General features: G+C 72.0%; 96 protein-coding genes and 2 pseudogenes (1 of these 98 running past the window's edge). 65 read left to right on the top strand and 33 right to left on the bottom strand.

Translation table 11 applies throughout. From position 1 onward, the window contains the following. Positions 1–771 precede the first annotated feature (771 nt). Positions 772–2,343: a Na+/H+ antiporter gene (locus ACZ31C_RS26330; RefSeq protein WP_465797547.1), complete on the top strand. Its 1,572-nt coding sequence runs from the start codon at positions 772–774 to the stop codon at positions 2,341–2,343. Between the two features lie 33 nt (positions 2,344–2,376). On the opposite strand, the gene ACZ31C_RS26325 is transcribed toward ACZ31C_RS26330, so the two are convergent. Continuing rightward, positions 2,377–3,612, bottom strand: coding sequence for a PucR family transcriptional regulator (locus ACZ31C_RS26325; protein WP_465797546.1), 1,236 nt, complete (start codon positions 3,610–3,612; stop codon positions 2,377–2,379). Between the two features lie 84 nt (positions 3,613–3,696). On the opposite strand from ACZ31C_RS26325, the gene ACZ31C_RS26320 reads away from it, so the two are divergent. Both ACZ31C_RS26320 and ACZ31C_RS26315 read left to right on the top strand, forming a co-directional pair. Beyond that, the gene (locus ACZ31C_RS26320) at positions 3,697–4,788 is read left to right on the top strand and encodes a ferredoxin reductase (protein ID WP_465797545.1); all 1,092 of its coding nucleotides are present in this window, start codon (positions 3,697–3,699) and stop codon (positions 4,786–4,788) included. Between the two features lie 17 nt (positions 4,789–4,805). Further along, complete coding sequence (locus tag ACZ31C_RS26315; RefSeq protein WP_396745617.1) at positions 4,806–5,954, top strand: fatty acid desaturase family protein; 1,149 nt, start codon at positions 4,806–4,808, stop codon at positions 5,952–5,954. A 24-nt stretch (positions 5,955–5,978) separates the two neighbouring features. On the opposite strand, the gene ACZ31C_RS26310 is transcribed toward ACZ31C_RS26315, so the two are convergent. Together ACZ31C_RS26310 and ACZ31C_RS26305 are read right to left on the bottom strand one after the other, a co-directional pair. Beyond that, positions 5,979–6,155: a hypothetical protein gene (locus ACZ31C_RS26310; protein ID WP_396695706.1), complete on the bottom strand. Its 177-nt coding sequence runs from the start codon at positions 6,153–6,155 to the stop codon at positions 5,979–5,981. Positions 6,156–6,227: 72 nt separating this feature from the next. Continuing rightward, a complete protein-coding gene (locus ACZ31C_RS26305; RefSeq protein WP_465797544.1) occupies positions 6,228–6,971 on the bottom strand; it encodes a polyamine aminopropyltransferase in 744 nt (247 codons plus the stop codon). A 104-nt stretch (positions 6,972–7,075) separates the two neighbouring features. Between ACZ31C_RS26305 and eccB the strand changes: the two genes are divergently transcribed. Beyond that, positions 7,076–8,449, top strand: a complete 1,374-nt coding sequence (gene eccB, locus ACZ31C_RS26300; protein ID WP_465797543.1) for a type VII secretion protein EccB — start codon at positions 7,076–7,078, stop codon at positions 8,447–8,449. 51 nt (positions 8,450–8,500) lie between these two features. On the opposite strand, the gene ACZ31C_RS26295 is transcribed toward eccB, so the two are convergent. Further along, positions 8,501–9,118 carry a class I SAM-dependent methyltransferase gene (locus tag ACZ31C_RS26295; protein WP_465797542.1) on the bottom strand — a complete coding sequence of 206 codons (618 nt, stop codon included), beginning with the start codon at positions 9,116–9,118 and terminating at the stop codon, positions 8,501–8,503. A 199-nt stretch (positions 9,119–9,317) separates the two neighbouring features. Between ACZ31C_RS26295 and ACZ31C_RS26290 the strand changes: the two genes are divergently transcribed. From ACZ31C_RS26290 to ACZ31C_RS26245, 10 genes are all read left to right on the top strand, one after another. Beyond that, positions 9,318–10,679, top strand: coding sequence for an MGH1-like glycoside hydrolase domain-containing protein (locus ACZ31C_RS26290; RefSeq protein ID WP_465797541.1), 1,362 nt, complete (start codon positions 9,318–9,320; stop codon positions 10,677–10,679). 110 nt (positions 10,680–10,789) lie between these two features. Then, entirely contained in the window at positions 10,790–11,434 is a 645-nt protein-coding gene (phoU, locus tag ACZ31C_RS26285) for a phosphate signaling complex protein PhoU (protein WP_396745631.1), read from the top strand. Positions 11,435–11,648: 214 nt separating this feature from the next. Then, the gene (gene pstS, locus ACZ31C_RS26280; RefSeq protein WP_465797540.1) at positions 11,649–12,725 is read left to right on the top strand and encodes a phosphate ABC transporter substrate-binding protein PstS; all 1,077 of its coding nucleotides are present in this window, start codon (positions 11,649–11,651) and stop codon (positions 12,723–12,725) included. A gap of 85 nt (positions 12,726–12,810) precedes the next feature. After that, a complete protein-coding gene (pstC, locus tag ACZ31C_RS26275) occupies positions 12,811–13,800 on the top strand; it encodes a phosphate ABC transporter permease subunit PstC (protein WP_465797539.1) in 990 nt (329 codons plus the stop codon). Beyond that, positions 13,800–14,714, top strand: coding sequence for a phosphate ABC transporter permease PstA (gene pstA / locus ACZ31C_RS26270; protein ID WP_396745640.1), 915 nt, complete (start codon positions 13,800–13,802; stop codon positions 14,712–14,714). Before pstC ends, pstA begins: the two co-directional genes overlap by 1 nt. A gap of 1 nt (position 14,715) precedes the next feature. Then, a complete protein-coding gene (gene pstB, locus ACZ31C_RS26265; protein ID WP_465797538.1) occupies positions 14,716–15,579 on the top strand; it encodes a phosphate ABC transporter ATP-binding protein PstB in 864 nt (287 codons plus the stop codon). 113 nt (positions 15,580–15,692) lie between these two features. Further along, complete coding sequence (locus ACZ31C_RS26260; protein WP_465797537.1) at positions 15,693–16,442, top strand: winged helix-turn-helix transcriptional regulator; 750 nt, start codon at positions 15,693–15,695, stop codon at positions 16,440–16,442. After that, a complete protein-coding gene (locus ACZ31C_RS26255; RefSeq protein WP_465797536.1) occupies positions 16,439–16,978 on the top strand; it encodes a hypothetical protein in 540 nt (179 codons plus the stop codon). Before ACZ31C_RS26260 ends, ACZ31C_RS26255 begins: the two co-directional genes overlap by 4 nt. Before the next feature lie 151 nt (positions 16,979–17,129). After that, on the top strand, positions 17,130–17,510 hold the full coding sequence (locus tag ACZ31C_RS26250; RefSeq protein ID WP_465797535.1) for a DUF2267 domain-containing protein: 381 nt from the start codon (positions 17,130–17,132) through the stop codon (positions 17,508–17,510). A gap of 196 nt (positions 17,511–17,706) precedes the next feature. After that, a complete protein-coding gene (locus ACZ31C_RS26245; RefSeq protein WP_465797534.1) occupies positions 17,707–18,189 on the top strand; it encodes a type II toxin-antitoxin system PemK/MazF family toxin in 483 nt (160 codons plus the stop codon). 15 nt (positions 18,190–18,204) lie between these two features. On the opposite strand, the gene ACZ31C_RS26240 is transcribed toward ACZ31C_RS26245, so the two are convergent. Further along, the gene (locus tag ACZ31C_RS26240) at positions 18,205–18,855 is read right to left on the bottom strand and encodes a flavodoxin family protein (RefSeq protein ID WP_465797533.1); all 651 of its coding nucleotides are present in this window, start codon (positions 18,853–18,855) and stop codon (positions 18,205–18,207) included. 79 nt (positions 18,856–18,934) lie between these two features. Then, complete coding sequence (locus ACZ31C_RS26235) at positions 18,935–19,582, bottom strand: GGDEF domain-containing protein (protein WP_396745659.1); 648 nt, start codon at positions 19,580–19,582, stop codon at positions 18,935–18,937. A gap of 254 nt (positions 19,583–19,836) precedes the next feature. Between ACZ31C_RS26235 and ACZ31C_RS26230 the strand changes: the two genes are divergently transcribed. From ACZ31C_RS26230 to ACZ31C_RS26210, 5 genes are all read left to right on the top strand, one after another. After that, the gene (locus tag ACZ31C_RS26230) at positions 19,837–20,076 is read left to right on the top strand and encodes a DUF397 domain-containing protein (RefSeq protein WP_131055942.1); all 240 of its coding nucleotides are present in this window, start codon (positions 19,837–19,839) and stop codon (positions 20,074–20,076) included. 137 nt (positions 20,077–20,213) lie between these two features. Then, positions 20,214–21,095 carry a helix-turn-helix domain-containing protein gene (locus tag ACZ31C_RS26225; protein ID WP_465797560.1) on the top strand — a complete coding sequence of 294 codons (882 nt, stop codon included), beginning with the start codon at positions 20,214–20,216 and terminating at the stop codon, positions 21,093–21,095. Between the two features lie 104 nt (positions 21,096–21,199). Continuing rightward, complete coding sequence (locus ACZ31C_RS26220) at positions 21,200–22,255, top strand: LacI family DNA-binding transcriptional regulator (RefSeq protein WP_465797532.1); 1,056 nt, start codon at positions 21,200–21,202, stop codon at positions 22,253–22,255. A 3-nt stretch (positions 22,256–22,258) separates the two neighbouring features. Next, positions 22,259–22,465: a hypothetical protein gene (locus ACZ31C_RS26215; protein ID WP_465797531.1), complete on the top strand. Its 207-nt coding sequence runs from the start codon at positions 22,259–22,261 to the stop codon at positions 22,463–22,465. 89 nt (positions 22,466–22,554) lie between these two features. Then, positions 22,555–24,096: a serine/threonine-protein kinase gene (locus tag ACZ31C_RS26210; protein ID WP_465797530.1), complete on the top strand. Its 1,542-nt coding sequence runs from the start codon at positions 22,555–22,557 to the stop codon at positions 24,094–24,096. Between the two features lie 6 nt (positions 24,097–24,102). Here the strand turns inward: ACZ31C_RS26210 and ACZ31C_RS26205 are convergent, their stop codons facing one another. Further along, on the bottom strand, positions 24,103–24,810 hold the full coding sequence (locus ACZ31C_RS26205; RefSeq protein ID WP_465797529.1) for a carbon-nitrogen hydrolase family protein: 708 nt from the start codon (positions 24,808–24,810) through the stop codon (positions 24,103–24,105). A gap of 81 nt (positions 24,811–24,891) precedes the next feature. Between ACZ31C_RS26205 and ACZ31C_RS26200 the strand changes: the two are divergent. Together ACZ31C_RS26200 and ACZ31C_RS26195 are read left to right on the top strand one after the other, a co-directional pair. Further along, positions 24,892–25,677, top strand: a pseudogene (locus ACZ31C_RS26200) (DedA family protein); the annotation flags it as partial. A gap of 413 nt (positions 25,678–26,090) precedes the next feature. Next, positions 26,091–26,513: a protein-tyrosine phosphatase family protein gene (locus ACZ31C_RS26195; RefSeq protein WP_465797528.1), complete on the top strand. Its 423-nt coding sequence runs from the start codon at positions 26,091–26,093 to the stop codon at positions 26,511–26,513. A gap of 112 nt (positions 26,514–26,625) precedes the next feature. Here the strand turns inward: ACZ31C_RS26195 and ACZ31C_RS26190 are convergent, their stop codons facing one another. Next, on the bottom strand, positions 26,626–28,899 hold the full coding sequence (locus tag ACZ31C_RS26190) for an ATP-binding cassette domain-containing protein (RefSeq protein WP_465797527.1): 2,274 nt from the start codon (positions 28,897–28,899) through the stop codon (positions 26,626–26,628). Positions 28,900–29,080: 181 nt separating this feature from the next. On the opposite strand from ACZ31C_RS26190, the gene ACZ31C_RS26185 reads away from it, so the two are divergent. Then, positions 29,081–29,809 (top strand): MerR family transcriptional regulator, encoded by a 729-nt coding sequence (locus ACZ31C_RS26185; protein WP_465797526.1) that lies wholly within the window; start codon positions 29,081–29,083, stop codon positions 29,807–29,809. 17 nt (positions 29,810–29,826) lie between these two features. Here the strand turns inward: ACZ31C_RS26185 and ACZ31C_RS26180 are convergent, their stop codons facing one another. Together ACZ31C_RS26180 and ACZ31C_RS26175 are read right to left on the bottom strand one after the other, a co-directional pair. Continuing rightward, the gene (locus ACZ31C_RS26180) at positions 29,827–30,558 is read right to left on the bottom strand and encodes a class I SAM-dependent methyltransferase (RefSeq protein ID WP_465797525.1); all 732 of its coding nucleotides are present in this window, start codon (positions 30,556–30,558) and stop codon (positions 29,827–29,829) included. A gap of 161 nt (positions 30,559–30,719) precedes the next feature. Beyond that, positions 30,720–31,979 (bottom strand): hypothetical protein, encoded by a 1,260-nt coding sequence (locus ACZ31C_RS26175; protein WP_465797524.1) that lies wholly within the window; start codon positions 31,977–31,979, stop codon positions 30,720–30,722. A gap of 312 nt (positions 31,980–32,291) precedes the next feature. Between ACZ31C_RS26175 and ACZ31C_RS26170 the strand changes: the two genes are divergently transcribed. From ACZ31C_RS26170 to ACZ31C_RS26160, 3 genes are all read left to right on the top strand, one after another. Beyond that, positions 32,292–33,575 carry a D-alanyl-D-alanine carboxypeptidase family protein gene (locus ACZ31C_RS26170; RefSeq protein WP_465797523.1) on the top strand — a complete coding sequence of 428 codons (1,284 nt, stop codon included), beginning with the start codon at positions 32,292–32,294 and terminating at the stop codon, positions 33,573–33,575. A 95-nt stretch (positions 33,576–33,670) separates the two neighbouring features. Further along, positions 33,671–34,891, top strand: coding sequence for a D-alanyl-D-alanine carboxypeptidase family protein (locus ACZ31C_RS26165; protein ID WP_465797522.1), 1,221 nt, complete (start codon positions 33,671–33,673; stop codon positions 34,889–34,891). Positions 34,892–34,907: 16 nt separating this feature from the next. Further along, positions 34,908–35,741, top strand: coding sequence for a M15 family metallopeptidase (locus ACZ31C_RS26160; protein WP_465797521.1), 834 nt, complete (start codon positions 34,908–34,910; stop codon positions 35,739–35,741). Here ACZ31C_RS26160 and ACZ31C_RS26155 read toward each other — a convergent pair. After that, positions 35,719–36,540 carry a helix-turn-helix domain-containing protein gene (locus tag ACZ31C_RS26155; RefSeq protein WP_465797520.1) on the bottom strand — a complete coding sequence of 274 codons (822 nt, stop codon included), beginning with the start codon at positions 36,538–36,540 and terminating at the stop codon, positions 35,719–35,721. The genes ACZ31C_RS26160 and ACZ31C_RS26155 overlap by 23 nt on opposite strands. 130 nt (positions 36,541–36,670) lie before the next feature. Between ACZ31C_RS26155 and ACZ31C_RS26150 the strand changes: the two genes are divergently transcribed. From ACZ31C_RS26150 to ACZ31C_RS26110, 9 genes are all read left to right on the top strand, one after another. Continuing rightward, on the top strand, positions 36,671–37,039 hold the full coding sequence (locus ACZ31C_RS26150) for a nuclear transport factor 2 family protein (RefSeq protein ID WP_465797519.1): 369 nt from the start codon (positions 36,671–36,673) through the stop codon (positions 37,037–37,039). A gap of 207 nt (positions 37,040–37,246) precedes the next feature. Then, positions 37,247–38,176, top strand: a complete 930-nt coding sequence (locus tag ACZ31C_RS26145) for an ion transporter (RefSeq protein ID WP_396745703.1) — start codon at positions 37,247–37,249, stop codon at positions 38,174–38,176. Positions 38,177–38,378: 202 nt separating this feature from the next. Further along, entirely contained in the window at positions 38,379–41,201 is a 2,823-nt protein-coding gene (locus ACZ31C_RS26140) for a Na+/H+ antiporter subunit A (RefSeq protein WP_465797518.1), read from the top strand. Further along, positions 41,198–41,674: a Na(+)/H(+) antiporter subunit C gene (locus ACZ31C_RS26135; protein ID WP_465797517.1), complete on the top strand. Its 477-nt coding sequence runs from the start codon at positions 41,198–41,200 to the stop codon at positions 41,672–41,674. Before ACZ31C_RS26140 ends, ACZ31C_RS26135 begins: the two co-directional genes overlap by 4 nt. Beyond that, positions 41,671–43,245, top strand: coding sequence for a Na+/H+ antiporter subunit D (locus ACZ31C_RS26130; RefSeq protein WP_465797516.1), 1,575 nt, complete (start codon positions 41,671–41,673; stop codon positions 43,243–43,245). The genes ACZ31C_RS26135 and ACZ31C_RS26130 overlap by 4 nt, the downstream gene beginning before the upstream one ends. Continuing rightward, the gene (locus ACZ31C_RS26125) at positions 43,242–43,871 is read left to right on the top strand and encodes a Na+/H+ antiporter subunit E (protein WP_465797515.1); all 630 of its coding nucleotides are present in this window, start codon (positions 43,242–43,244) and stop codon (positions 43,869–43,871) included. Before ACZ31C_RS26130 ends, ACZ31C_RS26125 begins: the two co-directional genes overlap by 4 nt. Further along, positions 43,868–44,131, top strand: a complete 264-nt coding sequence (locus ACZ31C_RS26120; RefSeq protein ID WP_465797514.1) for a monovalent cation/H+ antiporter complex subunit F — start codon at positions 43,868–43,870, stop codon at positions 44,129–44,131. Before ACZ31C_RS26125 ends, ACZ31C_RS26120 begins: the two co-directional genes overlap by 4 nt. Next, positions 44,128–44,505 carry a monovalent cation/H(+) antiporter subunit G gene (mnhG, locus tag ACZ31C_RS26115; RefSeq protein ID WP_465797513.1) on the top strand — a complete coding sequence of 126 codons (378 nt, stop codon included), beginning with the start codon at positions 44,128–44,130 and terminating at the stop codon, positions 44,503–44,505. Before ACZ31C_RS26120 ends, mnhG begins: the two co-directional genes overlap by 4 nt. Positions 44,506–44,903: 398 nt before the next feature. Then, positions 44,904–46,103 carry an RtcB family protein gene (locus ACZ31C_RS26110; protein ID WP_449949293.1) on the top strand — a complete coding sequence of 400 codons (1,200 nt, stop codon included), beginning with the start codon at positions 44,904–44,906 and terminating at the stop codon, positions 46,101–46,103. 118 nt (positions 46,104–46,221) lie between these two features. Here ACZ31C_RS26110 and ACZ31C_RS26105 read toward each other — a convergent pair whose 3' ends face one another. Both ACZ31C_RS26105 and ACZ31C_RS26100 read right to left on the bottom strand, forming a co-directional pair. Further along, positions 46,222–47,016, bottom strand: a complete 795-nt coding sequence (locus ACZ31C_RS26105) for an NPP1 family protein (RefSeq protein ID WP_465797512.1) — start codon at positions 47,014–47,016, stop codon at positions 46,222–46,224. Positions 47,017–47,769: 753 nt separating this feature from the next. Beyond that, entirely contained in the window at positions 47,770–48,396 is a 627-nt protein-coding gene (locus ACZ31C_RS26100) for a hypothetical protein (protein WP_465797511.1), read from the bottom strand. A 225-nt stretch (positions 48,397–48,621) separates the two neighbouring features. Between ACZ31C_RS26100 and ACZ31C_RS26095 the strand changes: the two genes are divergently transcribed. Then, complete coding sequence (locus tag ACZ31C_RS26095; protein WP_465797510.1) at positions 48,622–49,656, top strand: ion transporter; 1,035 nt, start codon at positions 48,622–48,624, stop codon at positions 49,654–49,656. Positions 49,657–49,766: 110 nt separating this feature from the next. Here ACZ31C_RS26095 and ACZ31C_RS26090 read toward each other — a convergent pair whose 3' ends face one another. Next, complete coding sequence (locus tag ACZ31C_RS26090) at positions 49,767–50,531, bottom strand: ABC transporter permease (RefSeq protein ID WP_465797509.1); 765 nt, start codon at positions 50,529–50,531, stop codon at positions 49,767–49,769. Beyond that, positions 50,528–51,271, bottom strand: a complete 744-nt coding sequence (locus ACZ31C_RS26085) for an ABC transporter ATP-binding protein (RefSeq protein WP_465797508.1) — start codon at positions 51,269–51,271, stop codon at positions 50,528–50,530. Before ACZ31C_RS26085 ends, ACZ31C_RS26090 begins: the two co-directional genes overlap by 4 nt. 110 nt (positions 51,272–51,381) lie before the next feature. On the opposite strand from ACZ31C_RS26085, the gene ACZ31C_RS26080 reads away from it, so the two are divergent. Both ACZ31C_RS26080 and ACZ31C_RS26075 read left to right on the top strand, forming a co-directional pair. Then, on the top strand, positions 51,382–52,485 hold the full coding sequence (locus tag ACZ31C_RS26080) for a sensor histidine kinase (protein WP_465797507.1): 1,104 nt from the start codon (positions 51,382–51,384) through the stop codon (positions 52,483–52,485). Further along, on the top strand, positions 52,482–53,126 hold the full coding sequence (locus tag ACZ31C_RS26075; protein ID WP_465797506.1) for a response regulator: 645 nt from the start codon (positions 52,482–52,484) through the stop codon (positions 53,124–53,126). Before ACZ31C_RS26080 ends, ACZ31C_RS26075 begins: the two co-directional genes overlap by 4 nt. A gap of 3 nt (positions 53,127–53,129) precedes the next feature. Here the strand turns inward: ACZ31C_RS26075 and ACZ31C_RS26070 are convergent, their stop codons facing one another. The 4 genes from ACZ31C_RS26070 to ACZ31C_RS26055 all read right to left on the bottom strand — a co-directional run bounded on the left by ACZ31C_RS26070 (position 53,130) and on the right by ACZ31C_RS26055 (position 56,807). Next, a complete protein-coding gene (locus ACZ31C_RS26070; RefSeq protein ID WP_465797505.1) occupies positions 53,130–54,032 on the bottom strand; it encodes a Gmad2 immunoglobulin-like domain-containing protein in 903 nt (300 codons plus the stop codon). After that, a complete protein-coding gene (locus ACZ31C_RS26065; RefSeq protein WP_465797504.1) occupies positions 54,029–55,435 on the bottom strand; it encodes an ATP-binding protein in 1,407 nt (468 codons plus the stop codon). The genes ACZ31C_RS26070 and ACZ31C_RS26065 overlap by 4 nt, the downstream gene beginning before the upstream one ends. Positions 55,436–55,448: 13 nt before the next feature. Then, entirely contained in the window at positions 55,449–56,129 is a 681-nt protein-coding gene (locus ACZ31C_RS26060) for a response regulator (protein WP_465797503.1), read from the bottom strand. A gap of 108 nt (positions 56,130–56,237) precedes the next feature. Then, a complete protein-coding gene (locus tag ACZ31C_RS26055; RefSeq protein WP_465797502.1) occupies positions 56,238–56,807 on the bottom strand; it encodes an AMIN-like domain-containing (lipo)protein in 570 nt (189 codons plus the stop codon). 230 nt (positions 56,808–57,037) lie between these two features. Here ACZ31C_RS26055 and ACZ31C_RS26050 point away from each other — a divergent pair, with 230 nt between their 5' ends. Then, on the top strand, positions 57,038–58,222 hold the full coding sequence (locus ACZ31C_RS26050; RefSeq protein ID WP_465797501.1) for a snapalysin family zinc-dependent metalloprotease: 1,185 nt from the start codon (positions 57,038–57,040) through the stop codon (positions 58,220–58,222). Between the two features lie 150 nt (positions 58,223–58,372). Next, positions 58,373–59,401, top strand: coding sequence for a TRM11 family SAM-dependent methyltransferase (locus tag ACZ31C_RS26045; protein ID WP_465797500.1), 1,029 nt, complete (start codon positions 58,373–58,375; stop codon positions 59,399–59,401). Between the two features lie 46 nt (positions 59,402–59,447). On the opposite strand, the pseudogene ACZ31C_RS26040 reads toward ACZ31C_RS26045, so the two are convergent. Continuing rightward, positions 59,448–62,085 (bottom strand): annotated as a pseudogene (locus ACZ31C_RS26040) (CDP-alcohol phosphatidyltransferase family protein). A 94-nt stretch (positions 62,086–62,179) separates the two neighbouring features. Between ACZ31C_RS26040 and ACZ31C_RS26035 the strand changes: the two are divergent. The 7 genes from ACZ31C_RS26035 to ACZ31C_RS26005 all read left to right on the top strand — a co-directional run bounded on the left by ACZ31C_RS26035 (position 62,180) and on the right by ACZ31C_RS26005 (position 67,903). Beyond that, entirely contained in the window at positions 62,180–63,160 is a 981-nt protein-coding gene (locus ACZ31C_RS26035) for a zinc-dependent alcohol dehydrogenase (RefSeq protein ID WP_465797499.1), read from the top strand. Positions 63,161–63,163: 3 nt separating this feature from the next. Then, positions 63,164–63,580, top strand: a complete 417-nt coding sequence (locus ACZ31C_RS26030) for a 6-pyruvoyl trahydropterin synthase family protein (protein ID WP_449953273.1) — start codon at positions 63,164–63,166, stop codon at positions 63,578–63,580. A gap of 82 nt (positions 63,581–63,662) precedes the next feature. Beyond that, entirely contained in the window at positions 63,663–64,700 is a 1,038-nt protein-coding gene (locus tag ACZ31C_RS26025) for a glycosyltransferase family 4 protein (protein WP_465797559.1), read from the top strand. Continuing rightward, positions 64,697–65,530, top strand: coding sequence for an SAM-dependent methyltransferase (locus tag ACZ31C_RS26020; RefSeq protein ID WP_465797498.1), 834 nt, complete (start codon positions 64,697–64,699; stop codon positions 65,528–65,530). The genes ACZ31C_RS26025 and ACZ31C_RS26020 overlap by 4 nt, the downstream gene beginning before the upstream one ends. A gap of 62 nt (positions 65,531–65,592) precedes the next feature. After that, positions 65,593–66,555 carry a lysylphosphatidylglycerol synthase domain-containing protein gene (locus tag ACZ31C_RS26015; protein ID WP_465797497.1) on the top strand — a complete coding sequence of 321 codons (963 nt, stop codon included), beginning with the start codon at positions 65,593–65,595 and terminating at the stop codon, positions 66,553–66,555. Between the two features lie 11 nt (positions 66,556–66,566). After that, a complete protein-coding gene (locus ACZ31C_RS26010; RefSeq protein ID WP_350694214.1) occupies positions 66,567–67,199 on the top strand; it encodes a GTP cyclohydrolase II in 633 nt (210 codons plus the stop codon). Next, positions 67,196–67,903, top strand: coding sequence for a RibD family protein (locus tag ACZ31C_RS26005; RefSeq protein WP_465797496.1), 708 nt, complete (start codon positions 67,196–67,198; stop codon positions 67,901–67,903). Before ACZ31C_RS26010 ends, ACZ31C_RS26005 begins: the two co-directional genes overlap by 4 nt. 40 nt (positions 67,904–67,943) lie before the next feature. On the opposite strand, the gene ACZ31C_RS26000 is transcribed toward ACZ31C_RS26005, so the two are convergent. From ACZ31C_RS26000 to ACZ31C_RS25990, 3 genes are read right to left on the bottom strand one after another with little or no spacing between them, the layout of a single operon-like run. Next, complete coding sequence (locus tag ACZ31C_RS26000; protein WP_465797495.1) at positions 67,944–68,723, bottom strand: class I SAM-dependent methyltransferase; 780 nt, start codon at positions 68,721–68,723, stop codon at positions 67,944–67,946. Between the two features lie 11 nt (positions 68,724–68,734). After that, positions 68,735–69,328: a GNAT family N-acetyltransferase gene (locus ACZ31C_RS25995; protein ID WP_465797494.1), complete on the bottom strand. Its 594-nt coding sequence runs from the start codon at positions 69,326–69,328 to the stop codon at positions 68,735–68,737. Then, the gene (locus tag ACZ31C_RS25990; RefSeq protein WP_465797493.1) at positions 69,321–71,396 is read right to left on the bottom strand and encodes a penicillin acylase family protein; all 2,076 of its coding nucleotides are present in this window, start codon (positions 71,394–71,396) and stop codon (positions 69,321–69,323) included. The genes ACZ31C_RS25995 and ACZ31C_RS25990 overlap by 8 nt, the downstream gene beginning before the upstream one ends. A gap of 550 nt (positions 71,397–71,946) precedes the next feature. On the opposite strand from ACZ31C_RS25990, the gene ACZ31C_RS25985 reads away from it, so the two are divergent. From ACZ31C_RS25985 to ACZ31C_RS25970, 4 genes are read left to right on the top strand one after another with little or no spacing between them, the layout of a single operon-like run. Continuing rightward, complete coding sequence (locus ACZ31C_RS25985; RefSeq protein ID WP_465797492.1) at positions 71,947–73,497, top strand: pyridoxal phosphate-dependent decarboxylase family protein; 1,551 nt, start codon at positions 71,947–71,949, stop codon at positions 73,495–73,497. A gap of 34 nt (positions 73,498–73,531) precedes the next feature. Continuing rightward, positions 73,532–74,812 (top strand): lysine N(6)-hydroxylase/L-ornithine N(5)-oxygenase family protein, encoded by a 1,281-nt coding sequence (locus tag ACZ31C_RS25980; RefSeq protein ID WP_465797491.1) that lies wholly within the window; start codon positions 73,532–73,534, stop codon positions 74,810–74,812. Between the two features lie 5 nt (positions 74,813–74,817). Next, positions 74,818–75,387 carry a GNAT family N-acetyltransferase gene (locus ACZ31C_RS25975; protein WP_465797558.1) on the top strand — a complete coding sequence of 190 codons (570 nt, stop codon included), beginning with the start codon at positions 74,818–74,820 and terminating at the stop codon, positions 75,385–75,387. Next, on the top strand, positions 75,384–77,210 hold the full coding sequence (locus tag ACZ31C_RS25970) for an IucA/IucC family protein (protein WP_465797489.1): 1,827 nt from the start codon (positions 75,384–75,386) through the stop codon (positions 77,208–77,210). The genes ACZ31C_RS25975 and ACZ31C_RS25970 overlap by 4 nt, the downstream gene beginning before the upstream one ends. A 75-nt stretch (positions 77,211–77,285) precedes the next feature. Here ACZ31C_RS25970 and ACZ31C_RS25965 read toward each other — a convergent pair whose 3' ends face one another. Next, complete coding sequence (locus tag ACZ31C_RS25965) at positions 77,286–77,879, bottom strand: TetR/AcrR family transcriptional regulator (protein WP_465797488.1); 594 nt, start codon at positions 77,877–77,879, stop codon at positions 77,286–77,288. Between the two features lie 62 nt (positions 77,880–77,941). Between ACZ31C_RS25965 and ACZ31C_RS25960 the strand changes: the two genes are divergently transcribed. Beyond that, positions 77,942–78,670, top strand: coding sequence for a lysostaphin resistance A-like protein (locus ACZ31C_RS25960; RefSeq protein WP_465797487.1), 729 nt, complete (start codon positions 77,942–77,944; stop codon positions 78,668–78,670). Here ACZ31C_RS25960 and ACZ31C_RS25955 read toward each other — a convergent pair. The 3 genes from ACZ31C_RS25955 to ACZ31C_RS25945 are packed head-to-tail and all read right to left on the bottom strand — an operon-like array spanning position 78,667 to position 83,483. Continuing rightward, positions 78,667–79,671: a phosphotransferase gene (locus ACZ31C_RS25955; protein ID WP_465797486.1), complete on the bottom strand. Its 1,005-nt coding sequence runs from the start codon at positions 79,669–79,671 to the stop codon at positions 78,667–78,669. The genes ACZ31C_RS25960 and ACZ31C_RS25955 overlap by 4 nt on opposite strands. Positions 79,672–79,708: 37 nt before the next feature. After that, on the bottom strand, positions 79,709–82,417 hold the full coding sequence (locus ACZ31C_RS25950; RefSeq protein ID WP_465797485.1) for an alpha/beta hydrolase family protein: 2,709 nt from the start codon (positions 82,415–82,417) through the stop codon (positions 79,709–79,711). 49 nt (positions 82,418–82,466) lie between these two features. Further along, positions 82,467–83,483, bottom strand: a complete 1,017-nt coding sequence (locus tag ACZ31C_RS25945) for a LacI family DNA-binding transcriptional regulator (protein ID WP_465797484.1) — start codon at positions 83,481–83,483, stop codon at positions 82,467–82,469. A 277-nt stretch (positions 83,484–83,760) separates the two neighbouring features. Here ACZ31C_RS25945 and ACZ31C_RS25940 point away from each other — a divergent pair, with 277 nt between their 5' ends. The 3 genes from ACZ31C_RS25940 to ACZ31C_RS25930 are packed head-to-tail and all read left to right on the top strand — an operon-like array spanning position 83,761 to position 86,878. Further along, positions 83,761–84,912 (top strand): Gfo/Idh/MocA family protein, encoded by a 1,152-nt coding sequence (locus ACZ31C_RS25940; protein WP_465797483.1) that lies wholly within the window; start codon positions 83,761–83,763, stop codon positions 84,910–84,912. Next, positions 84,909–86,063: a dihydrodipicolinate synthase family protein gene (locus ACZ31C_RS25935; RefSeq protein ID WP_465797482.1), complete on the top strand. Its 1,155-nt coding sequence runs from the start codon at positions 84,909–84,911 to the stop codon at positions 86,061–86,063. Before ACZ31C_RS25940 ends, ACZ31C_RS25935 begins: the two co-directional genes overlap by 4 nt. Further along, positions 86,060–86,878: a sugar phosphate isomerase/epimerase family protein gene (locus tag ACZ31C_RS25930; protein ID WP_465797481.1), complete on the top strand. Its 819-nt coding sequence runs from the start codon at positions 86,060–86,062 to the stop codon at positions 86,876–86,878. Before ACZ31C_RS25935 ends, ACZ31C_RS25930 begins: the two co-directional genes overlap by 4 nt. 202 nt (positions 86,879–87,080) lie before the next feature. Here ACZ31C_RS25930 and ACZ31C_RS25925 read toward each other — a convergent pair whose 3' ends face one another. After that, the gene (locus ACZ31C_RS25925; protein WP_465797480.1) at positions 87,081–88,286 is read right to left on the bottom strand and encodes a helix-turn-helix domain-containing protein; all 1,206 of its coding nucleotides are present in this window, start codon (positions 88,284–88,286) and stop codon (positions 87,081–87,083) included. Positions 88,287–88,577: 291 nt separating this feature from the next. Here ACZ31C_RS25925 and ACZ31C_RS25920 point away from each other — a divergent pair, with 291 nt between their 5' ends. The 3 genes from ACZ31C_RS25920 to ACZ31C_RS25910 all read left to right on the top strand — a co-directional run bounded on the left by ACZ31C_RS25920 (position 88,578) and on the right by ACZ31C_RS25910 (position 90,270). Further along, positions 88,578–89,432 carry a helix-turn-helix domain-containing protein gene (locus ACZ31C_RS25920; protein WP_465797479.1) on the top strand — a complete coding sequence of 285 codons (855 nt, stop codon included), beginning with the start codon at positions 88,578–88,580 and terminating at the stop codon, positions 89,430–89,432. Between the two features lie 22 nt (positions 89,433–89,454). Beyond that, positions 89,455–89,652 carry a DUF397 domain-containing protein gene (locus tag ACZ31C_RS25915; protein WP_465797478.1) on the top strand — a complete coding sequence of 66 codons (198 nt, stop codon included), beginning with the start codon at positions 89,455–89,457 and terminating at the stop codon, positions 89,650–89,652. Between the two features lie 135 nt (positions 89,653–89,787). Beyond that, positions 89,788–90,270, top strand: a complete 483-nt coding sequence (locus ACZ31C_RS25910; RefSeq protein ID WP_465797477.1) for a GNAT family N-acetyltransferase — start codon at positions 89,788–89,790, stop codon at positions 90,268–90,270. Here the strand turns inward: ACZ31C_RS25910 and ACZ31C_RS25905 are convergent. Continuing rightward, complete coding sequence (locus ACZ31C_RS25905) at positions 90,267–91,175, bottom strand: 5'-3' exonuclease (protein ID WP_465797557.1); 909 nt, start codon at positions 91,173–91,175, stop codon at positions 90,267–90,269. The two genes, ACZ31C_RS25910 and ACZ31C_RS25905, sit on opposite strands and share 4 nt — an antisense overlap. 94 nt (positions 91,176–91,269) lie before the next feature. Here ACZ31C_RS25905 and ACZ31C_RS25900 point away from each other — a divergent pair, with 94 nt between their 5' ends. From ACZ31C_RS25900 to ACZ31C_RS25890, 3 genes are all read left to right on the top strand, one after another. Continuing rightward, the gene (locus tag ACZ31C_RS25900; RefSeq protein WP_465797476.1) at positions 91,270–91,650 is read left to right on the top strand and encodes a VOC family protein; all 381 of its coding nucleotides are present in this window, start codon (positions 91,270–91,272) and stop codon (positions 91,648–91,650) included. A 137-nt stretch (positions 91,651–91,787) separates the two neighbouring features. Next, a complete protein-coding gene (locus tag ACZ31C_RS25895; RefSeq protein WP_465797475.1) occupies positions 91,788–92,930 on the top strand; it encodes an acyl-CoA dehydrogenase family protein in 1,143 nt (380 codons plus the stop codon). A gap of 64 nt (positions 92,931–92,994) precedes the next feature. Further along, positions 92,995–93,501, top strand: a complete 507-nt coding sequence (locus tag ACZ31C_RS25890; protein WP_350694246.1) for an Lrp/AsnC family transcriptional regulator — start codon at positions 92,995–92,997, stop codon at positions 93,499–93,501. Here the strand turns inward: ACZ31C_RS25890 and ACZ31C_RS25885 are convergent. Beyond that, entirely contained in the window at positions 93,431–94,042 is a 612-nt protein-coding gene (locus ACZ31C_RS25885; RefSeq protein ID WP_465797474.1) for a histidine phosphatase family protein, read from the bottom strand. The two genes, ACZ31C_RS25890 and ACZ31C_RS25885, sit on opposite strands and share 71 nt — an antisense overlap. 202 nt (positions 94,043–94,244) lie before the next feature. Here ACZ31C_RS25885 and ACZ31C_RS25880 point away from each other — a divergent pair, with 202 nt between their 5' ends. Continuing rightward, entirely contained in the window at positions 94,245–95,918 is a 1,674-nt protein-coding gene (locus ACZ31C_RS25880; RefSeq protein ID WP_465797473.1) for an ATP-binding cassette domain-containing protein, read from the top strand. Positions 95,919–96,039: 121 nt separating this feature from the next. On the opposite strand, the gene ACZ31C_RS25875 is transcribed toward ACZ31C_RS25880, so the two are convergent. Continuing rightward, positions 96,040–97,455 (bottom strand): DHA2 family efflux MFS transporter permease subunit, encoded by a 1,416-nt coding sequence (locus tag ACZ31C_RS25875; protein ID WP_465797472.1) that lies wholly within the window; start codon positions 97,453–97,455, stop codon positions 96,040–96,042. A 59-nt stretch (positions 97,456–97,514) separates the two neighbouring features. Here ACZ31C_RS25875 and ACZ31C_RS25870 point away from each other — a divergent pair, with 59 nt between their 5' ends. Further along, positions 97,515–98,147 (top strand): TetR/AcrR family transcriptional regulator, encoded by a 633-nt coding sequence (locus ACZ31C_RS25870; protein WP_465797471.1) that lies wholly within the window; start codon positions 97,515–97,517, stop codon positions 98,145–98,147. A 438-nt stretch (positions 98,148–98,585) separates the two neighbouring features. On the opposite strand, the gene ACZ31C_RS25865 is transcribed toward ACZ31C_RS25870, so the two are convergent. Then, positions 98,586–98,720, bottom strand: a complete 135-nt coding sequence (locus tag ACZ31C_RS25865; RefSeq protein ID WP_465797470.1) for a hypothetical protein — start codon at positions 98,718–98,720, stop codon at positions 98,586–98,588. A 216-nt stretch (positions 98,721–98,936) separates the two neighbouring features. On the opposite strand from ACZ31C_RS25865, the gene ACZ31C_RS25860 reads away from it, so the two are divergent. After that, positions 98,937–99,131, top strand: coding sequence for a CsbD family protein (locus tag ACZ31C_RS25860; RefSeq protein WP_117227666.1), 195 nt, complete (start codon positions 98,937–98,939; stop codon positions 99,129–99,131). Between the two features lie 99 nt (positions 99,132–99,230). Here ACZ31C_RS25860 and ACZ31C_RS25855 read toward each other — a convergent pair whose 3' ends face one another. Further along, on the bottom strand, positions 99,231–100,640 hold the full coding sequence (locus ACZ31C_RS25855) for a KamA family radical SAM protein (RefSeq protein WP_465797469.1): 1,410 nt from the start codon (positions 100,638–100,640) through the stop codon (positions 99,231–99,233). A gap of 173 nt (positions 100,641–100,813) precedes the next feature. On the opposite strand from ACZ31C_RS25855, the gene kdd reads away from it, so the two are divergent. Beyond that, positions 100,814–101,869: an L-erythro-3,5-diaminohexanoate dehydrogenase gene (kdd, locus tag ACZ31C_RS25850; protein ID WP_465797468.1), complete on the top strand. Its 1,056-nt coding sequence runs from the start codon at positions 100,814–100,816 to the stop codon at positions 101,867–101,869. A 4-nt stretch (positions 101,870–101,873) separates the two neighbouring features. Continuing rightward, a protein-coding gene (locus ACZ31C_RS25845; protein ID WP_465797467.1) for an amidohydrolase crosses the window boundary here: on the top strand, positions 101,874–102,067 show its 5' end (the start). 1,375 nt of this gene lie beyond the right edge of the window; only the first 194 of its 1,569 coding nucleotides appear in the window; its start codon is at positions 101,874–101,876; the stop codon falls past the right edge of the window.

Here is a 102,067-nt window from a genome sequence, read left to right as displayed (position 1 = left end):
GCTCGCACAGCAGGTCAACAGGGTTCACACTCTCAGATGCGGCCATCGCGCATCACTCTCCTTCGTTGGATTTAGCCGTCTCGAAGGATCGCGCGATGGCCGTCTCTCATCTACGCAACACGCCCATCACGGGCAAGTCGTACACCACTTCCCTGGACGCAACCGGACGGGGGGCGGGGCCCTTTCGAGCTGAGAGCGAAAACGGATCGGTTAGGCGTCCAACGGCAACGGCAACGGTCATTTCGCACGGGTCCACCGGTGCGATAGCGCAAACGGTTCAGCTCGACAGGCGCCATCGTCCTTGCTGTCCCGCACTCCAACGAAGCTGGGGATGTTGTCGGCCACCTCTACGCAGGCATGCCGCTCACTCAGCCAGAAGCCGAAAGAGAGCCCCACCCAACCCGGGTGGGGCTCTCTGGCACTGTCCCGCCCACGACTCGATGCTATTCAGAGAAGTTGCTCTTCCGGCTGAGTGTCAGAGCCACGGTCGTGCCGGACATTGCGACGAGGGTAAGCCAGTGCAGTGGGCGCGGGATGCGACCCAAGTCGACCCCCTCCTTCCGAGAGGTGGTGAATTGGGATCAGACGCTGTTACCCAATCTCTCGAAGCAGCTACCCAACCCCCAAGCAAGCTGCAGCCCGATGCTCGGAAAGGCTCAGGGGCCCGAAGGGCGGTAAGTCGATCTCATCGGTGGGCCGGGCCATCGGCTGAATCCGCCCGGGACGGCCGTTCGGCGTACCACCATGTGGTGGGCGACGAACGGGGGCGACGTGAGCGAGCTGCTGCTGATCATCACGTTGGGCGTCACCGTGCTGGTCGGCACCACCGTCGGCGGTCGCTACCGGGTCGCGCCGCCGGTGCTGCTCATCTGCATGGGCGCGCTGCTGGCGCTACTGCCGCCGCTGTCGCACGTCATCCTTCCCCCCGAGGTGGTGCTGCTGCTGTTCCTGCCGGCCATCCTCTACCGGGAGAGCCTGACCACCAGCCTGCGCGAGGTCCGAGCGAACATCGTGGTGATCACGCTGCTGGCGGTCGGGCTGGTCGGCGTCACGATGGTGGTGGTGTCACTGGTCGCGCAGCGCTTCGGCGTCGACCCGGCGGTGGCCTGGGTGCTCGGTGCGGTGCTCGCCCCGACCGACGCCGCGGCCGTCGCCGGTCTGGCCAAGCGGATGCCCCGGCGCCTGCTCACCACGCTGCACACCGAGAGCCTGATCAACGACGGTACCGCCCTGGTGCTGTTCGCCGTGGCGCTCGGACTGCTCGGCGGCGGCGCCGCGCCGACCGTGTTCGAGCTCGTGGAGCGGGTCGGCCTGTCGTTCCTCGGCGGCATCGCGGCCGGTCTGCTGGTCGGCACCGTGGTCATCCTGATCCGCAAGCGCCTGGACGACCCGTTGCGGGAGGGCGCGATCAGCGTGCTCACCCCGTTCGCCGCGTTCTTCCTCGCCGACGTCGTGCACGAGAGCGGCGTACTCGCGGTGGTGGTCTCCGGGTTGATGCTGACCGCCGCCAGTCCTCGGGTGGTCCGGGCCCGGTCCCGGGTGCTGGCGTTGTCGTTCTGGGACCTGACCACCTTCCTCATCAACGGTGGACTCTTCGTCCTGGTCGGCATGCAGATTCCTCGGGCGGTACGCAGCGTCACCAGCGTGTCGCTGCCGCGTGCGCTCGCCATCGCGGTGGTGGTGGCCGTGGTGCTGGTGGCGGTGCGGATGCTCTGGCTGCACCTGACCGCTCTCGTCGCCCGGTTGGTGGATCATCGAGCGGCCTCGCGCAACCGCCGGGTCAACTGGCGGATCCGTACCGTCGCCGGCTGGGCCGGGTTCCGGGGCGCGGTCTCGTTGGCGGCGGCACTCGCGGTCCCGCTGAGCATCGACGGCGACCGGGTCCCCGAACGAGATCTGATCATCTTCTGCGTGGCCACGGTGATCCTGCTGACCATGCTGGTGCAGGGCACCACGCTGCCGTTCCTGCTGACCTGGGCGGGGCTCACCGGCGACCCGGAACGCGAGGACGAGAGCCGGCAGGCCCGGGTCCGCGCCACCCGGATCACCCTCGACGCGCTGCCGGACATCGCCGAGCGGATCGGCACCGACGCGGACATTCTGCGGCGGATCCAGGACGAGTACGCGGGGCACCTCGACGCGGCCCAGGCCGAGCCGGAGGACGAGACGGCCGCCGCCCAGGAGGCGGAACGTCGGCTACGGCTGGCCGCGCTGGATCACAAGCGCCGCGAGATCACCCGGATGCGCGACGCCCGGGAGATCGACGACGTGGTGCTGCGCGAGTTGCAGGCCCGGCTGGACGTCGAGGAGATCCGCCTGCTCGGGCCGCACACGCTGGAATGACCGCGCGCCGCACCGCGCCGTGTGCCGCGTCGCTCAGGTGGTTGCGGCGGGCGGGGTGGGTGCCGGCAGCGCCAGCGCCACGGTGAGGTCGAGCAGGCTGCGCGGATCGGTGAGCCGCTCGCCGTAGAGCTGGCGGAGCTGACCCATCCGGTACCGCACGGTCTGCGGGTGGACGAAGAGGTCGGCGGCGACGTCGTCGCGTCGACCCTGGTGCAGCAGCCAGGAGCGCAGCGTCTCGGCGAGCCGTTCGGCGCTGGCGGCGGGCAGCGTGGCCAGCGGTTGCAGGACCCGGGCCCGCAGGTCGGCGAGGGCTTCCAGGTCGGCGCTGAGCAGCAGTTCGGCCAGGTGACGCTCGGTGTCCACCGGCTCGCCGTCGTCGGGCGGCGCGATGCCCAGGGTGCTGACCCGCAGCACCCGGTGGTAGGAGGAGCCGGCCCGAGCCCAGGGGCGGGCCGGCCCGAGCACGGCGCGTCGGCCCTGCAACACCCGGGCGAGCTGCCGTCGCCGGTCGCCGTGCATGTCCGGTACGAGCAACACGGCGGTCTCCGCGCCCGACTCCCCGGCGGGCAGTTCCTCGGTGCTCTCCAGCGTGTGCTCGTCGAGCAGGGCCAGCGCGCCACGCAGTTTCGTCTGCGGCAGCAGCGCGACGGTCAGCGTCTGCGGCAGCGGCCAGTCGGCCCGCTCCGCGCTGCGCACCAGCACGTCCTCCGGCTCGCCGAGGAGCAACTGCTGGGTGAGTCGTTCCAGGTTCCGTCGGCGGGCCCGTCCGACGCTGGCCAGTTCGTCGGCGTGCCCGGCCACGCTGGCGGCGGAGAGCTCGTCGATGTAGGCGAACATCAGCTCGGCGAACTCGGCGACCGCGGCGGCGGGCGACCCGATCGCCACGGTGGTCGCGGCCAGTTCCCGCCAGGAGACCCGGGCGCCGATCCGGTACGCGGCCAGCAGCGCGTCCACGCTGCGACCCGACCGGGCCTCGCCGCTGCCCAACGCGTACGCGGCCTCCAGCGCCGGGACCAGCGGTGTGCTGGGGTCGCCGCCGTGGGAGCGTTCGAGCAGTTGCAGGAACGTGCCCAACGCGATCTGCACCGCGTTCTCGATCTTGTCCCGCATCTGTCCGGTCAGGGTGCCGGAGTAACTGGGCACCTCCGCCGTGATCGCGGTGACGGTTCGTTCGGCGACCAGCGGCAGACGCTCGCGCAGCTCACGGGCCACCCGCTGGTCCAACTCGATGCGAGCCGCCCGATGGCTGGTGCCGGAGTTTTCCGCCACGTTGTTCTCCCCGCACAAAACGGATGGGTCACTTTACCTTCGCCGGCCAAGATTTTATGCCCAGCACACCGCGACCATCGTCCTATGACCGCCACCGTTCCGCGACCGGGCGCCAAGGTATCCCTTCGACGCCGTCTGTGGCGACTCGCCGAGTCGGTGACCACACCGGTACTCCCCGCGGACTACCTCGACCTGGTCGCCCCGCTGCGGTCCGGCGCCGACCTGCGCGGACGGATCGTCGAGGTGCGCCCCGAGACGGCCGACGCCGCGACCGTGCTGATCCAGCCGGGACGCAGTTGGCGTGGCCACGTCCCGGGCCAGTACGTACGCCTCGGTGTCGACGTCGACGGCGTACGCCAGTGGCGGGCCTACTCGGTGACCTCGGCCCCCGGCCGCCGTACCGACCCGATCTCGGTGACCGTCAAGGCGATCCCCGACGGCGTGGTCAGCAACCACCTGGTGCGGCGGGTACGCCCCGGCACGCTGGTGCAGCTCGACCAGGCACGCGGCGACTTCGTGCTGCCCTCGCCGGCACCGGAGCGGGTGCTGTTCCTCACCGCCGGCAGCGGCATCACCCCGGTCGCCGGGATGTTGCGCTCCGGCGCGCTGGACGGCAGCGACGTGGTGCTGGTCCACTCCGCGCCGACCGCCGACGACGTGGTCTTCGGCCCGGAGCTGCGCGCCCTCGCCGCGCGCGGCACCCTCCGGCTGGTGGAGCGCCACACCTCCGTCGAGGGACTGCTGGACGTCGCCGAACTCGACACCCTCGTCCCCGACCACCTGGAGCGTCGCACCTGGGCGTGCGGCCCGCTCGGTCTGCTCGACGCGGCCGAGGCGCACTGGGACGCCCGTGGGCAGGCCGAGCGCCTGCACACCGAACGCTTCCGGCCCACCATCATCACCGCCGGTGACGGCGGCACGGTCACCTTCACCAACTCCTCGGTGACGGTGGCGGCCGACGGCACCACCCCGCTGCTCGACGCCGGTGAGAACGCCGGCGTGCTGATGCCCTCCGGCTGCCGGATGGGCATCTGCTTCGGCTGCGTGCTGCCACTTCGCCAGGGCGCTGTCCGCGACCTGCGCAACGGACAGCTCACCACCGCCCTGCCGGGCGACGGCGTACGTGTGCAGACCTGCGTGTCGGCCGCGGCCGGGCCCTGCGAACTCGAGATCTGAATCGGAGAACCGCCGCCGTGACCGTGATCCAGAAGAAGGCCAACAACCCGATCGCGCATCTCACCGCCGAGGACATCGAGAACCTCGGCCGGGAGCTCGACGCCCTGCGGGAGCGGGTGATCAACTCCCGGGGTGAGCGGGACGCCGCGTACATCCGCAAGGTCATCTCGACGCAGCGCAAGTTGGAGGTCGGCAGCCGGGTGGTGCTGCTGTTCTCGCTGTTCCCGCCGGCCTGGATCATCGGCACCGCCGGTCTGTCGGTGGCCAAGATCCTGGAGAACATGGAGATCGGGCACAACGTCCTGCACGGCCAGTGGGACTGGATGCGCGACCCGAAGATCCACTCGACGAGCTGGGAGTGGGACCACGCCACCCCGGCCTCGCAGTGGAAGGAGTCGCACAACGAGCTGCACCACCGCTACACCAACGTGGTCGGCAAGGACAACGACCTCGGCTACGGCATCATGCGGGTGGACGAGGACCAGCCCTGGCACCCGGCCTACCTGGGTCAGCCGGTCTACAACTTCGTCAACGCCTGCTTCTTCGAGTACGGCGTCGCCGCGTACGACCTCGACCTGGCCAACAACCTCAAGGACGGCAAGCACAAGAGCCCGGAGTTCCGGGCCCGGCTCCGCGCGGTCGGCCGCAAGATCCGCCGCCAGGCGCTCAAGGACTACGTGATCCACCCGCTGCTGTCCGGCCCGTCGTTCTTCCACACCATGGCCGCGACCTTCACCGCCAACCTGGTCCGCAACCTGTGGAGCCACTCGGTGATCATGTGCGGGCACTTCCCGCAGGGCGTGGAGACCTTCGAGAAGACCTCGATCGAGGGGGAGACGCGGGGCGAGTGGTACCTGCGGCAGATGCTCGGCTCCGGCAACATCAGCGGTAGCAAGCTGATGCACATCATGACCGGCAACCTGTCGTTCCAGATCGAGCACCACCTCTTCCCCGACCTGCCCAGCAACCGTTACCAGGAGATCGCCCCCGAGGTGCGGGCGCTGTTCGACAAGTACGGCCTGAAGTACGTCACCGGCTCCCTGCCGCGACAGGTGCTCTCCGCGTGGGGCAAGGTCTTCCGCCTCGCCCTGCCGAACCGACGCCGCCGCACCGAGATCTCGGACGACCGCCCGGCGACGCCCGCGCTGGCCGCCGCCGGCGTCTGACGCCGCCGATATCCGAGCCGCCGGTCAGCGGCGGCTCGGATAGTTCTGGGCCGACCGCCGCCCCTTGACGAAAGCCAGCACGATCACTGCGGCGAGCGCGATGACACCGATGATGAGCAACCAACGGACCGCTTCGAGGAGCAGCCCGAGCAGGACGAGCACACCGGCCACCACGGCGACCACCCAAAGCAGGGCACGCATCTGAACCTCCTGAGCAGGTCGTCCGGACGATCCGGGCGGCCTGCCTGGTCAGCTACCCCGTCCGGCCCGGCCTCATGCCTGTTCGACCAGGTCGGGCCTGGTCGAGGTCTGCGCCACATAGACCGTGTTGGCCGATTCGCCACCGGTCAGCGGGTTCGCGAAGCGCACCACGTGGCTGCGGTGGGTCGGGAAGACCTCGTCGAGGACCTCCTCGAAGCCCGCCTCGGGCGGGTCGTCCGACCAGAGCGCGAACACCCCGCCCGGACGCAGTAGCCGCGCCAGGCGGCGCAACCCGGCCGGGGTGTAGAAGTCGGCGTGACTCGGGTGCAGCACGTGCGCGGGGGAGTGGTCCACGTCCAGCAGGACGGCGTCGAAACGACGCCCGGGCGCGTCGGGGTCGAGGCCGTCGCCGCCGGCCACCCGGGCGAAGAAGTCGGCCCGGGCCAGCCGGGTACGCGGATCGGTGGCCAGCCCGGCGGCGAACGGCAACAACTCGCGCCGGTGCCAGTCGATGACGTCCTCGATCGCCTCCACCACCAGCAGCGCGCCCACCCGGTCGTCGGCCAGCACGGTTCGTGCCGTGTAGCCGAGCCCGAGACCGCCGACGGCCACGTCCAGGCCGGTCCCCGACAGCGGTGCCAGGCCCAACTCGGCCAGCGCGACCTCACCGGCGGTGAACAGGCTCGACATCAGGTACTCGTCGTCGAGCTTGACCTCGTACACGTCGAGGTCGAGACGGGGTTCCCGGCGTCGGCGCAGGCTGATCTCGCCGATCGGGGTCGGACGCCAGGCCAGTTCCTCGAAACGTACGCTCACCGGCCGGATGCTACGCGTAAGCCGGCGGGCGGTGACGCACGGTCCACGCGACATCGACGCGGCGCATATCCTGTGCGCCGACCGTCTCGCGCGGAGGAGATCGCATGCCGTCGCGGCAGGACCAGCTCCACTCGTACCAGTTCACCCTCCAGCGGGTGGTGGCGGCGCTGGTGATGCGCGAGACCGACCCGGTGCAGTCACCGATGCGGCGGCTCGCCGGCGCCGCTCTGGCCAGCGTCCTGGTGGCGGTCGTCGGGCTGGGCGCGTTCGCCCTCTACGGCCTGTTCACCGGCGGCGGCGCGACGTGGCGGGACACTGCCGCCGTCATCGTCGAGAAGGAGTCCGGTGCCCGGTTCGTCTACCGCGAACAACGCCTGCACCCGGTGCGCAACTACGCCTCGGCCCTGCTCATCGTCGGTGCGGACCGACCGAGAACCGTGCTGGTGTCACGTCGCTCGCTCGACGGGGTGCCGCGTGGCGTACCGCTGGGCATCGGCGACGCGCCCGACTCGCTGCCGGACACCGGGCGGCTCACCACCGCGCCGTGGACGGTCTGCTCGTCGGTGGCGACCCCGGCCGCACCGGAGCGGCCCCGCTCGGTGCTGCTGATCGGTGCCGGGGCCGGCGGCGGTCGGCCGCTCGGCGCGTACGCCCTGCTGCTGCGCGCCCCCGACGGCGCGTTGCATCTGCTCTGGCAGCAGCGGCGACACCTGGTCCGGGACACCGACCGGGTGCTGGCCGCGCTGGCGGTCACCCGGGCGCGGGCCGTGCCGGTCGCCGCGGCCCTGCTCAACGCCGTTCCGGCCGGCGTGGATCTGAAGCCGCTGGAGATCCCCGGCCTCGGCGACCGGTCCGCTCGGGTCGCCGGTGCGCGGATCGGTGACGTGATGGTGGTACGCAACCCCGGCGGCGGACGACAGTACGCGGTGGTGCTCCGAGACGGTCTGGCCGGCATCACCGAGTTGCAGGCCGCGCTGCTGTTGGCCCGCACCGGCCAGCGCGAACCGGACCAGGTCAGCCTCGGCCGTTTCGCCGCCCTGCCGCAACTCGACGACCTCGCCCCGACCGGCCCCGGCGCACCGCCGGAGGAACCGCCCCGGCTGGCCACCGGGGACGCGCCGACGCTCTGTGCGCGGGTCGGCGACGACACCGGCCCGGTCGAGCTGCACCTCGGCGTGGACCTGCCGGAGCCGGCCGTCGCGTCGCACCGACCGACCGGTCAGGTGGCCGACCAGGTGCTGGTGGAGCCGGGGCGCGGGGCCGTCGTCGAATCGGTCGCCGCGCCCGGCGCCACCGGCGGGGCGATCTCGCTGGTCACCGACCTCGGTCGGCGGTACGTCCTGGCCGACGCCGCCGTGGCGGCCATGCTCGGCTACGGCGAGGTGCGCCCGGTCCGGCTACCCGCAGGCGTGGTCGACCTGATCCCCGCCGGAGCGCCCCTGGACCCCGAGGCAGCCCGCCAGGCCGCCACCCCCTGATGTAAGGAAGGGTCCCTTCCTATACACGAGGCGTTAGAAAGGGTCCCTTCCTTACACCGAAGGGCGCGCAGCGGGGCGGCGCAGGATGGTGACGGCGAAGTCGGCGTCGTCGTGCCACGGGCGCAGGTCCCAGGTGGCGAAGCGGTGATCGAGGCGCAGTCCGGCGGCGACCACGTCGGCGTCGAAGTCGGTCAGTGGATAGCCCCGGTCGGTGCCGAAGCCCACTGCCGCCACCCCGTCCGGGCGCAGGTGCGCGGCGACGCGCCGGAGTACCGCGCCCTCGGTGCCGGCCGCCACGAAGGCCATCACGTTGCCGGCCAGCACGGCCGCGTCGAAGGGCTCGGGTTCACCGGCCGCCGCCAGGTCCAGCTCGGTCAGGTCGGCGACCAGCCAACGCGGCCCCGGGTGGTCGGCGCGGGCCGCGTCCACCAGGACCGGATCGGCGTCCACACCGACCACGGTGTGGCCCCGGGCGGCCAGCTCGGCACCGACCCGACCGGTGCCGCAGCCGGCGTCGAGGATCCGGGAGCCCGGCGGCACCAGCGTGTCCAGCAACCGCGCCTCCCCGGCCAGGTCGACCCCGTCGGCCGCCATGCGGCGAAACCGGTCGACGTACCACTGGGAGTGCTCGGGGTCGGTGTCGGTGGCCCACCGGGTCGGGTTGCCCATGCGTCCCACCGTATCCGGCCGTCTCAGGGCAGCCGGGCGACGGTCACGAACTCGTGGTTCGTGACCGCCCGTCCCGCGATCCGGGGGAACGGGAAGGAGTGCTGCCGCAGCGTCGAGTCGATCGCGGGCCCCCGTGCGCGGTGACTGATGCCACGATCGTCTAGCCTAGCGAGGACGTAGCGCTACCTGGATGTGACACATGGTTAACCGGACAGTTCCGTCGGCCGAGCCGAGCCCGGCGGCGGCCCGCCCGGCCGGCGGGCGGTACGCCCGGCTGTGGCAGTCGGCGCGGGCCACTCTGGACGGGAACTGGGAGCACGACCACACCGTCCCGTCGCGCACCCTCTATCCGCACCAGTGGAGTTGGGACTCGGCGTTCATCGCGATCGGCTGGGCCCACGTCGATCCCGAGCGGGCCTGGTCGGAGTTGTCCAGCCTGTTCGACGCCCAGTGGCGCGACGGCCGGGTGCCGCACATCGTGTTCAATCCGGCGGTGCCGGCCACCGCGTACTTCCCGGGGCCGGTGTTCTGGGCCTGCACCGAGGTCGTGGGCGCGCCTGCGGTGGCCACCTCGGGTCTGGTCCAGCCGCCGGTGCACGCGCTGGCCGCCTGGCACGCCTACCAACGGGCGCCCGCACCGCAGGCCCGGGACGCGTTGCGTCGGCTCTATCCCCGGCTGGTGGCGCAGCAGCGCTATCTCGCCACCCGTCGGGACGTCGGTGGTGCCGGGCTGGCCGCCGTCGTGCACCCGTGGGAGTCCGGCCTGGACAACAGCCCGGCCTGGGACGACCCGCTGGCCGCGGTGCCCGCCGAGGAGTCGGTCCTGCGGGCGTACCGGCGACGCGACATCGTGCACGCCGCCGCCGCGCACCGGCCCACCGACCTGGACTACGCGCGGTACGTCGCCGTCGTCACCGCCTATCGGGCGGCGGGTTACCGGGACGAGGGGCTGGCCGACCGGCATCCGTTCCTGGTGGAGTGTCCGCTGTTCAACGCCGCGATGGGCGTCGCCGAGCACGCGTTGGCCCGGATCGCCGGGGAGGTCGACGCCGACCCGGGGCCGCACCGGGAGAACGCGGCGCGGATCACCGCCGCCGTGGTGGACCGGCTGTACGACCCGGCCACCGGCACGTTCCACCCCCGTGACCTGCGTACGGGCCGGTTGACTCCGGCCCGTACGGTGCTCGGGCTGGCCCCGCTGATCCTGCCCGACCTGCCGGCACGGCAGGTCGAGGCGGTGCTGGCCGAGGCCACCTCGGCGCGCTTCGGTCTGGCCGCCCGGATGGATCGACCGCTACCCAGCCACGACCGCACCGCGACCGACTTCGAACCGCTGCGCTACTGGCGTGGTCCGAGCTGGATGAACGTGAACTGGCTGGTGCGGCAGGGTCTGCTGGCGCACGGGCAGGATCGGCTCGCGGCCGGCCTGCGGGCGTCGATGATCGAGCTGGTCGAGACCGCCGGGTGTCACGAGTACTTTCACCCGGAGACCGGTGCCGGTCTCGGCTCGGCGGGTTTCGGATGGACGGCGGCGTTGCTGCTGGACGTGCTGGCCGACTGAGCGCCGCCGGGGATGCGCGCGGCAGGTAGCTTTGCGGGCCGGGCCCGGCCCCCGGCGCGGCGGTGACAAGCCACCGGCGGTGGGACGGCCTGGACGGACGGAGGGGCGCGATGAGCCGGGACAGCTACGACGAGCAGCTCGACCGACTCACCGGCGTGCTGGCTGCGATGAGTCGGGACGCCAGCGCGGCGATCCGGGGTGCCAGCACTGCCCTGCTCGACGTCGACCGGGGCGCCGCCGACACGGTGATCGCCGCCGACGCGGTGCTCGACCAGCGGCGGGCCGAAGTCGAGGCGATGATCCCGCAGGTGCTGGTCCGGCACCAGCCGGTCGCGTCCGACCTGCGGCTGGTGGTGTGCGCCCTGCGGATCGCCGGTGCCCTGGAGCGGATGGGCGACCTCGCGGTGCACGTCGCCAAGGTGGTTCTGATGCGGTATCCGGTGGGTGTGGTCCCGGAACCGGCGGTCCCGGTGATGACCGAGATGGCCGACGCGGCGGCCCGGATCGCCGACAAGACCGCCGTCGTACTCGCCACCCGCGACCGGTTGGCCGCGATGCAGCTCGGGCTCGACGACGACGAGGTCGACGCCGCCCAGGAGCGGTTGCTGTCGCAGCTCGTGGCGGGCTGGCCGTACGGGGTGGAGTCGGCCATCGACCTGGCGCTGGTCGGCCGCTACTACGAGCGGTACGCCGACCAGGCGGTCAACGTGGCGCGGCAGGTGGTCTACCTGACGACGGGCACGATCCGGCTCTGACCGGGTCCCATCCCGCTCTGGTCGGGGGTCCCATTCCGGGCATCCGGCACGCCGCCCCCGGAACGTCACATCCCGACTCCCGTCCGGCCACCGGTCGAGCCGCCAAGTTCACTTTTCGTTCACCTGGGTCCGGGAGTCCGGCTACCTGGGCCTCCTACCTTGACTCGCGTACGGCCCGGACGGGCTGATGCACCCCGATAGAGAGGCTTACCTGGTGAACCGCAACGTGCTTTCGCGGCGCGTCCTCGCCGGCGTCGCGCTTGCCGCGCTCGCGCTTACCGGCTGTGGTAGCAATGACAACAGCACGGAGCCGGGCGGTAGCGGCGGCGACAGCGCCTACGCGAACCTGTCCGGCGCGTTGAACGCCTCCGGCGCGAGCTTCCCGGACGCGTATTACCAAGAGGTCATCGAAGAGTTCAAGGGCGCTGCCCCCAACGTCACGGTCACCTACAACGCGACCGGCTCCGGCACCGGCAAGAAGCAGTTCGGTGAGGGCCTGGTCGACTTCGCCGGCACCGACAGCCTGGTGAAGGACACCGACGGCGTGGCCGCCGACTCGTTCCTCTACGTGCCGACGGTCGCCGCGCCGATCACCGTCTCCTACAACCTGCAGGGCGTGGACAAGCTCCAGCTCAGCCCGGAGACGCTCGCCAAGATCTTCCAGACCGACATCAAGACCTGGGACGACGCCGCGATCAAGGCCGACAACCCGGGTGTCGAACTGCCCAGCACGCCGATCGTCGTCGCGCACCGCTCGGACGGCTCCGGCACCACCAACAACTTCACCAAGTACCTGGCGGCCGCCGCCGGCTCCACCTGGAAGCTCGGCAGCGGTGACACGGTGGCCTGGCCGGCCAGCACCCAGGGCGGTGAGAAGAACACCGGTGTCGCGCAGATCGTGAAGCAGACCAACGGCGCCGTGGGCTACGTCGACCTGAGCGACGCCAAGGCCACCCAGCTCACCTTCGCCGCCATCAAGAACAAGGACGGCCAGTTCGTCGAGCCGTCGATCGAGGGCACCACCGCCGGCCTGGAGGGTGCCGCGATCGAGGCGGACCTGAGCTACAACCCGCTCGACGCCGCCGGTGCCAGCTCCTACCCGATCACCGCGCCGACCTTCATCATCGTCAAGACCTCGTACGGCGACGCCGCCAAGGCCGAGCTGGTCAAGGGCTTCCTCACCTACCTGCTCAACGAGGGCCAGGAGCTGGCCCCGGAGATCGACTTCGCGCCGCTGCCGGCCTCGCTCAAGGAGAAGGCGCTGGCCCAGGTCGAGAAGATCCAGGGCTGAGTAAATCAAGATCGCTGGGCGTTCCATCCGGGGACGGGATCGACACGATCCCGTCCCCGCCAGGGGTACCTGAGCTGGAGTGAAGATGACCGTGACAACCAAGTCCCCCGACCCCCGGCCGACGCTGGCCCAACGCGGCTCCAGCGCCCTCGGCGACCGTGTCTTCTCCTGGTGGACGCTCGGCACCGGCCTGCTCGTACTGGCCGTCCTCGGGCTGATCCTCATCACCACCGTGACCGAGGCGTGGCCGGCGTTCGACGCGATGGGGCTGCGCTTCATCACCGAGCGGGTCTGGGACCCGAACCCGGCGACCGGCGACGCCATCTTCGGCGCGCTGTCGTTCGCGTACGGCACCGCCGTCTCGTCGTTGATCGCGCTGCTGTTCGCGGTGCCGGTCTCGATCGGCATCGCGCTGTTCCTCACCGAGCTGGCGCCGCGCCGACTGCGCGGCCCGGCGGTGACCGTGATCGACCTGCTGGCCGCCGTACCGTCGGTGGTCTTCGGCCTGTGGGGCATCCTGGTCGTCGCGCCGGCGCTGGTCCCGGTCTACCAGGGGATCCACAACGTCGTCGGCGGCGTCCCGGTGCTCGGCAGCCTCTTCGGCCCGGTCAGCACCGGTCGCAACTTCATGACCGCCGGCATCATCCTGGCGATCATGGTGACGCCGATCATCACCTCGATCACCCGCGAGGTGTTCGGCACCGTCCCGCGCGCCGACAAGGACGCTGCCCTGGCCCTCGGCGCGACCCGCTGGGAGATGATCCGGGGCGCGGTCTTCCCGCACAGCTTCGGTGGCGTCGTCGGTGCGGTGATGCTCGGCCTGGGCCGGGCGATGGGCGAGACCATCGCGGTGGCCCTCGTCATCGGCGGCTCGACCAACATCACCGCCAACCTGTTCGCCTCCGGCAACACCATGGCCGCAGTCATCGTGCAGCAGTTCGGCGAGTCCACCGGCACCTACACCGCCGCGCTGATCGGCCTCGGTGTGGTGCTGTTCGCGATGACGGTACTGATCAACGTGCTCGCCCAGGTGGTCGTCCGCCGGGCCGAGGCGCGGATGAAGGGAAGCAGGTAATGACCGTCACCGCACCTCCGGCCCCCCGGGCCGCAGCCGGCGGGCCCGACCTCACCCGGTCGGCCCTGTCCGGCCGTCGGCGGTTCCGCAACCACCTCGCCACGGTGGCCATCTGGACCGCCGTGCTGCTCGCGGTCGTCCCCCTGGCCCTGGTGACCTACGAGGTCATCGTCAAGGGCTCCGGGGTGATGAGCCTGTCCTTCCTGACCGAGGACATCCCGAACTCCTACCGCCGCGACGGCGGCGGCATGTCGGCGGCGATCGTCGGCACGCTGACCATCACCGGCATGGCCGCCCTGATGGCGATCCCGCTCGGTGTCTTCGGCGCGATCTACCTCAACGAGTACGGCAAGCAGAAGCCGTTGGCCCGGATCATCCGGTTGATGGCCGACGTGATGACCGGCGTGCCGTCGATCGTGATGGGCGTGTTCATCTACATCGCCTGGGTACTGGTGATCGGCAAGCAGACCGGCTTCGCCGGCTCGCTGGCGCTGGCCTGCCTGATGCTGCCGGTGGTGATCCGCAGCAGCGAGGAGATGCTCCGACTGGTCCCCGAGGAACTGCGACAGGCGAGCATGGCGCTGGGCGCGCGCAAGTGGCGTACCACGCTCACCGTCGTGCTGCCGGCGGCGATCTCCGGCATCACCAGCGGTTCGCTGCTGGCGGTGGCCCGGGCGGCCGGTGAGACCGCCCCGATCGTCATCGTCACCGGCATCGTCTTCGCGCCGAACTGGAACCTCTTCGACGGCACCAACACCGCGCTGCCCGCGCAGATCTTCCGCAACGCCAGCCAACCCTTCGAGGCGGCCCAGTCCCGGGCCTGGGGTGCCGCCCTGACGCTCATCGTGATCGTGCTCGGCTTCACGATCATCGCCCGACTCATCGCAAGCCGGTTCGCCATCAAGGAGCGCTGACATGGCCACTAACGACACCGAACTCACCACCCGGCCGTCCGTCGCGGTGCACGCCCCCGGCACCACCGCCGCGGGTACCGTGTCGTCGACCGCACCGGTGATGCAGCTCAACGACGTCAGCGTCTTCTACGGCAGCTACGAGGCCGTCCGGGGCACCTCGATGCCGATCCAGCAGAACCAGGTCACCGCGATGATCGGGCCGTCGGGTTGCGGCAAGTCGACGGTGCTGCGGGCGCTCAACCGGATGAACGACCCGATCCCCGGCGCCCGCGTCGGCGGCGAGGTGCTCTTCCACGGCCAGAACCTGTACGCCAAGGAGGTCGACCCGATCCAGGTCCGCCGTCGGATCGGCATGGTCTTCCAGAAGCCCAACCCGTTCCCCAAGTCCATCTTCGACAACGTCGCGTACGGACTGCGGATCAACGGCATCAAGGGCCGCCTCGACGACCACGTCGAGGAGGCGCTGACCCGCGCCGCGCTCTGGGACGAGGTCAAGGACAAGCTGCGCAAGAGCGCCCTGGCGCTCTCCGGTGGTCAGCAGCAGCGGCTGTGCATCGCCCGGACCATCGCGGTCAAGCCCGAGGTGATCCTCATGGACGAGCCGTGCTCGGCGCTCGACCCGATCGCCACCGCCAAGATCGAGGACCTGATGTTCGAGCTGGCGAGCGACTACACCATCGTCATCGTCACGCACAACATGCAGCAGGCCGCCCGGGTCAGCCACTACACCGCCTTCTTCACCGCCGAGGTGGACAACAAGCAGGTGCGGCACGGTCGGCTGGTCGAGTTCAGCCAGACCGGCAAGCTGTTCACCAACCCCGCCGACAAGCGTACGGAGGACTACATCACCGGCCGCTTCGGCTGAGCCGAAGTGACGGTGCAACGGCGGGCCGCACGCCGTCCTGCCGTGCGGCGGACCGTCCTGCGCGGCGTGTCGACGTCGCGCGGGGCCCGAACCGAAACCGGAGCCGGTGTGCGATGAACATTCTCGTCGAGGCCACCAGGGGTGACCACCGAGCCGACGGGCGATTCGTGCTGCTCGTGGTGGACGACGACGAGAGCGTCGGTGCCGCGTTGGTCGCGCAGTTGGCCGACCACCGGGTACGCGGGCACCACTTCCCGCACGCCGCGGAGGCGCTGCTGGCCACCGGTGCCCTGCAACCGGACGCCGCCGTGGTCGCCGCCGGGCTGGGCACCATGAGCAGCGCCGACCTGGTGCGGCTGCTGTCCGGTCGGGCCGGTATCCCGACCGTGGTCGGGGTGGGTGACGACGACGGAAGCGTGGCCGTGGCCGCGCTCAAGGCGGGTGCCACCGCCGGTGTCCGTCGTCCGTACCGGGCCGAGGAGGTGCTGCCGATCCTGCGGGCCATCCGCCCGGACACCTCCGGCGCGCTCGACCCGCCGATCGAACTCGGCGGGCTGCGGGTGGATCCGGCCACGTTCGAGGTGAGCCTGGACGGCCGGTCGGTCGCCCTGCCGTTGAAGGAGTTCAAGCTGCTCTACTTCTTCATGAGCCACGCCGAGCGCACGGTCACCCGCGAACAGTTGCTCACCGCCGTGTGGGGCGGGGTCCCGGACGACAGCTCCAACACGCTGACCGTGCACATCAAGCGCCTGCGTCGGCGTCTCGCCCTGGACGGGGACCAACCACCGGTGATCGTGACCGTACGCGGCCTGGGCTACCGGTTCGTGCCCGCCGCGGCCCCGGCCGCCCCTCGTTCCTCATGACCGCCCCGGCGCCGCCGCCGTACCCGCCCCGGGCCGGGTGGGCACCGACCCCGTCGTCGGGGGCGGCACCGGACGGAATGGTCCTGGTGGCGGTGCCGCTGGCGTACGTGTCGCAGGTCGCGCGCCTGTTGGCCGAGCTCGACGCCGGTCAGCGGGCGGGACCGCCCCGCGCCCGGGTCGAGCCTCCGCCCGGCCCACCCACCGCCGACTGGACGGTCGAGGACCTGCGCCGACTCAGCCGGGGACGCAGCGCCACCCACCGGACCGTGGCCGCGGTGCTCGACGCGCTCGCCGCCGATCCCGACCGGCTGTTCACCGTGCGAGACCTGGCCCAGGCCACCGGGCGACCGCGCAAGAAGATCGTCGGGGCGATGGCGGGTCTGACCCGGCTGTTGAAGGCGCACTACGACTACGCGGGCCGGGGACTTCCGTTCGCCCGGCTGGACGGGCGGCCGGAGGCGCCCCGGGAACTCTGCTACAGCGTGGACGCGCGGCGGGCGGCGCGCTGGCGCGAGGCCCGAGCGCCGTCGGGCTGAGCGCCGTCGGGCTGAGCGCCGTCGGGCTGAGCGCCGTCGGGCGCGGGCTCGGTGTTAGGAAGGGTCCCCTGCTATACACCAGGCGTTAGCAGGGGACCCTTCCTTACACCCAGGGGCGGTTTGTGTGGGGGTGGCCGGGGTAATCGGCACCGTGCGGTTTCCCCTATTCGTCGCCGCGGTGTCGCGCCGGTCGGGTCTGCCGTCCGACCAGGCTGCGGCCGTGGCCCGCGCGGTGCTGGACACCGTCGTCGAGCGGATGGCGGGCGCGGCGGCGACCGCCGACCCGACCGGGTACCTGCCGGACGAGCTGACCGGGCTGCCCGCCGGATCCGGGTCGACCCGGCCGGTGGAGTTCCTGCGCCGGGTGGCCCAGCGGGCCGGGGTGGACGGGAAGACGGCCTCCGTCGGGGCGGAGGCGGTCTTCGCCACGCTGCGCGAGACCGTCACCGTGGACGAGTTCCGGCACCTGGTGGCACGGCTGCGGACCCCGTCAGCGGGGCCGGTCGACGGGCCCGACGGCCATCTGCCGTGACGCGGCCGGCGGCCGGGACGGGGAGCGCGTGCGGCGACTCGGCGCGGGCACGTACCTGCCATGACGGTGCCGGCCGCCGGAGTGGGGGAGTGCCGGCGGCGACTCGGCGAGTGGTGCCAGCCGGACAGACCGGCGCGGGGCCGGGGCGGCGCTCCCTGCCGGTGGGGCGGTCGGCGGCAGCGGATAGGCTGCCGCCGTGGCAGGTCTGTTGAGGAGTATGGCGGCCCGCGTCGGCGCGGTGATCCCGGGTCCCCGGCGTGGTGGGCCGACCCCGGCGAAGACCGCGCGACCGCGCCAGGTCACCGCGTTGCAACGCCGTGTGCTGTCGTACGCGCCGGAGTCGGACGGCCAGGCTGACCCGGGGGAGATCGTCTGGACCTGGGTGTCCTACGAGGACGACCCCCGTCAGGGCAAGGATCGCCCGGTGCTGGTGGTCGGACGGCACAGCCGGACGCTGTTCGCGTTGATGCTGTCCAGTCGTAGCGACCGGGACGGCGAGCGGCACTGGCTGGCGCTCGGGCCCGGCGAGTGGGACCGGGAGAAGCGGCCTAGTTGGGTGCGGCTGGACCGGGTGCTGACCATGCGGGAGGACGGCATCCGCCGGGAGGGCGCGGTGTTGGACCGGGCCCGATTCGACCGGGTCGGCCAGGCGTTGCGCGCCGGGTACGGCTGGCAGTGACGTTCCCGCCGGCGCTCAGCCCGATTCGGGGCGGGGGCCGGTGGCCGCGTGCCGGGTGTCCGGCGGCGGGTACGGCTGCTCGGCGAGCAGCCGCGCGAGGTGGGCGCTGTTGAGTGCCAGCGCCGAGGTCGTCCGGCCGGTGGTGTCGGGTTTCGGGCCCGCGTCACGGTAGTCGGTCTTGTGCAGGGCCTCACCGACCCAATAGGTCGCGCCGGCTGCCGGGCAGGTGAAACCCACCTCGTTGAGGGCCTGCTGGACCTGGCCGATGGTGTGGTGCGCGCCGTCCTCGTTGCCGACCACCGCGACCGCGCCGACCTTGCCGTAGGTGAGCAGCCTGCCCTGCTCGTCGGTCTCGGAGAGTTCGGCGTCCAGCCGTTCCAGCACCATCTTGCAGACGCTGGACGGCTGACCCAGCCAGATCGGCGTGGCGATCACCAGGATCCGCGCGGCGAGCAGCTTCGCCCGGATGTCCGGCCAGCCGTCGCCGTCGCCTTCGTCGGTGGAGACGCCGAACCGGACGTCGTGGTCGACGACGCGGACCAGGTCACCCGCGACACCCTGCTCGGCGAGGGCGTCGAGGACCTCGCGTCCGAGCGTCTCGGAGCTGGAGGGCGCCGGTGAGCGCTTGAGGGTGCAGTTGAGCACCAGGGCCCGGATGTTCGCCACGATCGTCCCTCCGGTCGTCGTTCCGCCTGATCCGGAGTGAGTACCCCACTTCGGGCCGGCCACGCACGGAAGAGTCGGGTCAGCACTCGGCGAGGTGGGGGCTGTCGCGCAGTTCCCGGCGAGCCCGGCCGGCGCCGATGCCCTTGGCCTCGTACATCGCGGCGTCGGCCCGGCCGAGGGCCTCGGTGAGTTGGGTGCCGGTCACCGGCGCCAGGCCGACCGAGGCGGTCACCCGGAGGGTGACGGTGTCCAGCGGGATCGGTGCGGCGAGCATGTCGCAGAGTCGCCGGGTGGCGTGGTCGATCCACCGGCGGTCCACCGTGGGGCTGGCCAGCAGCCCGGCGAACTCGTCTCCGCCGAGTCGGGCGACCAGGTTGTCCCCGGCGAAGGTGGCCAGCCGCTCGGCGACGCTGATCAGTACCTGGTCACCGGCGGCGTGCCCGTACCGGTCGTTGATCTGCTTGAAGTCGTCCAGGTCGAGCACCACGGCGACCAGTGGGCGGCCTGCGCAGTCGGTGAGCAGGGTCGCGGCGAGACGATAGAAGGCACGCCGATTCGGCAGGCCGGTCAGCGGGTCGTGGCTGGCGGCGTGCCGCTCGGCGGTCAGCTCGGCCTGGAGACGGCCGATCTCCGTCTCGGCGCGTACGGCGCGACGCCCGAGCTGCCAGGAGGAGAGCAGGGCACCGACGGCGCAGATACCGGACGCGACAGTGAGCGGATCCGGCACGCACCTCTCCCTTCGCCGCGAGCACGTCCCGCGCCCGGCCGACGGGTGTGTGCCAGACACCTCGTTTCCCCTGGTGGCGGCCGGGATCGCGTGACAGAAAGTGAGCGGATGGGCACCGCTCACTTGCGCTATCATGCTCGCTGTCCATTGCAGATGCAATAGCAGATGCACGTGCAGATGAGTGGACTCCATCCCTTTTGCCGCTACCGCTCCTCCCACGGCATCGGCGCCTACCGGAGAGAACCGACGCCACCATGCAGCAGCCGCCGAACGGCGTTCCCGTCGCCCAGTTGCCTCCCCTCGTCTGGCAGAAGAGTCAGCGCAGCAATCCCAGTGGGAACTGCGTCGAACTGGCGGAACTGCCCGAAGGGGCGGGGATCGCCATGCGCAACTCCCGCCACCCCGAGGGGCCGGCGTTGATCTACACCGTGGACGAGATCGCCGCGTTCGTCCTCGGCGCTCGGGACGGGGACTTCGACCATCTGATCGACTGACCGTCCATCCCATCGCTGGGAATCGCCGCGCGCGGGACGGAGGTTCACCTCACTGATGGTTCATGGCATGCTTACACGTCGGTCGGACCGGTCCGTCGGTTCGATCGACGACGGCGTGCGGAGGACGGCAGGTGACCATGGTTTCCGCGGAGGAGGGTCCGGCGGCGGGCCCCACCGTGCTGCGGATGCTGCTGGGTGCCCAACTGCGACGGTTGCGTGAGTCGCGCGGGGTCACCCGGGAGAACGCCGGCTGGGAGATCCGTTCCTCCGAGTCGAAGATCAGCCGGATGGAACTGGGCCGGGTCGGGTTCAAGGAACGCGATGTCGCCGACCTGCTCACGCTCTACGGCGTCACCGCCGAGCAGGAGCGCGGCGCGCTGCTCAAGCTGGCCCGGGACGCGAACAACCCGGGCTGGTGGCACCGGTACGGCGACGTACTCCCGTCGTGGTTCCAGTCGTACCTCGGCCTGGAGGCCGCGGCGGCCCTGATCCGCAGCTACGAGGTGCAGTTCGTGCCGGGCCTGTTGCAGACCCGCGAGTACGCCCGCGCCGTGGTGCTGCTCGGGCACGGCCAGGCCTCGCCTGCGGAGATCGACCGCCGGGTGGACCTGCGGATGCGCCGGCAGGAGGTGCTGCACCGGACCAAGCCGCCCCGGCTCTGGGCGGTGGTCGACGAGGCGGCGCTGCGCCGCCCGATCGGTGGCCCGCAGGTGATGCGGGGCCAGTTGGAGGCCCTACTCAAGGCCACCCAGACGCCGAACGTCCGGGTGCAGGTCATCCCGTTCGCCGCCGGCGGGCACGCCGCCGCCGGTGGCGCCTTCACCATCCTGCGCTTCGGCGACCAGGACCTGCCGGACATCGTCTACATCGAGCAGTTGACCAGCGCGATCTATCTGGACAAGCGCGAGGACCTCGACTTCTACGCGGTGGCGATGGAGCGGCTCTGTGTCGAGGCGGAGCCGCCGGAGCGTACGGCGGAGATCCTCGAACAGATGATCGCCGACCTCGACCCTAGGTGATCCACCCGAACCCCTGACGACAGTGCGGCATTGACACCCGGCGAACTGCTGGCTAATCTCTGGATCGATCCAGTTACTGAATCGATCCAGAAGGACGGAGCCGCATGAAACCGACCCTGCGGGCCGTCGCCGAGGCGGTCGGCGTCTCGCGCAGCACCGTCTCCAACGCCTACAGCCGCCCCGACCAGCTCTCCAGCGAGCTGCGCGAACGCATCCTGGAGGCCGCCCGGCAGATGGGCTACCCGGGGCCCGACCCGACCGCCCGATCGTTGCGCCGGGGCTTCGTCGGCGCCATCGGCGTGCTGTTCACCTCGCGACTGTCGTACGCGTTCACCGACCCCTTCGCGGTCCGGTTCGTCACCGGCGTCGCCGAGGCGGCCGAGCGCCACGACAGCAGCCTCCTGCTGGTGCCGCTGCCGCCGGACGCGGCCGGTGCCCGGCGGGCGGTGGAGAACGCCGCCGCCGACGGGTTCTGCGTCTACTGCACCGGCGGCGAGGAGGGCATTCTCGACACCATCCGGCGCCGTGGGCTGCCCTTCGTCACCACCTCGTCGCGGCCCCGCGCGGACGACCGGTGGGTCGGCATCGACGAGCGGGCCGCCGCGCACTCGGTGGCCGCGCACCTGGTCGACCTCGGTCACCGCCGGGTCGCGTTGCTCGGCCACGACGTCCTGCCGCGCGCCGAGACCGGGCTGCTGCGTGTGGCCGACGTGACCGACGTGCCGCATCCCACCACCCGCGAGCGGCTTGCCGGCTTCGCCGACGCCTTCGCGACGGCCGGCATGGCCTGGAGCGGGCTGACGGTGCTCACCGCCGCAGACAACACCCGGGATGCCGGGGCCGCCGCCACCCGCGCGCTGGCCCGGATGCCCGAGCCGCCGACGGCGGTGCTGGCCGCCTCCGACGTGCTCGCCCTCGGCGCACTCGACGCCCTGCGCGAGCAGGGCGGATGGGGACCACAGCTCTCCGTCACCGGCTTCGACGACATCGCCGAGGCCGCCACCGCCGGTCTGACCACGGTGCGCCAGCCCGCCGAGCAGAAGGGGCGCACCGCCGCCGAACTGCTCCTCGACCCGCCCGAGGACACCCGAGCGGGTCAGATCCTGCTGCCCACCACGCTCGTCGTCCGGACCACGTCCGGACCTGTCCCCAGGAGCTGACCGATGGAACAGCCCACCGGCTTCGTGTTCGCCGTCGACGCGGTCACCCGCCACGTCAACTCCGCCCGACCGGACGCGCCGATCCGTCCCGATCCGCCCCGCGCCGCGCGCTTCGCCGCCGGCCGTCGCCGCACCGCCGGAGCACTGCGCCGACTCGCCGATCGGATCCAGCCGGCCCCGCTACCCACTCCGACCAACTGCGTCCGATGAGAGCGACCGGTCCGGGTCCGCCCGGACCGGTCGTCGATCGGGCCGCTCGGCTGGTGTGCGGGGCGGTGTAGCAGGCAGACTGGAGACCCATGTCAGCCTTCACCCCCAGCCTGCGGTTGCACGACCGCTACGTGCTGCGCGACCGGATCGGCCTCGGCGGGATGTCCGAGGTCTGGCAAGCCGACGACGAGATCCTCGGGCGACCCGTCGCGGTGAAGGTGCTCGCCGGCTCGTTCGCCGTCGACCCGGACCTGCGGGCCACCCTCCGCCGCGAGGCCCGCGCCGCGGCGCGCCTGGCCCATCCGCACGTCACCCAGGTCTACGACTACGGCGAGGCCGCCCTCGACGGCGGCACCGTGGTGCCGTTCCTGGTGATGGAACTCGTCGACGGGCAGAACCTAGCCGACCGGTTGGCCGACGGCCCGCTGCCCTGGCCCTCGGCCCTGCGCACGGCCGCCCAGGTGGCCGCCGCACTGGCCGCCGCGCACCGCATCGGCGTGGTGCACCGCGACATCAAGCCGGGCAACGTGATGCTCACCGAGACCGGCGCCAAGGTGCTCGACTTCGGCATCGCCGCGCCGGCCGGGCCACCGCACGCCGGGCCCGGCCCGACCGGCGAGCCGATGATGGGTACGCCCGCGTACACCGCGCCCGAACGGTTCGGCGCCGGCGCTCCGGACCCGGCCAGCGACGTGTACGCCCTCGGCGCGCTGCTCTACCGCACCGTCACCGGTGAGCCCCCGCTGCCCGTGCACAGCTGGGAGGACGCCCTGGTGGTGCACGCCAACCGACGTCCGGTGCCGCCGCCGCGCGTACCCGGGCTGCCGGCGGACATGGCCGATCTGATGCTGGCCTGCCTCGATCCCGATCCGGCACACCGCCCCACCGCGGGTCAACTGGCGGCGCGGTTCGCTGGCGGCGCGAGCGGAGGGACGTCGTCGGCCACCACCGTGCTGCCGATCGTCACCACGGCCGCAGGCCCCGACGCGGCGGACCCGCCCACCGGGGCACGTGCGGCGGCCGCCGCGCACCCGGCGACGCTCGTCGACCGGACCGGCACCTGGTCGGCGACAGCCCGACCACCCTCCGGTGCCCGGTCCACGCCCGACGGCCCGGTCCGGAGCGCCCCCGACCGCTCCCGGCGTCCCCGCCGACCGGTCGGGGCACTGGTCGCGACCGGGCTGCTCCTGGTGGTCGGCGTCGGCACGGCGGTCGCCGTCAGCGGTGGCGACGAGGGGGTGCCGGCGGCCACGCCCAGCACCGCCCCGGCGGCCCCGCCGCCGACCTCCTCGGCCCCGGCCACGTCGGCCGTCCCACGCCCCAGCCCCACGCCGTCGACCGGCCGTCCCGAGCCGGTGAACCTGCGACAGACCGCCGGCGAACTCATCGCCCTGCTGACCGAGGGCCAGTTCACCGGCGACATCGACCGCAAGGTCGCCGACCGGCTGCGCAAGGACCTGGCCGAGCTCGCCACCGGCAAGTCCAAGGACCGCGAGAAGCGGATCGAGAAACTGCGCGACCGCCTCGACGACGAGGTGGATCGCGGCCGGGTCCCGGCCGACTTCGCCGACCGCCTGGAGCGTCTGCTCGACCAGGTCGAGGACTCACTCGACGACGAGGACGACGACTGACCGGCCTCAGGTGAGCGTGGCCCGGACGAACTCGCCCGGCGCCGTGCCCGCGCGGGCCAGCACCGCGCCGTCGGGTGCCCAGATCGCCGACCGTCCGGCAGCTTCGGTGTAGCCACCGCCGGTCGAGCCGGCGAAGCTCGCCGCCGCCACCACCACCCGGTGCGTGGTGGAGATCCGCAGCGCCCGCTCGTCAGGGACCGCCGCGTCGGCCGCGTGGTCGAGGATCGACGCGACGTAGACGTCGACGCCGAGCGCGCAGGTCCGGGCCGCGTGCTCCGGCACGCCGGTGTCCTTGCAGATCGCCAGGCCCAGCCGCCAGCCGTCGACGGTCAGCACGACCGGTTCCGGGCCGGGTGTGAACCGCCGGGCCTCCACCGGGCCGAGCGACATCTTCCGGTACGCCACGCGCGCGCCGGTGTGGTCCACCGCGAGGGTGGCGATGTGGTCACCGGCCACCGGCGCACCGACCAGCGCCAGCGTCCCCGTCTGCGCGCACGCCTCGACGAGCGGTGTCAGCCGTGGGTCGGTCGGGTCGAGCGTCGGCGCGTCCAGTTCGTACCCGGTCAGCGAGAGCTCGGGGAAGACCACCACCCGGGAGGCCGCGGCCCGGACCAGCGCAGCGTGTGCCGACACGTTCGCCTCGACGTCACAGGCCACGCAGGACGGCTGGGTGACGGCGATCCGCAGCGGGCTGCGCGCTGGTGTGCCACTCATGCCGAGTAGCCTAGGGGCCGCTCCTTGCCGAATCGACGGGTGATTGTGCGATTCTCAGCTTGAGTTCGTAGCGTGTGGGCCATGATTCGTGCCCCGCAGGCTCCGTCTGTCGCCGACGTCGTCGGCCAGTCCGCACCACCCGAGGACGGCCTGGTCGGCCTGGTGACCGACCTGATGGAGCGGCTCGGTGCCCCCGGGGCGGGGCTGGCCGTGGCGTTGGAGAACCTCTTCCCGCCCATTCCCAGCGAGGTGATCCTGCCGCTCGCCGGTTTCGTCGCCGCACAGGGGCGGATGAGCCTGGTCGGGGCGATCTTCTGGACCACCCTCGGGTCGGTGGTCGGTGCCCTGGCGCTCTATTGGATCGGTGCGGCGCTGGGCCGGGAACGGACCCGGGCGATCGCGGCCAAGCTGCCGTTGGTCAAGCTCAGCGATGTCGACCGGACCGAGGAGTGGTTCCTCCGGCACGGCGTCAAGGCCGTCTTCTTCGGCCGGATGATTCCGATCTTCCGCAGCATGATCTCCATCCCGGCCGGCGTGGAACGGATGCCGCTGCTGACCTTCACGCTCTACACCACGCTGGGTAGCCTGATCTGGAACACCACGTTCGTGATGGCCGGATACCTGCTCGGCGACAACTGGCACCTGGTCGAGGGGTACGCCGGCATCCTGCAGAAGGTGGTCATCGTGGCTTGCCTCGCCGGGCTGGTGTGGTTCGTGGTCACCCGGTTGCGGCGCTCCCGCCGGGCCGGCGGGCTGCGTGCCAACGACACCGCCTCCGCCGTGGCCGAGTCGGCGACGACCGGGACCCCCGACCCGGAGGGGCGGGGCACCATCTACCGCAGCGCCTGGGCCGACGACCGGCCGGTGACGGAGCAGCACACCTGGGCCGACGAGCCTCCGGTGGCCGACCAGCGGGCCTGGACGAACGACCAGCCGGTGGCGGGCCAGCACGGTGGGTGGGCCGAGAACCAGCCAGTGGCAGGCCAGCACGGTGGTTGGGCGGAGAATCAGCCGGTGGCGGGCCAGCACGGTGGGTGGGGAAGCGAGCGGCCCGTGGCCGACCAGCGGGCCTGGGCCGACGGGCCTCCGGTGGCCGACCAGCGGGCCTGGGTGGACGAGCGGCCGGTGGCGGGCCAGCACGGCGGGTGGGCCGAGAATCAGCCCGTGGCGGATCAGCGCGGCGGCTGGGGCAACGATCGGCCCGGGACCGACCAGCGCGCCTGGGCCGACGAGCGGCCGGTGGCGGACCAGGGACGCCCGGACCAGTCGGGACACCGCTGGTGAGCGGCGAGCCGCAGGGCTGGGCCGGGCAGACCGGGGTGGTCACGCTGCCCGGCGGTGTCCGGGTCCGGGGGCGGCGCATCGCGGATCCGGCGACCCCGGCCGACTTCAGTCTGCTGCTGGCGCCCGGGCCGACGCCCGGGTGGGCGTACCGGCGGGTGCGCTGGCCCGACTTCTGGGTGCCGGTGGACCGGGCCGATGCCCTGGACGCCCTGCGGGAGGCGCTGCGCCGGGGGTACGCGGGCGAGCGGGTGGAGGTGGCCTGCCGGGGTGGTACGGGTCGGACCGGCACCGCGTTGGCGGCGCTGGCGATCCTCGACGGGTTGCCCGCCGAGCAGGCGGTGGACTGGGTACGGGCCGCCTACCGGCCCCGCGCGGTCGAGACCCCCTGGCAACGTCGCTGGCTGCGTCGCCTGACCTGAGGCAGCCGCCCGACGACGACGCGCCGGGCAGGCCCCTCCGCCGCCTGACGACGAGGCGCCTGCCCGGCACGTCCCTGCCCGGGTACGACCGGGCCGGGCAGGGACGTGGCCGTCAGTGGGCGACGTACTCGCGCAGGTGCCGGGCGGTGAGGGTGTCGCCGTGCGCGACCAGGTCGGCGGGGGTGCCGGTGAAGACGATCCGCCCGCCGTCGTGACCGGCACCCGGCCCCAGGTCGATCAGCCAGTCCGCGTGCGCCATCACCGCCTGGTGGTGCTCGATGACGATGACCGTGTTGCCGGCGTCGACGAGCCGGTCGAGCAGGGCCAGCAACTGGTCCACGTCGGCCAGGTGCAGGCCGGTCGTCGGCTCGTCCAGCACGTATGTGCCGGCCTTCTCGGCCATGTGGATGGCCAACTTGAGTCGTTGCCGTTCACCGCCGGAGAGGGTGTTCAGCGGCTGGCCCAGGGTGAGATAGCCCAGCCCCACGTCGGCGAGCCGGTCCAGGACCACCCGGGCGGCACCGCCGGGGAAGAAGTCCTGCGCCTCGCTGACCGACATGCCGAGCACCTCGCTGATGGTGCGACCGCGCAGCCGGTAGGTCAGCACCTCGTCGGTGAAGCGGCGGCCCTCGCACCGCTCGCAGACCGAGGCGACGCCGGCCATCATCGCCAGATCGGTGTAGACCAGCCCGATGCCCTTGCAGGTCGGGCAGGCGCCCTCGGAGTTGGCGCTGAACAGAGCCGCCTTCACCCCGTTGGCCTTGGCGAAGGCGGTGCGTACCGGGTCGAGTAGGCCGGTGTACGTGGCCGGGTTGCTGCGCCGTGAGCCCCGAATCGGCGCCTGGTCGACCACGACCACCCCGTCCCGGCGGTGCAGCGAGCCGTGCACCAGGGAACTCTTGCCCGAGCCGGCCACCCCGGTCACGACGGTCAGCACGCCGAGCGGGACGTCCACGCTGACGTCGCGCAGGTTGTGCAGGTCGGCGTGGCGGATGGCGAGCTGACCGGTGGGGGTACGGACCTGCTCGCGCAGGCGTACCCGGTGGTCGAGGTGGCGGCCGGTGCGGGTGTCGGAGCGCCGCAGTCCGGCGACGTCGCCGGTGTAGCAGATCCGGCCACCGGCGGTGCCCGCTCCCGGACCGAGGTCGATCACGTGGTCGGCGATCGCGATGGTCTCCGGCTTGTGCTCGACGACGAGGACCGTGTTGCCCTTGTCCCGCAGTCGCAGCAGCAGGTCGTTCATCCGGGCGATGTCGTGCGGGTGCAGGCCGACGGTGGGTTCGTCGAAGACGTACGTGATGTCGGAGAGGCTGGACCCGAGGTGCCGGACCATCTTGACCCGTTGCGCCTCGCCGCCGGAGAGGGTGGCCGACTCCCGGTCGAGGCTGAGATAGCCCAGACCGATCTCGACCAGCGAGTCCAGCAGTTCCCGCAGGTTCCCGGTCAACGGGGCGACCGAGGAGTCCTCGATGTCCCGGACGAACGCGGCGAGGTCGCTGATCTGCATGGCGGCGCACTCGGCGATGTTGCGTCCGGCGATGCGGGAGGAGAGCGCGGCGGCGTTGAGTCGGGTGCCGTCGCAGTCGGGACAGGTGGTGAAGGTGACCGCCCGGTCGACGAAGGCGCGGATGTGCGGCTGCATCGACTCGCGGTCCTTGGCCAGGTAGAGCCGGCGCACCTTGACGATCAGACCCTCGTACGTGAGGTTCGTGCCGCCCACCTTGATCTTCGTGGCCGGTTTGCGCAGCAGGTCCTCCCACTGCTGCGGGGTGAAGTCCTGGAGCTTGACGTCCGGGTCGAACAGCCCGGAGCCGACGATGGTCTGCCAGTACCAGGTGTCGACCGCGAAGTTCGGCACGGTGACGGCGCCGTCGTTGAGGGACTTCTCCACGTCCACGAGTTCGTTGACGTCGAGGTCGGAGACGCGGCCCAGGCCCTCGCAGGCGGGGCACATGCCCTCGGTCAGGTTGAAGCTGAACGCCCCGGCACCGCCGACGTGCGGGGTGCCGAGCCGGCTGAACACGATGCGCAGCATCGCGTACGCGTCGGTGGCGGTGCCGACGGTGGAGCGGGAGTTGGCGCCCATCCGCTCCTGGTCGACCACGATCGCCGGGGTCAGGTTGCGCAGCGAGTCCACGTCCGGCCGGGAGAGGTTGGGCATGAACGACTGGAGGAACGCGCTGTAGGTCTCGTTGATCATTCGTTGCGACTCGGCGGCGATGGTGCCGAAGACCAGCGACGACTTACCGGATCCGGAGACGCCGGTGAAGACGGTCAGTCGACGCTTCGGGATGTCGACCGAGACGGAGTCGAGATTGTTCTCCCGGGCGCCGCGTACCTCGATCACGTCGTGACTGTCGGCGGCGGACCGTGCTGGCTGCTGCATGCGAACCCTTCGCGAGATCGTGGACGGACTCCCGCCCCGGAAAGGAGGAGCTGGGGATGGCCTGGCCAGGTTCAAGTGTCTCATTGACCCTCCCGTGGAGACTTTCGTCGACGTCAAGTGAGGCCGAGGGGTGAAAGATGGCGCAAAGTCTCAAACGAACGTGAGGCGCTAGGCTGAACCGGTGGCGGGACTGCGGGCGACCGGGCGGCTGCGCGCGGTGGACCTCGCCGCGACGGCCGGCATCTCCGTGCAGCAGGTGCGCAACTACGTCGATCTCGGGGTGCTGCCGTCGGTGGAGCGCACGCCGAGCGGCTACCGGATCTTCACTCCGGCGCACCAGCAGGCCCTGACCGTGGCGCGGACGGTGGCCGACGGGCACGGCTGGGTGCGTACCCGCCAGATCATGGCGGCGGTGCACGCGGGTGACCTGCCGGCGGCGCTGGCCGCGCTGGACGCCGGGCATGCCGAACTGGATCGGGAACGGGCCGAGATCCGGCGGGTGCTCGGCGCCTTCGAGACGGTGGTGACCAACCCCGGCCCACCGGTCCCGGTGCCCCGCCGGGCCGCCCGGGTCGGTGCGGTCGCCGACCTGGTCGGGGTCCGCACCTCGCAGCTACGGTCCTGGGAGGCGCGCGGCCTGCTCCGGCCGGGCCGCGAGCCGGGCACCGGCTACCGGCGCTACGACGAGGCCGAGCTGCGCGCGGCCCAGGTGGTGGCATTGCTGCGCCGGGGCGCCTACCCGTTCGAGATCATCACGGCGGTGCTGGACGAGCTGAGGAGCACCGGCAGCCCGCAGCGGGTCCGCGCGGAACTCGCCCGGCGGGAACAGGACCTGCACCGACGCAGCCTGCGTCGGCTGGCCGGCTCCGCCGCGCTGCACGACTATCTGCGGCATCTCGGCCTGGCCTGATCCGCGCTCGGGTCGGATCAGCGCAGCACCAGCAGGTCGAGGTGGTCGACCACCGGTGCGGGGGCACTGCCCCGGACCGCCTGGCGTAGCCGAACCATGCCCGCCCGGAACTCCGCTTCGCTGATCAGGTGCAGGGGAGTGTGCGCGCGGCGGTCGATCCGGTCGGCGTACTCGGCCAGCGACGTGGCCACGGTCTGGGCGACCGGTTCGACGCTGCTCACCGGGAAGCCCGCCGCGGCGAACGCGGAGCGCACCCGGGACAGGCTGGGGAACCGGTCGAGCACCCGGATCGCCTCCGGGAACCACTCGAAGAGGGCGACGAGTTGGTGGCGTCCCGGGAAGGGGGAGCGGATCAGCACGGGTGCGCCCGGGCGCAGCACCCGGCGCAACTGCCGGGCCACCGCGTCGAGATCGGGCACGTGGTGCAGCATCGTCGACAGCCAGGCGCCGTCCACGCTTGAGGTGGCCAGCGGGAGCGCGGTCGCGTCGCCGGCCAGCATCGGCCGGTGCGGGCATCGGTCGCGCATCGCCGGGGCGGGTTCCACCGCCAGCACCCGTACGCCGTACCAGCCGGTGAAGGTGGTGGCCCACGCTCCCGTACCGGCGCCGAGGTCCAGCAGTGTCGACCCGGGGCGTGGTCGCAGGTGCTCCCGGACGGCGTGCCGCCAGTGGGTGAGGCCGGCGGGCGCCAGCTCGCGGGTGGCGGCGAAGGCGGCCGCCTCGGCGTCGTCGTACGAGATCAGACCCACGGTCACCCCTCCGACCGCGGCCGGCGGATCCGGCCCAGCGCTGTAACGTTTTGTAGTCGGTCGGTGACTGAGGGGTCAACCAGTTTGTGAATGATGCCGCAAAAATAGACGGTGGGCGATGGCCGGAGCCGTCGCCCACCGTCCGTGGGGTGTCGCCGAGGTCAGCTCACCGAGCAGGGAGCCAGGTTGACCAACTCGGCGGGCCGGTTGCCGTCGACCCGGCCGATCGCGGTGGCGATCCGGTTCAGGGCGGCGACACGCCGGTCCTTCAGCGGGCCGACGACGGTGTTCTGCACGAAGTTCGGTCCACCCTCCGGACGTACCGCGAGCTGGGCGAGACGGGCGTTGGCGTCCGCGATCTGGTTGTCCAGGTTGGCCAGCTCACGCTGCACCTCGGCAGCGGCCTGAGCGGGTACGGCCGGCAGTCGGTCGGCGACGCTCGGGCAGTTCACCCGCTGCGCCACGCCGGCCCCCGCGTTGCCGTTGTTCCCGGCGTTGCCGTTGTTCCCGGCGTTGCCCGCGTTGCCGTTGCCTGCGTTCCCGTTGTTCCCGGTGTTGCCGTTGCCCGCGCCGCCGTTGACGGCGCTGGGGGTGCCCGCGGCGTTCAGACCGCAGGTGGCGAGGCTGGCGAGGTTCGGGCGCTGTCCGCCGGCCCGGTTGATGTTGATGCCGATGCGGTCGAGGGCGGCGGTGCGCTTGCTGGCCAGCGGGCCGAGGATGGCGTTCTGGACGAAGTTGGCGCCGCCCTGGGGGTTGGCGGCCTGTGCGGCGAGGCGGGCGTTGGCCTCTTCGATCTGCTTGTCGAGGTTGGCCAGTTCCTGTTCGACCCCGGCGACGGCGGCGGCCGGCACGCCGGAGAGCTTGTCGCGGACCGTGGGGCAGTTCGCCGTCTGCGCCGCACCGGCGCCGGCGTTGCCGCTGTTGCCGCCGTTGTTGGCGTTCCCGGCCGTGATGTCGCCGTTGCCTGCGCCGCCGTTGAGCGCGCTGCGGGTGCCCGCGGCGTTCAGACCGCAGTTCGCGAGGCTCGCCAGCTCGGGGCGCTGTCCGCCGGCCCGGTTGATGTTGATGCCGATGCGGTCGAGGGCGGCGGTGCGCTTGCTGGCCAGCGGGCCGAGGATGGCGTTCTGGACGAAGTTGGCGCCGCCCTGGGGGTTGGCGGCCTGTGCGGCGAGGCGGGCGTTGGCCTCTTCGATCTGCTTGTCGAGGTTGGCCAGTTCCTGTTCGACCCCGGCGACGGCGGCGGCCGGCACGCCGGAGAGCTTGTCGCGGACCGTGGGGCAGTTCGCCGTCTGCGCCGCACCGGCGCCGTCGTCGGCGGAGGCCAGCGTCAAGCCCGCGCCGAGCAGCGCGACCGCGAGGATGCCGACCCCGCCGACTTTCAGGGCGGCCTGCTTCCGCTGGTTCTGGGTACGCCTGACCATGCTCTCTCCTCATGAATGACCGCCGGGCGGGCCGACCGCGTCGGCGGCCGCCGGCTGAAGCGCCGTGGGAAGCCCGGGTGGCTCGACAGCGGCGGCCGTCCGCGTGCCGGAGCCTGTTCCGGGGTGACCGTCGGGCGAGCTTCGGGAGCGCTCCCGTCGCAGGTCCGAACGTTGTGCTGTGTTCGGCTGTGGATACGGGGGGCGCGTGGGATCGGTTCAACGGGTGCGTGTGGAAGATCAGCGCGGTCGAGTCGAGTCGGCGGTCCGACCGAGCACGTGCTGCCGCCGATCGTGCCGTTAGTCTGCGTCTTCATGAGAGTCCGGGCCTTCTCCGTCGCCGTCGTCGTGCTCGCGATCGTGGCGCTTCCCGCGACTCCGGGTGCGGCTGCGGTCACCGACCGTGTCGCGGCTGCGTCGGCGTCGACCCCGCCGACCCCGGCCGCCGCACCGGCCGCGCTGCCCTGCCCGAAGGCGGTCGCGCCGAAGGTGACCCGCTCGCCACGGCCGACCCCGCCACCGTCGGATCCGGAGCATCGGGTGGTCGGCGGGGAACTGCTGGCGACCTCGGGACTCGTCGTGCCGCCGGGCGCACCGGCCCCGCCGAAGGTCACCGCGACCTCCTGGCTGGTGGCCGATCTGGACACCGGCGCGGTGCTGGGTGGCTGCGGCCCGCACGAGTACGCCACCCCGGCGAGCGTGCAGAAGCTGCTGCTGGCCGCGACCATGCTGCCCCGGCTCGATCCGCAGCAGGTGATCAGGGTGACCCCGGAGGACCTGGACATCGCGCCCGGCTCCTCGGCGGTCGGGCTGCTGCCCGGCGGCCGGTACCGGGTGGAGACGCTCTGGTTGGGCCTGCTGTTGCAGTCCGGTAACGAGGCGGCCAACGCGCTGGCCCGACTCGGCGGTGGTCCGGACGGCGCGGCGGGTGGGGTGCGTGCGATGAACGAGTACGCCCGCCACCTCGGCGCGTTGCAGACGCGCGCGGTCACGCCCTCCGGGTTGGACGGTCCGGGGCAGTTCACCAGCGCGTACGACCTGGCGTTGATCGCCCGCGCCTGCTTCGCCGACCCGACGTTCCGCCGGTACGCGCTCACCGAACGCACCCGGATCCCGGCCCAGCGGGGATTGGACGCCAAGGGTTTCCAGATCCAGAACGAGAACCAGCTCGTCTACCGCTACCCGGGTGCGCTGGGTGGCAAGACCGGCTTCACTGACTACGCCCGGCACACCTATGTCGGTGCCGCCGAGCGGGACGGTCGCCGCCTGGTGGTCACGCTGCTCGGTGCCGAGCCCCGACCGCAGCGCGGCTGGGAGCAGGGTGCCGCCCTGCTCGACTGGGGCTTCCGGCTGCCCCGGGAGGCGGGCGTGGGCCGGCTGGTGGAGCCGGGGGAGTGGGACGCCGCCCGTACGCCGGCACCGTCGTCGCCGGCCGTGCCCGCGCCGGCCGAAACGCCCCCGGTGAGCACCACCTCGGCCGCCGTCGACGACCGTCCGGGCGCGGGCACGGTCGTGGCGCTGGCGGTCGGCGTGGCCGCGATCGCGCTGGCGGTGGTCACCGCCCGCCGAGTCCGCGCCTCGGCCCGATCCCGCGACTGAATGGGCGACCCGCTGGTCGTGGTGGGCGCGCGAGCGGCGTGCTCGATGGTCGATTTGCCGGACCAGTCGGTAATCACCCGATAGTGTCGCTGAATGTGAGAGTCCGAGCCCTGGTCGTCGCCGTGGCGACGGCGCTCATGACCACACCGCTGCCGGCCACCGCCGCCGTGGCGGCGCCGGTTCCGTGCCCGCGCCCGGCACCGCCGGCGCCCGGGCCGTCGAGTCCGGTCACGCCGTCACCGGACCCGGTGCAGCGGGCGGTGGGCGGCGCGCGGCTGGCCACCCAGGGGCTGGTCGTCCCCTCGGCGGTGCCTCGGCCGCCGAAGGTGGCCGCCACCTCGTGGCTGGTGGCCGATCTGGACACCGGCGCGGTGCTGGGTGGCTGCGGCCCGCACGAGTACGCCACCCCGGCGAGCGTGCAGAAGCTGCTGCTGGCCGCGACCATGCTGCCCCGACTCGACCCGTACGACATGGTCACCGTCACCGCCGGTGACCTCGACATCGAACCCGGCAGCTCGGCCGTGGGGCTGGTGGAGGGTGGCCGGTACCGGGTGGAGACGCTCTGGCTCGGGCTGCTGCTGCGCTCCGGCAACGAGGTGGCGAACGCGCTGGCCCGGGTCGGTGGCGGGCCGGACGGTGTGGCGGGTGGGCTCCGCGCGATGAACGAGCAGGCCCGGGCGCTCGGCGCGTACCAGACACACGCGGCGACCCCGTCCGGCCTGGACGGTCCGGGACAGTTCACCAGCGCGTACGACCTGGCGTTGATCGCCCGCGCCTGCTTCGCCGACGAGCACTTCCGCCGGTACGCGACCACCCGGGAGGCGACCGTCCCGCCCCAGCCGAGGCAGGGCGCGAAGGGCTTCACCATCGACAACGACAACCAGCTGCTCTACCACTACCCGGGTGCGCTGGGCGGCAAGACCGGCTACACCGACCTGGCTCGGCACACCTACGTGGGCGCGGCCGAGCGGAACGGGCGTCGGTTGGTGGTCACCCTGCTCGGCGCGGACGTTGTCGACAAGCGGGGCTGGGAACAGGGTGCCGCGCTGCTCGACTGGGGTTTCGCGTTGCCCCGGGACGCCTCGGTCGGGGTGCTGGTGAGTCCGGGCACCGCCACGTCCGCCGTACCGTCGGCCTCGGTGCCGCCGCAGGCGCTGCCCGGCGGGGCCGCCGGTGAGCCCGCACCGCGTACCCTCGGCGCTCCACTGCGGTGGACCTCGCTGGCCGTACTCGCCGTCGGCGTGACGCTGCTGGCCGGCGCGCTGGTCGCCCGGCACCGCCGCCGGGCAGCCCACCGTGGCCGCCCGGCCCGCTGAGCCGTCCCGAGTGGTCGTGCCGGGGACGGTCTCGGCCCGCCTCACTCGGCGCGGTCGGTGGGCGGTCGGTCTGGGAGCGGCGGCCCTGGCCGCCGGGGTGGCCGGGTGCGGGCGGGACATGCCGCCGCCCGCACCGTCGCCGCCGCCGATGTCGGCACCGGCGCGGCCGGGTCTGGTGGTGCTCTCCGACGTGGACGGTCGCATCCTCACCGACATCCGGTACGCCACCGCGCACAACTTCGTCGGCCGCCCCGTCGACGGCTACCAGGAGCCGCTCTGCCTGCTCACCGCACCGGCCGCGCAGGCGCTGCGCCGGGTGCAGGACGCCGCGCTGGCCACCGGTCACCGCCTCAAGGTGTACGACTGCTACCGCCCGCAGCGTGCCGTGGACGACTTCGTCGCCTGGGGCGCCGACCCGGGGCGGCAGGAGACCAAGGCGGAGTTCTATCCCCGGGTGGCCAAGTCCGCGCTGTTCGACCGGGGCTACCTCGGTGCGCCCACGTCGCACAGCCGGGGCAGCACTGTCGACCTGACGCTGGTCGCCCAGCCGCCGCCCGAGCAACCCAGGCACGTGCCGGGGCAGTACTCCTGCACCGACCCGGACGGCCGGCGTTACCCGGACACGAGCGTGGACATGGGGACCGGGTTCGACTGCTTCGATCCGCTCTCGCACATCGACTCGACAGCGGTCGGCGTCACCGCGCGGGCGAACCGGCAGTTGTTGCGGGACCTGATGACCGACGGCGGCTTCGTCGGCTACGACCGGGAATGGTGGCACTTCCGCTACCGCGACGAGCCCTGGCCGGACACCTACTTCGACCTGCCGGTCACCCGATCCTCGGCGGGGTGACCGGGGCGAGATCGCGCAGCGTCTCGGCGGTCGCCGGGTCGGCGGGGAAGAACGCCTCCACGGCCAGCCCGGAGACCGTCACGTCCAGCGGCGTGCCGAAGAGCGTGGTGGTGCTGAAGAAGGACAGCTCACCGTCGCCGTGCCGGAAGCGCAGCGGGACGGCGACCCGCGCGGCGAGGTCACCGGCCGGCTCGGCGGGACCGTCACCGCCGGGATAGCCGCGAAGCTCGTCGTGCAGCGCGGACAGCACCGGGTCGCTGGTCGTCTGGGCCTGGTGGCGCAGCCGCTTGAGCAGGTGGGCGCGCCACTGCGCCAGGTTGCGGATGCGCGGTGCCATGCCGTCGGGGTGCAGGCTGAGCCGTAGCACGTTGACCGGCGGGGTGAGCAGGTCGGGGTGGGCGTCGGCGGTGAACAGGGCGACCGTGGGATTGGCCTCGAGGAGCTGCCAGTGCCGGTCGACGAGCACGGCCGGGTACGGGTGGTGCCCGTCGAGGATCCGTCGTACGGCGGCGCGGACCGGCGTCAGTTCCGGGTCGGCCAGCTCGTGCGCGGGGAAGGCCGGCGCGTACCCGCCGGCCAGCAGCATCACGTTGCGGGCGGCCAGCGGCAGGTCGAGGTGTTCGCCGAGCCGCATGAGCAGCTCCCGGCTCGGCTGTGACCGGCCGGTCTCCACGAAGCTCAGGTGCCGGGTCGACACGCCCGCCTCGATCGACAGGTCGAGCTGGCTCATCCCGCGCACCCGCCGCCAGTCGCGCAGCAGGGTGCCGACCGGACGACTCGGCATGGTCACAGTGGTCACCTCGCCGACCCTAGTGACCGTCGGGTGCACGAACCATTACCCACGAGGTAATCGACACCGTGCACGGCGGCCGGGAAACATCGGTCCCGGCACCGAGAGTCGGGCCGTGTGTGGCGACGAGGAGACGGGGATGGCTGTCGAGTTCGACGAGCTGGTCGAGCGGTACCTGGCAATCTGGAACGAGACCGACCCGGCGCGGCGACGCCGGGAGATCGACGACCTGTTCGCCGCCGAGGGGCGTTACGTCGACCCGCTGGTGGTCGCGGAGGGGCGCGACGCCGTCGACGAGACGATCGCCGCGGTGCAGGACCGCTTCCCGGGGATGACGTTCCGCGTGGTCGGTCCGGTCGACGGCCACCACCAGCAGGTGCGCTTCGCCTGGGAACTCGGCCCCGATGGTGCCGAAGCGCCGATCGCCGGTTTCGATGTGGCGATCCTCGACGACGACGGGCGACTGACCCAGGTGCTGGGGTTCCTGGACCGGGTTCCGGTGGCGTAGTCCGGCGGCACCGCCGTCGGTCCGGAGTGGACGGGGATGTCGCACCGGCGGGGCACGCCGGTGCGACATCGCGCTCCGCAAAGGTGGGATGGTCCGCCCCTCGGCGTCCCGTACGCTGTGGGCCATGACTGCCGTACGTCGATGTCGCCGTGACGCACGGTGGCCGGCCTCGCCGGTCCCAGACCTCCCGTCGAGGTCGGTTGCGAGGTGACTGTCACGCGTGTGCCGGTCCAGCGAGGTGGGCCGGCGGACTCGCCGCCCGAGTCCCGGCTCGCCCGTGCCTGCGCCGAGATCGCCGCCTCGCGGTCGTTCGAGGTCACCATCGTCGCGGTGATCCTCGCCAACGGGGTGGTGCTCGGCCTGGAGACGTACCCCGACCTCGGCACGGCGGGCACCGCGCTGCACGGCGTCGAGTGGTTCTTCCGGACGGTCTTCGTGGTCGAGATCGCCATCCGGCTGCTGGCCTACGGTCGCCGTCCACAGGACTTCTTCCGGCACGGCTGGAACGTCTTCGACTTCCTGGTGATCGCGGCGATCTTCGTCCCGGGGCTGCACGGCGACTCAGCGCTGCTGCGGGTCGTCCGGGTGTTGCGGATGGTACGGCTGGTGCGGTTCTCGCCCGGTCTACGCATGATCGTCGCGGCGTTGTGGCGCAGTCTGCCCGGTATCGGCGGGTTCCTCGCGCTGGCGATGGTGACGCTCTACGTCTACGGCATGGCCGGATGGTTGATCTTCAAGGACGTGTACCCGGAGGAATACGGGGACATCGGGCGGTCGTTGTTGACCCTGTTCGTGTTGCTCTCGCTGGAGACCCTGCCGGACCTCATCGAGCAGGGTATGGAGTTCTCGCCGTGGACCGTGCTCTACTACGTGAGCTTCGTGGTGATCACCGTCAACCTGCTGCTCAACATCCTGATCGCGGTCTTCGTCAACTCGATGGAGGAGGCCCGGCGGTTGGAGATGACCGAGGGGCTCGCCCCCGGCTACGACCAGGACGGTGACGGAGTGCCCGACGAGCTGGACCGGATCGCGATCAGCCAGCGTCTCGACGACCTGCGCACGCTCATCGTCGAGTTGGAACGAGAACTTCGTATCGACCGCGATGACGGACGACTCCGACGTGCAGGACGAGACTGAACGTCCGTTAAGGTGAGAGCGGATCTCCTGGTGGGCGGCGGGTTTCGGGCGTGGGTCCGGTTGTGAACCGCACGTGAACTCGCACACGGGCCAGGGCGGTCTGTCAGGGTGACACACCTTTGATCCGGATCACGGCAGATGCGGATTGCGGTCCTTACCGGATAGGGTCGTCACACCGACGAATGATCTCTGGGGAGGGTGTGTGCTGGTACTGGTGGCGGTCCATGCGCTGACAGCCGTGATCGCCCCGGCGCTGGTGCGGACCTGGGGACGGCACGCCCTCTACCTGGTGGCACTGGTGCCTGGCGCGACGCTGGTGTGGGCGTTGACTCACACGAGCGGGGTCCGCTCCGGTGAGCCGGTGGTGGAGACCGTCTCCTGGGTACCGCAGTTGGGGCTGGAACTCGCGCTACGGATGGGCACGCTGTCCTGGCTGATGGTCATCCTGGTCGGTGGGGTGGGCGCGTTGGTGCTGGCGTACAGCGCCCGTTACTTCCGCTCCGACGACCCGAGCCTGGGACGCTTCGCCGCCGTGTTCGTCGCCTTCGCCGGCGCGATGCTCGGCCTGGTCGTCTCCGACGACCTGCTGCTGCTCTACGTGTTCTGGGAGCTGACCACGGTCTTCTCCTACCTGCTGATCGGCTACGACCCCGCCAAGCGGGCCAGTCGACGGGCCGCCATGCAGGCCCTGCTGGTCACGACGCTGGGCGGCCTGGCGATGCTCGCCGGTTTCGTCATGCTCGGTCAGCACGCCGGCACCTACCGGTGGTCCGAGATCGCCGAGAACCTGCCCGGCGGCGGCTACCTCGCGGTGGCGGTGGTGCTGGTCCTGCTGGGCGCACTGAGCAAGTCGGCGATCTTCCCGTTCAGCTTCTGGCTGCCCGGCGCGATGGCGGCACCGACGCCGGTCAGCGCCTACCTGCACGCCGCGGCGATGGTCAAAGCCGGTGTGTTCCTGGTCGCCCTGATGGGCCCGGCGGTCGCCGAGGCCGGACCGTGGCGTCCGGTGCTCCTGGTCGCCGGTCTACTCACGATGTTCTTCGGCGGCTGGGCCGCGTTGCGCCAGACCGATCTCAAGCTGCTGCTTGCCTACGGCACGGTCAGCCAGCTCGGCCTGCTGATGGTGATCCTCGGTGGCGGCACCCGGGACACCGCGCTGGCCGGCGTGGCGATGGTGCTGGCCCACGCCCTGTTCAAAGCGACCCTGTTCCTCACCGTCGGCGTCGTCGACACCATCACCGGTACCCGTGACCTGCGTGAACTCAGCGGGCTCCGACGCCGCGCACCTGCCCTCGCGGTGGTCGCCGGCCTCGCGGCCGCGTCGATGGCCGGCCTGCCCCCGATGGCCGGGTTCGTGGCCAAGGAGGCGGCGGTCGAGGCGCTGCTGCACGGCGGCACCGCCAACCTGGTCGTGCTCGCCGGGGTGATCCTCGGTTCGGTGCTGACCGTGGCGTACACCCTGCGGTTCATGTGGGGTGCCTTCGCCGACAAGCCCGACACCCCGGACACCGAGGCCAGGCCGGTGTCCTGGTCCCTGCTCGCCCCGGCCGCCGTGCTGGCGGTCGCCGGTGTCACCGCCGGCCTGTTCGCTCCGGCGGTGGACCGCCTCCTCGCCCCGTACGCCGACCTCTACCGCTCCGCCGAGCCCGGCTACCACCTGGCGCTCTGGCACGGTCTGACGCCGGCGCTGGGCCTGTCGGTGCTGGCCATCGCCGCCGGTGCCGGCCTGTTCCACCTGATGCGGCGCGAGCGGGTACGCGCGACGCTGCGCCTGCCGTTCGACGGCGGCACCGCCTACAAGAAGGCCATCAGCGGCATCGACCGCCTGGCGGTCGAGCTGACCGGTGCCACCCAGCGTGGTTCGCTGCCGTTCTATCTCGGCGTCATCCTGGTGGTGCTGGTCGTCCTGCCCGGCGGCACCCTGATCGCCGGCAGCCCCTGGCCGCAGCGCTTCCACCTGTGGGACACGCCGTTGCAGGGGGTCGCCGCCGCGGTCGTCGTGGTCGCCGCCGTGATGGCCGCCCGCGCGCTGCGCCGGCTCACCGCGATGATCCTGGTCGGCGTCGCCGGCTACGGCATCGCGCTGCTGTTCGTCCTGCACGGTGCCCCCGACCTGGCGTTGACCCAGTTCCTGGTGGAGACCGTCACGATCGTGATGTTCGTGCTGGTGCTGCGCCGGCTGCCGGTGAAGTTCTCGGAACGGCCGATCCGGGCCAGCCGCCGGGGACGCGTCGCTCTCGGCGTCGCCGTCGGCGCGGTCACCGCCGGCATGGCGTACGTCGCGACCGGCGCCCGCCAGGCCATCCCCATCTCGGTGGACTTCCCCGACGAGGCGGTTTCCTACGGCGGCGGCAAGAACGTGGTCAACGTGACCCTGGTCGACATCCGGGCCTGGGACACCATGGGCGAGATCGCGGTGCTGGTGGTGGCCGCCACCGGTGTGGCCAGCCTGATCTTCCGGCACGCCCGTGACCTGGACCGGCGCGGTCAGATCCCCGGTGGGAACCCGACCGAGTCGGTCCGTCCCCGCTGGCTGACCACCGGTGCCACCGCGCGCGCCCAGTCGGTCATCCTCCAGGTGGTCACCCGACTGCTGTTCCACGCCATCCTGCTGTTCGCCATCTACCTGCTGTTCAGCGGCCACAACGCCCCGGGCGGCGGGTTCGCCGCCGGCCTGGTCGCCGGCCTCGCCCTGGCCGTGCGCTACCTGGCCGGTGGGCGTACCGAGCTCAACGGCGCGGCACCGGTCGACGCCGGCGCGGTCCTCGGCGCCGGACTCTTCATCGCGGTCGGCACAGGTGTGGCCGCGATGCTGCTCGGCGGGGAGTTCCTCCAGACTGCCCTGCTCGACTTCCACCTGCCGGTGCTGGGGCACATCCACTTCGTCACCTCGGCCTTCTTCGACGTCGGTGTCTTCCTGATCGTCGTCGGGCTGGTGCTGGACATCCTGCGCAGCCTGGGTGCCGAGATGGACCGCCAACACGAGACCGAGGACGCCGAGATCCGCGAGAAGGAGCTGGTGTGACACCCAACCTCACCTACGTCATCGTGGTGGGCGTCCTCGTCGCCGCGGGCGTGACGTTGCTGCTGGAGCGCAGCCTGACCCGGGTGCTGATGGGCGTCATCCTGCTCGGCAACGGCGCCAACATGCTGCTGCTCACCGGCGGACGCTCCGGCACCGCACCGATCGTCGGCGACAGCCCGCAGGAGGAGATGAGCGACCCGCTGCCGCAGGCGATGATCCTCACCGCCATCGTCATCACCCTCGGGATGACCGCCTTCCTGCTCGCCCTGGCCTACCGGAGTTGGCACCTCAACGGACACGACGAGGTGCAGGACGACGTCGAGGACCGCCGGATCATGGATCTCGCGGAACGCGACGAAGGACCGGGCGACGCCGACGCCGGCACCGGTGACGACGACGATGACGACGACGACGCGAAGACCGAGACAGAGCGGTCCCGGACCGGCTCGGTCGACGCGGGGAGGGCCGGATGACCTACCTCGTTCCGCTGCCGGTGGTGATGCCGCTGCTCGGCGCGGCCATCACGCTGCTGCTGCTGGGCCGTCCGCGCGCCCAGCGGTGGGTCAGCCTCACCGTGCTCACCGCCACCGTCGCGGTCGCCGCGATGCTGCTGGTGCGCTCCAGCATGGACGGTCCGCTCGTGGTGGAGGTGGGCGGCTGGGTCGCCCCGCTGGGCATCGTGCTGGTCGCCGACCAGCTCGCCGCGCTCATGCTGGTGGTCTCCGCCTCGGTCACCCTCTGCGTGCTGGTGTACTCCATCGGGCAGGGTATGGCCGACGGCAACGAGGAGACGCCGCTGTCGGTCTACCACCCGACCTATCTGGTGCTGACCGCCGGTGTGTGCAACGCGTTCCTCTCCGGCGACCTGTTCAACCTCTACGTCGGCTTCGAGATCCTGCTGGTCGCCAGCTACGTGCTGCTGACCCTGGGCAGCACCGAGACCCGGATCCGGGCCGGCACCACGTACGTCGTGGTCAGCCTGCTCTCCTCGGTGATCTTCCTGGTCGCCATCGGCCTGGTGTACTCCTCGACCGGTACGCTCAACCTGGCCCAGCTCGTCGACCGGCTGGACGCCCTACCCGACGACATGCGCCTGGTGTTGCAGGGCATGCTGCTGCTCGCCTTCGGCATCAAGGCGGCGGTGTTCCCGCTGTCGGCCTGGCTGCCGGACAGCTATCCCACCGCACCGGCCCCGGTCACCGCGGTCTTCGCCGGCCTGCTCACCAAGGTCGGTGTGTACGCGATCATCCGGACCGAGACGCTGCTGTTCCCCGGCGGCCGTACGGCCACCCTGCTCCTGGTGATAGCGGTGTTGACCATGCTGGTCGGCATCCTCGGCGCGGTGGCCCAGTCCGACATCAAGCGATTGTTGTCGTTCACCCTGATCAGCCACATCGGGTACATGCTGTTCGGTGTGGGGCTCACCTCGTCGCTGGGCCTGTCCGCGGCGATCTTCTACGTGGTGCACCACATCACCATCCAGACGACCCTGTTCCTCGCCGCCGGCCTCGTCGAACGCCGCGGTGGCAGCACCGCCATGGACCGCCTCGGCGGCCTGGCACGGCTGTCGCCGGTGTTGGCCATCCTCTTCTTCGTGCCCGCGCTGAACCTGGCCGGTATCCCACCGTTCTCCGGGTTCCTCGGCAAGGTGGGCCTGGTCCAGGCCGGCATCGCCGACGGCGGTGTGCTGGCCTGGATCCTGGTCGCCGGTGGCCTGGTGACCAGCCTGCTCACCCTCTACGCGGTGGCCCGGGTGTGGAACCTCGCGTTCTGGCGGGCGCCGCATCCCGACATGCCGGACTCCGGTGACACCGAGCGGGCGTCCCGCACCGAGGGAGCGGTCCAGCCGCAGGTGAACACCACCGGCCAGAGCGGCGCCGTGCTGCCCGGCCTGATGATCGCGCCGACCGTCGCCCTGGTGGCACTCGGGCTGGCGCTGACCGTGGTGGCGGGTCCGCTCTTCGACCTGAGCACCGATGCCGCCGACGACCTGCTGCGGCGGACACCCTACGTCGAGGCCGTCTTCCCAGGGGGTACGCCGTGAGCCCCGACCAGATGACCCCTGCCCCGCCGACCGACTCGCCGAACCCACCACTGTCCCAGGCGGCGCGACGCCGTAACCGCATCGTCGCGGTGACCGTGCTGGTCGTCGTCTGGGTGCTCCTCTGGGGCCACTTCACCGTGGCGAACATCCTCAGCGGGCTGGTGGTGGCGGCCATCCTCATCGCGGTCTTCCCGCTACCGCCGGTGACCTTCGCCGGTCGACTGCACCCGGTGGGGATGTTGCGCTTCTGGGCGCGTTTCCTCTATGACCTGGTGGTCGCCTCCGTCCAGATCGCCTGGCTGGCGTTCCGTCCAGGCCACGTCCCGCGTAGCGCCATCATCGCGGTGCAGTTGCGGGTGAACACGGATCTCAACCTCACCCTCACCGCGGAGGCGCTGTCGCTGGTGCCGGGAAGCCTGATCCTGGAGGCCGACCGGAACACCGGCACCCTGTTCGTCCACGTCATCAACGTGAACAGCATCGACGAGGTGGAACAGTTCCGGCGCGAGGTGCTGGCACTCGAGGCCCGCATCATCGAGGCCATCGGCTCCGCCGGCGAGCTGCGCCGCGTCCGCGAGAACCCCGATTCGACCCCACCGGCCGACCTGGAAGGGGCCGCGACATGACCGTCGTCGCCGTGACCGTCACCGTGCTGCTCGCGGTGGCGGGCGGACTCACCCTGATCCGCATCATCCGGGGCCCGTCGATCCTCGACCGGGCCGTGGCCACCGACGTCCTGTTGGCCATCATCGTCGCCGCGATCGCCACCGAGGCCGCCTACAGCCGGGACGCCACCGCACTGCCGGTGCTGGTGGTCCTCGCCGTCCTGGGCTTCGTCGGGTCGGTCAGCGTCGCCCGATTCGCCGCGCGGAGAAACACCAAATGAGCCTGGACGCCATCCTCGACATCGTCGCCGCCGTCTGCCTGATCAGCGGCGCGCTGCTCAGCCTCGCCGCCGGGGTGGCGCTGGTGCGCTTCCCGGACCTGCTCACCCGGATGCACGCCGCCGCCAAGCCGCAGGTCCTCGGGCTGCTGCTGGTGCTGGTCGGCTGCGCGCTGCGGCTGCGGACCGGGGTGGACATCACCACCCTGGTGCTGGTCGGCGTCTTCCAACTGGCCACCGCGCCGGTGGCGGCGCACATGGTCGGTCGGGCCGCGTACCCGCACGACGAGATCCGTGCCGATCTGCTGATCACCGACGAACTCGCCGCCCACCTGGACCGGGTCGGCGACGATCAGGGCGAAGGCATCCGCGTCTGAGCCCCTGGCTCAATATCGTTTGCGGCCCACCGGTGGTCGTCCCTACTCTTCTCGCCATCAGGTCACATCGGACCGGAGCCGAGAGGAGTACGCCGTGTCGACGCACGTCAGACCGCAGGACGGTTGGCCGACCCGGAGTGAATCCTGCCGGCCCGGGAAATCGGCGGCGCTGAACGGCGCCCGCCTCCGTCCGCCTCGCCGATCGGCGTGCCGCCGCTAGCGCGCGCCCGCTCGTCGAGGCCGTCCACCCGTCGCGGGTCCGGGCGGCCTCGTCCTGTCCACCTACTTTCCACTCGTCGCACCGGTGCCGGACGGCACCGGTCGCGCACCCCTGCCCGCCGTCGGCGCAGGCAGGGCCGTGCCCGGACGAGGAGGCCCACACACGTCGGGGGTACGCCATGGGATTCAGTCTGCTCGCGGGAACGCGGGCGCCGGTACGGGTCTGGACCGACCCGTACGCCATCGAGCCGCAGGCCGCGCGGCAGCTCCGCAACATCGGGGCGCTGCCGTGGGTGCAGGGTGTCGCGGTGATGCCGGACGTGCACTTCGGCAAGGGCGCCACGGTCGGGTCGGTCATCGCCATGCGGCAGGCCGTGTCGCCGGCTGCGGTCGGGGTCGACATCGGCTGTGGCATGTCGGCGGTCCGCACCTCGCTGACCGCCGCGGACCTGCCCGACGATCTGGCCGGGCTGCGCCGGGCCATCGAGGACGCCGTACCGGTCGGCTTCGCCAAGCACGACGAGCCGGTGGATCCGCGCCGGGTCCGGGGCCTGGAACAGCGCGGCTGGGACGACTTCTGGCGGGGCTTCGCCGACCTGGACCGGCGGGTGCAGCAGTTGGAGTCACGGGCTCGGCGGCAGTTGGGCACGCTCGGCGGCGGCAACCACTTCATCGAGGTCTGCCTGGAGCAGGGCGGGACGGAGCCGGGTCGGGTCTGGCTGATGCTGCACTCCGGCTCCCGCAACATCGGCAAGGAACTGGCCGAACGGCACATCGCGGTGGCCCGCCGACTGCCGCACAACGCCGACCTGCCCGACCGGGACCTGGCGGTGTTCCTCTCCGGCACGCCGGAGATGGACGCGTACCGCCGGGACCTGTGGTGGGCGCAGGAGTACGCACGGCGCAACCGGGCCGTGATGCTCGCCGTGCTGATGAACCTGATGCGGGACCGGTTCCCGCAGGTCGGCTACGACGAGCCGATCAGCTGCCACCACAACTACGTGGCCGAGGAGCACTACGAGGGGGTGGACGTGTTGGTGACGCGGAAGGGCGCGATCCGGGCGGGACTGGGCGAGCTGGGCATCATCCCCGGCTCGATGGGCACCGGTTCGTACATCGTGCGGGGCGGAGGGAACGACTGGGGATACTGCTCCGCCTCGCACGGCGCGGGACGGCGGATGTCCCGGGCACAGGCGAAGCGGACGTTCAGCACGGCCGACCTGGCGGCACAGACGGCGGGGGTGGAGTGCCGCAAGGACGCCGGGGTGGTCGACGAGATCCCCGGCGCGTACAAGGACATCACCGAGGTGATGGCACAGCAGAAGGACCTGGTCGAGGTGGTCGCCCACCTCAAGCAGGTGGTCTGCGTCAAGGGATGAAGACGCCGGCCGGCGTCCGCGGGGGGCGGACGCCGGCCGAAGTCGACCCGTACCGTCGGTGATCCAGATCCGCGACGTCCGCGACTGGTGGTGTCGCTGAGCGACCGGTGAGCCCGGGTCAGGCGTACGGGTCGAACGGGATGCCAGCGGGCTTGGCGACGCCGAGCAGGTACTCGAACGCACCGTCCTTGATCTTGATACTGGCCGCGCCGAAGTCGGCCGCCATCAGACTGTTCCGCAGGTCCAGACTGGGCCAGCCGTTCCAGTCCACCACCGGCGGGTAGTGCCAGGTGCCGTAGTGGTTCTCCGGCGGCTCGTCGTTGGCGTTGGCGAGCCGGAAGAAGTGCGTAGACGCGCCGTCCTTGTGATAGACCACCTTCGGATGCGTGCCGTCGAAGCGCACCTGGGCGCGCGGGTAGGTGCGCCGACTGCTGTGCTGCGTGGTGGTCACGTACTCGACCCGGTCGGTCGCCTGGTCGACCCAGGAGATCACGTGCTCCCAGTCGTGCCGGTGGCCGCCGAGACCACTGCCGTGCACCGCCTGGTCCTTCTCGAAGTAGCTGGCGTAGACGATCGCGCACCAGCCGTTGTTGCACGTCGATCGCGCGTACGTCTGCGACATGTCCAGGTCGGACCGGTCCCGGCAGCTGCCGTTGATCGCCCCGGTGGTCCGCAACCCACCGTTGATCCGCCCGTCCGGGCTGATCGCCGAGACCGCGTAACACCCGTCGGTGTCGTAGTCGTAGGCGGGGGAGAAGGAGGACTCGTACCCGCCCGCGTTGTGCGGCAGGTTGGGCAGCGAGTTGGCGTACGCGGGCGCGGCGGGCACGAGGACCGCGAGCGCGGCCAGTCCGGCCAGCACCCGGGTCAGCGGGCGACGTCGCCGCAGGGGCGGCTGTGCGTGCGGTGTCATGTCTCGCCTCTCCGGACGACGGCTCCGGGCTGCCGGCATCTCCATCGATGTGTGGCCATGTATCTCACGGTCGACGGCACGAGTCAACGAAAACGCGAGGAATCCTCGCTGACTGTCCGGGTGCTGTCCGGCGGCGGCCGTCCCGCCGGCTCGGGGCCGTGGTGCGCGGTCAAGCGCTCCGAGCGGCACCCCGGAAGGATAGGCCTGCTCGCCTGCCTGCCTGCCTGCCTGCCCGCCTGCCGGGCCGCCGGGCCGCCGGGCCGAGCGTGCTCGGGCCGCAGGGAGACCGCACGCTCCACTGCGGTCACCGCCCGCGTCGTAGGAGTGGGAATTGCGCGACGGTCCGGCGCGGCGGCGTTGGGGTGCTGCTGCCCGGCGTCGTACTCGCCGGTTCGGGCGTGGTGCGGCAGCGTCACTCGTGAGGTGGGGAGGTTTGTTGTCGCTCCAGCGACAACAAACCTCCCCACCTCACACCCGATTGGACGTCCGCGCTTGCGGCACGTTCGCGCTTGCGGCACGTTCGCGCTTGCGGCACGTTCGCGCTTGCGGCACGTTCGCGCTTGCGGCACGTTCGCGCTTGCGGCACGTCCGCGCCGATCGAGTTCGCGATGTGTCCAGCCGGTGCGGCGTTCGGAGATCCCGGGCGGACGCGTCGCGCCGCATACTCGGCTGTTCCTGGGTGGGACCGAGGTCGACCTGGTGGCGGTCGACACCGTGGCCGCGTCGCCCAGTGACGCCGAGGACGGTCGGGGGCTAGAGGATCAGGCCGGCGTGGCGGCCGGTGCGTCGGCGGACGTGTCCGCGTACACCGGCGAGCAGGGCGATCGCGGTCCAGCCGAGGGTGCCGAGGAGGAGGCCGGTCACCTTGCCGGCGGAGTCGACCCGGTCGGCGTCCCGCAGGGCGATCCGTCCGTCCGGGTCGGTCAGCACGGTGAGTGTGTCGCCGACCCGGTAGCCGGGGGCGCTGCCCTGGTAGACGAGCGGTTCGTCGAGCGGGCCGGTCGTGCCGCGCAGGGTGAAGGTGTGCCGCTTGCCGTTGACCTCGGCGTTCACGATCGTCACCTGCTGGCGGACGCCGCGCTGCTCGAGGGCCAGGTCGGGGGCGAGTTGCACCGAGCCGACGAGGACGAACAGCGCCGGCAGCAGGGAGAGCAGCGCCAGCCAGGTGGCCCGGTGCAGGAGATGTACGCCGGTCGCGAAGGCCAGACAGAGAAGTATCCCGGTGACGATCGGGATCGCCCGGGTGCTCGCGGTGGCGTACCCGATGCCCGTGTTCAGCACGACGGCGAGGAGACCGAACAGGACCAGTAGTGCGGTGCGGCGGACCGACCGGCCGACGGTCCAGGCACCCGCGAACTCGGTGGCGGCGGAGGTAGACACGACGAAGATCGTAATGGCGACTGTCCAGACCGCCCGCCGCGTGGCCGCGCCCGCGAGGCCGCGCACCGCCGTGTGTCGGCCGGGACCGCACGGGCCGCCTGCGGGGTCGTCACCGGCGGCGCGCCGGTGTGAACAGGCATCCGTCCTATGTGGGCGGTCCGAGTGCCCGGCCTGTCCCGGGATGTCATAGGCTGCCGTCCGGTCGTGAGCCGGTCGAGGAGTAGCATGACGCGTACTGTCCGTGGTCCGTTGCAGCGGCTCGCCGTACGCTGCGGGGTCGTCGTCGGCGCGCCCTGGTTCAACCTGGCCAGCTTCGCCGTGGTCATCGTCAACGCGGTGGCGTTGGGCCTGGAGACGTACGGGAACGTGGTGGCCTCCGTGGGCGCGGCGCTGCGCGCCGTCGAGTACGTCTGCATCGCGTTGTTCGTGCTGGAACTGCTGATGCGCTTCGGCGCGCACGCCACCGCCCCGACCGGTTTCTTCCGGGACCGGTGGAACGTGTTCGACCTGCTGATCGTGGCCGCGCCACTGCTGCCCGGGGTGCGGGAGAACGTGACCCTGCTCCGGCTGCTGCGGCTGGCCCGGATCGTGCGCGCGTTCCGGCTCTTCCCGAGCCTGCGGGTGATCCTGGTGGGCATCCGGCGCAGCCTGCCCGGCCTGGCGAGTTTCCTGTTGGTCACCGCTCTGCTGCTGTACGGGTACGCGATGCTCGGCTGGATGCTGTTCGGCACCGCCTACCCGGAGGAGTACGGCACGGCCGGGCAGGCCATGCTCACGTTGTTCCTGCTGCTCTCGCTGGACGGCATCACCGACACGCTCCAGGCGGGCCGCGACGTCACCGAGTGGGCAGTGCTCTACTACGTCTCCTACATGGTGGCCGCCTGCTATCTGCTGACGAATCTGCTGGTCGGCCTGGTGCTGACGGCGTTGCAGGAGGCGCACCAGGACGAGCAGGTCGCCGCGCAGCGGGCCGGTCGGCCGACCGGCGGGCACGCCGAGGACGAGCCGTCGGTGCGGGAGCAGTTGGCCCGCGTACAGGCGATCATTACGGACCTGGAGCGGCGGCTGCCGGAACCGGTCCCGGTCGGTCCGCCGACCGCCGCGCGCGCCGAGGTCGCGCCGGAGGCCGGGACGCTCGTCCTGCCGCCGGTCCCACGGCAGGCCCGGGAGGCCGACGTGACCGGGACCGTCTCCGTGCCGCCGGGCGCCGTTCGTGACCAGCGGCGGTCCCGGACCAGGAATCGCCGCAAACGGCGCTGACCGCACCGCCGCCAAACGGCGCTGACCGCACCGCCCGCGGCACCGGCCGTCCCGGGGCGCTCCGTCGCGGCGGCTGCTCCGGGACGGCCGAGGCCATGCGGCTGCGCGGGTCACTCCCAGCGGAACAGCAGGCCCGCCACGGTCGCGCCGAGTACCACCGTCACGCCCAGGCCGACCAGTTGCCCGACCCCGATCGGCGTGCCCTCCCAGGCGGCGCCGAGGGCTTCCACCGAGGCGCCGAACGGCAGCAGGCGACCGATGTCGGCGAGCGGTCCCGGCAGCGCGTCGGGTCCGCCGAACATCCCGCCCATGGCGCCGAGGAGGAAGAACGCGACCAGGCCGATGGCGACGGCGGAGTTCGGGGTGGGCGCGATCGCCGCGACGATCATGCCGGCGCTGTACATGGCGGCCATCGCCAGCGCCGTCACGCCGAGCGCCGCGCCGAGGTTGACCGGGGCGTTCGCGCCGAACACGAGAAAGGCGAGCGCGACGGCGGCGGCGATGCCGACGACCGCCTGGAGCAGGCTGACGATCACCTGCGCGGCCAGCACCATGGCCGGCGAGGCGGGCGTCACGCCGAGGCGGCGCAGGATGCCGGAACGCCGGTAGTAGGCCAGGAAGCTCGGCATGTTGATGATGCCGATCAGCGCGATGACCATGGTGAGCACGAGCGGGAGGACGAACAGGTCCAGCGCGGTCAGTCCGCCCGAGACCTCGTGTTCGTTCGCCGAGCCGGCGCTGGTCAGCATGATCAGCAGCGGCAGGCACAGCGGGACGACCAGCCCGGGGGTGTCCCGGATGACCATCTTCGCCTCGCAGCGGATCAACGTCAGCAGCGAGCGCATCCCCGGTCGATGGGCGACGACGGTGGTCATGCGGCCTCCTCCAGGTCGAGTTCCTTGCCGGTGAGCGCGACGAACGCGTCGTCCAGGTTGGCGGCGCCGGTCTGTGCGACCAGCCCGGCGGGAGTGTCGGTGGCGATGACGCGGCCGGCGTCGAGGACGGCGACCCGGTCGCAGAGCCGCTCCACCTCCTCCATGGCGTGGCTGACCAGCAGCAGGCTCACCCCCTCGGCGCGGAGCTGCTCGATCGTCGCCCACATGCGGCGGCGGGCCTTCGGGTCCAGGCCGGTGGTCAGCTCGTCGAGGATCACCACGCGCGGGCGGCCGGCCAGCGCGAGGGCGATCGAGAGCCGCTGCTGCTGGCCGCCGGAGAGCTTCTCGAACGTCGCCTTCCGGTGCGTGGTCAGATCGACCATGTCCAGCAACTCGTCGGTCGGGCGAGGGTCGGGATAGAAGCTGCGGTACAGGTCGACCAGTTCGGTGACCCGCAGCGCGCCGTGCAGGTACGCGTGCTGGAGCTGCACACCGAGCACCTGCCGTACGCGCCGCCGGTCGGCCCGCGGATCGAGTCCGAGTACGCGTACCCGCCCCCGTTCGGGTACGCGTAGCCCGGCGATCATCTCGACCGCCGTCGTCTTCCCGGCTCCGTTGGTGCCGAGGACGCCGACCGCCTCCCCGACATCGACCCGGAGACCCACATCGACCACTGCTCGGGTCGATCCGTAACTCTTGGCGAGGTTCTCGGCGAGGATCGCCGGTTCGACGTTGGTCATGCCTCGACGCTACGGACGCCCCGACCTGGCCACCTGTCCCAGAAGTCACCTCCCGGGGGCATGACTTTCGGCACGGGTACGCCTGACGCGGGCCGACCTAGAGTGGGAGCGTGCGACGCGTCGGGACGGAGGAGTGGTCCGGCATCGCGATGCTCGTGGTCGCGATCGCCGTCGCCGCGCCCGTGCTGTTCGGGGCCGTCGGCACCGAGATTCCCCTGGTCCTGTGGATCGCGCTGTTCGTCCTCTATCTCGTCGCGCTGCTCACCTCGGTCGCCGTCGAGCGGGCCGGCCCGCTGCGGGCCGGGTCGTTCACGGTGGCCGTGCTGGCCTCCTGGGCGGTGCTGCTCGCACTGCCCAACCCCGGGCTGCTGCCGGTGCTGCTGGTGCTCACCGCCGCGATCAGTGTGTATCTCGCGCCACTGCGGGTGGGGCTGGTCCTCGTCGCCCTCAACACCGTGGTGATCGCCGTGAGCCTGCCGCCGGTCGCGTTCCGGTCGCCGGAGGCGGTCGTGGTGGTCGGCTTCTACCTGCTCATCCAGTTGGCCAGCATGCTCAGTTCCAGCACCCTGCTCCGGGAGCAGCGGATGCGCCGCGAACTGGCCGAGGCGCACGTGGAGTTGCAGGCCGCGAGTGTGCTGCTCTCCGAGTCCGCCCGGACGGCCGAACGCCTGCGGATCTCCCGCGAGCTGCACGACCAGATCGGTCACCAGTTGACCGTCCTGACGCTGGAGTTGGAGACGGCCCGGCACCTCGACGGCGAGGCGTCGCGTACCCACGTGGAACGGGCCAACCGGGTCGCCCGTGAGCTGCTCGGCGACGTCCGCGCCACCGTCGGTCGGCTGCGCACCGAGCCGCCCGACCTGGAGCAGGCGTTGCGGCGGATGGCCCGCGACCTGCCGGGGCTCGACGTGTCGGTGGACGTCTCGCCGACCGTACGGGTGGACGAGGAGGAGAGCGCGGCGTTCGTCCGGGCGACCCAGGAGATCGTCACGAACACCATCCGGCACGCCGGGGCGCGGGAGTTGTGGATCTCGGTGAGCGCGGACGCCCGGGGCACCGTGCTGGAGGCCCGCGACGACGGGTGCGGTGCACCGGACCTGGTGCTCGGCAACGGGCTGCGGGGGCTGCGCGAACGCTTCCAGGCGCTCGGCGGCGACCTCGCGGTCGACGGGCGGACCGGGTTCCGGGTGACCGCGCGGGTGCCGGCGGCATGACCCGGGTGGTGGTGGTCGACGATCAGACGCTCATCCGGCAGGGCATCCGGGGGCTGCTGGAGGTCGCCGACATCGACGTGGTCGGCGAGGCCGACGACGGGCGGGCCGCGCTGGCGATCGTCGCCGAGACCACGCCGGACGTGATCCTGCTCGATCTGCGGATGCCCCGCTTCGACGGCATCTGGACGCTCGAACGACTTCGCGCCGCCGAGGTCGAGATCCCGGTGCTGGTGCTGACCACGTTCGACGACGACGAGCTGGTGTTGGCGGCGCTGCGCGCGGGCGCCCGTGGCTATTTGCTCAAGGACGTGACGCTGGACCAACTCACCCGGGCCATCCGCACGCTCGCCGACGGCGGGACGCTGATCGCCCCGTCGATCACCGACCGGATGCTGCGGGCGATCCGTTCGGGGCCGTCACCGGCCGGGCCGCACGCGGGACCCGTGCCCGGCCTCACCGAACGCGAGCAGGAGGTGCTGCGGCTCGTCGCACAGGGTTACAGCAACCGGGAGATCGCCGAGGTGCTGTTCCTGGCGGAGGGGACCGTCAAGAACCACGTCTCCACCATCCTCACCAAGCTCGGTGCGCGGGACCGGACGAACGCGGTGCTGCGCGCCCTGCACGAGGGGCTCCTCGACTGACGGTCACCGGGTCGCGGCCACCGTCACCGGTACGGCGACCAGCTTCGTCCGTGACCCGTCGGCGGCGGACACCTCGTACGCCTCGACGGTGCCGGGCTGCTCCCGCGCCGAGAAGTAGGACAGGGTGAGCCGGTAGGCGCCCCGGCAGCCGGTGCCGCAGGTGGCGGTGGTGAAGCCGGTGGCGAGTGGGCGACCGGCGGCGTCGAGCAGGCGGACGTTGACCGTCGCCTCGAACACGTCGGCGCTGCCGGAGACGGTGATCGGGCTGCTCACCCGCGCGCCGATGACCGGATCGGCGATCACCACCGGGGGCAGCAGGTCGGCGTACTCGGCGCGGCCGGCCGGTGCGGCGGTGCCGAAGTCGACGCGCAGGACGGTGACGAACTGGGTGAGCGTGTAGACCACCTGCGCCTCGCGTAGCCGTGCGGTGGCCGGATCGGGCGCGTCGGGCAGGCGTACCGTGGCCGTCCCGGCGGCGATCCGGCTCACCTGTGCCCCGTCAGGTAGCAACGTGACCAGACCCGCGTCGGCCTCCGTCCGGGTCGGTCCGGCGGCCAGTTCGGCCAGTGCCAGGCGGGAGGTGGCTGGGGTGGTGGGCCGGGTACGCCGGGTCGGGGCAAGTCGCCCGTCCCGGACGTACCACAGCTGAAGGGTGAGCGTCGCGGGCCGGGCGGTCGGCGACGGTCCGGCGCGCGGCGGCGCGGATCCGGGGCCGGTGGCGGTCGGCGGCGTGCTCTCCGCCGGTGGGGCCGTGGTGGCCGGCCCGGTGCTCGCCACGCCGGTGGTCGCCGCCGAGGCGACGGTGGGGGCCGGGCCGAGCGAGCCGGATCGCGACGGCGCGCACCCGGCGGTCAGGAGCAGCAGGGCGGCGGTCGCTGCGGCCACCCGGTCCCGACGCGGGCTCACCCGGCACCACCGTCGGACGACTCCCCGGCCACGTCGCCGTGATCGGGCAGGTCGAGGCGGAAGCGGGTGCCGCTGCCCGGGGCGCTGTGCACGGTGAGCCGGCCGCCGAGCAGCCGGGCGTTCTCTCGGGCGATGGCCAGGCCGAGTCCGCTGCCGCCGCCGGAGCGGGCCGGATCGACCTTGTGGAACCGGTCGAACAGTCGGGGCAGGTGCGCGGCCGGGATGCCCGGCCCCTCGTCGTCGACGTCGAACAGCACCCGGTCACCGGCGCGTATGACCCGGGCCCGGATCGCGCCGCCGCCGTGCTGCACCGCGTTGGCGACCAGGTTGCCCAGCACCCGTTCCAGGCGGCGCGGGTCGGTGCGGACCCGGACCGGATCCGCGTCGACCTCGACCCGGCCCCGCCAGCCCCGGTCCCTGACGATCGCGCGCAACAGGGCTGGCGCGTCGACCTCGGTGACGGTGACGACCTCCTGACCGGCGTCCAGCCGGGAGATCTCCATCAGGTCCTCGACCAGCCGGCGTAGCCGCACCACGTCACCGACCAGCAGCTCACCGGCGCGCCGGGCGTCGCCGGGCAGGTGGTCGAGGTGGTCGCGCAGCAGCGAGGCCGCGGCCACCAGGGCGGTCACCGGGGTACGCAGCTCGTGCGCCACGTCGGCGGTGAACCGCCGCTCCCGTTCCCGGGCCCGGTGCAGGTCGGCGATCCTCGCCTCCAGCGCCTCGGCCATCTCGTTGAACGCCACCGCCCAGGCACTGAACTCGTCGCGCCCCCGCACCGGCAGTCGGGTGGCCAGCAGTCCCTCGGTGATCGCCCGGGCGGCCCGGCCGGCGCGGCCCACCGGCTCCAGGGTGCGCCGCGCCAGCGTGTGACCGACGGCGGCGGCGAGCAGCACCACCGACACCCAGCCCGCCGTCAGGGCGGTGCGGAGTTGGTCCAGGTCGGCGGCGAGACCGGCCTCCCCGGTGACGACGTACAGCTCGGCGGTGGAGCCGGGGATCCGACCACCCACCACCAGCAGCTCGTCGCGTCCGGCGGGGCGTTCGTAGCCGAGCTGCCCGGCGGCCACGCTGGCCCGCAGCCGCGTGCCCAGCGGCGGCGCGTACGCCGGGTGCGACGGCCAGGTGTCGCCGTCGACGAGCACCACGTGCCGTCCGCTGCTCTCGAAGCTGGTGAGCAGCTCGGCCCGGCGGGGCTCGGTCAACGGCAGGAACTGACCGGCGAGCACCAGACGGTAGCGGGCGTCGGCCGCGGCGGCGTGCAGCGAGGCGTCGTAGCGGGCCTGCCGCAGCAGCAGGTACGACCCACCGGCGAGCACTCCGGCGGAGACCCCGGCGACCAGCACGAACGCGATGGTCAACCGGCGTCTGAGCCGGCCCGGGCGCACGGTGTCGGTGCCCATCGCGGTGGCCCGGTCAACCGGCGGTGAACTTGTAGCCGGCGCCGCGTACGGTCCGGATCAGCCGGGGGTGGGCCGGATCGGGTTCGATCTTGGCGCGGAGCCGCTGCACGGCCACGTCGACCAGGCGACTGTCGCCGAGGAAGCGGTGGTCCCAGACCCGGTCCAGCAGCAGCTCACGGGTGAAGACCTGCCCGGGGCGGCGGGCCAGCTCCAGAAGCAGGCGGAACTCGGTGATGGTCAACGGCAGGTCGACGCCGTCACGGCGGGCCACGAACGCGCCCGGATCGATCTCCAGACCGCCCACCCGCAGTGGCCCGGGCTCGGGCGGAGCGACCGCGCGACGCAGCACCGACCGCACCCGGGCCACCAGTTCCGGCAGGTCGAAGGGCTTGCGCAGGTAGTCGTCGGCGCCGCACTCGAGGCCGACCACCACGTCGATGGTGTCCGTGCGGGCGGTCAACATGAGGATCGGCACCGCACTGGACCGCCGGACCTCACGGCACACCTCGAGGCCGTCCAGCCCCGGCAGCATCACGTCCAGCACGATCAGGTCCACCGGCCGGGCCCGCCAGGCGGCCAGTCCCTGTCGCCCGTCGACGGCGGTCTCCACCCGGAACCCGGCGCGGCGTAGTCCGAGGGCGGCGACCTCCCGGATGGAGCCATCGTCCTCGACCACCAGCACGTGGCCGTCCATGATGCACCCAGCGTAATCCCGCCCCGCCGCTGATGTAAGGAGGGGACCCCTGCTATCGCCTCGTGCATAGTAGGGGACCCCTCCTTACATCCAGCCCGACACGGAGGGTCACTCCTGCCACTGGTGGGCGACGTCGAGCACGATGCGGGTGTGCGTGCCGGGGCCGGCGAGGACGGTGACGCGGAACGGCAGGCGGGCGCGTACGCCGACGGCGAAGGTGGTGTAGCCCTCGAAGCTGCCGCCGAAGACCACGTCCCGCAGCGTGGTGTAGCGCAGCACGGTGGCGACGTGGTCGCCGACCCGGTACGGCACCGTGGCCAGGTGCGCGTCGTCGTACGCGGGCGCCCGCAGCGACACCCGCAGCAGCGCGCCACCCGCCGTGTACGGCGACAGCGCCAGCCCCTCACCTTCGGTGTACGTCTCGCCGTACCCGACCGAGTAGCCGTTGACCGTGCCGTCGAACTCGAACACCACCCGGTCGTGGCACTCGTGCCGGCCGGTGCGTACCTCCACCAGCGGGGCGCTGCTCAGCGTGCCGGCGGTCCGGTCCCCGCTGCCCCAGGTGATCCCGCAGTACGGCGCACCGGTCGCCGCCGTGCCCGGCATACCGGTCGCGGCGGTGGCGAGCAGCGCGGCGACCGCCACGACCAAGGCGGTCACGGTCCTTCTGATCCTCATCGTCGTCTCCCATCCGTCCACCCGGCGCCGGTCGGGGCGCGGGCCTGACCTCGTGCGTCCACGGTCGTGACGGTCTGCCACCGCGCTTTCACTGTTACGTAACACCCGGGTAACAGCTGCCGGGCGGTATGACGCTTTCGCGATGACATCGGATGGGAGGTGGCCATTAATATTCACGCACATCGATCGCGGCGTATCGGCGCGCCGCGCAGTCCGCAGGGGAGTACCTGATGATCCGACGACAACTGCTGCGCGCGGCCACCGCCGCGCTCGCGGCGGTGCTGGCGGCGACCGGCGTGCAGGTGGTCACCGCCACCGGCGCCGCCGCGGCCCGGACCGTGTACTACGACGCCAGCCGGGCCGGCGAGTTCCGGACCAACTTCGACCAGGCCGCGCAGATCTGGAACAGCCGGGTCAGCAACGTCCGGCTGGTACCCGGTACGCCGGCCAACGTCACCATCCTGGTCGACACCGGCTGGCCCCGGGCGCAGGTCACCGGGCTGGGCTCCGGCCGGATCTGGATGGGGTGGCAGGCCGTCGACCAGGGCTACAACCGCACCCGCATCGCCACCCACGAGTTCGGCCACATCCTCGGGCTGCCCGACCGGCGTACCGGGCTCTGTTCGGACCTGATGTCCGGCAGCAGCGCACCGGTCTCCTGCACCAACGCCAACCCCAGTGCGGCCGAGGCCAGCCGGGTCAACCAGCTCTTCGCGGGCAGCCTCAGCACGGCCGGCGTGGCGCAGTCGTACACCTGGACCGAGGACGGGGACTTCGGCACGTTCGTGGTCGGCGGTCGGCCGGCCACCGAGAACTACCCGTGGCTGGTCTACACCTCCGGCTGCACCGGCACGCTGATCAAGGCGAACTGGGTGGTCACCGCCAAGCACTGCCCGACCCCGTCGTCGGTGCGGGTGGGCAGTGTCAACCGCAGCAGCGGCGGCGTCGTGGTCGGCGTGAGCCGGGCCGTCAACCACCCCACCATCGACGTGAAGCTGTTCCAGCTCGCCAGCTCGGTCAGCTACGCACCGGCGGTGATCCCATCCACCTCCGGTGCGGTCGGCACCGCCACCCGCATCATCGGCTGGGGCCAGACCTGCGCACCCCGTGGCTGTGGCTCCGCGCCGGTAACGGCGAACGAGTTGGACACCTCGATCGTGGCCGACAGCCGGTGCAGCGGCATCAACGGTCCGTACGAGATCTGCACCAACAACACCAACGGCAACGCCGGGGCCTGCTACGGCGACTCGGGCGGCCCGCAGGTGCGTCGGGTCAACGGCGTATGGCAGGTGATCGGCGCGACCAGTCGGGCCGGCAACAACAGCTCCACCTGCGCCACCGCCCCCTCCATCTACGGTGACCTGCCCTCCATCCGCTCCTGGATCAACACCCAGGTCGGCGGCCTGCCCGTCTGACGAGTTCCGCGATCATGGAGTTGTGGTGCCCGGAAGGCCGCGAGGTGCGGCGACCGTGGTACCACAACTCCATGATCGCGTAGGGGGACCGGGGGCGGCGTCGGCTGGGCGCCGGGCGTGGGATAGTGCCTGGTTGTGGAGCGTTATGGGGTGTTGATCCTGCCGTCGAGCAACCGGGTGTACTCGGGGGCGGCGGTGGAGCTGACGCGGGCCGAGCTGGAGATCTTCGGTGGCAGCGTGCTCGGTGGACGGATCGGGGCGGTGGAGACGGTCGCCGTCGGTGGCGTCCCGTACGTCACCTTCGAGGTCGAGGGCGGGCTGAGCGAGCGCGACGCCGCGCTGCTGGCCAACCTGTCCAGCGCGTACGCGTTGTTCGAGTTCGTCGGTGACCTGCTGCGGCCGGTGCCGTTGACGCCTCTGGACCGCTTCGACGACGACCTGGTCACCATTCAGAAGTACCCGGGCAAGACCAACGAGCAGTTCACCAAGCTGCTTCTCAACGTCACTCTGCTCGCCTCGACCTGGGCCGACGACCTGCTCACCCGGCGGTTCCGGGTGCTCGACCCGCTCTGCGGCCGGGGCACCACGGTCAACCAGGCGATGATGTACGGCTTCGACGCCGCCGGCCTGGACCGCGACAGCAAGGACTTCGAGGCGTACCAGACGTTCCTCAGCACCTGGCTCAAGCGCAAGCGGGTCAAGCACCGGGTGCTGGAGTCCGGGCCGGTCCGCCGGGAACGCAAGGTGGTCGGCAAACGGCTGCGGGTGGAGGTGGCCGCCTCGAAGGAGGCGCAGAAGGCCGGCGACGTGCAGACCGTGGACGTGGTCAGCGCCGACACCACCCGGGTCGGGGAGTTCTTCCGCCCGGAGAGCGTCGACGTGGTGGTGGCCGACGCCCCGTACGGGGTGCAGCACGGCAGCCGTACCGCCGAAACCGGGCTGGCCCGCGACCCGCTCGCGCTGCTCACCGCCGCCGTGCCCGGCTGGGCGCGGCTGCTGCGCCCCGGCGGCGCTCTCGGCATCTCCTGGAACACCAACGTGGCCCGGCGGGAGGCCGCCGCCGAGCGGCTGGCCGCAGCCGGTCTCGACGTGCTCGACGAGGGCCCCTGGCGGGCGCTGTCCCACCGGGTCGACCAGGCGATCGTCCGCGACGTCCTGGTCGCCCGCAAACCCGGCTGATCCGCGTTCCCGCACCGGCCTTCGGACGGCCGGTGCGGGAACCCGGTCAGGTCAGCGGCCCTGCGCCTGGGGGCGGGAGTTGCCCGGTCCGAAGGCGGTCAGGAACCGGTCGCGGAAGGTGTCCATCCGCCAGACCGGGGCGTCGGCGTCCGGGGTCATGCCATCCTGCCACTTCCAGTCCTCGATCTGCGCGAACACCGCCGGGTCCTTGGCCACGATGTGGATCGGCACGTCCGGGCTGGGGTTCTCCCCGGTCACCACCGGCGCCGGCTGGTGGTCGCCGACGATGACCATCACCGTGTCGTCATTGCCGTACCGCTCCAGGTAGGAGATCAGGGTACGCAGCGTGTAGTTGATCGAGTGCCGGTAACCGGTGCGGGCCTGCGCGGCCGGGGTGCCGATGATGCCCCGCTGGAACACCTCGCCGTCGTCGATGTCGTCCCAGTCCACCACCGACGGCACCTTGGTCCAGGGGGAGTGGCTGGAGACCAACGCCAACTCGGCCATCACCGGACGGTCCCGGGGAGTGGTCATCTCCCGCTGGTGGAACTGGTGGATGGCGAACTGGTCGGGCATCGGGGCGAAGGCGAACTTCGGGCCCTGGTAGTCGAGGTCGGGCCCGCCGTAGAACTTCTCGTACCCGTAGAACGCGCCCTCCGGCCAAGCCTGGTTGACCGCCGGCATCACGCCGACCGTACGCCACTGCGCGCGCTGGAACGCGTCACCCAGGGTGAACCGGTCGGTGGCGAGCAGGTTGCGGTGCCGCTGGTTGTTGTCGATCCAGAGCCCGGAGAGCAGGGTGGCGTGCGCCAGCCAACTCGCCCCACCGATGGTCGGCGAGGTGAGGAAACCGCTGCGGGACGTGTAGCCGGCCGCCGACAGCCGCCCGGCCCCCTCGTCGAGCACCCGTTGGATCGAGGCGAAGTCGGGGTCGGCGACCGCGTCCCGGCCATAGCTCTCCACGAAGGTGATCAGCACGTCCTTGCCGCGCAACCCGGTCAGCAGCTGGTCGCCGGGCATGTCGCGGAACGGGTCCACGTTGATCTCTTCGGTGAACGCCGCCCGATCGTGCAGCCGCGCGTACACCTCGACGGCGTGCTCCTGCACCAGGGTGGTCGCGTTGCTGTCGGCGACGTACACGCCCGGCACGATCCGAGCCCCGAAGGCGGCGAGCACCACCCAGACCACGACCAGCGACACGACGGCCCGGGTGCTGCCGGTGCGGTGGCGGGCCAGCACCCCCGCCAGCCGGACCGAGGACAGCGCGGTGAGCACGGGGATGCCCAGCAGCAGCAGCCCGACCCCGGCGGCGATCGCGATGGCACCCGGCCGACCGATCGACTCGGCCACGAACGCGAACGCCGGGCCGAGCAGGGACCAGTCCAGCACCAGGTCGAAGGGGCGCCCCAGCGACGAGTAGAAGCCGATGTCACCGACCTTCACCATGGCGACGAGGCCGAGCAGCACACCGGAGACGGCGGCCACCACCCGGCGGGGTCGGCCGGGCAGCGCCAACAGCAGCGCGGCCAGCAGCAGCGCCTCCAGCGGGATCCGCAGGAACGTGCCCGGCTCCAACTGCCACGGCCGGTTCGGCAGCGTCAGCGTGGCCAGCACCAGCGCGGCGGCCAGCACGGTCACCACCCGGGCCAGCACCGCCCGCCGCCGGCTGGGCGCCGCTGCCGGCCCGTCGACCGTCTCCGCCCCGGCGTCGGCCTCGGGCTCGTCCGCCTTCCCGGGCACGACGTCGGCCGTCCCGGCGACCTCCGGTGCGGGTGGGGTCGCTGTCGTGTCGTCCGGTCGCTCGGTGGGCTCGGTGGTGCGGGTGCGGTCGGTGCCCGGCGTGGGGGCCGGGTCGGAGATCGACAACTGCTTCTCCCGGGTCAGCGCAGCGACAGGACAGGCGCGGGCGGCATGTCGCGGTCCTCGATCCGGTCGACCCGGCGGGCGACGACCGGGGCCGGCAGGACCACCACCGCGGGTACGACCCGAGGCGCGCGTTGCCGCCACAGCCACCCGACGTCCCGCCCGAACGACTCGACCAGCATGCCGAGCGCCGCGACCAGCACGAGGGTGGTCAACGGCCCGGGCAGCACCTGGGACGCGGCGACGGCGAGCATGATCCCTTGGACCGCGGCGACCACCTTACGCCAGTACCGGGGCGGCAGTTGCCGGTCCATCCAGGGCAGTGCCCAGCTCGCGACCAGGAAGGCGTACCTCATCAGGCCGATGGCGAGCACCCACACCCCGACCGACGGGGCGACGTAGAAGCTCAGCATCAGCACCAGGAAGGAGTCGACCTCCATGTCGAAGCGGGCGCCGAGCGCGCTGGCCGTGCCGGTGCGGCGGGCCACCTTGCCGTCGACGGCGTCCAGGGCCAGCGCCACCACGGTCATCGTGACCAGCACCACCACCGGCGCCGGACGGCCGGCGATCAGCGCGTCGGCGATCAGCGCGGTCACCCCGCCGACCAGCAGCCCCCGGCCCATGGTCACCCAGTCGGCCGGTCCGAGCCGGTCCGAGCCGGATCGGCGCAGGCCATGGACGAGAACCGCGCAGGTCACCGTGCCGTACCCGAGCCCGGCCACCCAGCCGGCGACCCCCAGACCGACGGTCGCGGCGAGCCCCGCCAGCAGGACGATCTGAACGATCAGCCCGATTTGCGGACCGGTTCGAACTGTGGACACCGTGCCTCCGTGTTTATGATCGACGACCCCTGTCAGAGATGTACGGAAAACATGACGGATCGGTTCGGTCCGGACCCAGGCAAAGGAGAACTCGGTGACCCGAACGGCTCGCGCCTTCTGGCTCACCCTGCCAGGCCAGGGTGAGATCCGCTCGGTGGGGCTCCCGGCACCCGGCCCGGAAGAGGTGCTGGTCCGGGCACTTTTCTCGGGTGTGAGCCGGGGTACCGAGACGCTCGTGTTCACCGGCGCGGTACCCGAGAGCCAGTACGACACCATGCGCGCCCCGTACCAGGAGGGCGACTTCCCGGCCCCGGTCAAGTACGGCTACCTGAGCGTCGGCACCGTCGAGCAGGGGCCGGAGAATCTGCGCGGACGGACGGTGTTCTGCCTGCACCCGCACCAGAGCGCGTACGTCGTGCCGGCCGGTGCGGTCACCGTCGTACCGCCGGACGTGCCGGCGGCCCGTGCGGTGCTGGCCGGCACCGTGGAGACCGCGGTCAACGCGCTCTGGGACGCGCCGCCGCTGGTCGGCGACCGGGTCACCGTGATCGGCGGTGGGATGGTCGGCTGCGCGGTGACCGCCCTGCTGGCCCGCTTCCCCGGGGTACGGGTGGAACTCGTCGACACCGACCCGAGCCGGGCCGAGGTGGCCGCCGCGCTGGGTGTGGACTTCGCCACGCCGGAGACCGCCACCGGGGGGCGTGACCTCGTGGTGCACGCCAGCGCCACCGCCGCCGGCCTGCAACGCGGCTTGGACCTGCTCGCGCCCGAGGGCACGGTGCTCGAACTGAGCTGGTACGGCGACCGCGAGGTGCAGCTCTCGCTCGGTGGTGCGTTCCACTCGGGACGACTCACCGTCCGCAGCAGCCAGGTCGGCATGGTCGCCCCCGCCCGGCGCAGCAGCCGCGGCTACGCCGACCGGATGGCCCTCGCGCTCGACCTGCTCGCCGACCCGGCGTTCGACGCGTTGATCACCGGTCGGTCGCCGTTCCCGGAACTGCCCGACGTCCTGCACCGCCTGAGCGAGGGCAGCCTGCCCGCGCTCTGTCATCTCATCACCTACGACGGGGAGTGAACCGTGTTCAGCGTTACCGTCCGTGACCACATCATGGTCGCCCACAGTTTCCGGGGCGAGGTCTTCGGCCCCGCCCAACGGCTGCACGGCGCGACGTTCGTGGTCGACGCCACCTTCCGCCGCCCCGACCTCGACGCCGACGGCATCGTGGTCGACATCGGACTGGCCACCGACCAGCTCAAGGCCGTACTCGGCGAGCTGAACTACCGCAACCTCGACGACGAGCCGGCCTTTGCCGGCACGAACACCACCACCGAGGTGCTGGCCAAGACCATCGCCGACCGGCTCGCCGACGGGGTGGCCTCCGGCGCGCTCGGCGCGGGCGCGCACGGGCTGACCGGGATCACCGTCACCCTGCACGAGTCGCACGTGGCGTGGGCCGCCTACGAGCGGTCGTTGCCGGGCGGCGGCGCCGCCTGACGTGCTCGTACCGCATACGGTCTCGTCGGGCGACCAGGATCACGTGCCGGTCCTGCACGTGATCCTGGTCGGCGACTCCCACGTGCCGGTCCTGCACGTGATCCTGCCCGGCGACATCGACGACCCGGCCTCACCCAGCGGCGGCAACGGCTACGACCGACGCGTCTGCGCCGGTCTGGCCGCCGCCGGCTGGCCGGTCCGCGAACACGCCGTGCCCGGGGGATGGCCGCAGCCGTCGCCGACCGAGCACGCGGCGCTGGCCGAGGTACTGGCCGGGCTGCCCGACGGTGCGCCGGTGCTGATCGACGGACTCGTCGCCTCGGTGGTCCCGGACGCGCTCGCGGCACACGCCCGGCGGCTGCGCCTGGTCCCGCTGGTGCACCTGCCCCGCGACGACGACGCCGAGGGCCGGGCGCTCGCGGTGGCCACCACCGTCGTCGCCACCAGCGCCTGGACCCGCGACCGGCTGCTGGACCGGTACGCGTTGCCCGCCGACCGGGTGCACGTGGCCGTGCCCGGGGTCGACCCGGCTCCGCCCGCGCCCGGCTCGCCGGAGGGCTCGGCGCTGCTCTGTGTCGCGGCCGTCGCCGCACACAAGGGCCACGACGTGCTGGTCGAGGCGCTCGCGGCGGTCGCCGACCGGAGTTGGACGCTGACCTGCGCCGGACCGCTGCACCGGGATCCACCCTTCGTCGACCGGCTGCGGGCCCGGCTCGCCGAGCACCGCCTCGCCGACCGGGTACGGCTGACCGGCCCGCTCACCGGCGACCGGCTCGCCGCCGCGTACGCCGCCGCTGATCTGCTGGTGCACCCGTCCCGGGGCGAGACGTACGGGATGGTGGTGACCGAGGCGCTGGCTCGGGGCGTACCGGTGCTGGCCTCGGCCGTCGGCGGGCTACCCGACGCCCTCGGTCACGCCCCTGACGGCGTACGGCCGGGGCTGCTGGTGCCGTCGGAGGACCCGCAGGCGCTGGCCGAGGCGCTGCGGCACTGGCTGGACGACGCAGCCCTGCGGGCACGCCTGCGCGAGGCCGCCCTGCGGCGTCGGGACACGCTCGACGACTGGACGGCCACCACCACCCGGATCACCACCGCCATCAAGGAGGCATTGGCGTCATGAACGAGCGTCAGCCCTATTCGCTTCCGCCGGGCTTCGCGCAGTGGCTCTCGCTGCGCGAACCCGCCGACGTGGCGGCCCGGTCGACGGAGTTGGTCGACGCGGTCCGGGCCACCCTGACCGACGGCCCGTACGTCGTGCGCGACCTCGGCGCCGGCACCGGCTCGCTGGGCCGCTGGCTGGCCCCGCTGCTGCCCGGCCCTCAGCAGTGGGTGCTGCACGACCAGGACCCGGACCTGCTCGCCCGGGCCTGCGCGGACATGCCCACCACGGCGGCCGACGGCAGCGCGGTCACGGTACGCGCCGAGGCGGGGGACCTGACCCGGCTGACCGCCGACGACCTGGCCGACACCGCCCTGGTCACCGCGTCGGCGCTGCTCGACATGCTGACCGCCGAGGAGGTCGACCGCATCGTGGCGGCCTGTGTCGAGGCCGGCACCCGGACGCTGTTCCTGATCTCGGTGAGCGGCGGGGTGCGCCTGACCCCGTCCGATCCGCTGGACGACGAGGTCGCGGAGGCGTTCAACGCCCACCAGCGGCGGGCCGTGGCGGGCCGGCATCTGCTCGGCCCGGACGCGGTCGAGGCCTGCACCGCCGCCTTCGCCCGGCACGGGGTGCCGGTGCGGGTGCAGCCCAGCCCGTGGCGGCTCGGGCCGGAGCAGGCCGACCTCGCCGGGCAGTGGTTCGCCGGCTGGCTGGAGGCCGCCCGCGAGCAGCGTCCCGAGTTGGTCGACCGCACCGCCGAGTACGAGCGTCGTCGGCACGAAGAGGCTAGAACCGGTCGTCTCGGGGTACAGGTCGATCACGTCGACCTGTTGGCGCTGTGCCATTGAACCGGTGGCCGGCCGGCTACGTGCGTACAGTCAGGGAAGATCGCCATGCCGGGGAGGCACGCGTGGGGGAGTTAGCTGGTGGCGCCGTGTCCACGGCCGCCCCGGCGGGTCGGTCGTTCTGGGCTTGGGCACGACTGGCGCTGGGGCTCGCCGTGATCGTCGGCCTGCTGCTGTGGCTGGGAACGGGACCGTTCCTGGCCGGGCTGCGGCTGATCGACGCTCCCGCGCTGGCTGCCGCACTCGCCATCGGCCTGTTCACCACGATCTGTGTCGCCTGGCGGTGGAGCCTGGTCGCCGGTGGTCTCGGCGTCGGGCTACCTCTGCGGGCGGCGGTTGCGCACTGCTACCGGGCGATCTTCCTGAACGCCACCCTGCCCGGCGGGATCCTCGGCGACGTGCACCGGGCGGTACGCCACGGCCGCGACGTCGGTGACGTGGGACGCGGCATCCGGGCGGTGGTCTGGGAGCGCGTCGCCGGCCAGGTCGTGCTGGTGGCGGTCGCGGTGGTGCTGCTGTTCGTGTTCCCCTCACCGGTGCGTCCGTACCTGCCGGTGGCGACCGCGGTGGCGGTCGCGGTGCTGGTCGGCGTGGTGCTGACGGCCCGGGTGCTGCCGCAGTCGGGTGCCACCCGGGTCACCCGCGCGATCGGTACGGCCGTCTCCGACGTGCGCAACGGCCTGCTGGGCCGACGCACCTGGCTGGGTGTGCTGGTCGCCTCCGCGCTCGCGATCGGCGGACACCTGGCGACGTTCCTGCTCGCGGCGCGCACGGCGGGCTCCACGGCGCCGCTGGCCCTGCTGCTGCCGCTGACCCTGCTTGCCCTGCTCGCGATGGCCGTGCCGGCGAACGTCGCCGGTTTCGGCCCGCGCGAGGGGGTGGCCGCGTGGGCGTTCGCCGCCGCCGGCCTGACCGCCGCCGAGGGGGTGGCCGCGGCGACCGTGTACGGCGCTCTCGTGCTCGTCGCGAGCCTGCCCGGAGCGGCCGTGCTGCTGGCTCGACGTGTTCGTGTACCCGCCACCGTATGACGAGGAGACCCATGTCCGACTCACTGCCTCTCGCCACCATCCGGACGCAGGTCACCGTGCCGCTGCGGTTCCCCGACGGCTACGCCACCACCGCCCGGTTGTTCACCTTCGACGGCCTGGTCGACGGCCGGGAACACCTTGCGTTCGCCCTCGGCGACGCCGAACAGGGTGGGGCCGTGCCGCTGGTCCGCCCGCACAGCGAGTGCCTCACCGGCGACGTCTTCGGCAGCCAGCGCTGCGACTGCGGCCCGCAGTTGCGGGAGGCGGTGCAGCGGATCGCCGAGGTCGGCGGGTACCTGCTCTACCTGCGGCAGGAGGGCCGGGGCATCGGCCTGTACGCCAAGCTCGACGCGTACGCGTTGCAGGACGCCGGGCTGGACACCTTCGAGGCCAACGTGGCCCTGGGACACGAGGAGGACGAGCGCGACTACACCGTGGCCGCGCAGATGCTCGTCGCGCTCGGCGTCGGGCCGATCGCGGTGCTCAGCAACAACCCGGAGAAGACCGAGCAACTGGGTCGCCTCGGGGTGACGGTCACCGAGCAGGTGCCCACCGGTGTCTTCCTCTCCCCGGCCAACGCCGACTACCTCGCGGCCAAGGCCAGCCGCGCCGCCCGCACCGCCGATCTTCCCTTCGTCCGGTGACCGGCCCGGCGACGGCGCAGCGCCCGTACGTGCTGCTGAGCTGCGCGACCTCGATCGACGGCTACATCGACGACGCCACCGAGGAGCGGCTGCTGCTCTCCAACGACGCGGACCTCGATCGGGTCGACGCGGTCCGCGCCGACTGCGACGCGATCCTGGTCGGCGCCGGTACGGTCCGCCGGGACGACCCCCGGTTGCTGGTCCGCTGCGACCGGCGCCGGGCCGACCGGGTGGCCCGGGGCCTGCCCGAGTCCCCGACCCGGGTGACCCTGACCGGCTGCGGCGACCTGGACCCGACTGCCCGGTTCTTCACTGTCGGCGACACCGACCGGATCGTCTACTGCGCCAGCGAGGCGTTGGAGAAGACCCGGCACCGCCTCGGTGACCTGGCCACGGTGGTCGACGCCGGTGACCCGATCGACCTGTCCCGGGCGCTGACCGATCTCGCCGACCGGGGAGTCCGCCGGCTGCTGGTGGAGGGCGGCGCGGTGGTGCACGGCCAGTTCCTCGCCGCTGGGCTCGCCGACGAGCTGCACCTGGTGGTCGCGCCGTTCTTCGTCGGGGACCGGCGGGCACCCCGGTTCGTCGGTGAGGGTCGGTTTCCCTGGCATCCGGGCCGGAGGGCCCAGGTGATGGAGGCGCGTCAGATCGGGGACGTGGTGCTCACCCGCTACGCCCTGTCAGAGCGCTGCCAGCCGGCGTGAGTCTGATGCGTCCCGCCCCGCCGGCCGCGGCCATGCCTGGTCATGGGCGGTGGCCCAGCACCAGCGTGGTGCGCAGGGCGAGGACGACAGTGCCGCCGAAGTCGTCGACCAGTCGGCCGAGGACGGTCAGGCCGGCCTGTTGCTGCTCCGGCGACCGGGAGAGGTACGGCCCGAAGGTGCGCACCAGGTCGAGATAGCGTTGCCGGTCGAGGGGCAGGTCGCGCCGGAAGACCTCCTTGCGGATGTCGACGAACTGCCCGTGGTCGACGATGTCCTGGTGGAACCAGTCCGTGGGCCGCTCCCGTACGGTGGGGTCCAGGGCGTGCAGTGCCGATCGGATCGCCGCTCGTTGGTCGGGGTCGGCGTAGTCGTAGCGGTGTCCGAGGACGGCCAGTGTGCCCCCGGGTGCGAGTGCTCGCCGTGCGTGTGCGTTGCGGGTGGCCGGATCCAGCCAGTGCCAGGCCATCGCGCAGGCCAACACGTCGACCCCACCGAAGGGCGGCGACCACTGTGCGAAGGTGCTGACGTGGACGCGGACGTCGGGATGACGCGTGGCCAGCAGCGCCGCCATCCGCGGATCGGGCTCGATGCAGGTCAGGGGTGCGCCGATGCGGGCGAGCACGTCGGTTCCCTTGCCGGTGCCGGCGCCTATCTCGACCACGGACGTCGGCGTGCCGCCGTGGTAGGCGACGATCTCCTCGGCGATCTCGGGCGGATAGCCCGGCCGGGCGGTCTCGTACAGGTCGGCCACCGACCCGAAGACGTCCACCACCGCACTCCTCTCGATCGCGGCACCCGTTCCGAGATCACGCTCGATCACGGATCAGGTGGTCACTGCGGCGCGGGGATGCCACTCGATCCTGGATCGAGCGCGAACCCTGAATCGGGGCGGTCGAGGACCATCAGGCGGGCCTGTTTGTGTGGCAGGTCGATCAGGGGGCCCTCGACGAAACCGGCCCGCCGCAGGCGGGCGATCGCCTTGTCGTTGCGGGCGTCCGGCTCCATGATCAGCCGTTGTCGGGTGGGGTCGGTGAAGACGAACGCGACGAACTCGGCGAGCAGCGTGCCGGTGAACCCGGGCTCGGGGCGTACCGGGGTGCCGATCAGCAGGTGGCCGCCGTAGTCGCCGGGGCGTACCGGGTAGCACTCGCCGACCGGGTCGTGCTCGGGCTGGTAGCCCTGGAACAGCGCCACCGGCTGCCCGTCGCGCAGGGTGAGATACGCGTGGTGGGTGGGCAGCGAGTCGACGTACCGATAGACCTCCACGACCCGGTCCCGGTCGGCGTCGCGCATGCCCCAGAAGCGGGCCCGGTCCTGGCTGACCCAGCCGTGGATGACATCCGCGTCGGCCTCCGGGTCGACCGGCCGGAAGGTGACGGTGCCGAAACCGGGGACGTGTCGCTGGTGGTGGTGCTGGTCAGTCATCGTGCTCCTCGGTGAGGCGGTCCCAGTCGCAGGTCACCTCGACCAGTTCGCCGCGCAACCAGTGGGCGAGCTGGTCGTCGCGGTGCTCTCCGGTGCCGGTGGCACCGAGCGGCACCACCCAGCGGCTGTCCTCGCGGCGGGCCAGGTCCCACACGTACCGGGCGGCCGGTCCGCGCAGGCACAGGTCGGTGACGCCGGGGACGCTGGAGGTGGCCAGCACGCAGTCGCTGTCGCCGTGCAGTTCCGGACCGGGCGGAGCGGCCGGGTCGGGCAGGGCCTGCCACGCCAGCAGCCGGTGCCGCTCACCCCACCGGCGGGTGTCGCCGGTGGCGGCGACCTCCTCGGCCGCCGCCCGCACCAGCGCGTCGCGGTCCACTCCGGGCAGGTCGGCGTGCAGCAGCGGGACCACCGCATACCCGACCCGGGGCACCAGCGCCAGCCAGGGGTGGAACACCTCCGGGTGGGCGGGCGGCTCGGCCAGCACGGCCAGCGCCGGATGGGCGGCTAGCCGCCGGGCCACCGCCGAGCGCAGGTCGGCGAAGGTCGCCGCGTCGACGCTGTCGGCGGCCATCCGGCGGTCCCAGGCCAGCAGCCGGGTCCGTAGGGCGTCGGCGTCGGCGCTGAGCCCGTCCAGGCCGGCCAGCACCGCGAGTAGCGGCTCGGCGCCGGCCAGGTGGGTGTCGGTGTGTACGGCGGCCATCTGCGCCGCGCGCCAGCCGGTGTCGGCGGTGAGCAGCGTACGGATCCGATCGGCGCGGTACGGCGGGGCGAACTCGACGCCGAGACCGGCGGAGATGCCCCGCTCGTTGGCCATCACCGCGACTCCGTCGACCGGGGACTGCGGGGTGTCGTGCCAGCCCTGCCAGGTGTGCTCGGCCGACCAGCCGGGCACCACCCGCAAGCCGTTATCCGGGTGCCGTCGCGGCACCCGCCCAGCCACCCGGTGCAGCAGCCCACCGTCGGTGTCGGCGGCGAGCACCACGTTGACCGGCTCGACCCAGCCGTCCAGGGCGGCGTCCAGGTCGCCGACGGTACGGGCGCGCAGCAGCGCGGGCAGCACGGCGAAGCCGAGGTCGGCGGTGACCCGGGGCGGGTGACGCAGGCTGACGGTCAGCTCGGGATCGTCGTCGGGTCCGCCGGAGACCACCGGCCCCCGCTCGGTCTCGATCACCTCGACCTCGACCGGGTCGGCGCCGGCCACCTCGATGGTCTCGACCTGCCGGTACGCCGGCCGCCACCCGTCCGGCCCGTACGCCTCGACCGCGTCACCTCGGCGGCGCAGCCGCTCGGCGTACAGGTCCTGGTAGTCGGACATCGCGTTGGTGATGGCCCAGGCCACCACACCGGCGTGCCCGAAGTGCGGCAGGCCCGGCACGCCGGGCACGGCGAACCCGAGCACGTCGTACTCCGGGCAGGCCAGGCGGATCTGCTGGTAGATGCCGGGCGCCTCGATGAACCGGTGCGGGTCCCCGGCGATCAGGGGTGCGCCGGTGGCGGTGCGGTCCCCGGTGACCAGCCAGCCGTTGCTGCCGGAGGTCACCTGCCCGTCGACGGCGAACAGACGGGCCGCCGACGCACCGAGCTTGCGCGCCACGTGTTCGCGCCAGAGCTTGGTGGGCAGCCCGGCGAAGAGCACGTGGTGACCGAGCCAGACGGCCAGCGGTGTCCATGGCTGCCAGGTGCCGGGGGACAGGCCGGTGGCGGCGAACTCGGGGGCCCGCGCCGCTCCCTCGGCGAGGCCGCTGTTGACGCCGTCGACGTACCGGCCGACCCACTCGGCGGTCGCCGGGTCGAGCGCCGCGTGGCAGCGTCGCGCGGTGTCGGCGAGCCGGACCTGCCGCGCGAACCGGTCCCAGGCGAGCGCGTCCGGGCCGAGGAAGGCGGCGCTGGTGCCCTGGGAGCGGTGGCGTTCCACCTCGATCTGCCAGGCCCGGTCCAGGGCGGTGACCCGACCCTGTGCGTAGGCCAGCGAGCCGGGGTCGTCGGCGCGCAGGTGCGGGATGCCGTAGCGGTCCCGGTAGCGGCGTCCACTGTGCGTGGAGGGTCCGGTCGTCCGCCGCTCGTCCACGGCGTAACCGTACCGGTGCGCAGGGGAGTGGCGGGGACCGGCGGTGGGGGAATCGGGTGGCGGCTCGATGGCGGACAGTGTGAGCTCCTGTGTGGTGCGAAACGCCGAGCGGGACTTGACAGTCGGTTAGGTTAGGTTAACCTAACCGCGGTTGTCCAAGGTCCTCTCGACCCTGATCGAAAGACGACGCGATGCCTCATCCCGTCTCCGTCCGCCGCTCCCCGTCCAGGGGCTCACTCGCCGCCGGCACTGCTGACGCAGTCGACGGGGCCGCCGGCCGTGAGGGAGATGAGTCGCCGATCACTTTCGGTCCTCCGCGTGACGGTCACATCGGTCGACCTCGCTTCGCACCTGCCATTCGCGGCCTCGTGCCGACCGCCACCCCACCCCCGGGTGTGCGACTGCTCGCCTGACGCCTCCGGGCGACCCGCGCCTCATCCCGCCGGCCGCCCCTGCCCCCACCCGCCGAGACCGCAGCACCCGCCGCCCGACGTACGAGCGGCGGGTTCCGGCTGCCCGAAACCCGATCCGCCGAGCGTGGAGGACGTCCATGACCCTGCCGGTGCACACCGCCGAGGCAACGCCGACCCGGCCGCCGAACGGGCCCACAACAGCCCGGGCCCACCTGTTCCACGCCGGCACAGTCGAGGAGTACCGGCGCGTCGTGGCGGCCGGCACCGAGCGGGTGGCCCGGCGGGTGGCCGAGGCGACCGGACCCTGCACCGGCGTACGCCCGGACGAGTTGGCGCCGCTGGTCGACGCGGTCGACCTGGACCGCCCGCTGGGTGACGCCACCGCCGCCCTGGATGAGCTGGAGGAGGTCTACCTGCGCGACGCGGTCTACTTCCACCACCCCCGCTACCTGGCCCACCTGAACTGTCCGGTGGTCCTCCCGGCACTGCTCGGCGAGGCGGTGCTCAGCGCGGTGAACTCCTCGATGGACACCTGGGACCAGAGCGCCGGCGGCACCCTCATCGAACGACGGCTGATCGACTGGACGGCTGGCCGGATCGGCTTCGGCCCGACCGCCGACGGGGTGTTCACCAGCGGCGGCACCCAGTCCAACCTGCACGCCCTGCTGCTGGCCCGGGAGGAGGCCCTGGCCGGGGCCACCCCGGCCGACCGACGCATCCTGCTGCCCCGACTGCGGATCATCGCCTCCGCGGCCGGCCACTTCAGCGTGCAGAAGGCCGCCAAGCTGCTCGGTCTGGCCCCCGACGCGATCGTGCTGGTGGAGACCGGCCCGGACCGGCGGATGCGGTCCGGCGCGGTCCGCCACGAGATCGCCCGCTGCCGGCGCGACGGCCTGCCGGTGATGGCGGTCGTGGCCACCGCCGGCACCACCGACTTCGGCACCATCGACCCGCTCGACGAGATCGCCGAGGTGTGCGCCACCGCCGGGGTGTGGCTGCACGTCGACGCCGCGTACGGCTGCGGGCTGCTGGTCTCGCCGACCCGCCGGCACCTGCTCGACGGCGTCGAGCGGGCCGACTCCGTGACCGTCGACTACCACAAGTCCTTCTTCCAGCCGGTCAGCTCCAGCGCGGTGCTGGTCCGTGACGGCCGGACGTTGCGGCACGTCACCTGGCACGCCGACTACCTCAACCCGGCCCGGATGGTCGCCCAGCGCATCCCCAACCAGGTCGACAAGAGCATGCAGACGACGCGGCGCTTCGACGCCCTCAAGCTCTGGCTGACCCTGCGGGTGATGGGCCCGGACGCGGTCGGCGAGCTGTTCGACGAGGTCTGCGACCGGGCCGACGACGCCTGGGACCTGGTCGCCGCCGATCCCCGCTTCGAGGTGCTGACCCGTTCGCCGCTGAGCACCGTGGTGTTCCGTTGGCTGCCCACCGGGCCCGGCCGGGACCTGGCCGACGCGGCCAACCTGCGGGCCCGGGAGGCGCTGGCCGCCTCCGGCCTGGCCGTCGTCGCCGGGACCAAGGTGGACGGTCGGCAGTACCTCAAGTTCACCGTTCTCAATCCGCACACCACGCGCGAGGATGTCGGGTACGTGCTGGACCTGATCGCCGAGCACGCCGGCCGGTACGTGCACGCCCACGCCGGCACGCCCGCCGTTGACCTGACCTGCCCGGTCGGCTGACATGCCGCCGGAGAACCCGAGCCTGGAGGGCCGGATGTCCAGCTACGACTTCATCGGGATCGGTCTCGGCCCGTACAACCTGGGCCTTGCCTGCCTGACCGCGCCGATCGCCGAGATCGACGGGCTGTTCCTGGAGGCCCGCGACGACGTGTCCTGGCACCCCGGGATGCTGCTGGAGTCCTCCCGCCTGCAGACGCCGTTCATGGCCGACCTGGTGACCCTGGCCGACCCCACCTCGCCGTACTCCTTCCTCAGCTATCTCAAGGAGATCGGCCGGCTCTACCCGTTCTACATCCGGGAGAACTTCTATCCGCTGCGGGTGGAGTACGACGCGTACTGCCGGTGGGCTGCCGGGAAGCTGTCCAACCTGCGCTTCGGCCACCAGGTGACCGCCGTCGAGTACGACCCGGCCGACGACCGGTACGTGGTGACCGCCACTGTCGACGGCGACACCGTCTCGTACCGGGCCCGGCACGTGGTGCTCGGCACCGGCACCCCGCCGCACCTGCCGCCCGCGTGCGCCGGGCTGACCTCCGACGCGGTGCACAACTCGCGCTACCTGTCCAACCGGGACGCGTTGCGGGCGAAGCGGAGCATCACCGTGGTCGGCAGTGGGCAGAGCGCCGCCGAGATCTACCACGACCTGCTCGGTGACATCCACACGTACGGCTACCGGCTGAACTGGGTGACCCGCTCGCCCCGGTTCTTCCCGCTGGAGTACACCAAGCTCACCCTGGAGATGACCTCACCGGACTACGTGGACTACTTCCACGCACTGCCCGAGGCGACCCGCTACCGGTTGGAGTCCGAGCAGAAGGGCCTGTTCAAGGGGATCTCCGCCGACCTGATCGACGGCATCTTCGACCTGCTCTACGCCACCAGCGTGCACGGCCCGGTGGACACCCACCTGCTGACCAACACCGAACTGACCGAGGTCACCTACGACGAGGCCGCCGGGGTGCACACGCTCGCGTTGCGCCACGTCGAGCAGGAGCGCGACTTCACGCTGGAGAGCGAGGGGCTGGTGCTGGCCACCGGCTATCACTACCGGGTGCCGGCGTACCTGGACCCGATCCGGGACCGGCTGCGCTTCGACGGGCACGGCCGGCTCGACGTCGCCCGCAACTACAGCATCGACCAGACCGGGCGCGGCGTCTTCCTCCAGAACGGCGGTACGCACACGCACAGCATCACCTCGCCCGACCTGGGAATGGGTCCGTACCGCAACGCCTGGATCATCCGCGAGATGCTCGGCCGGGAGCCGTACCCGATCGAGAAGTCGATCACGTTCCAGGAGTTCGGGGTGCCCGCGTGACCGAGATCGTCTTCACCCGCCACGATCCGGGGCTGGGCGAGTTCGCCCTGCGTACGCTCGACGTGGCCGCCGACGCGCCGCTGCTGCACCGCTGGGTCACCCACCCGAAGGCGGCGTTCTGGATGATGCAGGACGCCGATGTGGACCGGGTCGCGACCGAGTACGGCGCCATCGTCGCCCACCCGCACCACGACGCGTACCTCGGTCTGTGGCGCGGCGAGCCGGCGTTCCTCGCCGAACGGTACGACCCGGCCCGGGTGGAGCTGGTCGGCCTCCACGACGCACAGCCCGGTGACGTCGGCATGCACTTCCTCTGCGCGCCCACCGACACCCCCGTGCACGGCTTCACCACCGCCGTGATCACCACCGTGATGGCCTGGCTCTTCACCGACCCCGCCACCCGTCGGGTCGTGGTCGAGCCGGACGTGCGCAACACCGCCGTGCACGCGCTCAACGCGGCGGTCGGGTTCGAGGTGGTCGGCCCGATCGCCAAGCCAGAGAAGACGGCCCTGTTGAGCATCTGCACCCGGGAGCGGTTCGTCGCCGCGACCCGTAGCGAAGGAGCATCATCGTGACCACCCCCGCCTCGTCCGCACCGGTCGCGCACCTGCGTCCGCAGACCTGGGAGCGGGTCAACCGGCTGCTGGTGCGCAAGGCCCTCGCGGAGTTCACCCACGAGCGGCTGCTGACCCCCGAGCCGGTCGACCCGACCGCCGGGCCCGCCGACGCGCACGGACGCCGGTGGTACGCGGTGACCGGTGACTCCGGCGCGGTGCGGTACTGCTTCGCGGCGCGGGTGCTGGCGTTGGAGCACTGGGACATCGACCCGGAGAGCATCACCCGGCACCGGGACGACGAGTCGCTGCCGCTGGACGCCGTCGACCTCTGCCTGGAACTGCGTGACGCGCTCGGGCTCGCCGACCGGATCCTGCCCGTCTACCTGGAGGAGATCACCTCCACGCTGGCCGGTGCCGCGTACAAGCTGGACCGCGCGCTGCCGAGCGCCACCGAACTGGTCGAGGCCGACTTCCAGGTGATCGAGACGTCGATGACCGAGGGTCACCCGTGCTTCGTGGCCAACAACGGCCGGCTCGGCTTCGGCGTCGACGAGTACCACCGGTACGCCCCGGAGGCGGCCCGGCCGGTACGCCTCGTCTGGGTGGCCGCGCACCGCGACCACGCCACCTTCACCAGCGCCGCCGACCTGGAGTACGCGAGCTTCCTGCGGGCGGAACTGGGCGAGGCGACCCTGACCCGGTTCGCCGACACGATGCGTGACCTCGGTCTGGACCTGGACGACTACCTGCTCATGCCGGTGCACCCGTGGCAGTGGTGGAACAAGATGTCGGTGACGTTCGCCGGTGAGGTGGCCCGCCGCCGCCTGGTGCACCTCGGCGAGGGGCCGGACGAATACCTTGCCCAGCAGTCCATCCGGACCTTCTTCAACGTCAGCGCACCGCAGCAGCACTACGTCAAGACGGCCCTGTCGGTGCTGAACATGGGCTTCATGCGGGGGCTGTCGGCCGCGTACATGGAGGCCACCCCGGCGATCAACGACTGGCTCGCGGATCTGGTCGCCGGTGACGCGGTCTTCGGCTCCACCGGCCTGACCATCCTGCGGGAGCGGGCCGCCGTCGGTTACCGGCACCGGCAGTACGAGGCGGCGACTGACCGCTATTCGCCGTACCGCAAGATGCTGGCCGCACTCTGGCGGGAGAGCCCGGTGCCCGGCCTCGCCCCCGGCGAACGGCTGGCCACCATGGCGTCGCTGCTGCACGTCGACGCCGACGGCCGCTCGTTCGCCGCCGAACTCGTCGCCGCCTCGAAGCTGGCGCCGACGGAGTGGCTGCGCCGTTACCTGAACGCCTACCTGACGCCGCTGCTGCACGCCTTCTACGCCTACGACCTGGCGTTCATGCCGCACGGCGAGAACGTCATCATGGTGCTGCGCGACGGCGCGGTCGAACGGGTGATCTTCAAGGACATCGCCGAGGAGATCGTGGTGATGAGCGCCGAGGCGGCACTGCCGTCGGCCGTGGAGCGCATCCGGGCCGACATCCCGGAGGACATGAAGCTGCTCTCCATCTTCACCGACGTCTTCGACTGCTTCTTCCGCTTCCTCAGCGCCACCCTGGTCGCGCAGGGCGTGGTGGACGAGGAGACGTTCTGGCGGGCGGTCGCCGACTGCGCCACCGCGTACGCCGACCAGGTGCCACACCTGGCCGACCGGCTGGCCCGCTACGACCTGTTCGCCCCGGAGTTCGCGCTCTCCTGCCTCAACCGGCTGCAACTGCGCGACAACCAGCAGATGGTCGACCTCTCCGACCCGTCGGCCGCCCTGCAACTCGTCGGCGCCCTGACCAACCCCCTGGCCCGCTTCGCGCCCGCCGTCCGGTGAGTCGCCGACCCGCCCTGCCCGCCGGCGGCCGGGCGGGTGGCGTTCGCGGTGTGGTGGCGAGGCCGGGTGCCGCCGTCAATCGTCTGTCGGCGCGAGTCGGGCGAGGTGCGTGTCGATCTCCGTGTGGGCGTCGGCGGGGCTCAGGCCGGTGGTCAGGATCCGGATCGTGAGGCCGTCGGTCAGGGTGGTCAGCGCGGCGGCCTCGGCGCGCGGGTCGACGTGGGTGCCGAGGTCGCCGTCGGCCCGGCCACGGGTGAGCAGCCGTTCGAGGTTGGCCCGCAGGGCCACCTCGCTCGTGGCGAGGATCTCCGCGATCTGCGCGTCGACCAGCGCCTCGGCGGTCAGGACGAGCCAGACCCGGGCCTCGAAGGTCCGCTCGTCGTCCAGCGGGACGATCTCGCACGCCGCCTGTCGGAGGACGTCCACGGTGATGGCGTCCGCCGGGATCGTCTGTGCCCGCCGGGTCACCCGCTCGGCGAGGTGCGCGATGGCCGCCTGCACCATGCGTTCCCGGGTCGGCAGGTAGTGCTGGGCGGTCGCCAGCGCCATGCCGGCCTCGGTGGCGACCGCCCGGACGGTCATCCCGACCGAGCCCGAGCGGGCGAGCACCGTACAGGCGGCGGCACCGAGATGTCGCCGTCGCTCTTCGTGATCCACAACCTTCGGCACGCTAGCGATCATAGATGATCGGTCATTTGACCGATATAGGTCAGCGATCTAACCTAGCGTTCATGAGCAGTTCCGCACCGGGCCGTACCACCCTGACCACGTACGTCCCTCGATTCACCTACCTCGACATGGCCCTGGTGTTCCTCGTCGGCATCGGCCTGGCCAACTCGGCTGTGGCGGGCTTCCTGGCACAGGGACCGGCCCGGCTGGGCATGTCCGAGATGGCGGCCACGAGCATCGCCTGGGTCCTGATCAACGGCACCCAGTTGGCCGTCGGCCTGCTCGTCACCTGGCACCGCTTCGGCGCGATCCGCCGACCACTGCTGCTGGAGCGCCCCGATCGGGGCCAGGTCGGCGCCGCCGCCGGATGGGGCCTGGCCAAGGCCGCGCTGACCCTCGGTCTGCTGCTGGTGCTGCCCACCGCGCTCACCCAGGGCGGCGGTGGAGAAGGCGGCTACCCCGCCGGGAGCCTCCTGGCGCAGTTCACCTTCGCGTTCGCCTTCGGTGCCGTCGCCTCACCCGTCTACGAGGAGGTCCTCTACCGGGGCGTCTTCTTCCGCGGACTGGCGGCCCGGATGCCTGCCGTCGCGGCCATCGTCCTCTCCTCGACCTTTTTCGCCGTGGCGCACCTGCCCCGGGTCTTCAACACCATCAGCGCACTCGTCGCCGGGCTCATCTTCGCCTGGCTGCTGCACCGGTACCGCAACCTCTGGGTGCCGATCCTGGCCCACGCGGTCAGCAACGGCACCCTGGTCGTGCTGGCCTTCGCCGTCGAGGCCACCGCAGGTTAGCCGTCGGACAGGTCGGCGAGGTCGCGCGTCACCAGGTCGGCCAGGAGCGTGTGCCGCCCCGGGTCGTTGTCGGGTGTGATGCCCCGGCTCGGCATCTCCACCGTCATCAACAGGTGCAGGTGCATCCGGTACAACGCCAACCGGCGGCGTACCCCGTCGTCGAAGACCAGCGGCGTGCCGGTGGCCTCGGCGTACCCGCGTAGGAACGGGTGGGTCGGCTCGTCCTCGGCGCGCCGGAACAGCAGCGGCGAGACCAGGTCCAGCAGCGGATCGCCGTAGAGGAAGCGTTCGCCGTCGACCAGCCCGCACATCCGGTACGCGCCGGTGTCGTCCGGCGCGGCCAGCACGTTGCCGTCCCAGCAGTCGAAGTGCAGCAGCGCCGGGCGGCGTACCTGGTCGAGCAGGTCACCGTGCCGGGCGACCAGCGCACGGAACCGCTCCGGCGGGGCGGGCAGCGCGATGTCCCAGTCGGCGGCGTCGGCGAGCAGATCATCGATGATCGCCGTGAACGCCGTCCGCCACGTCGTCCCGCCGCTACGGCCCGCGTCGTAGCCGAACCGGTCGCCGGTGATCCGGTGCACGGCCGCCGTCGCCGCGCCCAGGTCGGCGCGGGCCGGTGCGTCGTCGACGTCCAGGTCGGGCAGGGCGCGTCCGGGCAGCCGGCTGGTGACCAGCCACTCGCCGAGGCGCGGGTGCGTGCCGTGGTGCAGCACGGTCGGCACCGGCACCGTCGGTGCGCCGGTGGCGACCAGCCGGAAGTAGCGGGCCTCGGCGGCGAGCAGCCCGGTCTCGTACCGCAGCAGCCGGGCGGTGGGCGGCGGGCCCACCTTGAGGACGACCTGGCGGTCGTCGTCGAGGTGGACCCACCACACGGTGGCGAAACCGCCGCCGGTCAGCGGCGCGCAGTCGCGGATCTTCCGGTCGGGGCCGAACGAGGCCCGGACGTAGTCGGCCACGTCGTCGGCGGTGAGGACCTGTTGGGTGGGGCTGAGCGGCGGCACCGGACCAGGGTATGCGTCCGGTGCCGCCGCTCAGCGGTCAGCCGCCGGTCACCACCCCGGTCAGCACCACGTCCACGATCGGCCCGTCCTCCGGCTCGGCGAAGGACAGCTCGATCCACTCGTCCGGCTCGGTCACCGAGTCGGCGATCGTCGGCACGTGGACCTCACCGACGCCGGTCTCGGCCGGAATCACCAGGTACGGCGTCAACCAGGTCTGCGACAACGGCCGTTCCGGCTGCACCGGCTCGAACGCGTTGTCCGTGAACCAGGCCGGGTCGACGTCCAGGGTGGACAGCTCCGGTCCGGCGCTGGGCGCCTGCGGCCAGGTGGACAGGAACAGGCCCTGCTCGGTCGGCTCGGAGGCCGATAGACGCCAGCTCAACAGTTCGCCCTCGGCGACGCGCACCTCGCGGGACTCTACGGTGAGCACCGGCACCGGATCGTCGTTGCGGACGTCGAGTCCACCGACGTAGTCGCCGACCACCACGCCCCGGTCCGCCTTGACGGACAACGTGTGCTGCTCGGTGTAGTTCCACAGCCTGTCACCGAGCACCTCGACCGGCACCGGGATGCGGCGCTGACCGGGCCGCACGGTGGCCGTCCAGGTACGTGTCTCGAAGGTCACCGGGTCGAGCAGGTACATCCGTACCGCGCCGCTGCCGCGTCCCGTCAACGACACCGGGATCTCGTGCGTACGGGTGCCGGAGTCGCCCTCGGACACCTGGAGGGTGCCGACGTCGAGGCGCGGCAGGCGGGCCGGGCGGGGATCGGGGGTGCCCGGCGCCCATCCCCACGCGTCGAGCAGCCAGGCGCGGCCGGTCGCGCTGCGCGGGGTGATCTCGACGGCGGCCAACCGGGCGGGAGCGCCCTTCAGCGGCACCCGCACCTCCTGCGCCCAGTACGAGGTCGTGTACCCGGTCCCGGGCAGGCCGTCGACCCGGACCTCACCCAGCCGGGTGCGCCGTCCGTCGGTGCCGACGACGGTGACGTCCCACCGGGTGTCGGTGGTGTTCGGCGGGACGATGACGCGCAGCGCCAACTCCCGGGCACCGGCGACGGAGACCGGCCGGGACGGCGCCAGCCGGATCGGGGTGCCGGCGCGGGACCAGGTCAGCTCGGCCGCGTACCGGTCGACGTCGGGCACGTTCCAAAAGAAGGGTACGAAGTGCGCGAACTGGGCGTCGCGGTCGTCCGGGTCGAGGCAGGACCGCTGCGGGTCGTCGGTGACCTGGTCGCAGAGGCGGGCCCCGGCGGACAACCTGGTCGACGCGTCGGGCGTCAGGACCGGCGTGCGGTTGCCGCCGAGTGCGTGACTGAGCACCCGGGCCGGGTCGGCCGAGGGGGCGCGTCGGCCGCTGCCGTCGAGTAGCGGTCGGACGCGGTCGTCGCCCCCGACGAACAGCCGTGCGGCGGCGGCGACGTAGGTGGCGCCGACGGTCTGCTGCTGCGCGGCGGTGAGCCGGGTCGGGGTGCCGGGATCACAGACGGGGTCCGGTCCACCGCCCTCGGTGAAGAAGTCGTCCCATGACGGGGCCACCGACTGCCCGGGCGTCCATTCCGTGTTGAAGAAGTTGTGGTTGGCGCCGATCACGTAGAGCGCACTGTGCAGGGCGCGGCCGGAGCTGACTCCGCGTGTGCTGTCCACGAACATCTGGCCCTGCTGGTCGAGGACGTCACCGTCGCAGCCGGGCAGGATCGTCACCGACGGGACGTCCGGCACCGGGTTGTGGCCGAAGATGGTCGGACCGATCAGCAGCAGACCGCGTACGGTCCAGCGGACCCGGCCCGAGTAGCCGTCCACGGCGGCCGGCGGCGGGGTGAGCGAGTCCATCGCGGCACGGTTGACTCCCTCGCCACCCCGGGAGTGACCCACCAGGAGCACCCGGGACAGGTCGGCGCGGGGTGCCGCGCGCACGATGTCCGGCGCGGTGGCGCGTCCGGCACCGGCCCAGTCGGCCCATGTGGCCAGGTGCAGCCGGATCAGCGAGGAGCGGGCCTGGGCCCCGCCGTCCTCGAGGGCCCAGTCCTGGCCGTTGATCCCGTTGGCCGAGATGGAGACGGTCAGGTAACCCTGCGAGGCGAGCAGCCGCTGCGCCTGGAGGTAGCCCCGGTGGCTGGGGATCGGATCGGTGCCGTCCGGGCAGGGCCACTGGAGGAACAGATCGTCGGCACCATCCTGGTAGCAGCTCGTGTGGCGGCCGTGCAGGAACACCGCGAGCGGCCGTGCTCCGGTGCTGCCCTGCGGCGCGACCACGACGGCGCGCATCTCCACCTTTTCCGGAAGGTCCGGCAACGTGACGGCGGGCAGGTCGTACTCGCCGGTGATCTGTGCGTAGGGTCCGGGTACGCCGGGATCGACGGCGGCGGCGGGCTGCGGAGCGGGTACGGCGGCGAGCGGCCCCGACCGGCGGGCGGCTGGCGGAGCCGCTCCGTCGAGCCGCCTACCGCTGGCCCGCACGCTGAGCTGGTCGGGTTCGACCGGCCCGGTCAGCGGCAGGCTGAACGTGCGTCCGTCCGGGTGCGGGCGGGCCTGGCCGAGCCGCCGGTCACCGGACCAGAACTCGACCGCGGCACCACCGACCGGCACCCGGTTGCCCGAACGCCAGGTCAGCTCGCCGCCGGCCATCGACCAGCCGGTGGCTGCCGGCCGGGGCGCGGGGCTGCCCGGAGGAGCCGCCACCGCCGGCCCGGTGGCACCGGCCACCATCGCCACGGCGAGCGCGGCGGAGATCAGTAATCTACGCATGACACTACGTCTATCTCAGCCGCGCAACCCGATCGCGGCGGTCCGGCGGTCAGTCCGGTGGTGGGGCGGAACTGTCCCGTCGGACGAGCTCGGCGGCGAGCGACTCCACCCGGGGGCGGTCCGCACCCGGGTCCAGGGCCAGCGCCATCGCCCGCGCACCCATCTCCACCAGCGGCAGCCGGATCGTGGTCAGCGTCGGCGTGACGTCCCGGGCCATCGGCATGTCGTCGAAGCCGACGACGCTGACCCGCTCGGGCACCGCCAGCCCGCGCGACCGCAGCAGCGCCAGCGCGCCGATCGCCATCGAGTCGTTGAGTGCCACGATCGCGGTCAGTTCCGGTTCCGCGTCGAGCAGGGCGGCGGTGGCGGCGGCACCGCTGTCGCGGTCGAACTCGGCGTACCGGACGCGGTGTTCCGGCAGGTTCCGGCCGTGGGCGGTGAGTTCCTCGCGCAGCCCGGTCAACCGGTCGGTGGTGGTGGTCAACACCTGGGGGCCGGCCACGACCCCGATCCGTTCGTGACCCAGCCGGCACAGCTCCTGCCCGAGCAGCCGGGCGCCGCTGCGGTTGTCGGGCATCACCGCGTCGCCGGAGTGTTCGTGCCGGCCGATCACCGCGACCCGCCCACCGGTCGCCTCGTACGCCGTCAGCTTGCCGTTGAGCAGACGGGTGAACTCCGCGTCGTGGTAGCCGGAACCGGCCAGGATGATGGCGGCCACCTGGTGCCCGCGCAGCAGCTCGACGTACTCCAGTTCGCGCTCCGGGTCGCGGTAGCTGTTGCAGATCATCAGCAGCCGACCCTGGTCGGTGGCGACCCGTTGCAGGCCCCGGGTGATCTCGGAGAAGTACGGGTCGGAGACGTCGTGCACGATCACGCCGACGGCGCCCCGGTGCGAGCGGGCGAGCAGTTGGGCGTGGGCGTTGGGCACGTACTGCAACTCGGCGACGGCCTGGAGCACCCGCTCCCGCAACTCGTCGGTGACCGGCTTGCTGCTGCCGTTGATCACCCGAGAGGCGGTGGCGGGGGAGACGCCGGCCCGCCGGGCCACATCGGACAGAGTCGCCACGTACCGCCCCCTTGCGCTCACGCCGCGCGCCTGCGGCCAGCGTCACCGTACCGCAGTCGGGGTCTCCCGCTCGGGGCCGGTTCCGGCAGCTCACACCGCTGGTCGCGGCCCAGCTCAGGGTGCTTCGCACGGTGTCGGGACGGTGGCCGGCACCGGTCGGTGGGTGGCGGGGGCCGGAAATATCGCTGCGGGGAGAGCGCTTGCCCCGGCGTGACCGTCCGGCCTAGGCTACGCGGGGAAAGCGCTTACCTGAGCGTGTACGACGGGAAGGACCCCCATGACCCGCAGGTCGATCGGCATCATCGTGAACGGCGTCACCGGCCGGATGGGATACCGGCAGCATCTGGTGCGCTCCCTGCTGGCCATCCGCGACGCCGGCGGCGTACGGCTGCCCGACGGCACCACCCTCTGGCCGCACCTCGTGCTGGTCGGCCGCAGCGAGGCCAAGCTGCGGGAGATCGCCGAACGGCACGGCCTGACCGACTGGACCACCGACCTGACCTCGGCGCTGGCCCGCGACGACGTCGAGATCTACTTCGACGCCCAGGTCACCCAGCAGCGGGAGAAGGCGATCCGGCAGGCCATCGAGGCCGGCAAGCACATCTACACCGAGAAGCCCCTCGCCGAGGACACCGCCGCCGCACTGGACCTGGCCCGTGCCGCGAACGCCGCCGGCATCCGCACCGGCGTGGTGCAGGACAAACTCTTCCTGCCTGGGCTGCGCAAGCTCAAGCGGCTGCTCGACGGCGGCTTCTTCGGCCAGGTGTTGTCGGTGCGCGGCGAGTTCGGCTACTGGGTCTTCGAGGGCGACTGGCAGCCCGCCCAGCGTCCCTCGTGGAACTACCGGGCCGAGGACGGCGGCGGCATCGTGGTCGACATGTTCCCGCACTGGCACTACGTGCTGGCGGAACTGTTCGGTGAGGTGCGCAGCGTCTCGGCCACCGTCGCGACGCACATCCCGCAGCGCGTCGACGAGCAGGGCCGCCCGTACGCGGCCACCGCCGACGACGCCGCGTACGGCGTGTTCGAGCTGGCCGGCGGCGTGATCGCCCAGCTCAACTCCTCCTGGTGCGTCCGGGTGCACCGGGACGAACTGGTCGAGTTCCAGGTCGACGGCACGCAGGGCAGCGCGGTGGCCGGACTGCGTCGCTGCCGGGTGCAGCACCGCGCGGTCACCCCGAAGCCGGTGTGGAACCCGGACCTGCCGGCCACCGAGGACTTCCGGTCGCAGTGGACCGAGGTGCCGGACAACGAGGAGTTCGACAACGGCTTCAAGGTGCAGTGGGAGGCGTTCCTGCGGCACGTCGCGGTCGGCGAGCCGTTCCCGTGGGACTTCCTGGCCGGGGCGCGCGGCGTGCAACTGGCCGAACTGGGCCTGGTGTCGGCCCGCGAGGGACGTCGCGTCGAGATCCCGGAGCTGTCGCTGTGAGCGCCGCAGAGGTGAACCTCCCCGGTGGACGGCGACTGCGGCTGGCCGGTGGCGCCGGGCATCCCCGCCCCGACGGCCCGCCGCGCAGCCGGATCGCGTACGCCGCCGCGCACGTGGTGGCCGACCCGCAGGCCGACAACACCCCGGGTACGCCCGCCGTCGTCGACTGGGAGAGCACCCTCGCGTTCCGTCGCCACCTCTGGTCGTACGGGCTGGGGGTGGCCGAAGCGATGGACACCGCGCAGCGCGGCATGGGCCTGGACTACCCGGCCACCCGGGAACTGATCCGGCGCAGCGCGGCGGAGGCTCGGGCGGCCGGCGGCCGGATCGTCGCCGGTGCCGCCACCGACCAGCTCCCGGCCGGCCCGGTCACCCTCGCCGAGGTCACCGCCGCCTACCGGGAACAGCTCGACGACGTGCAGGCCGCCGGGGCGGTGCCGGTGCTGATGTGCAGCCGCCACCTGGCCGCCGCCGCCCGTGGCCCCGAGGACTACCTGCGGGTGTACGACGCCCTGCTGTCCGCCGCCGACCGGCCGGTGGTGCTGCACTGGCTCGGCCCGATGTTCGACCCGGCGTTGGCCGGCTACTGGGGTTCGACCGACCTGGACCTGGCCGCCGACACGGTGGTGGAGCTGCTCAAGACGCACGCCGCCCGGGTGGACGGGATCAAGGTGTCGCTGCTCGACGCCGGACGCGAGGTGGCGCTGCGCCGCCGACTGCCGGCCGGCGTACGCCTCTACACCGGCGACGACTTCCACTACCCGGAGCTGATCCGGGGCGACGCGGACGGCTACTCCGACGCGCTGCTGGGCGTCTTCGCGGCCATCGCCCCGGCCGCCTCGGCCGCGTTCGCCGCCCTCGACCGGGGCGACCTGACCGCGTACGACGAGATCTTCGCGCCCACCGTGCCGCTGGCCCGGCACCTGTTCGCGGCCCCGACCTGGTATTACAAGACCGGGATCGTCTTCCTCGCCTGGTTGGCCGGACACCAGGACCACTTCACCATGGTCGGCGGCCTCCAGTCCGGCCGGTCGCCGGCGCACCTGGCCACCCTGCTCACCCTGGCCGACGCCGCCGGTCTGCTGCCCGACGCCGAGCTGGCCGCCGCCCGCGCCCGGGCCTTCTTCCAGGTGGCGGGGGTGGACCAGTGACCGCCGGTCGCCCGGAGCTGGCCCGCTTCTCGTTCAACCAGGCCACCGCCACACACTGGGCGCTGCCCGACGTGGTGGCCGGATGCGTCGACGCCGGGGTGCCCGGCATCGGCCTGTGGCGGGAGCCGGTCGCCGAGTACGGCCTGGACCGCGCCGCCAAGCTGGTCCGCGACGCCGGGCTGGCGGTCACCACGCTGTGCCGGGGCGGGTTCTTCACCGCCGAGGACTGGTGGGACGAGAACCGGCGCGCCGTCGACGAGGCCGCCGCGCTCGGCGCGCCCGTGCTGGTGCTGGTCTCCGGCGGACTGCCCCCGGGCAGCAAGGACATCGACGGGGCCCGGACCCGGGTGGCCGACGCCGTCGCCGAACTGGCCCCGTACGCCGACTCCGCCGGGGTGACGCTCGCCATCGAGCCGCTGCACCCGATGTTCAGCGCCGACCGCTGCGTCATCTCCACCCTCGGCCAGGCCCTCGACATCGCCGAACGGTTCGACCCGGGCGTGGTCGGCGTGGTGGTCGACGCGTACCACGTGTGGTGGGACGACACGGTCCATGACCAGATCGCCCGCGCGGGGGAGTGGATCGCCTCGTTCCAGGTCTGCGACTGGATCACCCCACTGCCCGAGGGCGTACTGCTCGGCCGGGCACTGCCCGGCGACGGCTGCATCGAGCTGCGCCGGATGCGCGAGGCGGTCGACGCGGCCGGCTACACCGGCCCGATCGAGGTGGAGGTCTTCAACGCGCAGGTGTGGGCACGTCCCGGTAAGGAGGTGCTGGCCGCCTCGATCGACGGCTACCTGCGCGAGGTCGTCTGACGACCCGGATCGCCCCGATCGCGCCAGCGCATCTGCCTGATGGTGTCGAGAACGCTGCGGGCGGCGACGGCTGCCGGGCAGTCCGGCGGCACACGGCACATCGGGCAGGTGCCGCCGGGTGTGGGGCGGTGGTCGCGGAGGGTCCGCCGGGCAGTGATGGCGAGTCGGTTGAGAATCTGGGCCAGGGACAGGAACGGCGCGGTCATGCTCGACCCACCCCGAGGGTGGTGGCGAGCTGAACGATCGGCATCGGGGCGTCTGGGTGTCGGATCATCTGGGTCAGCAGGTCTCGGGCGGTAGGCCGGTGCCGCACCTCGGCCGGTGCGGTCTGATCGGCCTCAAGCAGGATCCGGGCGGCGGGGGCCGGGTCGTCGTCGTGAAGGTGGGCGCGGGTGGCGTCGAGCAGGTACGCGGCACGGTGCTCGGTGGGCAGCCACCGCCAGCCGTCACGGCGTACGACCTCCTGGTGCACGGTGGCAGCCTCGCCCGAGTCGCCCCACTCCAGCGCCGCCACCGCCCGCGCCACGGCGACTGCGGTAGGTCCGAAGGCGGTGTGGTGGTGGTCGTGGCCGTCGCCCATCCGCGCAGCCAGGTCGGCGGCCTCGTCCAGGAGGTTCACCGTGGCGCGCTCGTCTCCCTGCCGAGCCGTCGCGAGGGCGGCCTGCACGAGCAGCGTGCCGCATAGTGACAGGTGCGCCGGCTGGTCGCCGTCGAGGTCGGCCCGGACGATGCGGTATGCGGCTGTCCGCATGGCCGACACCGCCGAGCCCGCCCGGCCGGTGGCGCGCAGCACCTGCCCTAGCTGAACCGCCGCAGCGGCGACCAACTCCGCATCGTCGGCGGCGATGGTCATCGCCCGGTCGACAGCCAGCCAGCCCAGCTCGCCTTCGCCGAGCTTGACGAGCAGTGCGGCCGCTATCCGGTACGCCTCCACCAGCGCCACCCGCCCCGCTCCTGGATCGAGGCTGTAGCAGCACTGCGCTCCGACCACCAGCTCCGGCAACCCGCTGATCAACTGCGGGTACCGCGCGTGCTGGTAGGTGGTCCACGCATGCTCGATGCTGCGGGCCACGTGAACTGCCGAGGGGGTTTCCCGGGCCGCCGCCCGGCGACCGAGGGTCGTGTCGTACGTCGACAGTGCCGCCCGGATCCGCTCCACACCCTCTGCTCGGATGTCGACGGCGGAGCGCTGACGGTCCCGACCGAGCAGGGTGGCCTGGTCGATCCGGAGCACTGCGGCAACCTCTGCGATCGTGGAGACCTTGTCCAGTGATCGGACGCCACGTTCGACCTTGTCGACCCAACTCTTCGACTTGCCCAACCGGTCGGCGAGCACCTGCTGAGACATCCGCCGCCGCCCCCGCCAGTACGCCACCCGCCGGCCGATCGGCAACGACTCGCTACCCACGCCTGCACCGCCGATCGCGCACCACCTGGGGCGTCGCCGGTATCGCCTCATTCCGGTACGGGTCGAGCGCCCCGACGCGACAGAGACGCCGCCCCGATCCAGAGTCCTGCTGCACGGCAGTACCTCCTTGATCTACGTGATCACCGACAGTGTTCGCTGTGTCACCACGATGGATGGCATTCGACGTTTTGGCAAGATGCCATTCCGTATGTGTCGATAGGGTGCTTGCCTCGTCTGTCGATGGACGGCAAACTCTTGGCGTAAGCACCGCTGTCGCAAAGGAGATGCCTCTTGGCCCCGCCCGTCGGTCCGACGCTGCGTCGTAGGCGCCTCGCCAGCGAACTGCGGCGCCTACGGGAGCAGGCTGGCCTCACCTGCGACGAGGTCGGGGAGCGATTGGGGTGTTCCGGAAGCCGCATCAGCCGCATCGAGAACGAGCGACGCGGCATCCGCCCCGGTGATGTCCATGAACTTCTCGACGTGTACGGCATCAACGGCCCTGCTCGTGAACAACTCGTTCAACTCGCCCGCGACGCGCGCAAGCGCGGATGGTGGCAGGCGTACAACGACGTGCTGACCGACGAGATGAAGACCTTCGTCGGCCTGGAGACCGAAGCAACGTCGATCATGAACTACGAGGCCCACTACATCCCCGGCCTTCTCCAGACCGAGGCGTACGCCCGCGAGTTGTTCCGCGCATGGCGGCCGAGCGTCAGTGCCGAGGCGGTCGAACGGCTGACGAGGGTCCGTATGGAGCGGCAGGAGGTTCTCGCCAGGAGCGACCGGCCGACCCTGTGGGTGGTGCTTGACGAAGCCGTCCTTCAGCGCGTGGTGGGCGGACCGGACATCATGCGTGCCCAGCTTTACCAGCTACTCACCCTCAGTGAACATGGCGGGGTGACGGTCCAGATCTTCCCGTTCCGATCAGGGGCCTACCACCCGATGGGTAGCGGATTCATCGTCTTCGAGTTCCCCGAGCCGCAGGACGAACCGGTCGTGTACCTGGAGAACCTTGCTGGCGGGCTGTACTTGGAGGACGCTGCCGAGGTGGCGCAATGTATCGTGGGTTTCAATCACCTTCGTGCGAACGCGCTACCCGATCACGCGTCGGCCGCGCTCATCGAACAGGTGGCAGACAGCCTGTAGCGAGCCGGAAGGAAGGCGCAGGATGAGCCCCGATCTGACGAATGCCGTCTGGCGCAAGAGCGCCAGGAGCAACGGACAGAACGCCTGCGTCGAGGTGGCCGTAGTGGACCGTGCTGTGGCCGTCCGCGACTCCAAGAACCCCAGTGGTCCAGCCCTGGTCTTCGATCATCCTGCTTGGACAAATTTTGTCAGCAGTGCGATGGACCGCCGGGCTGGCTGATCCTGTGGTGGACGCCGTTTCAGGGAGTGAGCGTCGGCGGCCCGCGTATGGGGACCTGGCTGCCATCGTCGGCGCATAGGGCTGTGGACCGTGGCCGTGACCTACCGCCGCCACACCTCGATAACGCCTGAACACGTGAACGCCCTCGCCGACCTGTACGGCATCGTCTATGCGGAGCCGCCGTACGAGGAGGGTCCGGAAGAAGTGGCCGGATTCCGCAACGGCCTGCCTGAGGAGGCGCGTCGACCCGGCTTCACCCTGATCACGGCCCACGACCAGGGCGTGTTGGTCGGTGCCGCGTACGGGTGGACGATGGGCTCCGGGCGCTGGTGGAGTCGCGCTGGCCAGGACCCGCCCGCCGACGTGCGCGAGGTGGACAAGTTCGCGGTGATGGAGTGGATCGTGCGCCCGGAGCAGCGCGGTCGGGGCGTGGGTGCGGAGTTGATGCGGCGACTGCTCGACGCCCGGCCGGAGCCGGTGGCGACGCTCGCGTCGAATCCCCGTTCGGCTGCCCGCACCATCTACGCCCGAGCGGGCTGGGTGCAGGTGGGCGATACGGCGACTGCGTGGGGTGCCCGCATGGACCTGCTGGTGCTGAGGACGTCGGCCGAGCGCTAATCCGTCGTGGTGCGGTTGGCGAGGGCGTCGACCAGGCGGCGGGTGGAGCCGGCCAGGTTCCACCGCTCGGCCAGCTCGACCAGGCGTTCCGGGTCGGCCGGTGCGGTCGGCAACTCGGTGGGCAGCGACGGCAGCGGCACGTCCAGGGCGACCCGGACCACCTTCGGCGCCACCGCCAGGTAGTCGCGGGCGGCGTCGAGCTTGGTGCGCAGGCCGGGGGCGAAACCGGAGGCCGGATCGTCCAGCGCGGCCAGGATGCCGGCGATGTCGCCGTACCGCTCGATCAGGCGGGCGGCGGTCTTCTCGCCGACGCCGGCCACGCCCGGTAGCCCGTCGCTGGGGTCGCCGCGCAGCGCGGCGAAGTCGGCGTACCGGTCGGCGGCCACCCCGTAGCGGGACCGGACCGCCGTGTCGTCGCAGTCGTCCAGCTTGGCCACGCCCCGCCCGACGTAGAGCAGCCGCACCCCACGGGCGTCGTCGACGAGCTGGAACAGGTCACGGTCGCCGGAGACCACCTCGACCGGCCCGGGTTGGGTGACCGAGAGGGTGCCCAGCACGTCGTCGGCCTCGTATCCGGTCGCGCCGACCACGGTGATGCCGAGGGCGTCGAGCACGTCCAGGATCATCGGCACCTGCGGGCTGAGGGTGTCCGGCACGACCTCGCCGCCCTCGGGGGCCACCCGGTGCGCCTTGTACGACGGCAGCAGCGCGACCCGCCAGTCCGGCCGCCAGTCGTGGTCCATCGCGCACACCATCCGCCCTGGCCGCCGGGTGCGGACCAGTTGGGCGATCATGTCGAGGAATCCGCGTACGGCGTTGACCGGTTGGCCGTCGGCGGTCCGCGCGGCCGACTCGGGAATGCCGAAGTAGGCCCGGAAGTAGAGACTGGGCGCGTCGACGAGCATGATCGGGGTCTGCTGTGCCACGCCCGACAGCCTGGCACATCCCACCGACGTTCGCGGCGGACGGCACGTCGACGGCGCAATCCAGGAGGACCCGATGGCCAGGACGCCCCGACTCGCGCTGACCACGGTCAACCTGGACACGCCCGACCCGGCGGCGCTGTCCCGTTTCTATGCGCGACTGCTCGGTTGGACGGTGGAGGCCGAGGAGGCCGACGACGTCATCCTGCGCGGGCCCGGGGGCGGGGTGGGCCTGTCCTTCCAGCGCGAGCGGGCGTACGTGCGGCCGACCTGGCCGGCCGAGGCGGACCGGCAGCAGATGATGATGCATCTGGAGATCGGAGTCGAGGACCTGGCCGCCGCCCTGGACCACGCGCTGGCGTGCGGTGCCACGCTGGCCGAGTTCCAGCCGCAGGACGACGTGCGGGTCTGCCTGGATCCGGACGGCCACCCGTTCTGCCTCTGGCTGATGGACTGACCGCGAGGCCGGTCGGGTCGACACGACCCGCACCGTCCGCGCCCACTGCCCGAACGAACGTTAAGCTGAGCGGGTGGGAGCCAGAAGCTGCCACGGCGTACGACAGCTCACCACCATCCCACGGAGCTCACCACGCTATGACCGTCGACCGGATCCTGCCCACCGAAGAGGCCCACGACCTGCTGGAGCTGGCCACCGAACTCGCCGACCGCGAGCTGGCCCCGAAGGCCGTCGAGTTCGAGCAGCGCGCCGAGTTCCCCCGCGAGCTGCTGCGCACCCTGGGCCGGGCCGGTCTGCTCGGCCTGCCCTACCCGGAGGAGTACGGCGGCGCCGCCCAGCCGTACGAGGTCTACCTCCAGGTGCTGGAGATCCTGGCGAGCCGCTGGCTGGCGGTCGCCGAGGCGGTCAGCGTGCACACGCTCTCCTGCCACCCGGTCGCCACGTTCGGCGACGACGCCCAGCGCAAGCTGCTGCCCGACATGATCGGCGGCGAACTGCTCGGCGCGTACTGCCTCTCCGAACCGCAGGGGGGCTCGGACGCCGCCGCGCTGACCACGAAGGCGGTCCGCGACGGCGACGCGTACGTGGTCACCGGCACCAAGGCGTGGATCACCCACGCCCAGGTGGCGGACTTCTACAACGTCTTCTGCCGCACCGGCGTACCCGGTCCCCGGGGCATCTCCTGCCTGCTGCTCGACCGGGCCACTCCCGGTCTCCACCCGCAGGCCGCCGAGCGCACCATGGGACTGCGGTCGTCACCGGTGGCGCAGCTCGTGTTCGACGACGCGCGGGTGCCGGCGGAGCGGCTGATCGGCGGCGAGGGCGCGGGCTTCACCATCGCCATGTCCGCCCTGGACTCCGGCCGCCTCGGCATCGCCGCCTGCGCGGTGGGGTTGGCCCAGGCGGCGCTGGACTACGCGGTCGGCTACGCCCGGGAACGCCGCCAGTTCGGCCGCGCCGTCATCGACTTCCAGGGCCTCGGCTTCACCCTCGCCGACCTGGCCACCCAGATCTCCGCAGCCCGGGCGTTGACGCTCGCCGCCGCCCGACTGCGCGACGCCGGTCGGCCGTACTCGATCGAGGCGGCCAAGGCGAAACTCTTCGCCACCGACATGGCGATGCGGGTGACCACCGACGCGGTGCAGGTGCTCGGCGGTGCCGGGTACGTGGCCGACCACCCGGTGGAGCGCTACATGCGGGAGGCCAAGGTGCTCCAGATCGTCGAGGGCACCAACCAGATCCAGCGTCTGGTGATCTCCCGCGCGCTGGCCAAGGACTGACCGCGCGTCGCGTCCGGTGGGCCTGTCGTCGCGCGGACGGGCCTTTCCCGGTAGGTTGCACGCCGTGGAGGAGATCGACCGGGCCATCGTCGCCGCGCTGACCACGGACGGCCGGCAGTCGTACACGGATCTCGCGGAGAAGGTGGGTCTGTCCGTCTCGGCGGTGCACCAGCGGGTACGCCGGCTGGAACAGCGCGGTGTGGTCAAGGGCTACACCGCGCGGGTCTCGTTCGAGGCGCTCGACCTGCCGTTGACCGCGTTCGTGGCGATCCGGCCGTTCGACCCGTCGCAGCCGGACGACGCCCCGGTGCGGCTCGCTCACCTGCCTGAGATCGACTCGTGCTACTCGGTGGCGGGGGAGGACTTCTATCTGCTGCTGGTGCGGGTGGCCGGTCCGGTCGACCTGGAACGCGTACTCCAGGAGATCCGGACGGCGGCGAACGTCACCACCCGGACGACGGTGGTGCTCTCCACCCCGTACGAGGGGCGCCCGCCGAAGATCAGTGGCGAGCCGTCGAGTCGCCCTCGGCCGCGGGCGGCGGGGGAGGCGGCTGGTTCCACCGGAGGATGACCCGCCGGCCGTGCTCGTGACCGAGCACGCTCATGGTGGCGGTGTCCAGCCGGAGCAGCCCACCGGCCGACGGCGGCAGGCCGATCCACCGGGCGCCCAACACGCGCAGCGAGTGCGCGTGCCCGACGATCGCGACGGAACCCCTCTCCAGCAGCGGATGCACCGTGGCGAGCAGCCGGTCCAGGCGTTCGCCCACCTCGCTCGGTGACTCCCCGCCGGGGCACCCGTCGGTCCACACGTTCCAACTGGACCGTTCGTCGTGGATTTCGGCGGTGGTCCGTCCCTCGTACTCGCCGTAGTTCCACTCGGCCAGGTCGTCGTCGGTGCTGGTGACGGTCAGCCCGGCCAGTTGCGCGGTGAGCAGCGCCCGGCGGCGCGGGCTGCTCAGCACCGCGACGAACCGCCGGCCGGCGAGCGCCGGACCGAGCGCGCGGGCCTGCCGCTCCCCGTCGGGGGTCAGCTCCAGATCCGTGTACGACGTGTGTCGACGGCTCGCGCTCCAGGTGGTCTCGCCATGCCGGACGAGCAGGATCTCGCTCATGTCCTCAGTCAATCAGGATGTGCGGCATGGGTTAGGATGGGGCCATGAATTGCCGCGCCTTCACGATGAAGCCCTGGTTCCGCCGCTGACGGCGGCAGGGTTGACCGGCTTCTTCTAGATCCGCTCTGTGTCGCCGTCCTGGTGTTCCCGCCGGGCGGCCTGATCGCGCTGCCCGGCTCCACGACGAGCCGAAGAGCGCAGAGTGAACAATCTTGAACTGAACCCCACCCAGGAATCGACCCCTGGTCTGCCGGCCGGTGACCGGGCGCATGTCCGGGCCGAGGGCGTACGCGTGGTGCTGGGCGGTCGGGTGGTGCTGTCCGACGTCAGCGTGACCGTCTCCGCCCGTTCGCGGCTTGCCGTGGTCGGCGAGAACGGCCGGGGCAAGACGACCCTGCTCCGGGTGCTGATCGGGGAACTCACCCCGGACCAGGGCACGGTGGAACGAACGGGCACGATCGGCGTGGCCCGACAGGCGCTGGAGGCACGCGGCGGCGAGACGGTCGGCACCCTGGTCGCCGCGGCGATCCGGGAGTCCCAGGAGGCGGTGCGGGCGCTGGACGACGCGGCCACGGGACTGGCCGAGGGCCGCCCCGGCGCCGACACCGCGTACGCCGTCGCGCTGGACGCCGCCACCCGGCTGGACGCCTGGGACGCGGAACGCCGCGTGGACGTGGCACTGGCCGGGCTGGACGCCTGCCCGGACCGGCAGCGCCTGCTGTCGACGCTGTCGGTCGGCCAGCGTTACCGGGTCCGTCTGGCCTGCCTGCTGGGAGCGCGGCATGACCTGCTGATGCTGGACGAGCCGACCAACCATCTCGACGCCGACAGCCTGGCGTTCCTCACCCTGCGACTGCGTCAGCACGCGGGCGGCGTGGTGCTGGTCAGCCACGACCGGGCCCTGCTCGGTGACGTGGCCGAGGAGTTCCTCGACCTCGACCCCAGCGAGGACGGCCGCCCACGGGTCTTCGCCGGTGGGTACGCCGGCTGGCAGGAGGGCCGTCGGCGCGAGCGGGAACGCTGGCTGCACGACTTCGAGGCCCAGCAGGCCGAACACCAGCGGCTGGCCGACGCGGTCAACGAGGCGCGGCAGCGGCTCAGCACCGGTTGGCGGCCGGAGAAGGGCCACGGCAAGCATCAGCGCCAGTCCCGTGCTCCCGGCGTGGTGCAGGCGTTGCGTCGCCGTCAGGAGGACCTCGACGCCCACCGGCTCACCGTGCCCGAGCCGCCGCTGCGTCTGCGCTGGCCCGAGCTGCGGACCCGACCCGGGGTGCCGCTGCTGCGCTGCGACGACGTCACGGTGGTCGGGCGGCTGCACCAGCCGGTCACGCTCACCCTGGACGGTGGGGAGCGGCTGCTGGTGACCGGGCTCAACGGTGCCGGTAAGTCGACCCTGCTCGAGGTGCTGGCCCTGAATCTGGAACCGTCCACCGGCGCCGTCCGGCACCTTGGGCGGGCCCGCATCGCGTACCTGGGGCAGGAGGTGCCGGCCTGGCCGTCGGGCGCGCTCGCCCGCGATCTGTACGAGCAGCACGTGGGCCGGCTCCAGTCCGCAGGGCGGCTCCGTGAAGCCGACCGCCTGCCGCTGGGCGCGACGCACCTGCTGGACCGGGAGGCGCTGCGTACTCCGGTGGGTCGGATGTCGCAGGGGCAGCAGCGGCGGTTGAACCTGGCCCTGCGTCTGGCCGAGCTGCCAGACCTGTTGATCCTCGACGAGCCCACCAACCACCTCTCGGCGCTGCTGGTCGACGAGTTGACCGACGCGTTGCGGGAGACCCCGGCGGCGGTGGTGGTCGCGACCCACGACCGTCAGATGCTCACCGATCTCGCGGACTGGCCGGTCCTGTCGCTGGGAGCCGCCGAGGAGTCGCCCTGAAGTGCGAGCCGGGCACCCGACAGCACGGGTGATGCCGGTCGACCGGTGCCGCTGCGACGCAGCCCTCGGCCGAGGGCTGCGTCGCAGCGATCCGTCCGTTCTGGCCGGGTCGCCAGGTTCCTCAGTGGGCACCCGCCGCCACCGCGACGTCGGGAGCCGCGGTGGCGGGCCGACCGGGCAACCGTGCGCCGACGGCCAGCAGGAGGACGATCGCGACGGCGAGGAACCAGTACACGCCGTGCAGACCGCTGAGCGGATCGCTTGCGGTGTCCAGGACGAATGCCACGACCGCGACGCCGACCGAGCCACCGAACTGGTTGAGCATGTACAGCACCGAACTGCCCTGCGGCACCAGTGGCGGCGGCAACGTACGGTACAGCGCCCCCATGGCGGGTGGGCCGACGAACCCCAGCCCGACACCGATGGCCACCCCGGCCAGGACGATCCAGACCTCGTGCGTACGAATGTCGACCCTGGTCAGCGCGAATGCCGCCAGTGCAGCAAGGAGTCCGCCGGCCAGCACGAGGTTGCGGGAACCGATGCGGTCGCTGACCCGTCCGGCCAGCGGCGCGGCGAGTGCGCCGCCGATACCGAGCGGGGCGACCAGCAACCCGGCCGCGAGCGCGCCGTGCCCGCCCGCCTGCTGGAAGTAGAGCGGGAGGACGACCAGCGACGCGTACATCGTGACGCCGCTCAGCGCCATCACCACGACGCTCACCGCGAACCCACCTCTGGTGAACAAGCGCAGGTCGACGAGAGGGTGATCGCGACGCAGCGCATGGACCACGTAGCCGCCCACCAACAGGACACCGGCGGTCAGCGGCACCAGTGCCGACCAGGTGACGAAGTCGGCGCGGTCGGCTGCCTGGGAGAGTGTCAGGAGCAGACCGGCGAAGCCCGGGCCGAGCAGCATCACGCCGACGACGTCGAGTCGGGTGGTCGTGACCTGCGGTGGGTCGGTGGGCATCACGGCGCGGGCGAGCGCGAGCGCGAGGACGCCGACGGGCACGCTGAGCAGGAACATCCACTGCCAGCCGAGGCCCTGGACCACGATGCCGCCGAGCATCGGGCCGAGCACCGGGCCGAGCGAGAGCACTGCGGCCATCAGGCCCATCACCCGTCCGGCGCGGCGCGGGCCGGCGGCGCGGGCGAGCAGGGTCAGCACGAGCGGGTCGAGGATCCCCGCGCCGACTCCCTGGAGCACCCGGAAGGCGATCAGGCTTCCCGCGTTCCAGGCCAGCCCGCAGCCGAGCGACGCGAGCACGAACAGGCCGAGACCGGTGAGCCACATGCGTCTCCCGCCGAACCGGTCACCGGCCCAAGCGGTCACCGGGATGGTCACCGTGACGGCGAGCAGGAACCCGGTGGACACCCACCCGATCACGCCCAGCGAGGTGTCGAACTCCCTGGCCAGTCGGTCGATTCCGACCGCCACCATGGTGCTGTTGAGGATGCCCAGCGCTCCGCCGAGCAGGATCACTGCGACCAGGCGCCGCTGCGCGGCGTCCAGCCGGTCACCCCCCGTCTTCATACTCATGAGGCTGTTCTACCAGACTCACGGGTCTAGTTCGATAGGCGCGTGGGTATGCTTTCGACGTGGGTGGAGTCGTCGCGGCGCGAGGCCGCATCGACAAGCGGCAGGCGATCCTGGACGCGGCGTTCGTCGTGTTCGCCAGAGAGGGTTACGCCAGGGCCGGGGTGGACGTGATCGCGGCCGAGGCCGGCGTGGCCAAGGCGACGGTCTACAGTCACTTCGGTGACAAGGAGACGCTGCTGCGCGAGGCCATCGCCGCCTCCGCCGATGCGGCCCTGACCCAGAATCTCGCCGTCGTCGACCGGCTGACCGTACGCGGCGACGACCTGCGCGACACTCTGGAGGACGTGGGCTTCCGGCTGCTCCAGTGTTACTGCACCGACCGATCCTGGGCCCTGCGCCGACTGCTCTCCGCCGAGATCAACCAGTTTCCCGACCTGCTCGACATCGTGCACTCCCGGGCGGCGGGCCGGGTCACCGAAGCCCTGGCCGACCGCCTCGCCCGGCTGTCCGTCGCCGGTCACCTGCACACGCCGGATCCCGTACTGGCCGCCGAACAGTTCGTCGCCCTGCTCACGGGCTCGATGGACGCCCGAGCTGGCCTCGGCACCCGGCGGATCCCCCAAGCCGAGCTGCGTGCCGTGTCGTCGGCGGCGGTGGACACCTTCCTCAAGGCGTTCGCGCCGGCCCAGTAGGCCGGGGGAGACCAGCGGCCTGTTTTCCACCCCGGACGGTGCCGCTCGTGCCTGCGTGTCGGCGCCTGCTGTGGCCCCCTACACCTGTCAGGTTCGGGCGCTGTCGAGCTGACGGCATGGACGGATCAGCGATTGGCCCGTTCGTCGGGTCGGATGTCGTGTGCCTCACCGGGCCGGCCTACGCCTGTCGGCTTCAAGCACTGTCGAGCTGACGGTATGAACGGATCGGGCGACCGGCGGCTCCGTCGTGCCGGATGCCGGTGTCTCACCGGGCCGGCCCACTCCTCGGGGTCGGGTGCCGCGCGGTCGAGTTGACGGCACGGACGGATCGGGCGACCGGCGGGTCCGTGTAGGCCCTGCGTCTTGTGTGGTCTTGGCGGCTCGTGCGGGGCCTGCCGGGGGACCGGAGGCGTCCCTGCTGGCGCTTGATGGCGCAGGTCAGCGCATCCGCGCCGGTGCTGCGTCGTCGACTGACGCGGCGAGCATGGGCGGCTTGTCGGTCTCGACCCGGGCCGCGCAGCGGTGCGGGCACCAGGACAGCAGGTCCCGGCGGAGAAGGTCCGGCGACAGCATGGACGGTTCAGCTCGACAGCGGTTCGCACAGCAGGCAGCAAGGCTGCCGAGGTCGGCGCGACCAGCGAAAACAACCACACCTAGCTTCCTAGGATGCCTTAGCGGATGTGCGCGGCACCACCGCTCCGAGAACAGTTTCAGCTCACCGGGTGAGGGGACACGACCGTCAGGAGCGCAGCGGGATCGCTGCGCCGCCGAGGCAGGCAGGGAGGCGACATGAGCTTCACCGACAAGGCGAAGAACAAGGTCGAGGAACTGAGCGGCGCCGCCAAGGAGCGCGTCGGCGACATGACCGACAACGAGCGCATGCGTGCCGAGGGCGCCACCGAGCAGTCCGAGGCCCGCGCCCGCAAGGCCGGTGAGAACGTCAAGGACGCCGGCCGCAACGCCAAGGACGCCTTCACCAAGTGACCGCACGCAGAAGCGGGCCACCGGAATGCTCCGGTGGCCCGCTTCGCGGCGTGGCTGGGGTCGGTGGAGGAGGTACCGACCGGCCAGCGCCGGGTCCGGTCAGTCGTCGCGGTGGGTCTGCCACCACTGCCGGCCGGCCTCCGGCAGGGTGTCGATCGGGTCGTAGTACGCGTACCGCTTGTTGAGCGCCTCCAGGTCGGCGGACTCGATGGAGGTGCGGTAGTTCTTCGTCCAGTAGGAGATGCCGCGTTCGCGGTCGTACTCGGTAATCATGTGCACCCAGCGCTTGCCGACGAAAGGCACGTCGCAGACGATCCGGGGGGTCGCGTAGCCGGGCAGGTAGCCCATGATGTCGTGCTGGAGCTGCTGGGCGTGCCAGACCGGGACCCGCCAGTGCTCGGCATTGGGGATCATGTCGCACATGTAGAAGTAGTACGGCAGGATGCCCGCCTCGCCCTGGAGGGCGAAGCAGAGGTCGAGCAGGTCGGTGGTGCTGGCGTTGACGCCGCGCATCAGCACGCCCTGGTTGCGCACGTCGCGTACGCCGACGTCGAGGGCGGTCTGGGTGGCCTTGGCGACCAGCGGGGTGAGCGACTGGGCGTGGTTGACGTGGGTGTGGATGGCCAGGTTGACGCCCCGTCGGGCGGCGGTGCGGGCGACCCGCTCCAGCCCCTCCACGACGTCGGGCTGCAACCAGTGCTGGGGCAGGCCCATGAGTGCCTTGGTGGCGAGCCGGATGTCGCGGATGGTCTCGATCTCCAGCAGGCGCATCAGGTACGACTCGAGGTTGCGCCACGGGACGTTGGCCACGTCGCCGCCGGAGACCACCACGTCGCGTACGCCGGGGTGGGCCTTGAGGTAGGTGATGTGGGCGTCGTACCGGTCGACGGGCTTGAGGGTGAGTTTGAGCTTGTCGACGGCGGGGGTGGAGTTGCCGACCAGGTCCATGCGGGTGCAGTGCCCGCAGTACTGGGGGCAGGTGGAGAGCAGTTCGGCGAGGACCTTGGTGGGATAGCGGTGGGTGAGGCCCTCGGCGACCCACATGTCGTGTTCGTGCAGTGAGTCGCGGGTGGCGTACGGGTGGGAGGGCCAGTCGGTACGGCGGTCCGAGGCGACGGGGATCATGTATCGCCGGATCGGGTCGGCCAGCAGCGTCTCGGTGGTGGGTGGGGCGTCCGGCACCATGGTGTTGATCATTTGGGGTGGTACGAGCATGGACATGGTGGCCAGGGCGCGTTGGTCGGCTTCGAGGTCGGCGTAGAAGTGCTCGTCGACGGTGTCGCCGAGCAGGGTGCGGAGTTGCTTGATGTTCTTGACGCAGTTGACGCGCTGCCACTGGGCGCTTTCCCACTGGTCGCGGGTGACGTGACGCCAGCCGGGGAAGCGGGTCCAGTCGGGTTCGACGAGGCGGTGGCGGCGGTATTCGTACGGTTGGCCGGTCAGTGCGGTGGTGGGGGCCGGCTCGGGTGTTGCCGGGGTGGTGTGCACCGGCGGTTGGGTCTGGGTCACGGCCCCTCCTGCGGGTGTGTCGGTGGTCGTCCGACCTGGGTGTCGGTCGGTCCGGGTTCGTCAGCGAACCGAAGGTTACTGGAAAATATTCGGTACAGGAATTATTCTGCCGGAAGTTTTCCCGTCATGCGAGTTGATGTCGGGGCTTCGGGCGGTCGGACAGGGAGGTTGGCGTGACGTCACCAGTAGGTCTGCACCGGGTCGTGGAACCGGCGGGGGTGCTGCCGCAGGCGGCCTGGCGGTTGGACGCGCGGTCGGAGATCGGCCCGAACGAGGTGCGGATCTCGGTCGAGCGGCTGAACCTGGACGCGGCGAGTTTCCGCCAGCTGCGGGACAAGCACGGTGGTGACGGGGACGCGGTACGCGCCGAGGTGCTGGACATCATCGCGACGCGGGGCAAGATGCAGAACCCGGTGACCGGGTCGGGCGGGATGCTGATCGGCACGGTGGCGGAGGCGGGTCGGCGGTCGCCGTTGGGGCTCAAGGCCGGCGAGCGGGTGGCGACGCTGGTGTCGTTGACGCTGACGCCGCTGGTGATCACCGACGGGTTGGCGCGGTGGGACGGGCTCAGCGAGCAGGTGCCGTGCGAGGGGTGGGCGATCCTGTTCGCCCGGTCGATCGCGGCGGTGCTGCCGGAGGACCTTGATCCGCAGTTGTCGTTGGCGGTGTTGGACGTGTGTGGGGCGCCGGCGTTGACCGAGCGGGTGGTGCGGCGGTACGTGGCGGAGCGGCCGGCGGGCTTCGGGCCGGTCGCCGTGGCGGTGGTCGGTGGTGCGGGCAAGAGCGGTTCGTTGTCGTTGGCGGCGGCGCGGCGGGCGGGTGCGGGTCGTACGGTCGGGGTGGTGCCGGTGGCCGCGGAGCGCGACGCGTTGGTCGCGGCGGGCCTGGCCGACGAAGTGGTGGTGGCCGACGCGCGGGATCCGGTGGGGTTGTCGGTGGCGGTGACGTCGGCGTTGGGGGTGCCGGCGGACGTGACGGTGGTCTGCGTGGACGTACCGGGGTGTGAGCACGGTGCGGTGTTGGCGACCGCGGACGGCGGCACGGTGGTGTTCTTCTCAATGGCGACGAGTTTCGCGGCGGCGGCGTTGGGCGCGGAGGGTCTGGCGGCGGACGTGACGATGCTGGTGGGTAACGGGTACGTGCCGGGGCACGCGGAGTTGGCGTTGGAGCTGCTGCGTGACGTGCCGGGGGTGCGTGGGCTCTTCGAGGCCCGGCTGGCGGCAGACTGAGGCCATGACGAAGAACCCCTCGACGTTGTATCGGGCCGGCGTGTTGCACTGCCCGGCGGATCCGTCCGCGACGGCCCTGTTGGTGCGGGACGGGCGGATCGTCTGGTTGGGGGCCGGGGCGGACGCGCCGGCCGCGGACCGGGTGGTGGATCTGGATGGGGCGTTGGTGACACCGGCGTTCGTGGACGCGCACGTGCA

This window comes from Micromonospora sp. NPDC023869 (assembly GCF_055559695.1).
Note: the sequence above shows the minus strand (reverse complement) of the source record. Positions and strands in the feature narration are given on the sequence as shown.

Excerpts from the sequence above, each read along its gene's own strand:
- ACZ31C_RS26320 (WP_465797545.1), top strand. The coding sequence starts at position 3,697 with ATGACCGCCACCGTTCCGCGACCGGGCGCCAAGGTATCCCTTCGACGC.
- ACZ31C_RS26310 (WP_396695706.1), bottom strand. The coding sequence starts at position 6,155 with ATGCGTGCCCTGCTTTGGGTGGTCGCCGTGGTGGCCGGTGTGCTCGTC.
- eccB (WP_465797543.1), top strand. The coding sequence starts at position 7,076 with ATGCCGTCGCGGCAGGACCAGCTCCACTCGTACCAGTTCACCCTCCAG.
- ACZ31C_RS26295 (WP_465797542.1), bottom strand. The coding sequence starts at position 9,118 with ATGGGCAACCCGACCCGGTGGGCCACCGACACCGACCCCGAGCACTCC.
- ACZ31C_RS26290 (WP_465797541.1), top strand. The coding sequence starts at position 9,318 with ATGGTTAACCGGACAGTTCCGTCGGCCGAGCCGAGCCCGGCGGCGGCC.
- phoU (WP_396745631.1), top strand. The coding sequence starts at position 10,790 with ATGAGCCGGGACAGCTACGACGAGCAGCTCGACCGACTCACCGGCGTG.
- pstC (WP_465797539.1), top strand. The coding sequence starts at position 12,811 with ATGACCGTGACAACCAAGTCCCCCGACCCCCGGCCGACGCTGGCCCAA.
- pstA (WP_396745640.1), top strand. The coding sequence starts at position 13,800 with ATGACCGTCACCGCACCTCCGGCCCCCCGGGCCGCAGCCGGCGGGCCC.
- pstB (WP_465797538.1), top strand. The coding sequence starts at position 14,716 with ATGGCCACTAACGACACCGAACTCACCACCCGGCCGTCCGTCGCGGTG.
- ACZ31C_RS26260 (WP_465797537.1), top strand. The coding sequence starts at position 15,693 with ATGAACATTCTCGTCGAGGCCACCAGGGGTGACCACCGAGCCGACGGG.
- ACZ31C_RS26255 (WP_465797536.1), top strand. The coding sequence starts at position 16,439 with ATGACCGCCCCGGCGCCGCCGCCGTACCCGCCCCGGGCCGGGTGGGCA.
- ACZ31C_RS26230 (WP_131055942.1), top strand. The coding sequence starts at position 19,837 with ATGCAGCAGCCGCCGAACGGCGTTCCCGTCGCCCAGTTGCCTCCCCTC.
- ACZ31C_RS26225 (WP_465797560.1), top strand. The coding sequence starts at position 20,214 with ATGGTTTCCGCGGAGGAGGGTCCGGCGGCGGGCCCCACCGTGCTGCGG.
- ACZ31C_RS26220 (WP_465797532.1), top strand. The coding sequence starts at position 21,200 with ATGAAACCGACCCTGCGGGCCGTCGCCGAGGCGGTCGGCGTCTCGCGC.
- ACZ31C_RS26215 (WP_465797531.1), top strand. The coding sequence starts at position 22,259 with ATGGAACAGCCCACCGGCTTCGTGTTCGCCGTCGACGCGGTCACCCGC.
- ACZ31C_RS26210 (WP_465797530.1), top strand. The coding sequence starts at position 22,555 with ATGTCAGCCTTCACCCCCAGCCTGCGGTTGCACGACCGCTACGTGCTG.
- ACZ31C_RS26205 (WP_465797529.1), bottom strand. The coding sequence starts at position 24,810 with ATGAGTGGCACACCAGCGCGCAGCCCGCTGCGGATCGCCGTCACCCAG.
- ACZ31C_RS26190 (WP_465797527.1), bottom strand. The coding sequence starts at position 28,899 with ATGCAGCAGCCAGCACGGTCCGCCGCCGACAGTCACGACGTGATCGAG.
- ACZ31C_RS26175 (WP_465797524.1), bottom strand. The coding sequence starts at position 31,979 with ATGGTCAGGCGTACCCAGAACCAGCGGAAGCAGGCCGCCCTGAAAGTC.
- ACZ31C_RS26170 (WP_465797523.1), top strand. The coding sequence starts at position 32,292 with ATGAGAGTCCGGGCCTTCTCCGTCGCCGTCGTCGTGCTCGCGATCGTG.
- ACZ31C_RS26150 (WP_465797519.1), top strand. The coding sequence starts at position 36,671 with ATGGCTGTCGAGTTCGACGAGCTGGTCGAGCGGTACCTGGCAATCTGG.
- ACZ31C_RS26130 (WP_465797516.1), top strand. The coding sequence starts at position 41,671 with ATGACCTACCTCGTTCCGCTGCCGGTGGTGATGCCGCTGCTCGGCGCG.
- ACZ31C_RS26120 (WP_465797514.1), top strand. The coding sequence starts at position 43,868 with ATGACCGTCGTCGCCGTGACCGTCACCGTGCTGCTCGCGGTGGCGGGC.
- mnhG (WP_465797513.1), top strand. The coding sequence starts at position 44,128 with ATGAGCCTGGACGCCATCCTCGACATCGTCGCCGCCGTCTGCCTGATC.
- ACZ31C_RS26110 (WP_449949293.1), top strand. The coding sequence starts at position 44,904 with ATGGGATTCAGTCTGCTCGCGGGAACGCGGGCGCCGGTACGGGTCTGG.
- ACZ31C_RS26105 (WP_465797512.1), bottom strand. The coding sequence starts at position 47,016 with ATGACACCGCACGCACAGCCGCCCCTGCGGCGACGTCGCCCGCTGACC.
- ACZ31C_RS26095 (WP_465797510.1), top strand. The coding sequence starts at position 48,622 with ATGACGCGTACTGTCCGTGGTCCGTTGCAGCGGCTCGCCGTACGCTGC.
- ACZ31C_RS26090 (WP_465797509.1), bottom strand. The coding sequence starts at position 50,531 with ATGACCACCGTCGTCGCCCATCGACCGGGGATGCGCTCGCTGCTGACG.
- ACZ31C_RS26085 (WP_465797508.1), bottom strand. The coding sequence starts at position 51,271 with ATGACCAACGTCGAACCGGCGATCCTCGCCGAGAACCTCGCCAAGAGT.
- ACZ31C_RS26075 (WP_465797506.1), top strand. The coding sequence starts at position 52,482 with ATGACCCGGGTGGTGGTGGTCGACGATCAGACGCTCATCCGGCAGGGC.
- ACZ31C_RS26065 (WP_465797504.1), bottom strand. The coding sequence starts at position 55,435 with ATGGGCACCGACACCGTGCGCCCGGGCCGGCTCAGACGCCGGTTGACC.
- ACZ31C_RS26060 (WP_465797503.1), bottom strand. The coding sequence starts at position 56,129 with ATGGACGGCCACGTGCTGGTGGTCGAGGACGATGGCTCCATCCGGGAG.
- ACZ31C_RS26055 (WP_465797502.1), bottom strand. The coding sequence starts at position 56,807 with ATGAGGATCAGAAGGACCGTGACCGCCTTGGTCGTGGCGGTCGCCGCG.
- ACZ31C_RS26050 (WP_465797501.1), top strand. The coding sequence starts at position 57,038 with ATGATCCGACGACAACTGCTGCGCGCGGCCACCGCCGCGCTCGCGGCG.
- ACZ31C_RS26020 (WP_465797498.1), top strand. The coding sequence starts at position 64,697 with ATGAACGAGCGTCAGCCCTATTCGCTTCCGCCGGGCTTCGCGCAGTGG.
- ACZ31C_RS26010 (WP_350694214.1), top strand. The coding sequence starts at position 66,567 with ATGTCCGACTCACTGCCTCTCGCCACCATCCGGACGCAGGTCACCGTG.
- ACZ31C_RS25995 (WP_465797494.1), bottom strand. The coding sequence starts at position 69,328 with ATGACTGACCAGCACCACCACCAGCGACACGTCCCCGGTTTCGGCACC.
- ACZ31C_RS25985 (WP_465797492.1), top strand. The coding sequence starts at position 71,947 with ATGACCCTGCCGGTGCACACCGCCGAGGCAACGCCGACCCGGCCGCCG.
- ACZ31C_RS25980 (WP_465797491.1), top strand. The coding sequence starts at position 73,532 with ATGTCCAGCTACGACTTCATCGGGATCGGTCTCGGCCCGTACAACCTG.
- ACZ31C_RS25960 (WP_465797487.1), top strand. The coding sequence starts at position 77,942 with ATGAGCAGTTCCGCACCGGGCCGTACCACCCTGACCACGTACGTCCCT.
- ACZ31C_RS25950 (WP_465797485.1), bottom strand. The coding sequence starts at position 82,417 with ATGCGTAGATTACTGATCTCCGCCGCGCTCGCCGTGGCGATGGTGGCC.
- ACZ31C_RS25940 (WP_465797483.1), top strand. The coding sequence starts at position 83,761 with ATGACCCGCAGGTCGATCGGCATCATCGTGAACGGCGTCACCGGCCGG.
- ACZ31C_RS25915 (WP_465797478.1), top strand. The coding sequence starts at position 89,455 with ATGAGCCCCGATCTGACGAATGCCGTCTGGCGCAAGAGCGCCAGGAGC.
- ACZ31C_RS25905 (WP_465797557.1), bottom strand. The coding sequence starts at position 91,175 with ATGCTCGTCGACGCGCCCAGTCTCTACTTCCGGGCCTACTTCGGCATT.
- ACZ31C_RS25900 (WP_465797476.1), top strand. The coding sequence starts at position 91,270 with ATGGCCAGGACGCCCCGACTCGCGCTGACCACGGTCAACCTGGACACG.
- ACZ31C_RS25895 (WP_465797475.1), top strand. The coding sequence starts at position 91,788 with ATGACCGTCGACCGGATCCTGCCCACCGAAGAGGCCCACGACCTGCTG.
- ACZ31C_RS25885 (WP_465797474.1), bottom strand. The coding sequence starts at position 94,042 with ATGAGCGAGATCCTGCTCGTCCGGCATGGCGAGACCACCTGGAGCGCG.
- ACZ31C_RS25875 (WP_465797472.1), bottom strand. The coding sequence starts at position 97,455 with ATGAGTATGAAGACGGGGGGTGACCGGCTGGACGCCGCGCAGCGGCGC.
- ACZ31C_RS25865 (WP_465797470.1), bottom strand. The coding sequence starts at position 98,720 with ATGCTGTCGCCGGACCTTCTCCGCCGGGACCTGCTGTCCTGGTGCCCG.
- ACZ31C_RS25860 (WP_117227666.1), top strand. The coding sequence starts at position 98,937 with ATGAGCTTCACCGACAAGGCGAAGAACAAGGTCGAGGAACTGAGCGGC.